The following is a 113,648-nucleotide window of genomic DNA, read 5'->3' as shown; positions in this document are numbered from 1 at the left end:
GTTTGCACGCACTCTACCCCGCCCAGCTTTTTGTCCACGTACATGGCGCACAGCTTGGGTTGGTCAAAGCCGGTTTGGAATTTGTTGGCGACGATCATTACCTGGTAGTCGTCGCTGTCAAAAGCTTTGCGCATCTCCCGGCCCTTTAGGCCCGGGTTCATATTGGTTTCAGTGAACTTTTCGCCCAGTAGCGCGGTGCTATCCGGGTCGTTGGGGTAGAACTGGACCTCGCCCGAGAAGGCCACCATGGCCTGTATGTTGGCGTAGCCACGATCCTCTTTTAAGCAATCGGCGATGTATTTGTCAAAAGCCATCTTGTAGCGCACCGCCTCTTTACGCGAGCTGGTGACTACCATGGCTTTGGCTTGGCCGCCCAGCAAGCCCATGACGTTCTTTTTAAAGTGCTCGACAATCACTTTCACCTTTTGCGAGATGTTGTGGTCGTGCAGGCGTACCCAGTGGTTAAGCTTTACCTTGGCTTTGCCGGCGTCTACCTCTTTGTCTTCGGCCTCCAGCTTTTGCTTTAGCTGATACACCACCTGGTAATTGGTGTAGTTTTTCAGCACATCCAGAATAAACCCCTCTTCAATGGCCTGGCGCATGGAGTACACATGGTAGGCCTCGGGCTTATTGGTTTTAGAGGCGGGCAGCTCTGGGTTGGGCACCCGACCAAACAGCTCTAGGGTTTTGGACTTGGGCGTGGCGGTAAAGGCGTAGTAGCTGAGGTTCTCACTGTTGCGGCGCGCGGCGATGGAGGCGTCCAGAATATCCTCAGATGACAATTCCACATCATCGTCCACCTGCTCGGTCATTAGCACTTCTTTGAGCTTGCGGGCGGTGGAGCCACTTTGCGAGGAGTGGGCCTCGTCGGCAATGATCGCGTAGCGGCGCTCTTTCAGCGACGCGGACTTTTCAATAGCATCCAGTACATGGGGGAATGTCTGGATGGTGACAATAATAATCGGCTGCGAGGTTTCCAGTGCACCCGCCAACTTATCGGATTTGCTGCCGTCGCCTTCTTTGCGGTTAATACGCCCCACCACACCATCGGCGTGCTCAAACTGGTAGATGGTGTCTTGCAGCTGATCGTCCAGCACTGTGCGATCGGTGACCACAATCACCGAGTCAAACTGCTTGTTGCCGGCGTTGTCATACAGGGTCGACAACTGATGCGCCGTCCAGGCGATGGAGTTGGATTTACCCGAGCCCGCACTGTGCTGAATCAGATACTTTTGCCCCGCGCCTTCAGTCTCCGCAGCGTTAATCAGCTTGTTCACCACATCCCACTGGTGGTAGCGGGGGAATATCAGCGTTTCTTTTTTGTACTTGCGCCCTTCCCAGTCCTCTTTTTCTTCAATTTGCAGGTGGATAAAGCGGCCGATAATGTTGAGCAGGTTATCGGGTGTTAATACCTCGTTCCACAAATAGTCGGTGGCGTACTGTTCGGGGTTATCGGGCACCTCGTTACCGGCGCCACCGTCTTTGGTGCCTTTGTTAAAGGGCAAAAAGAAGGTGTCCGCCCCTTCCAGCTTGGTAGCCATATACACTTCGTACTGGCTCACGGCAAAGTGCACCAGCGCGCCGCGTTTAAAGCTGAGTAAAGGCTCGGGCTTTTTGGTGGCGGGGTCTTTGGGTAGGCGAGTGGCTTTGTATTGGTTTATCGCCCGCTCTACCGCCTGCTTAAACTCGGACTTTAGCTCCAGCGTGGCTATCGGTAGGCCGTTAATAAACAACACCAAATCGATGCGCCAGCGCTTTGTCTTCTTATCGCTCAAGGCTGTTGCCTGTGTACCCGTCTTCGCTAAATATTCAGCGGTGGCATAGGGGCTATACACCAGCTCGGGCACCACGCGGCAGATATTCTGCTGGTAGCGAGCCAGGGTCTCGGGGTTTAGATCGTGCTCGGGCTTAAACTGGCACAACTTAAAGCGGGCATTGCGGATTTTTAAACCGTGGCGCAGCACACCCAAGGTGCCAAAAGTGCGCGAGGCGCGGTCAGTGGCGTTAATATCGGCCTTGGCCAGCTGCGCCACCAAGTGGTCGAGAAAATGGCGCTCACTATCTTGCGGGAAGACTTTGCAAAACTTCTCCCACTCCTCGGGCTGGCTGCTTTTCACAAAAGCCAAAGCATCTTGCTCATACAAGGCGCGCTCGGCGTTATAATCCGCTCCGGTGCCCTCCACCCAGCCACCGGCCACCATCTGGCGAATCATATCGTTTTGGAAGACTACTTCGTTGGTGACCGCCATGGCTTAACTGTCCTTTTGGTTTGGTTGTGCCGTTGTCGCGCCGAGCGCATGAATATCTGCCTGCAAGGCCTCTAACGTGTGCAAAATATCGGTAAAACCTGGCTTTTCCCCAAATAACATCTCGTGCATTTGCTGGTAATCATCGGCCAAGGCCTGCTTATGCGCGGGGGCAGGCAAAAGGCGTAAAGCTGCGAGTGTTGCCAAATCGTACCTTGCCCAGCCGCTGGGGTAAAAGCGCTGTTTAAAGGCCACCACATCGTGCAATAACCCTACTTTCGCCAACGCGTCGGTGTGCAGGCCCTTGGCTACCATTTTATACACATCGTAATAATGCCGCGCATAACGGCTGGGCAAGGGTTTATCGGCGGGCCGGTGGGCTTCGGCGTGCAGTATGGTGAGCTTTTCCCAAAAGGTACGCGCCGCCGAAATGGTCGGCACGACAACTTCAGGCCGTTTAAACACACGGGGAAACTGCTCGGCTGCGTAGGGCTTAACCGTGCATGGCTCCATCGGTAACATGGCTGCCAGCGGGCCAATTTCTAAGCGCACTTGGGGCCTTAAATACTCTGAGTCAAAGGCTTTAGGGTAAGTGATATTGATGGTGTGCGGGTCGTGTTCGTCGATGGTTAATGTACAAATATCGCCCATCAACCCAACTAGCCTTGGCAATAGTGTTTCGGCAATAAAGCCTTGCGCTTGCTCGTTGACCTGGACATTCAGTTTTTGCTGTTGGTTTTTACTGCGCTCGGTATTCGCTGGATCTTGTTGGGTGAGCTGGTTCCAGTCCAAGATTAAATCAATATCTTCCGAGAAGCGCTCTATAGCGCCATAACACTTCGATAAACTGGTACCGCCTTTAAAGCGCAGCCACCGGCTTAAATCGTCATCTTCAAATAGATGCAGCAGCACCCAGCAAAGCCAAAAGTCTTTTTCGGCCGCCGCGCCGGTTATATTCATGGCGCTGGCGGTTTCATTAAACAGCTCTCGGCGCTCTCGCTCGGCTAATTGGGCAACGGCTTTCATTCGCTCACCTGCGAGCGAGTATTCTGGGCCTTGGTTGCTGAGGGCGCATTTTCCAATAACAGTTGGCGAATGCGGCGGGTAATCCAGGCGGTGACATATTGCGTGTCTTTTAAGGTTCGCTGCACCAGGGCGTCGGGTAATGCTTGGTCACTGTCTATAACGCTATCTATGGCGTTGTTTGTGGCGCTGTTTTTAGAGACGGGGCCCTTGTTTTTGTGATGGCTGGCCAATAAAAAGCGGCGCAGAGTCGCGCATTGCTGTTCGCTTAAACGCTTATCCCCCAGTGCGTGAATGGCCTGCACTAAAATTTCATTGTGCGGATATTTTAACCCCAGCTGAGTAAAGCGGGTTTTTTTAAAGACAATAGCCACCTGCCCCACCTGATAGGTTTTACTCGGCCCATCGCTTAAATACAGGTACTGGGTAGGCACTTGGGTGGACAACCCCACAAGGTTCAGCGCGGCATTGCCCGACACCTGAATTTGCCAGCCAAACTTACGCCCTAGGGCATGGGCCACCTGATCAATATCCGGGCTTAGGGGTTTGTCTAATAACTTGCTGTAGGCCGGGTAATCGTACAGGCCGCGCATTACCCGGCGTATGGTGCCTTTTTGCGCCATACGGCTCAATGTCCGGTCAATACTGGCAGGGTCGCCAAGGGCGGCAAAATCTTTCTGAGAAAATGCCCACCCCCTACCACTGCCATAAATACGGCTAACTATTTGATTTTCAATGGTTTTCAATAGTATCGACCTGTAAAACCTGTCCGAAAAAATACCCCTTATTTCGGACAGAATAGCAGCTGGCTAGCGGTCTCGGCAAGCGCTAGCCACCACCCTACAAACGACCGGCGCAAGCCACCCAGTGTTTAAACATCAACCCAATGTTCAGCCACCGGCCACCATTTGGCGAACAACATCATCCTGAAAAACCCCTTCTCTTGTCACGTCTTGCGCCTTTTGTTTTGTTCGTTCTTGGGCTCTTTGTTTTGTTTGTGTTGCTGGCCTGGTGTTGCTAGCTAGTGGGTGGTTTTTACCGGCGGCTACGCCTCTAACGGCAGATCGTCTGCTGCTGGGGCGTGATCTCTTACGTCGATTTTGCCGGTGACGGCGGCTGAGATTAGGGCGGTTCGGCGTTCCTGGAGCAGCTCTATTTGGGTTACAGCCTTGCCTATCAATGCGCTATATCTATCTTTAACAGACGCTATACGGTCGTAGATTTTTATTTGCTCATCATAGGGTGGCGCAGCAACGTCTATCTCATTCAAAATCCCAATGTTAATAACACCCATAGTTCCACCTCGGGATAACAGCTCAAACTGCTTAAACGTGGTGTCACTTTTCAAGAACTCTCGAATATAAAGTGGAAAATATCCACGTAGAAGTTTCGCTTTGATTAATCGTGGATTAATAATCCCCTTTTCAGCATTCTCAGGAAACACTGCGATTTTCCCGAACGTACCAACACAACTGATAAGAAGATCCCCTGCTTCAACCCGGTAACGCATTAAATCAGAAAAACTTTTTGCAGAAATATAATAGTCGCCCTTTAAAAAGTCGTTCGGTATAACTTGCTCTTGCCCATAAACCTTATAACCCTGGGCGCAATACATATCCTTCGTAATACTTGACCCAAAAGGCCCTGCAATTATGTTCTGACAAAAATATTTAAGCTTTTTAACCTCCCAATGCGCAGGCACTTCGCCCAGCCACTCTACGCCTGAGTCTTTCATGGGGACATCCGACTCTCCATTACAAGAAAGACCTTTGGTGACGGCGTGGCTGATAACGGCTTGGCGTTTTTCTTTTAGCAGCGCGATTAACCGCTGCTGCTTTTCAATCAGCGCATCGATTTTGGCGGTTTCACGGTCGAGGAAATTGGCGATTTGAGTTTGTTCGCTTATTGAAGGTATATATACGACAACATTCTCAACCTGCTCAGCACTTACCGCTTCGAAGGTACTTCCCGTCGAAACGGCATCTAGCTCAGTTTTAACTACAGGAATAAGCCACCAAAGGAATTTAGAATTTAGGGTTACATTACTAGTAATGGCACATAAGCCTCGACCAATCCCATAGCTTTGATCCGCTATATTCAATGCTCCTACCGGAGCTCGCACCGAAAAAAGATGGTCACCTTTATTAGCAATTTTTCTTGGCACATCACAATATTGTTTAGGTGAGGGTGTTTTATCTCCAAACTCAGCATTCCCCTGCAGGAATGGCAAACCTACCCCGTCTTGATTGCAGTCATCAGAGCTGGGTGATTGCCCCATATTTATTTCTGCTTCAAACTTCAACCTAGAAGATTGCCAGTTACACGGAACTAAACCGAACCACTCCATCCCAGAGTCTTTGTACTTCGGATAAGCCTGATACCTCCCCATCACGAATGAACCTCACCTAAAAGCTGCATAATTTCAGCACTCACCTTATCCAAATCCGCATCAATCTCCTCCAGCGGCCTGGGCGGCTGGTAGACATAAAAATGCCGGTTAAACGGAATTTCGTAACCGACAATACCAATCTCGCCGTCTTTGTCATCGCGCTTATCCGCATTAATCCAGGCATCAAGTACGTGGGGTTGCACTTCGCGGGTGAAGTAGCTTTCGATAAGTTCGCTGGTTGCAACCGATGGATCGAGCGGTACATTTTCGTTATCACGCAGATCGCCGTCGGGCTGAAACTCCACCACCTTGCCTTGGTAGTCAAACAGGCCATAGAGCGGCGAGGCCGGTGTTTTATGCGCTTTTTTAAGCTCTTTTTTAATGACGGGCTCTGCGTCTGGGTTCTTACAGGTAATGGCGTCCAGCAGTTGTTTTTTCTCTTTGGTGTCCAGCTTTACGTCCGCTTGTTTTAGGGCGGCTTTTAGGCTGTCTTCAAAGGTATTAAAGTCGTCACTTTGCGCCGTGCCAATAATGCTTTGCAGGGCCTGGGCTTTGTGTAGCAGTTGCTGTTGCGCCAGCCAAAGTTTACGGCCCAGCAGCTCTTTAATTTGCTTTTCTTTTAGCTCGGGGAATTCGGCTTTAACCAGGGCCCGAACTTCTACTTCTACGCCGGATAAATCGCCGTACTTATCCCCACCAGAGCCGTCACCCGCCCACTCGTTAGCAAAACGCTGGTAAACGGCCTGCATGGCGGCGTTATAGGGCTTGGGGGCGAAGCGTAGGGATTCTATTGCCGCATCGGTAAATTGGGCAGACAGGCGCAAGGGCCGCTCGATGGTGAGGCGGCGGTAGCCGAACTGGTGGCTGTGGAAGATTTTACTGGCAAAGGTTTTAGGGGCCTCGGCCTTGGGGTTCGCCGCCTGGCGGCCGCGGTTGGACTTTTGCTCGGCGGGTTTATCTAGCGCGATAGGCTCGACGGCCTCAAAATCACCAAAGCATTGAGTAATGGTTTTAATATCGTCATCGGTTAGGTAGTTACGCTTAGAGCCCAGCGATTTGCGCATTTTACTGCTAAGGTCGGCGGCGTTGATGAGCTGTACTTTACCTTTGCGCTCGGCGGTTTTCTTGTTGCTAAGCACCCACACATAGGTGGCAATGCCGGTGTTGTAGAACATATCGTTGGGCAGGGCGACAATGGCTTCTAGCAGGTCGGCCTCGAGGATATAGCGGCGGATTTCGCTCTCGCCACTGCCTGCGCCACCGGTAAACAGCGGTGAGCCGTTAAGGATAATACCGATGCGACCCCCGGTCGCTCCCGGCGTCCTGCCTCCCGCGACATTAGTGCGTCCATGCACGTCATCACTGCCATCGCGGAGCTTACTCAGCAGGTGCATCAAAAACAGTAGCGAGCCATCGGATACCCTGGGCAGGCCCGGGCCAAAGCGGCCGTCGAAGCCTTTTAGGGTGTGCTCGTCTTTAATGTCGCCTTCGATCTTTTTCCAGTCCACACCAAAGGGCGGGTTAGAGAGCATATAGTCAAACTGCTCGCTGGGCAGCTGGTCGTTAGACAGTGTGTTACCCAGCTTAACGCGGCTGACATCCTGCCCCTTAATCAGCATATCGGCTTTACAGATGGCGTAGGACTCGGGGTTAAGCTCTTGCCCAAAGGCGCGCATCACAGCCTGGGGATTTAGCTCGGTGACGTAATCCATACCCGAGGATAAAAAGCCGCCGGTACCGGCCGTAGGATCGTAAATGGTGCGGATAATGCCGGGCTTGGTGAGGGCATCGTCGTCTTCCATAAACACCAGTGAGGTGGTTAAACGCACAATGTCGCGCGGGGTAAAGTGCTCACCGGCGGTTTCGTTGGAGCTTTCTGCAAAGCGGCGGATCAGCTCTTCAAACACCAGCCCCATTTCGTGGTTGGAGATTTTTTGCGGGCTTAGGTCGGTAGTGGCAAACTTTTTAACCACTTTGTACAGCAGGTTGGCCTCGTCCAGCAGGCCGACAAACTCGCTGAATTTAAAGTGCTCGAAAATCTCGCGCGCGTCTTTGGAGAACGACGGCACATAGGTTTCCAGGTTGGCCTTAATATCGCTTTGGCCCATTTTGCCCAAGTCCATGGGCGAGGTGTTGTAAAAGGCCAGGTTCTCGTCATTGCTTGCCGGGTGGAAGGTGGCGCGCAGCAGGAACTTCTCTTGCGCCTCCTCGGGCAGGTTCATCGGGGCAATGCGCTCGGCCTCACTCAGTACCGCCGCTTTGCTAGGCTCTAGCACACACTCCAGCCGGCGCAGCAGGGTAAAGGGCAGAATCACCCGACCGTATTGGGATTGCTTAAAATCACCGCGCAGCAGGTCGGCAACGGACCAGATAAAGGCGGCGGTGGCAGAGAAATTTGTATCGTTCATTTTTTATCCAAGCATGACCGCCCTACCCGGTGCAGGCAGGCGCGGGGAACTGTGTATTGCTTGAGTAAGGGCCGAGCGAGGGTTTTGACGGGTAATGGCATCCATACCCAAACGCGGCCCGCTTCCGTTACTCAACCATAGTTGTTTTTGTATTGCGCCCAGGGCGCTGTGTTTAGCCGTTTGGCACATAATATACCAGTTATTAAAGGTACTGTCTGAGGAGTGCTGCGACGCTCTTGCCCCGTGCCAACGTACTTGAACCCCAACACCACCCCTACACTCGCGTAAACTGTCCCCCAAATTCCCAAATTGGAAGTAACCCATGCGCGGTATGTCCCATAAATTGCCCCCTTCGGCGCCCGACCCTTCAGTGCCCCGGTTGAACCTGCGGCAGGTGTGGGGTTATATCTGGCCTTATCTGTGGGATTACAAATGGCGGGTTTTGCTTGCCATTGCGGCGCTGTTGGCGGCCAAAGGGGCCACCCTGGCAATGCCCTGGGCGCTGAAACATATTGTGGATGGGGTGGACCGAAGCCTGCAGCCGGAGCTGGCATTGCCCTTGGCCTTTTTGCTGTTTTACGGGTTTTTGCGTTTTGGCGGGGTGTTTTTCGGGGAGCTGCGCGATGCGATTTTTAGCCGGGTGACCGAGCGGGCGATGCGCCGGATTGGGCTGCGGGTGTTTCGGCATTTGCATCAGCTGGAGCTGGATTTTCACCTAAGCCGCCAGACTGGGGGCATTAGCCGGGATATAGAGCGCGGCACCAGTGCCATCAGCTTTTTGATGCGCTTTTTGATGTTCAATATCGTCCCCACCTTGTTTGAAATTTTTATGGTGGCGGCGATTTTTACTTTTGCCTTTTCCGCTTGGTACGCACTGATTATTCTGGCGGCGGTGGCGGTGTATATTGGCTTTACGGTGTTTACCACCGAGTGGCGTACCCGGTTTGTGCGCGAGGCCAACCGGGCGGACTCGTCTACCAATACCCGGGCCGTGGATAGCCTGCTGAATTACGAGACGGTTAAATACTTTAACAACGAAGACTTTGAAGCGCAGACGTACGACCAGTTTTTGGCCGAGTGGGAACAGGCCAAGCTAAAAAACCGCATGTCGCTGCTGGCGCTGAACTCGGGCCAGGCGCTGATTATCGCCGCCGCCATTACCGGCATGATGATTATGGCGGCCCAGTCGGTCATTACCGAGGAGATGACGCTGGGTGATTTGGCTATGGTGAACGCCTATATGATTCAGCTGTTTATTCCACTGAACTTTCTGGGGTTTGTTTACCGGGAGATGCGCCGGGCGCTGACCGATTTGGAAAATATGCTGGGGCTTTTAAAACGTGCGCCGCGCATTGTGGATGCGCCCGACGCCAAGCCCCTGCAGGTAACCGCCGGTGAAGTTGAGTTTAAGAATGTCGCGTTTGGCTATCGGCCCGAGCGAACCACCTTTACGGACTTGTCGTTTCGCGTGGCACCGGGGCAGAGGCTGGCCATTGTGGGCGCCTCGGGCGCGGGGAAAAGCACCATCGCCCGGTTGCTGTATCGTTTTTACGATGTAAGTGCCGGCTCCATCGCCATTGATGGGCAGGACATTCGCGAGGTAACTTTGGATTCGCTGCGCCAGGCCATCGCCGTCGTGCCGCAGGACACAGTGCTGTTTAATACCAGCATTCGCGCCAACATTGCCTACGGCAACCCCGAGGCGTCGGACGAGGCCATCGACCGGGCCATTAGCATGGCTCATCTGGATGGGTTTATCGCCGCCCTACCCGACGGTGACAATACTCTGGTGGGCGAGCGGGGTTTGAAAGTCTCAGGCGGCGAGAAACAGCGCATTGCCATTGCCCGGGTGCTACTTAAGGGCGCGCCTATTTTGGTGTTTGACGAGGCCACCTCGGCGCTGGACTCCCATGCCGAGGCGGCAATATTGACGGCCATGCGAGAGGTGTCCAGTGGCCACACCAGCCTGGTGATTGCCCACCGCCTTTCCACTGTGGTGGACGCCGATCAAATTCTGGTACTGGATAACGGCCAACTGGTGGAACAGGGCAGCCACCAACTACTGCTGCAGCGCGGTGGCCGCTATGCACAACTATGGGCGGTGCAGCAGCCAGAGCCCAATTAGGCCCAGCTGTCGCTAACTTAATACGCTTAGCTAGAAGCCCTTGGGTGACCGCTAAAAATCCGCCGATAGGCGAGGCCGCCTCTGTAACGAGCACGCAGCTCCGATGTGTGGCTTTGGTACCGTTTTACCCCACTCGAAGTGGGGCCAACTGCCCCGCTGCCAGATGAGCCTGGGCCGAATACACGATCTAATCGAATCAAACTATGAGCCGATTAGGGAAAATATTCGGCTCAGAGGACAATAATTAACCCGTGAGTCATTATGCGTCGTTGGCCGCCGCGTCCCTTTTTGGGCCAGGCTATCCAGTAAGATCAGCACTCCCTATGATGCCACTACATTAACCTACGCGAGACTCTGATTGTACCGCTCAATAAGCTCGTCCATGGCGGGTTTGTCGTAGTCGACAATACCGGAGACGAGCATGATCTTTTCACCCTTCCCGACAAGCTCATCGCCGTCTTTCCAGTTAAATGGCAAGGTAAGCCTGCCGCGCTTGCCCTCGCAGGTGAAGATGGGTGCAAGGGGTTCTAGTACGGGGTTTTGAATATCAGTGCGGTCAAAATGAACCGACATGCTCTGGTACATCACCATGGGGCGCTTGGGGTTAATCATCACCTTTTGGGCCGACATGGCGGGTACTAAAATATGCGGGAAGGCTTCGCCCGAAAAAGCCACATATTGCTTGATGATACTTTCTACGCAGGTGGGGTCGGTGTTGTTGTCGCCCGAGCGGTTCACGGTGACATAGGATTTTTTTTCATCCGAAAATGCCAAAGTTTCTGACGGTTCCGGCAAGGTGATTACCGACTTTTCTGTAATCATCGCATCGAATGAAAACTGCATATTCTGCGATATACCGTACTTTAACAGCACCACGGCAAACAATAAGTCGCCCGGCACACAAAACCGCTTTGCATCAACGTTGTGTAGAGGGTTGTAATCCCCGGCCACTTCCTTTGCAAACTGGCTCGCTTGCTCGCGGGTAAAAGATAGGCTGTTATTGTTCTGTTGAAAAAAGTGATTGAGCATGTTCGAAGGGTCTGGTGGACGATAAAAGGCTGGGAATATTACGCTTTCGAGGGTGATTTTACAAACCTGCCCCTAAAAGCCCAGCGCTGGCGATGGGAGCGCACTAGCAGTGCGTGATTTTACCCCCATCCTTGTTCCGTACATCGGCGCAACCGGCTATCTGAGGCGGGGCAAGGCGTGGGCACCTCACGCTTGCCGCTAAGGCGTTGGCAGGCCTTCCAGAATCAGGTCGGTGGTGCTTTTAACAAAAATACTGCCATCGTCCAGCTCAACGGTAACGGTAAAGCTTTGATTTGCGTATTGCGGCGCCTCGGTAAAGAAAAACTGGATACTCTCACGCGCGGGAGCGTCTGTTGATGCAAAATCACTGAGCAACTCAACACCATCAATATAGTAATAGGCGTATATCGATGCGATGCCGGCGAGTTCTGACCCGGCCGGGTAATCATCGTTGTAGGCATTATCGCTGACGACCGACACGCGCGTTATCGTTTGTGAAGGTTGCGGCCCGGCAAAACTACAAGCGGCCGCTGTGGGGAATAGACTCCAGTGGGTGGGCGCCGCTTTTACCTCGTAATAGGTGCTGTCGGACTCAAGCACGATACTGAGATAATCCCAGGTTACGGGCGCATCGGGTGTCGGTTCACCATAATTAGAGGTTGCTCGCTCAACAGGTTCGGTATGGACACGCGAGGATATTTGATAATCAACGATGGCGTATTCTCGCGGAGGCGGAGGGTCGCCACACTCAGGAATATGACCACCGCCGGAGTCTCCACCGCAAGCGCTAAGCACAAAACAAAAGCCAATTAATACAACTGAGTAATTATTCATTCAAAATCATCCTGATTACGGTCGCGACCAACACAATCACGAGTTTATCCCTATCGAAATGATAGGGTTTTATTTAAGCCAGCATGGTAACAAAGTTTAACAATAGAGCAGAAACCTATCGATGAGTGACATTACACTTGAATGCGGCTTTGGCTGCGGCATACAGATTAACAAGGCTGTATCGCCTATAAGGCGCCTCATCCCGCCGGCTTTATTAACCCCAGTTTTTCCATATGTTCCGCGTAACCGGTCACTTTAGTGCTGTGAACGACGGGGACGCCTCTGGCGTGCAAGTCGCTACAAATAGCGGCGACAGTTTCGCTTCGCGACTGTCGCTCTAGGTCGTGTAGGTAAACCGCTTTGATGCGGCCGGGGTTTTCCATAGCGATTTGCCAGAAGGTTTCGGGGTCGTGCTGGCCGCTGTCGCCTATTAGTACAAACGACAGGTGCGGGTAGGTATTCATTAACGAGCGGATGTAGTCGATTTTGTGGTTATTGCTGCCCAGCGCAATTGATTTAGCCTCGCGCCAGGCCAGATCGCGCAAAAACATTGGGCCCGGGGGCAGGTCGTTGAGGTCTAAAAACTCCTCTAGCAAATTATTTAGGTTCCAGCCGCTGCGCGAGAGATAAAACATGGGGTTGTTGGCGTTGCCGCTGGCGCCTTTTACCAGCCGTTGGTAAAGCGGCACGACTTCGTCTACCGCTGTGCGGCTGGCGGCATCTTTAAATAAGGTTAACTTGACTTGCTGTATTTTATTAAAAGCGCTGCTGTTCAGTACCGTGTCGTCAATATCGCTGATAACGGCAAATTCAGAGTCCGCCGGCGGCACATACGAGTGCACAATCGCTGTGGCACGGTTGCCTGCGATTGAATCCTTTAGCTGCAAGGTCACTTTGTGCCAGCCAGGCTCCAATGGCTCATCATCACACCACAGGTTGAGCAAAAAGAAACCTTCGTTATCGGTGTAAAACCGGTGGGTTTTACCACGAAACTGCGCCTCTAGCTCGGCGCCCGGAATCTCGTTAGAGCGCAAGCTACGTATCGTGGTAAAAAAATTGTATAACTTTTTGTTGCGCTTAAAGAGCGCGGTTTTCTTGCCCGCCGTCTCGATCAACCGCCCTTTTATTTGCAAGCTTCTGGAGGTGCCGTGCCCACGGTAGGCCTGTATTTCTGTGTCTCTGAGCAATCCGGCGCGTTTTTTAAGTCGCAACTTTTTACCGGGGTTTGCCACCGTCGGTAGGGTGCCGTCGTCTGTCAATGTGGATTCTTGATTACGGTAGTCCATGTGTCTCCTTAAAACCGCTATTGTGTAGCGCCCGTCACTTTGTCGCTTTGCGCATCTTGCTTTGCTTGCTTTTTAACTTGCCAAATACTGTGTGCCAATACCACGGCTATAACCACCGAGCCGCCCCAAAAGGTGAGCTCGGGGATCACCTCATTAACGAACAACCAGGCCCACATAGGTGCCAATAAAGACTCTAGCACCAAAAATAAGCTCACTTCGGCAGAGGCGACATAGCGGGTAGCCGCAAGCATAAACACGGAGGCAAGCGGCTTTTGCAGTAAGCCCATTAACGCCAGCCAGCCCAAGCCCGCGGTTGCTACAAACAAAGGCGCAGCAAAAGGCAACATAATAATGGCCGATATAAGCGCACCAGCAGCAACGGCGGGGATGCGGGGTAAATCAGGTAACGTGCGTAATAGGGTAAACACGAAGCCGGTACTAGCCGACAACACCAAGGCTAACGCGTTGCCTAACAAACTGCTGTTCTCGGTATCACCAAGAAAAACCAACACCACGCCCGCCACGGCGACAAAGATGGTAACCCAAGTATTTAGAGCAATTTTTTCGCGCAGCATGAGCCAGGAAAATAGCGCGGCAAAGAAGGGCGTAAAACACAGAATTACAACGGTGTTAGCAATGGCGGTGTATGTGACCGAAAATACAAACAGTGCAATATTAAAGCCGTATAAAAAGCTTACCAGTACGGCCTTTGCTCGAAAACCCCATAGCGTACGCCATTCGTGAACTCGACCAGAGCAAATACCAAAGATCGCCAAGGCGACAAAGATAAAAATGCCGCGCCAAAAGGCAGCGTTTGGAGCTGAGGTGTCGGCTAAACGCAAAAACGTCGCGTCAAAGCTCAGCGCCAACACGCCCACACCGGCAAGGAAAAACCCTTTTCGTCGGTCAAGGCTTACCTTACTACCGCCAGGCTTTGCGGGCGAGTTACTCCGCTCGCGCATCTTAATGTCTTTTCACCCAGTTTCCTTGATCTGACTTGGTGTACGAGCTCTTAACCGCGGACCAAGCAACTTTGTGCGCGACCGATTCTCGATCATCATCGCCTATGCGATCCTCGGGATTTTTATAGGTATCCCACGCGCTATTGAATGCCTCTTGGTAGATCTCCTGCCCGTGTTTAGGAAGCACGTTTTTGACAGAGTCTGGCAACTGGTTGGTGCTTTGATAAGGCATACTGTTCTCCCTCTTTAGTCGTATCGCCGTGATGCAGGCGCGAACGAAATAAAATATCCAGCGTAATACAGCAAACTATGTTCCAGCGACACAGCCGCTAAAAACCGTGCGCTCTGGGAGGTAGGTATATAGCAAAATATGGGAGTAACTTGGGTAAGAACTGCAATGGTCGTGTAGAGTTTGCTTTGGGGCTGCCGGCGGCGCCCCTGTGTTTTAGCCTGCGGTTTGATTAGGGCGACCTAGACCTAAGCCGCCCTAAACAATCAACATTGACGGTAGACCGCCTCTAAGATTTAAACCGTACGCGAGCTTGGCTATTACAGTTTTTGCGTCATCTCATCGGTGCTTACACAATTTGCGTACGCAAACCCCAAAGCCGCCATAGAGGACGCATGCACTTGCGCCGCCGGTACGCTCACCCCGTTAAACTCCAAATCGAGCGTGGCGCAAGCGTCGTGCACCACGGTAACCTTGTAACCTAAATCGGACGCGGCGCGAGTAGTGGCCTGAATGCACATATGGCTCATGGCGCCGATGATGACGACGTCCGTTACGCCCTGCGCTTGCAGGTACTCGTGCAAATCGGTTTTAAGAAACGAGTTGGGGTAGTTTTTTAAAATCACCTTCTCGCCGTCCTTAGGCGCCACGAGTGGGTGAAAGTTAATGCCATCGGTGCCGGCGGTAAACACCGGCGCCTGGGGGTCTGGCTCCTGATGGTGAATGTTCACTATCACGTCGCCATTGGCGCGGGCCGCCGCCATTACCTTGGCCGCGTTGTCGGCGGCGGTCTCCACGCCCTCCAGCAGCATTTTGCCGCCGGGAAAGTATTCGTTTTGGATGTCGACAACGATTAACGCTTGCTTGCTCATAACTATCTCCGCTTGGTTGGTCTGAATCGTCATGGACAGTGTGCCCTGAGAGGGTCACAATGCTAAGTGGCATTACTGACAATATACGAGGCAATAGCGACACATGAGTAAAAAGCCACTGGAGATTGGTTTGCTGCTGTACTCGGGCGCGCAACAAGCCGCTGTGCTGGGTATTACCGATTTACTGCAAACAGCCAACCGGATGATCAAGGCCGACACGGCGGTAGCGCCCTTGGCAATCACCCACTGGCAGCCATACCAGCAGGTGCCGCCCAAGCGTGTGTATGGCGAAATGGCAGACTCCGCGCGCACACCGGCAGCGATTATCTTACCGCCTACGCTGAACAACCCTGTGAATTTACCCATACCCACGCCCATGGTGGATTGGCTAAGCCAGTGCCACCAGCAAGGGGCGGTTATTTGCTCGGTGTGTGCGGGGGCATTTATATTGGCGCGCACCGGTATTTTGCACGGGCGCACTGCCACCACCCATTGGATGTACACAGAAACGGTCGAGTCGCTCTACCCCGAGGTAAGCTGGGCCACTGAGCGTTTAATTGTGGATGACGGCGATGTGATTACCGCCGGTGGCGCTATGTCGTGGACGGACTTAGGCCTGCGCTTGGTTGAGCGTTTTATGGGCGCGCGGATTATGCTAGACACCGCCCGCACACTGTTAATTGACCCACCCGGGCGCGAGCAGCGTTACTACCGCCCTTTCTCGCCCAGGCTTAACCACGGCGACAACGCCATTTTAACGGTGCAACACTGGCTACAGAGCACTGATGGCAAAGAATCGTCAGTAGCCGTGCTAGCGGCGAAGGCCGGCTTAGAAAAGCGCACGTTTTTACGGCGGTTTCAGCGCGCAACCGGTTTAACCAGCACCGACTACTGCCAACATATTCGCGTCAGTAAAGCGCAAGACGCCCTGCAGCTAAGCCGCGCCCCGATAGAAACCATCGCCTGGAACGTAGGCTATAAAGACCCGGCCTCGTTTCGCAAAATCTTTACCCGTATCGTCGGCTTGGGGCCCGGAGAATACCGTAAACGCTTTAGCGCGCAGGCACACTGACACGCCCACGCGTTAAGGGCGCTAAATAGTGCTATTAATTTTGCTAGGTATTGCTCGCAAGCGCCGCTTTACGGCGACAAGCAAACAACACCCTCGCCTTTCGTCCGCCATTCAGCACTTGCCCAATCACGCTCGCGCGCACCAGCAAGTCATACAACAGCAAAGATACCGCAATGGTAATACCCGAGATTAGCGTCAATTTTACGCCCCAGTGCCAAGGGATTTCGGCAAACGCAATTTGCAGCCAAATAACAATAGGCAGATGAATTAAATACAGCCAGTAGGATGAATCGGCAAGGTAGCGCACGGTTTTACTGGGGCGGTTAAACAAACGTTTAAAAGCACCGATGGTTAGTGCCACCAGCGACCACATCATTACCGCGTAGCTGAATAAAAAAAGCGCTTTAATAAGCAGGTATTGCGGGTGACCAGACTGCCCCTCAACCCGCGCTAAGAGCACGGCGGCGATAATAGCAACTGCCCCGAGAAACACTTTGCCAACACTAATACGGCCAAAAGCCTCGATGACATTACCTTGGCGATGCAGCAACCAGCCTAGCGCAAAAAAACCGCCGTAAATAAACAGCACCGGCCATTGTGGCACGAGCGATTTATCGGGTGTATCCATGCCCCAGTGGCCCATAAACCACAGGCAAGCGACCGTAGGTATAGCGGCAACGATAAACGCTAAGCGCGAGTGGGCTAACCAATGTACGACGGCATCGGCCAGTGCGGTAAGCTTTTGATATCTGCGCGGGTGCCAGGCAATAAGCTGGCGCATTAGCAAAACAGCGGTGGTCGCCAACAACAAGTAGTACAAAAACCATAGGTGCGTACCGGTAAAAGCCGTGCTTAAAGAGCCGAAAAACACGTTAAAGCCCTCTTTTAATGAGGCAATAATAGCAACCTCCCCACGTAAGCTTTGCATGCCCATCACCCACCCCGACACTAGCAACGGACGCAATAAAAACCAGCCAACCACAAAGGGAATAACAATGCGGATAAACCGCGACTGTAAAAAGCCCGCAGCGCCTTTGCGATGAAACGTCATATGGCTAAAAAAACCGGCCACCAAAAAAAATAGCACCATACGAAACGAGTGGCTAATCAGCATAAACGTGCCCACCAGCGCGCTGGTGGAAACATCCATTACCGCCCAGCCGATATACACCGGTAAAAACGATAAACTGGCGTGAAAAACGATGCCCAACAACAACGCAAAAGCGCGTACGGCATCAAGGTAATCTAAGCGTTGAAGCGCTTGGTTTGGCGTAGTCATGGCAGCGGCCCGTAGTAAAGGTGTAGGTATGTTGCAGAGCCGCCCTTTCAGCGCCCCGCTACACGCTCGGTTACCTATTAATAAAAGCTGACAGAATCCAGCGCCACTTCAAAGGGCTCTGGCTGCACGGCGTAAGCGACTATACTGATACCGTTTACTGTTTGGGGGTTAAGTGGCGTCTGCTCGGACCAGGCACGTTTTAACGATGCGAACGGCACCTTTACCTCGTGAAACTCACCATCTTGAGTGACCGTAATGGGGGCGGCGTGATAGTCAAAGTTAGTGACCTCGGCGCTGTTAACAGAAACCGACAGGTTGCCCTTAGCGAGCTTTACCCGTAACAATACCCCCTCGTAAGGGCTAGCGTCTTGCGCGCCTCCCTCTATGTCGAGAGGCAGTACGTAGCTCACCCAACCCAGCTGGCCACGGGCGGGTACAATCTCACCCTGTAGGGTGACCACGCCTTTCTCTATGCTTTGCGTGGCGCTGGACCCGCCGCCCATCACGGCATCGGTAAGCAGCTGGCGCGGCAGGTTAAGTTGGTTATTGGCGGCATCATCAAAGGTATCAACGTGAGGCGCGAGCGGCGCGGCAAGTGCGTTGCTGGCAAAAACCACAGCGGCCATAAAAGTCAGTTTTTTAAGCATGGTTGCCTTAGTTGGTTTAAACCTTGTCATACTGTGTGCTCCTAATGGAATAATGGGTGGCTCAGAACTCTTCAACGAGAACGAGCAAGCTGTTGCTATAAACCCGGCCCAAAAAACACGCCGGTACATAAGCGTCGGGGTATAAGTGCCTTGAGCAAAACAAAAGGTGACAAGTTTTTATAAAAAATCAGACAAAAAATTAATTTAATAAAAACTGTCACCTTTTACCGACCAGTGGGCACTTATACGTTTTAAGCCGGAATCACAAAGCTATGGGCCTTTTTAAAAAGCGTGTTAACTACAAAGATTCAGCCGATACCAGCCTGGTGCTGGCATCCATCGGCGGGGACCGCGACGCCTTTGGCGAAATCGTGGGCCGCTACCAAAGCCTGCTGTGCTCGCTGGCGTATTCATCGGTGGGGGACTTAAAACACAGTGAAGATATTGCGCAGGAGGCGTTTGTCGAGGCTTGGCGCAAGCTGGACACCCTGAGTGAGCCGGCCAAGCTTAAAGCGTGGCTGTGCGGCATTTTGCGCTTTAAGATCAGCCGCTACCGGCGCAAAGAAACCCGCCACGCGGCCCAGACCACAGACGAGCTGCACGAGCAAGCCGCCGAGCACAGCCGGTTGGATGACGCGGTAATACAAGAGCAAGAGCAAGCCCTACTCTGGCAAGCGTTGCAGCAACTGCCCGAAACCTACCGTGAGCCACTGATCTTGTTTTACCGTGAACAACAGTCGATCGAGCACGTGGCGGCGGAGCTGGAGTTATCGGAAGACGCGGTAAAGCAGCGGTTATCGCGCGGGCGCAAGGCGCTGCAAAAAGCCATGATCACCTTTGTGCAAGACACTCTTGCCAAAAGCAAACCGGGCGCGTCCTTTACCATGGCGGTATTGCTGGCCATTAGCACCATATCGGCGCCCAAAGCCAAAGCGGCTTTGTTTAGCGCCGGCGTCGCGCACACGGGCAACGCCATTAAGTGGGGCAGTTTGCTGACAATAGCGGCGTCTTTTTCAGGGGTGATTGGCTCGTTTTTTAGTGTGCGGGCAAGCCTTGCGCAATCGCGCACCGAGCGTGAGCGGCGCGCCACGCTCAAAATCGTGGCACTGTACTTTTTGGTGGCGGCAGTTTTTGTCGCCGGCATGTTTTTGCTTAAGTATGTGGCCCTGGCAAATAGCAACTACCAAGGCCTTTACGCCGTAGGCTCGCAGCTTATGGTAGTTGGGTTTATTGCTGCGTACCTATGGCTATTGGTGTACATGTTTATCAGCCAGCCGCGGCTGCGGGCACAAGAGCGCCAGCGTCAGCCGGAGGCTTTTCTCGCCGAGTATGACCAGGTAGATTCCAAGCGGCGCGAATACAAAAGCCGGCTTTCGCTTTTTGGTATTCCTCTCATTCACGTCAAGCTGGGCCTGCCCGAGATGCACGAGAGGCCCGCCATTGGCTGGATTGCCGGTGGCGATAGAGCTTACGGGTTATTGTTTGCCTGGGGCGGTTTGGCAGTGGCACCCATTAGCGTCGGTATTGTATCGGTAGGCGTAGTAACTGTTGGCGCGTTAGGGTTTGGCATTCTTGCCGCCGGCACCGTGGCCGTGGGGGTTATTGGTTTTGGCGCCTCGGCCATTGCTTACAAGGCCTATGGATCGCTCTCAGCGCTGGGCTGGGAGAGCGCATGGAGTGGCGGGTTTGCCATCGCCAAAGACGCGGCCATCGCCCCCATACCCTTTGCTACGCTGACCAACAGCGAGAGTGCCGCCGACATCGTTGAGCTTGCGGCGCTAAGCCAAAACCACCTATGGGTGCTGGGCGCTATGAGCATACTGGTAATCGCCCCCGCTATTTGGCACTCGAGTATGGTGAAAAGGCGTATGGGCCAACAGCAAAAACACCGATGAGCGCTAGCATCAGGCACCGCCGCACAATAAACAGGCATAAAAAACCGACGCAAGCGTCGGCTTTTTTACAGCTGGCTAACGGACTTAGTTAGCTAACTTGGCGTTTTTCAGCTCGACTAAGCGATTCAGGTTGCTCAGTGACTGCAGGTGCGCATAGATCAGCTCCAGGCCGTCTTTCTTAAACAGATCCATAACCTGCTCTTCGCCCAGCTCTTTCAGTTTTTCACGTTTAACAGTGTAAAAACCTTTGATGCTCATGTTGTTTTCAGCGTTGCCGTTAAACTCGATGTTCGCTTGCATAGGCTCCAGCAGGTCCAGCTCTTTAAGCTTTTTGCAGAAGGCTTTGGTCATTTCGGCGCGGTATTGGTAATCCTGCAAAAACTTAATAACGTCTTTCAGGTGATCGGTTTGCTCGCCGTTATCATCAAACAGGCGCTCGCCACGGCTGCCGTCAGCAACCAGCGCTTTACTTTGCTCGTCGATGCAAAGCGTCAGGCTTTCTGCGTCATTGCCGCCGGCAAAAACAAAGGGGTAACGACGTACAAAAGCCGGAATATAACGGGCATTAATGGTGCCGTCATCATTCAGCATCAGGTTCTCGCCCTGCTTAACACCCATAACAGCCAGCGGGGTGTGCTCGCCTTCCGCATTCGGCGCCGAGAAGATAACCGCGTACTCAGCGGCGGCAAAAGGGATCTCGGTGGCCAACAGCGGCGATGAGGTCATATCGGCGATAAAATCGTATGAGTCGATTTTAACCGACATGTTACGGTGCTTTTCGCTGCTTAGAGCCTGGATGTCGTTGTAAATCATTAACTGCTTGGTCACGTGAATACTCCGTTGTTATTGTCGCGCCCTGTCGGTTCGCTAAGAAAAAAATAGGCGCACATAGTAGCATTTTGGCAAAGTACTGCCACCCTATCTCGCAGCCATTGCTGGTTTCTGGGGGCACAACCGCAGAAATACAAGGCCAATAATCGCCAGGACAGAAAAAAGCGCAAAAGTAAGAGGGTAAAGCGGAAGGATGTCACGCAACAGAAAAGAAAAATGGTCGGAACGGCGGGATTCGAACCCACGACCACTACACCCCCAGTGTCACAGCGAAAACGACGTAAGGCATTGATATTATTAGATAAAACAATTGTGGACTGCATATAAATACAGCAAAAACGACAAATATAGGCCCTTGATTTTAAAGGCTTTTTTGCTCATTCGGAAAACGGATTGTAGCACTTTATGGCCCCATTTTAAGGGGCCTCGCTTTCCGGGCAAGTTGATTTCAGAATAACTCTACCGTTTAATGATGACGCTAATTCTAGCGACAACAGGGGATAAGGGGATCGCATGAAGCATCTAATAGCAATAGCAATAACACTCACCCTAGCGGCCTGCGGCGGCGGTGGTGGTGGCGGCACCAGCAGCAAGCCGATCGTCAGCAGCTCTAGCAGCTCGTCATCGGTAAGCAGCTCGTCATCGGTAAGTAGCAGCTCAAGCAGCCAGGCTCAGGTTCTCGGGCTTCCGATTGGCTCTGGAGCCATACTTATTGACGGCGCAGACACCTACGCGGCCACCGTTTCACCGGGCGATGAATTCGCGCCACAGGAGGTAAAGGTAAACCCTGGGTACGACTGGACTCACGTCTCATGGGGTACCGGCCACGGCCACCCAAAAACAGAGGTTTGGCGATCAGATCAAAATTGGTTTGAGTCAGCCGAGAAATTTGACGAAGTTATTAACTACGGCAGCCAGTATGCCGACATGACCACCCCTCTGGGATCAACATATTATTACTGGGTTCGGTTTGTTAACGAAGATGGCAGCTTTGGCCCCTTTGCGACCACTGATAGTCAAGAGAGCGTTGCTATTCTGGAGGCGTCAATTACTTTGGACAACGCTTATTCCGCAGCCGACATTGACCCGAACGGCTACGTTATCGCTGCGCGCTCAGGAAGCACGAAAATTGACAAAATAGACCTGTTAACCGGTAGTGTAGTAACAATGTTTGATGCTCCGGAGGAAATGAAGGCTCTGGCGGTTAGTCCTGATGGCGTGATCGTCGCGCTATCGAGTCAGCTGCACCAAGAGTTTTCAATGCCCGACGCGCCTTATATTTACGAGCTAAGTGCCACAGGCGAGCAGTTGTCCGCGGTGCACTCAATCGAGAATTTCGGAACCATAGACTTTGATGACGAAGGCAGGTTGATCGCGCTCATAGAAAGCAATGGCATTCGGGAGCTATCCAAAGACAGTGGTAATGGGTACACCGGCGCATCTACAACATCGATCAACGTAAACACTTTTGGCATGGTGGGCGACGTTGATATTAGTCAGGATAACGAATTAAGGCTAACGAAAGAGCGCCACGGAAGCACATTGCTGCAGGTTTACAGCATGGATACCGGAGAGCTCATAAACACCGCCGTCATCATGGCGGACGAAGTATCGCCGGGCGCTCTGGTGTACCGCTGAGGCTCGCGTGCGAGATCTCTTACAAAAGATTAAGTTTTGGCTTACAAGCAAAGCCAATCACAATGGCCTACAGTGAAGGGGTCGCCGCCCTACCGACGCCCCATGGAATTTGAGGGAAGTCAGGGATACGCATTGGATTGCCACAGGGCGGCGACTTTATCGCCATCGGCCAAACACTCACAATGGTGGCGGCATGAAAAACGGGAAAACAAGATTCTGGGATAGCTGGCCCGGGCTGATATTGCTGGGCTTGTTTATCCTCGCGATATTCGCCAATGCCATAGTAAGCGCCTGGGCCAGCGATACCCCACAGCTTTAATCTTTCGGCCAAACCCGGTTAAGGCGATCGACGGTCTTTTTCATTCGGGCCTCAAGCCGTTTTAACCGTTCGTCCTTCTCCGCCTCAGTCAGCTTCTCGTTTTCTTCAATACGGTCGCGGCGTTTGCGGTGACCCGCAAGCTCTTTGGCCACGTCCTCGGCCAGAGCTTTAAGGCGAATTTTCTTGCCGTACTCTTTAAAGAACTCGAGTCGTTCCTTGCCTCGCAGAGACTTGTATTCATCCTCCAGCTGGGCAGATTCATCTAGCCGATCGTAAAACTTCGACTGATCCTCATAGGGCAGCACTTTGCCGTTCACCTGGCGATAGAATGGAATCTCTCTATCCTCAAGCTCCCGGCCCTGAGCTGCCTTGGTGACTGCGCTCGTAGTCCTGCCCACAAAGGCCCCCGCGGCGCCGGTGAAATACTCAAACAGGTAATTCATTTTGTCCGGGTTAACGTCGGCCCAGCCACTTCGGTACGGGCTGCCACCGGTGGCACCGTTCATAAACTCAGCAAGCCACTTCCAGTGCGCCGGCGTCGATCGCTTAGACAGCTGGCTCTCAGGCTTAGGCGTGCCGAATGGGAAGTTTTCGCGGTAAATGTCCGTGCCCCAGAAGTTCTCGTTTGCCGCAATATCCACGAAAGGCTTACCAACAGTAGGCGTCAGAGTTCGCACCACCCCGGTACTCAGGCTGTCAGAGGTTGCCAGCCCGAGCGGAACGAATGAGCCGATAGCCGCCTTGCCCACTCTCATGGCGCCCTCGCCCACACCAGTGTCACCATTTGTCACGGATTCCAGCTGGGTACCAAACACATGGAATATGTTGTAGCCGTAAGGTAACGGGATCTTCCAGTATTCACCGGGCTCGCCGCCGGCAATCGACTTCATAATGATAATATTTCGCTCTTTGGCCCACTCCGGCACCTTGTCGTACCAGTTCTCGCCGTCGTCATCCTCCCCGGCCATTTCCCGGTTCAGCGCTGCCAGACCAAAAGCGGCCGCCGCGGCGCCAATACCTACCTTCTGCGCGGTGTTGAGCTTCTTCTTGCCGTCCACTTCTTTCATGGTGCCGATAGCACGAGCAAAAGTCATGGTGCCCTGTACGCTCGCGTTGAAGAACATATACATGGCGTTGAGCACCTGACCGATCTCGCCCTTCCGGTTAAAGTTTACCGTTAGGTTTTTGGCCAGCTCAGCCGCCTTCTTACGTGACACGCCAGAATCAACCGCGTTTTTGTACACAGACAGGCGAACGGCGTTCTCAATCGCGCTATTCGTATTCTCGACAAACTCGCCAATAGTCTTTCTGGCGCGCAGCAACTTGCCCTTTGTGGTGCCCTCGGCCATTGCCAGCATATTGTTAATGTCGTTCGCCTGGCCGTTGAGATCCTTGGTGTCAAACCATCCAGTCTTAGCGCCGTCATCACGGAAATCATCAAAGGCCTTTTGCCACTCTCCCGCTTTTCCGTCGAGCTTTTTACCGGCCAGGCTCATGCGCACGGCGTAGCCGGCAATAGGCGCGTCCTTGACCATTTTGGCGGCTATCTTCTTGCCCTTAACCCGGCCGTTGTGCAAATCCTGCTCTGCCAGCACATTAACCACGGCGGTCTGAATATCGCGCGCGGCGTTGGTAACCATAAACTCAGGGTTAAAGCTGGTGTTTACCGAGGATAGGAACCGGGACACGGCGCCAACGTACTTGGTGAACCAGTTAAGCGGCTCTGGCCCCATGTTCTTCATGGCGCGCATTAATCGCTCGTCGTTGATCTTAATAAAGTACTCTTTGCCGCCTCGCTTGGTGGTGAAGTACTTGGATCGATCAATAACGGGCCCTTGCCCTACCGTCTCGCCGTCGAGGTTTTTGTATAGCCGCGGCTCCATTTCTGGCGACTCGGCGGTGAAAACCTCCCAGTAGTCCGGGTTAGGGTTGGCTTCCACCAGGTCGAGGAAGGTATTGCCCACCTCGTTTTTACGCGACCGTACAACAGCCTCGGTCGTGTCCATAATGGAATGCAGCACAGGTGATTCGGGCTTGGTACGGCGCCCCAGTGCGCGCAGGGTCTCTTTGCCGCGAATATCAAAGCCTTTGCCCACCCTTGGGTAAGAAACGTTGCTCTCGTCCTGAGCGCGGCCTTTGAGGGGCACGTAGTATTTATAGTTATCGTTCCATGCGTTTAGCTGATCCTGATCGACAAGATTGGCAGCCAACAGCTGCTGCTTGCGCTTCTGCATTTTGTACACAATGTCAGAAAGCTCGACCAGCTGAGACAGTTTTCCGGTTTCCTTGGCCTTGGTCAGCACTTGCTTAGCCTGGGTATCAGTCATACCAGAGCCACCATCTGGCATATCCGGGTTTATCTTCGCGACCTGGGCATTACGCTCGGGGGCGTGACGCGCCCACAGAAACATATCAAGCTCTTCCTGGCTAATGCCGTGCTCGGCCATCTTATCCACCAGTGGCTCAATAAAGCGCTCTTTCAGCTTGCGCAGGTCGTTCTCGGTCTTGCCGTGGAATGCCTCTTCCATCCGGTAGGCGTCGAGCTCTTCGCTGATAGGCGAGCCAGATGCTTTCTCGATCTCGCGCTGGGTTTGCAAAAGCGGCCGCATCTTATCGGTGAGCTTTCGCAGAAGCGCGTCTTTGGGGATTCCGTACAGCTTGCCCTCTTGAGGCGCCGCAAATGCCGGGGAGTCGTCCGAGACGCTAAAGCGAATGTCTGGATCGTTCGGGTCGAAGGTGCCGCGGTTGCCCACAGAAGACTTTATTTGCTCCGAATCAAAAACAACAAAAATGTCGGATTTGACTTTATTGTGGCTAACCAGATTGTCTTTTACGCCTTTAACAATTAGCCCATCATAGCCATCACTCTTGGCCCTAGCCGCCACATCATCAATGCTCATGGCGTTGGCCGGTGGATTACCAAACCTTGTTGGGCGCCACGACCCTTCTTTTTGATACGGATTAGGGACGTTATCAAAATTCACGCTCATGCCGGTAAAATCTAAAGCAAGAGGGTTTTCTATTTTTAGATAGGCGGGAATAATTGGCCCGCTCTCGGTGCGACCTGGCACCGCTGTTGTCATGCCGGCGTAATCTTGGGCTACTTCCGGCTTGCTGGAGAAGTACTTTAATCCATCCTTGAAAACCGAGAAATCACCCGCCTTGGTGCCGTGGTAAACTTCGAGCGGATCGCCTTTTTTGTCGACCACCTTGGAATCACCAAACCACTTTTTAAAGGCTGGCGTTTCGGTTTGGTCTACCCCAGAACGAGAAGCCCCGGCACTTGGCCGGGGCTCACGATACATTGTCTCGCTTATCTCATAATCTTTATTCGGGCTTTTGTTCTCAACGAACCCCAGGCGCTTATAGAATTTCTTGAGCCTCAGCTTGCTTCCGCCAAAGTCGCCGGACGGTGATAGAACCACGGTCTTGCCCACGGAATCCGCATAATCGATAACCGCTTGCATGGCTTGTGTGCCAATACCTTCGCCTCGTTTATCTTTTGGCACTATTATCTTGCTAACGCTGATAGAGTTTGGTCGCTCAGACAATGAAACATCAACTCCCATCGCCTCAACCTGGTCGCGCAATCCGCTGATATTTTTCTCTGGCCCAGAACGAGAAACCCCGCCTTGTTGGCGGGGCTCTGAGTCTGCACTGTAGAGTATCGCGTTGTCGGGGCCGGCTAAGCGTTCACTGCCGAACTGGCCATACTTCTCCAATATGTTGGCGATCTCCTCGCGCGTTCCGCGTGAAAGGGTATTTGTGAGTACCGCTCTTTCAAGCGTTGTGCGACCCGCTGTAAGTGGGCCTCGGCTTCCTCGTCCGTTTTGCAGTCCTCGTAACGCCCGTGCTTCTGAGTCAAAGCGTTTACCATCCCACACCTCCCCCGTTTTGGAATCTTCAATTTGATCTGTTTTTGGATTATAGACCAGATCCTTAATTTTCGGAAATTGCTTAACGGTCGCGTCATAGGATGCGTCGATCATTTGGCGCAGGTTGTGTGCGTCGTCGCCGTCTTTCCAGTTAATATTGGGCATATCCACATCAGGATTGCCGGTTACTTGATTCTGGTGCGGCCACAGGTGCTTAGTGGTTCCAAACTTGAGCGCGCTGCTTATCATGTTCTCCAAGCGACGGGTTTGCGCAACATCGGAAAGGCCGTCGGGATCGCCCTCAAACACCAGGTCATTGTTGTGCGCATAGTTCGCGACAGCATTGTAAATGCGCTTGCCGTTCTGGCCCTTCTCGACAGCAGACACGTCAATCCAAACACTATCGCCCTTCTGGTAAATGGCGGCGCGCTTGCCTTGTGGCGTAATGATGCGCCACGCTTTTTCGGCACCATATTCGTTTTGCAGGGCGATCTCTTCGGCCTCAACGATCTGAATGCCGCCCGGGCCCTCAAGCTCATTAAAAATATCCTCAATGGATTGCTTGTCGCTGGTGGGAAGCTGAAAGGCATCGTCCATCTGCGCAAGCATAGTCCAGCCGGCCAATACCGGATCGTCACCGATAACGCGGCGTGCCTCGCTCGATGCCATAGAGAAGGCTGGCGCAGTTTCTGGCGAGCTACCAATTCCAGCAAGATCAAAATAAACGCCCTGCTGCCCGGTCACTCGGCCCTCATTTACAGCTTGCCGAGCCTGCTTGAGAAGATAGATTAAATCGGTATCGCCCAGCCGTGACAGGCTCACAAAGCCATTTGCTCGAAGCCAAGAACGTACCGCACCGATAAGCTCTTTAAGCGCACGCTTAACGCCCGGCTTATTGCTCTCGGCAATATGAGCAAGAAGCTCGTCAGCTATGATTGACTGCGCGTCTTCACGCGACAATGTGCCGGAGGAAACCGCACTTTCCGCCCCGTCAATGTAACGCTCCAGGCTTATGCCGTGCTTCTTTGCCAGCTCACGAACACCTTTAATCCCGCCTACACGTAAATACAATCTACCCATCGCTTGGCGCGCCTCGGGACCGAACATTGTCTTAATGCCGTGGTGCCCGTATAGCTCGTGGAGAATGGTACGCTCTACCGCCTCTGCGTCGGGCATAGATGATCGATTAAGGTAAACGGCGCCGTTATAATAAACACCCTTAACCCGATCGCCCGAGAAGCCCATTTTTTTGGCGCCTCGCTTCACCCCTTCCGGCATATCGTCGAATGTTGCCACCTGAATAATTTCGGTGTCATCGGCAGCCATGGACGATTTAATTCGGTCGATAACAGCGTGAGCGGTCTTTTCCGAAACCGATTTATTGTTTTGGGTCTCGCCGCCACGGAACTTCGCTATGGAAGGGTCAAACGTCGTAAGGTCTAGCACCTCGGAAATATAACGTTCTCGGCCAGCCTTCTCTACCGTCACCACGCCGTCGTAACCATCGCCAATCAAGGCGAGACTTAAGTCTTTACCCGTTTTTCCTCCATACTTTTCCGATAGCTCTTTTTTCCAAGAGGTGCCGTCCGCCTCAACCACCATGGGGTTATCAAAGGTTAGGGTCCCAGAGATAAGATTGCCCGACGTGTCCACCGAGTCTTTGTTTCTCGTCACAATTACATAGCGTCCGGATGGCTCATATTCACGCCCGAAGGGTGCTCCCGGCTCTGGCACTCCAAATATATCCGTTGCTGACTCGGTGTTATGGATGAAATCAAAAGTTATGGGCGAGCCAGTTTTCAAGCCTTCGGTGTCGCCCTCGCCTGACAGGCGTCGAGGCGCATCGCCAGAGACAGAAAATAAAGCAACGCCATCTGCGGTGTCTTTGTGCTCAATCACATCGAATAGCGCATCGAAGCCTGCCCGTATGTCTGCCATTTCGGCCGCTTGAGGGTATGGGTAGCTGTCAGACTTCTCAACACCGTCACCACCAAAGGTTTCATTCATTTTGGCGGCAGCTTCCCAATACTCTTCACTTACAATATTGGCAAGATAATCATTGCTCGCGTCTTGGTCTTTGAGCTTTTCAATGACGTAGCTCTCAAAAGCTCGGGCGCTGATTTCGCGGCCGGTGGACCAATACTCTTTGGTGCGAGACCGGTCAAGTTTTCGTGAGCGCTGACGCAAACCTGTACGACGGACAGACTGCACAAGCTCGTGAAACGCATCAACCACCTCGGGGCGAACACCTGGGCCTGCCGTGTACGGAGTCTCGGACAAGTAGCCGTTCTCGTTTCTTGCCCGAGAGAAATAATTGTCTAATGCGTGAAACCACTCATGGGCAAGCGAACCGGCGCCATTCTTCTTGGTTAGGTTTATCGCGACGGTGCCCGGCTCATAGTGGGCGGCCGCCGAATTCTTGCCGCCGCGGCCTCGCGCACCAAACGCCAGGCCAAGCTCACCATTAAGCGATAGAGCCTTGGCGGGTATATTTAGGATGCCCGCCATATCCAGTAGCGCGTCATAGGTTTCATTGAGATCGGCCTGACGGCGGCCTTGGTCAACCCAATTACCAAACTGAACACCACGGAAGCCAAACGTATCTGTGAACTGCTCAGGCGACACATCGCCACCATTGCGGTGATCCGAGCCAACCCGAGGGGAGTTTGTTTCTTTGCGGTGGGCTGGTACGTTCTTTAGTTTGGCAAGCAAGGACTCAAGCTCGGCCTGATTGGCTCGTATGTAGTCACGCGCCTCAAGAGCGTGCTTAAAGCCATCCTTAATGCGCACTACATCTTTACCGATTTTCTTGCCAATGTAAGTGTCCGAGGCGTCATGGCGGTTTGTGTAAATATCAAAGCGTACTTTCTTTGAGTTTGCCTCCTTCGCCGCGTCGAGCCTTGAATAAACACCCTTGAACTGCGCCAGAGCCTCACCCTTTGTGTCGCCCGCGGCTAGGCGGCGAGGCATATTGCTGAAAGACGAGTTTTTGGATTTTTGCTCTACAGTCCATACTACTTTCTGAGGGTCCTGAACCACTCCGTCGTACATGCTATACGAGGCGCTAACCAACGACAGACCCTTTAAGCTCTTACCATGCCCTACTGCCTCGTAAAGATCGGCTGCGCCCTGAACGTCACGAATAATTGGGGAGCTGCTCAGCTTGTCGATACTCTCAATGGGCATGCTGCCATCAATAAGCAACTCAGCCACCTCACGCTGCGCCTCCATTCCACGAACCCAGCCAGACAACTTCCAGCCGGTTCGTGGTTTGCTTGGGACAGCTTCGCGCAGCGCCCTTGCGAGAGCCACCACCTTTTTATCAACGCCACTATCGACCATCTTCTGGTAATCGGGTGCCGGCCACGACTCCGATAAAGGTACACTTGCAGAGTTTTTCTGCTTGGCATCACTCATGGTCGCCGCGTAGTCTTTCCGGGCGCCGGCTATCTTCTCGCCAAAATCTTCTATTGGCTGCGCGGGCGTTTCTTGTTTTTCGACCTTATTCGAGGGCTTTGCAGCCTTTTTCGTGGCGTCACGAAAATGGTCAGCATTCAGCGGCTTGGTGTTGTCACCATCTTTGAGCCAGGATTTAAACTCGTCCATGCTCATGCTGGTGACCGGGCCAACCTTCCAGCCTTTGGTGTAGTTATCTTTATAGGCCTTGGTTGCCGCCAGCTTGCCGCGGTAGCCGACCATTACCTTGTGCTCGTCGAAAGAGCCGTCAGGGTTTACCTGATCCACGATGTACGCGCGCTGGGATTCTGGCTCAGGGCCTACGAATACGTCCACATGCTCACCGTCGGCTCCGGTGGTGCGTCGGATATAGCCATAGTGGCTACCCATAGTCACAGACCACTTATTGCCGTCAGGGTCGGTACCCGAACGCTCGGAGCCTTTAGGGTTTTCTACCGATATGTCCAGGCCTTGGACTTTGACATGCCCTAGCTTGTAATTCCCAGCCTCTTTCTGGGCCTCGGTAGGGTTGGTGTCGGCTTCGCTGGCGGCGGTGTCAATATCAACTGTTTCAGTATCAGTTATACCGTATTCTTCACGCAGCCCATCGTAAGCCTGGCGATTCACCGACTCGGGCGAATCAGAATTAAGCTCATTGAATTGCTCAAAGGTTAAGCCGGCTTGCGCCTTATCGACTTCCGTTTCGTACTCGTCACCGAGGCGATCCATTGCCGCGGCATAGCCTGGCGAGCTGCGCTTAATGCCGCGCTCTTTGGCCATTTTGAGCAAGGTTTTCTTGCGGGAGTCTGTGAGGATTTTTGGTAATTCGGCAGACGGTTCAGATGCTTTAGTTTTTGAAGCATTAGGCCTTTCCGACGGCTTGCCACGAGTAGGCGCAAACATATCGCCGCCTTGGCCTTTTTGCAGCGCGTCATTACTTCCAGCTACCGATACATTACCGCCATTGTCTAGCGTAAACTCTTCACGTTCGCGGTCAATTTGCGCGCGCTGTTCTTGCGCCGGCAGGCTTTCCGACTGGGCTTCACGGTCGGCAAGATCCTGTTCGGTATAGGTGCTCATAAATCCAGAGCTTTGGCCGTCATTGCTGATTGCCGCCACTGGACGGATCATGTCAGCCAGACCTCTCAGCTCTAAAGAAACATCCCTATCAATAGAGTCATTACCCGCAATCGAATCGATGAAGCTAACCACGGCGCCAACAGTTTCCGGTGTAAAGTCTCGGCGATCAATGGCCGACTCCAGGGCGCGATACACCTCAGACACGTCAGGCGCAATCTCAGCGGGTACCGCACCGTCCTCAGTCCATTCATCTATGAAGTCGCGCACAGCAATCACCGCGGCGCCTTCTTGGCTTTCTCCGGCAACATTGGCTCGGGTGCGGTCTGCCAGAGCGCTATCGTTATCGACAATCTGGCTTTTTTGCGATGCAGATACAGAAGAGCCCGCGTTGTCGGCGGGCTCTTTATTGGGCTTTGACTCGGGCTCACCGAGTAACGCGGCTAACTCTCGCTCTGACTCGGCTCGCTCTGCGTCGGTGATTTGCCCGTCTCGCCAAGGGATTCCGGTTTCGTCTCCCTCAGATATTTCAGGTTGCGCTCCCGGCGCGCTTTTCGGCCCGCTATTACGTGATCCGCGCCCCGCATTATCAGGTCCGGGTCGAACTTCGTTTCTGTTTCGTTGCTCACTGAATACCCCTTCTGACTGTAAGATACCAAGCACCTTGGGTAGCGGGTTTTGGCCGCCGACGCTGTGCTGTTTAATTAGTGATTGTAGCTTATCACGAGGATAGCCGCCCTCAAGAACATCGGCGACCAATTCAGCCACGGCGGCGTTAGCCGGATCGGACTCAGGCAGGGCCAGCTCGGGATCAATTAAGCTCTCGGCAATGCGCTGGGCGTCACGACTCATAATCGCCCGGGTGCGATCCTGAATGCGCGCAGACACCATGCTTTCGCGATCCTGCTGAATTTCGTCCATGATAGTTTGCACGACAATAGCCTGGCGAGGCCCCAGCTTTTTGCCAGACAGCGCTTTATTAACCGCCGTTCGCGCTTCGTCGGTGGTAACCAGGCCGTCCATGTTTTTAAACCAATCAGGATTGATTGACGGCGTGCGACCGGTAATACGGTCGTTTTCATCGCGGACATAGCCCACGTCACCACCCTTAACTAACTCATTGGTCATTTGCCCTAAGCGCGCGCGGTACTCTTCACGCAGTAAGCGAGGATCTTTTAAGCCGTCGGGCAGCTTCTCGTCACGGCTTTTATCGATATGCTGATCAATCAGGCGCTCTACGCCAGACGCCAGGTTGTCCCGGGCACTTGTGTCTTGCGGCAAATCCGAGGGCGAGAAATCTAGCCCGCCATCATAAACCTGCTGTTCGGGCTCAAGCTCAAGGCCGCCGGTTTCGGGAATCTCTGGCCGCTCGAAATTAACCGTGCCCTCGGGCGCTTCTGGTTGAGTCTGGGGCTGCTGTGTCTGAGGTGCCTGCTCCCGATACTCAGGCACGCGCTTTAATTCATCCAGCGGAACAAGCTCTTTACGGCCATCAATAACCACAGAGGCAAACTCTTTGCCGCCCAGGGAGCCGGCAACGCCCTCAAACTCAACCGCGGCGCTTTGCTCAACATCTTCCGGCTGCCACATCAGCTGCTCGCCCGGCCGCATCTGGTTAAACTGATCGTAGCTAATTGGCTGGCTACCATCACTTGCGGGCACGGCCTGTTGGGCCTCGGCATCAAAATTGACGCCCTCAGTATTGAGCCATTCCGACCGGATAACCGGTGCCGCTGGATCAGCGCTTTCAGCTCCGGGTGAGTAGCCTATGTCATCGGCCTGAGCCTCAAGCTCTGCTTCAAGATCGGCCAGTTCGGACTCCACATCAACGTCGCCGTCTAGCTCGGCCTCAATGTCATCAGGCGTAGCAACGCGCGGCTTACGCACATCACCCACGCCGTCGTATGCGCCTTTTGCTGTACCGAGCGTGCCACCACCAATGCCACCCAGAATGGCGGCCTCAGCACCCCGGGCAAACGCATCACGCGCGCTTAGCTCTACATCGGTGCCGTAGTTCTCGCCTAAATACTCGAGTACACCCTCTTGGATAAACTCGGTACCGCCCTCAACACCAAAATCCTTAACACCTTCGCTTGCCGCCTTTTTAATGACGTGACGAATGGCTTTATTCGATACCTCCCGGGCCGCCTCTTCGGTCATTTCACCGCGGCCAGAAACTAAGCGTCGCGGCAGCACACGTTCCAGCATGGCGGAAGCGGCAGCAAATGGCGCCGCCTCTCGTAGCTCAACCGCCGTGGCGCGCTCCATACCCTTGTTCTTTGCGCGCTGGTCGGCGATCTCGCCAGTACGCGCCATAATGTAAGGCGCAAGGCCGGCGCCCGTCGCAGCGGCAACCATATCGGGTGCAGACGCGCCGAGCGTGTCCATACCGGCCGCCCACCCCTCGGTAAGCGCTCCCAAGTAATCACCCTGATCAAACTTACCTTTGGCACCATCCAGGGTGTATCGGCCCGGGTCGTATCCGAAGTCGGTTGCTCTTAGCTTTTCAGCAATGCCGTGGTGGGCGTCGCCAATGTCTTTACGCTCTTCGGCCGTCCGGGTCTTAAAGCCTTGAGAAACATACGACGGCGCACCAACGATACCAGTAGGCGAGGCCTCAGCAGCGGCACCTACGGCATCCACAAAACCACCAGCCAAGTCGCCGACACGCTCACCGGCGCCGCGCACAGTGTTGCCGACACCGGCCCAGAAACCTTCCTCTTGCTCGGGCGGCTCCGGCTCCACCGGCCGCGCCATTGTCCGCTTATCAAACTCAGAGCGGATTGACTCTAGCTGATCGGCTGGCGCGCTGGGCGCAATAACACGATCAAAATACGTCGACCGGGTTTGCTCTTGTTGCTCAGGGGATAATGCTTTGAACTCGTCACGGCCAGAAATTTCCGACCATTGAGGCACGCGCGACTGCTCGCTCATCGTTATGCGATCCTATTCAAATTGTAGGTGGGGAATGAGGTGGGTTGGCCCCGAAGGGCCGAGGTGTTTCTACTGTCCGGCAGGGACGCCGAAGCCGTCTAAAAAGCTGTTTGGATCAAACTCTTGTGGGGCTGGCTGGCCAGATGCAGCGGGAGGCGTTACCGCTCCGCCCTGATCGTCCTGGCTCATGAGGTTGCGAATACGCTTGTACGACTCGACCGCTTCTTGCTCAAGCTGCTCGGTGGTCAGCTCTTTGCCTTCCGCGTCGTAAGCGCCTTTCTCCAGCTTAGTTTTAACGTAGTCCTTCACGTACTTAGTTGGATCACTGACCGACATTTTCGCTTTGTTCCAAGCGTCCTCAAACGATAGTTCTTCACCGGTTGCGGCATATTCCTGCTGCAGCAACTTCGCCAGGCGATAATCAGCCGGCGCCGCCGGGCCTTTGCCGCTGGTGCCGGGCTTATCGTATTGCTTATAGGTGCCGTCCTTTTGCTGCTGTATCCAGCCAAGATCGGGATGCTGCTGCAGCTCACCGGCCTTACCTTCCGATGGCTTTAGCAGGCCCCGAGACTCAGCTAGATACTGGTAATACTCAGGCTTGCTCGTCAGGTCGCGCGCTTTCTCAACGGCCATTGCCGTATTGATTAATGACTCCAGCGGAATGTCGGCCACTTCGTCATCATCAGCACTAGAGCGGTTTTTGGTGAGCGGCCGGACTTGTCCGTCACCATCAACATCAAGCCCCATGCGCAGAGTTTTACCGTCTTCACTCGGAATTAGTAAGCGCGGACGAACCTTTTTGCCGTCTTTGTTGCCGGCGGCAAGCGACGGGTCCAGCACCATTAGCGCCTCGGCGAGATCGGGATTCTGACTGAGGTCAATCATGCCTTTATCGTTTTTGGGCAGCTTAACCGAGCCGTCCATAACACCCTTAAAGGTTTCGATTGCCCTGCCAACCTCCGGGCTTTGCAGATACTTGGCGTTGGCCAGTGGGTACTTGTCCATCAGCGCCAGCTCTTCTTTGCTAAGCGAGCCTTCATCCAAATATTTGCTGGCCGTCAGGCTCGACAAGATCAAGGCGTTTTCTGCCTCTTTGGCCTTGGCCGCGTTGCGATCTTCTCGCCACGCATCCATTTTTTCGCCGCGAATGCCCCGGGCCTCTTCGCGATCCTGACTGATTTGCTCGTGTCGCTCCTGGCTTCGCTGCTCTTGTGCATCACGCAAGCTGCGCGCCTGAGACTGGCTTTGCATCCCGCTAACAAACTGCGCGCCACGCATCGCCCCATCGACGGCCGAGGCCGTGCTTAAACCGTTAGCCATAATTAACTCCAAAGGTATCCCACTAAGCCGCCACCGATGGCGCCAATGGCGGCGCCCCAAGGCCCAAACGATGCGCCATACATTGCACCAGTCATTGCGCCGGTCGCCATAGAGGTCGTTTCTGTGGTCTTTTTGGCGTCTTTAAGTTGCTCGTTGCGTAGCTCGCGCTCTTCGTCTCGCTGCTGTGCCTGGGCCAAACCACCCATGGAGGACGCTTTCATGCTTCGCCCAGCGTCCATTAAGGAATAAGCCATATTAGTAAGCCCCCATCGGGTCGGTTGCAGCTTGGCGTAAGCCGCCGGCCATATTGCCCGCCATCATCTGCATGTCGCGGTCTTGCATGTGCAGGCGCGTTTGATTAGCCGCGTTTACCTCGGCCAACGTACCGTTACGCTGGCTGCGGCGGTTAATAACGTCTGCCTCATCTTGAGCCAGGCTTAGCCCTGCGCGAGATCGATCACGTTCGCCAGCCTCGCGACTCGCTGCAAATGAGTCTCGGGTGGTTTCCCGGGCCCGATCGATAGCGGCCTCGTTATCAGCATCGCCCATCACCATTTCGCGGAGCTTGGCGTCATAGGGAGCATAGTTTTCCATATAGCTATCCCAGTCTCTGCGCAAGATGCCGGCCATGCGATTGGATGCCTCATGGTCACCACCGCCACCACCACTATCGCCCATCATTCGCTCGGACAGCGAAATATCTTCTTTTGCCTTGGTGATACCAGAGTTATTGCCAAACAACTTTCGGCTCACCATGTTTCCTAAAAATGCCATAAGCGATACCTACTGGTTATTAACCCAACTCTTAAAGTCGGGGCTGTTGTAATCGGTCGCATTGGTGCCTGCAGGCCCTGGACTGGCTTGCGCAGACCCTAAGCCGCCGCCAGCCACATACTGGGCGCCGGCACCTAACACGGTGCCTACCGCCTGATTTTTCGCTGATTTATCATTCCAGTCTGCCCAGGCATCTTGCTTTGCTTTTGCCGCCGACGTGTTCGCCAAACTGCTAAGGCCCTGTTGCGCAGTGGTCGCTTGGTTGTTGCCGATAGCCACAACGTTCGCCACGCCGGTCGCGTGCTCGTCTGATTGAGAGTTGAGCGCCCGGGCCGACGTGTCCGAGGCGATAGCGCCCTCGGTATCGGCCATATCAGCCATTGCCATTTTTGATTTGCCAGAGTTTGGATTGACGCCAGCGGCCGCCAAGCCAGTGCGCACGTTCTCGCGTGCTTCGCTGGATGCTTTGGTTGCCGAGCTGCGTGCCGCGCCCTCAGCAAACTTGTAAGCGCCCTCGGAGTCCATTTCATCTACCTTGTCGCGAAACGCGGCATTGATCGGCTCGTAGTTATCCTCGTAATATTTAAAGCGTTCCTCAGCAATCGCCGCCGACTCTTTCTCCAGCGGCGTCTCTTCGATTTCAGGCGCATCGCCCTTGTAGTACACGCGCTGTGTCCCGAAGCGCTCAAACAGCTTTACGGGCTTGAACTGATTGCCCTGCAATAGCGGATCGTCTTCAAGAAAGTCATTCATAAGGATTTTTCCCAGATAGTAATTGGTACGCCGTGCCACTCGGATTGGCGCGAATGGTAACCACGTTGCTTGCAAATGCGGGAGAAGCCACGGCGAACCGTCCAGAACTGCAGCGCGGGGGAGCCGGCAATAATCGCCAGGCGCTCAAGCTCTTCAAAGTAGGCGTTTAAACCGATACGGGATTTATGGTCACCAGAGATAGCGACCCATGCCAGCATGTAACCGGGGTATGGCCGAAGCACGGCAAAACCGTCCTCCGACTCAAAAAAAAAGGCCCTGCAGTTAAGCAAGGCCTTTTCTATGCGGTCATAAAGATCAGGATCGTTGACAGTAGAAGCAAGTCGGGCGATTACTTCACGCCTGCCAACAATCTGATCAGCTGGCTTTCTTCTTAATCTCATAAGCAGAAAACCTCGACCATGACAATATACGGTAAAGCCGGGTTTAGAGCCAGTTAAGTTGGCGATTTCACGGCCGTTTTTTTGATGTGATTGCGCTTAGCCGATACCGCGGCAAACTTAGGCCCGAGATCAATGCCCTTCTCGTCCAGCTTAGCTAAAGCCTCCCATATCGCTTCCTGCATTTCCCCGGTCATTTCCAGTCGTTGGTACGCCTCGCGGCGGCCCAGCCTACTGACAGGATCAAACTGCTGTAACTTTGGCAACGCACTCACCCTCAATGTATGGGAAATTTGATAACGTGAACTTGTATTCTCCGGGCTCGGCAAACGAAAGTTCGATAAAGCCGTCATCGACCGTTACGGTGCCGCCGGGATAACTCACCACAGTTCCCGCCGGTATGCCTTCAATGCGCCACGGTTCGCCCACGGCAACCGCATTTGACTGCGTGACTGCCATGACAGGTCTAGGCAGCACACTTCCGCCGGCGTGATAGTGGCTGAGCACCCAACTAGCGTCACCATCATCGGACTGAACGACGGTGACTCCAGGAACCTCCGGGAAAGACTCTGATGCCGGCTCGGTATGCTGAATAATCTCGCCGCTATCCGACCTACACAAAAACGTACACTTGGCCATTAACGATACCCCGCTTGCACAACCATCGACGGAAGCCTAAACCTACAGCTAGCACTAGCCGCAGATGGAACGCTAACCTCCAGCGTGTAATACGGGTTAATCCCCGGGCTTGAGTCAAACGCAATTACCGCGGTAGAGCCAGTCTCCCCGTCATATTCCGACGTGCCGCTATGACCAATACTTACCGACCCGTTTCGCTTAATTCTAATGTCGGCCTGAGTGGGGCCGCCCTCGCCGCTAATATTGACATTGCCAATGATCAGAACGCCGTTCATTCCAGCTTTGCTGGTCACTGTTGACGACGTTATTATGTTGCTAGGAGACGACCCCGGAGATTTTAATATTTGGGAGCCAGTTGAGTATTGGGGCGACGTTACCGCATTGCCATTGATGTTAAGTGTATCAACCATGGCCGTTCCGGCCTCTAGGCTAGTTGCCTGAATATTGCCGCGGGCAAATATATCGTTAAAGTAACCCCCGCCGGCCCGGTCGATCATCCAGCCCTGGGTGCCGCCAGAAAGAACCCACAAATCAGAAAATATCTGGTAAGCAATCTGAGCCGAGGTAATGCTGGCGCCCTCAATGTTCGCACTTACAAACGACGCCGTATTACCGACAATCTTGCTAACGTTTACGCTCTGAATAACGGCATCGGTCACCACCAGATTGGTAATGTAAGCCGCATCCATAACAACGTTTCCATCCTCGACCGCGAAAACTAGGCGCTGGTCGGCGCTGGTTTCCCCGGGATGCGTAATCGCAAAGGTGTCCACGTTGAACAGGGCGATCGAGTGATTGGGGTTTGTTGGGTTGTAGTTCGGTGAAGTAAACCCCAAGCCAAAGCCTGCAATAGCACCATTCTGACCGACCTTAATGGTGTACTGGTTGTTTGCGTGGTCAGCCTTTACCTCAATGCCCTCGACGTAATCATTAAGATCCTGAGACAGCTGCTGACTTGTGATTCGATCTTCAAGCTGCTGCAGTAATTCAGGCGGATGCAGAACGATGGCGCCCGGCATACCATTGGCCGGCGTGAACGGCTGAGGTATTCCATCCTCTTTAACGAATCTAACCCAGTAGTAATAGGTAACACCGTAGTCAACGTCGTGATCTGGGTACTGACTGCCATAGTTGCCAACGGTACCCACCCGAACAGCATCGGCAATATTATCCGAGTCGGTAGCGCGCCATATTTCAGTTTGAGGCCAGCCGTGACCGGGATCCCAGCGAAGGTGAATCCAGTCGTAACCACCACTAACCTCAAAGTTCTGAGGCGTGCCAGGGCGAACAATATTGCCACCGCCATTATTTGGCGGCTCTAACCCGCCCTCTCCGCCATTGAGCGCGGCATTAAACCGCCCTAGCCCGGCATTCTCTAAGTCACTAAAGCGCAACCAGCGGTGCTTTGGGTCGCCTCGGCGCAAGCCGCCGCCCACGTCAAGCTGCTCCTGTACCGACTCAAGAAACCGGCGCATTTCAATGGGAGTATCGCGCGGGATCGGTGCCGACTGTTTCGGCAATAAGCGATTCTTGGTCATGTTAAGTCACTCATTGAAGTTGCCAGCTGAACGGAGTGCACCGGCTCAAACCCGTCGATCGAGAAATAGCAGGTGCTGTACCGAGCGTGAACCGGCAGGCGAAACACCTCATTCGTGGCGACCGTTTTGGTTTTTTGCAGACCCTTATCGGTGTACCACTTGAATTCCAGAAATCCCTGGCTGTCCGATTTTATTTTGCAGCAACTGAAAGGCATCGCCGGCGGCGGTTGAATGTAGCTGCTCTGCCATACAAAGTTGTCTGTTGGGCCTTGCGCCCAGGCGACAATATCCTGCCCTTGCGCCATGTAAACAATATCGGTGGCCGGCTCTCGCCATATTGCGTCGCAGTCGGTCAGCGGAAATAAAACAACGCCCTCGGCAGGATGGAACGTCAGGCCGGAGGACGAGCCACTGTCACCAAAGAACAGCAGGTATTTGTTGCGCCAACGCTCGGCCTTTAGCGTGTCGGCGGTGCTATAAATATAAGTTTCCCACCAATCGCGAGAGATCTTATCGCCAGAGATTAAGCTGGCGTTGGTACCGCCCACCGCAACCAGGCCGTCTTTTGAGGCATAAACAACGTACTCGCCCATATCGACCACGCTATTCTTAGCGATACACGGCAGATCAACGTCCAGTTTATTTTGGCTCATGCTGCCCGGGGCCGAGCCCGACATAATGTAAGGCGGGCCCTCGGTGCCAATAATGACGCCCGAGGCGGTTACCGCGGCGCCCACCACGTTATGATCCAGTGCATACCGGTATTCAATCGGCCAGGCGTGTGGCTGGTAAGGCTCGCAGAACGCAATAGTGTTTTCCCACCACCCCATCAATATTCCGTTGGGCAGCGCGGTCAGCCCAATCATGTCCGGGTGAGGCGCTATCCAACCATCGCTTGGCAAAACCTCACCCAAGGCCGCACTCTCTACGCTATCGTTGTAGCTGGTAGTGGCCGGGCTAAGCTCTGCCACAAACTGAAACGATCCGTTGAGCTCAACACGATACAGGCGTTTGTATTGCACGCTGATCGCGCCAGATGGCGTTGACAGGTTTGTTAGCGATACGGTGCCGCCATCAAAGCGATCGACAATGTTTGAGGCGGGACTTGCCGGCCCCTCTTCGCCCAGATCAGAGACATATGTCATCACATAGGCAGTGCTAATGATCTGGTTGCCGTCGGCGGGATCAACAGTAATCGGGTTTCCTTCCCCGTCAGTATCCTCGTAGGGATCGGTATCAGGGCCAACCGCCGTGATAATGCCTGGCGCCGGCAGCCCGAGATCGCGAGAAGCTGCCGGGTATGGGCCACTGCCTCCCTGAGCAATACCTATCGTGGTCATTTTAGGCACGCCGTCACCGGTAAAGTACGTGCGCAAATACGGATCATCGGCAATTGGGCCACGCACCACGTCAACATCAGTATTCCACTCGAACCAGTAGCCGTTGCCGCTATTGCCTTCACGGTTGTAGCGATAGATCGACTTTACGGACGACCCGGAAAGCGTTTGACCGGTATTGCCTGGCAAAAACTCAGGCTCAACAACACCGCGATCAAAACGGCTAAAACTCGTCGTCGTCGCCTGATTCAAAGGCACCGTCTTTCTATCGAGCGCAAAGTTAGCACCGATAAAATCTTTTACCGTAATCGAGGGCATATCTTTCTCGCAAAAAAAAGCCCCGGCGGTTGCCAGGGCTTAGTGGTGTAAAAGGCGGGCTGTTACTTCCGGGAATTGTCGGAATTGTTTGAGCTGTCCGAGTTATCAACTGGCCCCGGTGAGTAGTTCGCGCAGCTAGCGCCTAAGCAGCTATCAGCGTATCGATCGCCATGCCACTGGTCGCCACCAACACTGTCACCGCCGATATTGGTACTAGAGTCGTTCACCTGCCGGCCACTAATCAAGTCTCGGCCCGCGTAAGTACTGTGGTCATTCACCCGGTCACCGCCGATCTGGTCACCACCGACCGACAACGAATTATCAATGTAACTTCGGTCCATCGAGGTAACGGCGCCGGTAACGCCCACTAGCGCATCTGACCATTGCTCGCCAACTAAATACGTCCCATAAATGGGTAAAGCCATGGATAACGTTTTATCCAGCAAGCCCCACGCCGGGTGATAGTCATTGCGCGGCTGAGGCGTACTCACCTTATTGCCCTCTTGTGCGACCATGACGCGGCATAGATCCGTTTCACAGCTGGCCGCCTGGGCCGACAATCGCGCCTGACGTGCTTGCTCAGCCGCCGCCCACTGCAGCCAGCGGTCGTCAGGTTGATTACTCGCACAGCCAACCATGGCCAGCCCCATCACTAACAATAAAATAATCCGCATAACCTACTCCTGCTCTGGTTGATGGTATTCTTGGCCGATACAACGCAGCGCAGGAATGCCGTTTTCTTCGGTAAAATAATCTGCCCACCGGATGGCGAACAGTCGTTGGTGGGTGTTCGTAGAATCGTCCTCGATGGCGGCTTTCATTGCCCATGACGCGGTATAAAGCTCTTGCTTATAAGCCTGATAGCGCGCTGCAATTTCCGACAGAAGAGCGATAGAGCAAGGGTGATCGGCGTTGTCTTCATCGCGCCACACCGCCGGCAGAGACTCGGGCGCCGGGTTTAGCGAGTACAGCAAAAGGTTTTCGCGCAGCACTGTCAGTGACGATTGGTCAAACTTCCAGCGAGAGCCATCGCTGATACTCAAGACCAACGACGGGCTTTCAAGCATAAGGGCACGCTCGTAGTTTCTTTGAGCGCGGAGCTCAACTTTGCATTCGTTAAGCGGCTTGTCGTGAATGATCCAGGTGTTTGCCCACACGCCATTGGCTTTGCTGGTCGGACCCTCGGTAACGTACTGCCAGGGCTGCAACTCAGGCTCGGGCGTATTAACGATTTCGACCTTAGCCACACCGATTGACGTTAGATCAGCCTCACTGAGCGTGTCGACGCTTTGCACGCTGCGGTAACCCTTTTTGCCATTTACTTCTATCGGCTTTGCGAGAAAGCGAGACTTCACCTGATGATCGTGAATAACGTTTTGGCTAACAATATCGATGTACTGCATCAGTCTTTAAGCTCCCATGTAATATTTGCCGCACCACCGTTTTTGGCGCCAATGATCGTGCTGCCAGAGAGGTAGCCGCCATCGCCGCCATTGCCCGATGCGTTTCGGTTGTAGTTGGATTCATACGGAGGGGCGCTATATCGGCGAAACGCACCGGCCCCTTGGTTCCCGCTGGCAATGGTTGTTCCCTTAAAGCTCATGTCTGGACGTTTCGTGCCACTGCCGGCCTGGCGATTAATTCCGTCGCCGAGCGTGCCGCCTGTACTTGACCCCGCAGTGCCACCCGTCGGCAGAGTAATGCTGTCTCCGGGCTCTAGGTTCACCTCAAAGGTTTCTATGGCCCCGCCGCTCGCTCCATCGCCTTCATAAAAATCAACGATTTGAACTGACGTGTTGCGGATAACAACGGAGCCACCACCACCGCCGCCCGGGGCTTGAATGGTTAACTCGACAAGAGCGCATGAGGACAGGTCAAGCGTGACGCCGGAGTAGGTATTGCTAGTCTCCCCCCGCATCATCATTTCGCCGGCGATTTCTTTGCCGGGCGTTTTAAGGCCCAGCTGCGATCCCATCATAATTATGTCCTTGAGTCAGACTTGGTGAAGAACACTTTTGAGGGCGTCATGGGCGACCAGTAAAACTCGACCACATCGGTTTCCTCGTCGCCTGAGCGATACGTTGTAGCACCGAGGAATTCAACCGTTAGGCCTCCAGCAAGAAGCCAAGTAAGCGTAGGCTTTCGCCCCGCGCGCATCATCTGAATTGAGCAACGGTATATCTGGTCGCCAGAGGTGGGAATGTTGTTAATGTCGATGATGAATGAGCCGCTTGTGCTGATACTGGGATCGTTAAAGTTGAGCATGAAGGCAGAGCCCTCGTCACAATCAACGGTCGCAGTAATGGAATTGCTGGTCTCGTCCGAGCTATCAAAAACAAATTCAGGCGGGCCAGAGAAGCCGCTGCCACCGCCGGAGCCTACGGGCAGCCATCCAGACCAGGTGCCTGAAAGTTTTACATTTTTATACTCTTCACCAGTTGTAGTAACCAGCTTTAGAATTTCAGTCGTGCTTGTAAAGTACACTCTCTGAAAAAAGGCACTATTAGCTGTCGGAACATTCGCGGGTAAAGACCCTGAGCTGTACCGATAAAACGCATTGCTATTCGAATCTAGCGCCGGGAGGTTCTCTAAGTCCGACGAACTGTTAATACCAATAGCGCTGCCGAATCCCATCCACCCAGTGGTAACCGCTCGGCCCGCAGTGGTGTCAATGAGAGACGACACAGCATCAAGCTCAGCAGCAGTCCCTAAGCCGTTTGGAGTTGCTATTGGTTTCCATCCTGACCACGTTCCACCCGTCTGAGTATTCCTCCACTTTGCCCCTGTGTAAGCATCGGTATACACCAGAACCTGTCGAGAAGAGAAGCGTTGAGTGCGGGAAACATAGGCGTCTCCACCGCCTCCGACTGTAGCATCGTCTGGCGTGTTAGCGGGAAAATCTCCGCTGTGGATTACGTAGTTTACGTTGGCCCCTGAACCTATAGACGGTAGGCTCAGCAGGTCATCACTACTGGTCAACTGGATAGCCATGCCCTGCCCCATCCAGCCAACGGTAGGGACGCGGCCCGCTGTTGTGTCGGTGTTGCTGCTAGTCTTTTGTAGGTTGCCTGCTGTCCAATACTCGTCCGCTTCCCAAGTCGATCTCCAAGTAGTCGCAAAAATACGCATAGCTCTACGGGGCGGGTAGTTAAGTGTAGTGAACGTAATAACAGCCACACCCGAGGAATACCGGTCTACTTCTACAGTACCATTCGCAACCCCAAACGGAATATTATCTTGAAGAGAACTGATGATACGATAAGAACCCGAAGGAACACCTGTCGGGTCTGCGTCCATATCCGATAGAGGATAGTTAGGATAGCTGGTACTAGCAACACCATAATCCTGTAGCTGTTTCATACCACCAGCAGCATCCAATAGCTTGCCCGATGTACCTGCGCTAGCCTCGGCTATGGTGGCTACTCTTGAGCTTGTAACAACGGACTCCCAAGGCTCCCACGTTGTTCCGCCGTCAGACGAATAACGATAAAAATTCTCAGATGGGTCAAGTCTATCGCGAATGTTCTGCTCAACGTATGCGCCGTAAACTTTAACATCAAGGAAGCTATACCTACTTGTAGGCTTGTCGGTGGGATCATTTGTTGTTATGTAATATGAGCCTTGATTTACAACATCGCCAATTAACGCTGGAGCGATACCAGATAAAGAGCTAACACCATATTTGGCCAGTTGTGCTATACCGCCAGCGGCGTCCAATATCTTACCGGCAGTCCCGGCCTCAGCCTCAGCCGTACTAGCCACGTCCGAAGTAAAAATTAACGTGGATAAAGCCGGGCCTTCTTTAAGAAGATCGCCGGAATTATTGCCAAACAGCGCGAGATTATTAACCGAGCTGGTCGCGGGGCCGTTTACGTCGCCCGTTCCGGTACCTGCCGGCCCGGGGGGGCCTTCATCACCCTGCGGGCCAACAAGCCCAACCGGCGTACCCCAAGAGCCGGCCGTTTTCGGACCATACAATTCGATGGCCACGTTATCCAAGTAGTAGTCGTCTTCGTCGCCCAGCGCGGCAGAGGGCGCACCATCACCGTTGAGCAAGTTGTTCACGCTGGCGGCGGCAGCCTCAGCCAAGTTCTTTGCCGTTTCGGCATCATCCTTAAAACCCTCGGCGGCGCTTGCGCTATTGGCGGAGCTGGTGGCGCTCGACTCGGAGGCATTGGCAAAGCCCTCTGCACCAGACTCAGCGGAGGCGGCATTAAGAGCACTATCCGATGCCTCACTCGCTTTAATAGTCGCGGTGGTAGCGGCCGCTTGCGCCGCATTTCGAAAATCCAAAGCATCGTCGGCGGCGTCTTCCGCGGCGCTTGCACTGCTGCCGGCACTCGTGGCGCTAGACTGTGCTGCTGCAGCGCTGTCAGAAGCGTCTTGAGCATCATTCTCGGCTTGAGTGCTTGCGGCGACGGCGGTGTTTGAATACTGCAGCGCATTCGCTTCGGATACGGCGGCCGCATTGGCATGCCCCTCAGCTTCATCGCGAAGATTCGCCACAACGATCTCAGAGCTTGAGGCGTTCGACGCTGATTGTTGGGCCGCAGTAGCATAGCCCTGGGCGTCATTCTTATACTGCTCAGACTGGAGGGCAGCCGTTTCCGCTTCACCCTGCGCTACCAGTGCGATAGACGCAGCGTTTTGCGCGGTTGATGCACTACTCGCGGCGGCGGCGCGATCGGCGGCAACCTGATCGGCCAGAGCTTGCGTTAAATCTATGTCCACCAAGCCCAACGAGATCAGCTCGGCTAGGTTCGCGTCTGAGTCATACACGCGGAATATTTCGCGCCGGTGAATCTGGTAGCCGTCAGGGTGATAGCTGCTCACCTCGTAGTACGTGTCGGAATAGTCCGGCCGATTTTCCCACAGCTCAAAAACGGTTTGACCTGATGCGTCGGTATATTGCTCGACCGTGTTCGGCGCTACAGCACCGTTGGGGCCATTACCGAGGCCGCGCAGCTTAATGACGACTCGAGCATTTTCAACCAAGTCACCGTTTACATCATTGATCGTTACAGTAACGTTGCGCGTTTGAATCGCCATTAGAAGAACTTCCTCGGTTTTTTAGCGGCACCATCGGGCGCACCGGAAAAGCCGCGTGATTTTTGGCGGCGGGCACGGCGCGCCTCGCGCATAAATTCGGCTTCGTTGTATTGAGATTGGGCAAGGTCAGTCCATTCTTTGCCCGGTATTTTTTGTATCCGGGCGATGGCGCCCTGGGAGATTGCATCACCCCAGGCATCCACTACTGATTGAGAGACTTTGATTGCCCGAGAGCTGCCGATGGGTACCGGCTCCAGCGCGGCGATAACCGAAAGGTCGTACCCCACAAGCCGGTCGTGCGGGTAAACGTCAAAAGAAAAATCACTGGTTTGCCAGAATCGATACTCAACGCAAGGATCACTACTGCGCTGCAGCTCTTTAACGTCATCGCCCTTGGTGGCAATGATTCGGTCAATGGATATTGCCCGCTGATACTGCGACACAGGCACGTCATAGGTGTTGGTGGCAGGAACAACGCGAACCGGCCCAATATCTTCCAGCCAGAAAAGCGACACGCGGCAAAACTCAACAAGCGCGCGCTTAGTGTGGTAATCGATAAGGTCATACGGCACGCCCTGAATAGCCATGCCAACGTTATTAAAGATAACGTCTATGTCCGACGTTAATCGGTGCGCTTCGACTGTCATAAACCCCTCTTAAAGTCGGAACCCGGGTTCTTTGACGGAGGTAACCTGCTCGCCCTGCAGCTTGATACCCATCATCGAACCGAAGTTATTGAGGTGAGCTTGAGAGCGGTTGATGTTTACGCTGCCCTCAACGTCCTGACCAAACAGCCGATACAGCGCCCACTCAATAATCATGGGCTCATAGGTATCATTGACGCTGGTTTGCGTGCTGCCAGTGACATTCCCATACTCCGCAGGAATGCCGCTGTAACTAATCTGTACGGCTGCGCCATTGGCGGCCGGCGGATTGACGTAAAACAGCAAAGGCTCGCGTTCATCAAACATGAACTCGCGAATCGCCGCACCAGCTGTCTTAGAACGCCAGTCGGGCGATATACCATCCAGATCGCCCACGCTCACACGACGGATAGAGCGACCGGGGCTGCCACTAACCACGTTGTACTTAACCGACAGCAACCGGTGCGGCGCCGGCGAAGATACCGAGCTAATGTCTTGCTCGATGCCCTCGGCACAATCAAACGTAGCGTTCACCGAGTAAGCATCTGGCCGGTAATTCACAATCACGCACTCGGCCTCATGGATCGCCTTGTGAATGTATGCCTCCGGCCAGTTGTCTTGATCGGCATCACGCAGCGCGGTAACAATCGTGTTGGTAATTGCCTCGACTGACGACATGCTTATGCTCCCATTTGTGCCCAGGCAGCACGCACTTGGTCAGGCGTGATACTGGTATCGCCGGCAGCCTCGCGCACGGCGTTAATTTTCGGAGCATTGTTTTTACTAAAGTGCTCGGGGTTGTCAGTTTCAAGCGAAAGAATGGCGTTTTTGATTACGGCATCCAGGCTATCACCAGCATCGTCGGCCTGATCATCGCCAGCGTCTTGATCGTCGCCTTGGTCACCATCGGAATCATCGCCTTGATCGTCGCCTTGGTCGTCGTCATCAAAGTCATCAACCGATGCGGGGATCTTGAAACCTTCGCTTTTAACCGGCGCAACATCGTGCGGCGATTTTTCCGGAAACATCTTTTTAAACTCAGCTTCCAGAACCCACACGTCTTTGTGGCGCAGGAGTCGAGTTGCAATACTGTAGGGAACTTCGTGTGTATCGCCGTAACCGGCCCACACGTAAGCGCTACCAGCGACAGTGTCGCGCTTGCTTGGCTTGCGCCCGATGTAAGTAACGCTCGCCGTTTTACCAGTCATTACGTCCATAACAATTACCTTTGTGGCATAAAAAAGCCCGGCCGAAGCCGGGCAAGCGGGGGGGGGGAGACTACCGAAGTAGGTTTTTACAGAGTGCCGCCATCGACGTACTCAACAACGGCGTCAATCCGACCAGTAGCAGCAGCGCCGCCAACGGTTGCGGTAATGATCACCGGTGCTGAGAACTGAATGGGAGCCGCGGCAGTATCACGACGCCCGGCAGAGGCGCTAGACGCAGAAGCCAGCAAGCCAGCCGCATCGTCAGTGCCTTCACCGCCAGGGAAGCGATAACCCAAAGTAAGTGTGGTTGAAGAGCCGAGGCCGGCATTGATTAAGCGTGCATCCATGAGGCGCGCGCCAGGCGGCAGCACCATAAGATCCACAACTTCACCAATAGCGGCAGCGTCCAAAGTGGCGCCACTGTCATGCACGGCGAGATTGCCGTAAGGCAGAGACATAGCCTGATTGTTAAAACGATCACCTTTCATAGTGGTGCTCCTAAAATTTCATTTCGTGAGAAAGCGAGGGCCGGAACTCCAGCCCTTGCTATGAGCGAGCCCGGATTAACCGGAAACAGCGCAGTCCAGAGCCATCACGCCATGGTCATTAATGCGACCATCGGAACCGCGGAAGCGCATCTTGGCCTTACCGTTGATCCAAGCGATTGAGTGCTCTTGAGCGTTGCCGTGGTCTACTGTCTCGGTGTGCATTGAGAAGTAGTGGCCGCCGCTCTCTTTGGTGCCGTGACGACCGAATGCAGTTGCTAGGGCTTGAGAGCCGATCAGCAGGCCGCGCTCGATCTTGGTAGCCGCAGTGTCTGAGCTAACAGTTGCGTCAGCAGAGTTGGTGCAAACCGCCACGGTAGAGCCGGTGTTAAACGTGATTGGGCGAGACATTTTGCGGATCAGAATGTTTTTCCACATAGCGCAATCACCCGAGAAGATCGGATGCTTGAACTCGCTACCACGCTTAATTGCCTGAGCTTGCAGCTCGCGCAGGGTTTTACCGCCATCGCTGGTCGAGAAGTCGTGCCACATACGCGGGGTCACAAACAGCACATAGAACGGGTCTTCCTCGGCGCGAGGGTCGTTCTCGTACTTGATCGCCTGCAGCGGGTACGACATTTCGTCAGTGATTAAGCGAATCTTGTCCACTTCGTCCATGCTGAACATATCGGCCGAATCAATATCACCGAAGCTGGTGGCGTCGCCGCCCAGCACATGACGGTCATAAGTGGGTGGCGTCAGAGGGTTAACCAAGATTTCGGCAAAGTCTGGATCATTTGCCAAAGGCACGTTCCAGTCAGAGCTAGCATCATCACCGCGAGCACCGGCCAGGTGAACAATGGTCAGCTGGTCATCCAAGCGAGACCACCAAGGGCCGATCATTTTCTTAGCGATCGACTTGAGGTTTTGCTTGGTGCGTTGCTGGGTCATCTTGCCGCCCGACCCAACCGCCTTACGGCCTTGGTTGATTTTGAGGCTGAACTGGCTTGAAGTCAGGCCCTCAACACGGCCGGCCAGCGGCTTGTCACCCATAACGGGCTTACCGCTTAACTGGTGGTACAGGTCAACGGTGATTTCATCGCCTTTTTCTTTCGACAAATCAGTCACGCGCACGATTGGCGCACCGGCACCGGTTTGCTTACGCGGATCAACCTTAGAGTCTTTAATAGACTTTGGAGCCTCACCGGTAAGCAGGTTAGTCATTGAATTGCGGCGACACGCTTCTGCGAAAAGCGCCGCGTTAAAGACGCGGTTACCCGCGGGTGAACCTGTAGGGATTGAAGTTTGTCCCATGACTTACTCTCCTGAGCAGTTAAACAATAAAAACTCAGGCAGGCCGCTTACTGAAAGCCCAGCTCTTCTAGCGCAGCGTCTAGCTGCTCGTCTGAAATTTTGCCGGCAATCATCATGTCAACAAGCTCGTCCTCGGACTTATCCGAGAGCTGTTGACCAATGGATTTTTCAGTAGAGGGCGACTTGCCCATGTGGGATAGCGACGTGGGCGTTTTGCCTTGCTGTTCGGCCTCGGCTACTTTCGCAGCGGCTTTTTCAGCGGCGGTTGGCGCCTTATCGCGAGATTTTTTGCTAGTGGGAGAGTCAACGGCTTCGCCATTGATAAGCTTGCTTCGTCTAACGACTTCGGCAAAACGTTCGGCTTGAGGTCGGCCCTGCCATGCAGGATCGTTAAAGAGTTTCGCATCAATCGCCTGCGCCTCCTTCCATCGCTCAGGGTCTTTACGCCACTGAACAAGATCAGGGTTGGCCGCAATATCACGCTCCACGTCCTCAGCTTCGGAATTGTCGGGCTCACTTGGCTGCTGCAATCGGCCAGACAGATCATCGACCTTCTTGAGTAGCACCCGAATCGACTTTGCGTAAGTCGGATCGAGGTCAGCCATTTCCTCAAGGTTTTTCTCGGTGATGTTGTCGGGGTCATCGAAGTCAATGCCGTTCTTTTCCATGAACGCCTCTAACTTTTTAGACCGCTCAGCCATCTGCGTCAGCTCGCCTATCTGGCGCTTGGCTTCACTCAAGTCAGTTCGCAGCTTTTTGTGCTCCGCGAATGGAATTTCGTGCTTGCCGTCTGCTGTGAGCACTCTTGGCTCGGCTTCGTCTTCCTGCTCGCTTTCTTCGCTATCCGTAGCGGCCGGCTCTTCTGATTCAGTCTCTGGCTTTTCCGTCTGCGCCTGGCCGGACGTATCGCCTTGTTCTTCGTCCTGTTCGGTTTCGGTTTCAACGTCGTCGCGCTCGGGCTGATCTCGGCCTTCTAAAAAGGCGTCGATGCTATCCGGGTCGTCGAGGTCTACACCTGCAGCTACCAGCTCGTCATCAGTAATGTCGTCAAGATTTTCTAAGCTCATACTCTCTCTCACTCAATTTGTCGCATTGATGCGTAGTGGTCCGGTCACGACTCCGGTTTCGTGAAAACTGGGCACAAAAAAACCCGCACTTGGCGGGTTATCTCGTGGGCATAAAAAAGCCCGCTCAGTGGCGGGCTCTATGCTGCTTGTTCGGGTGAAGGCAATCGCTTCTGTTCGTAGTTGATCTCGTCGCGCATCATTCCGGCCAGCTCGCGCTTTTTCTTCGCTATGTCGGTGGCCTTCTCTTTGATTTTCGCGTTGATCTCTTTGATTTCTGCTGCGGTCTTGTCGCGCTCCACTGGAGTCATTTGCTCCATTTGTGCGGCCTTGGCGTTCAGCTCACGCACCTTGGCTTGCATATCGGCCAGCTCTGTTTGCTTGGTCTGTATCTCCAAATCTTCCATCATCTGCTGGATTTGCTGTTTACGCTGCGCCGCCGCCTGCTCTTCCTCGGTCATGTCCTCCGGGTTAATACCAACACCAGAGGCTTGGCGAATACGCTTGAGCACTTCATCGCGGTTCGGAATGTCCGAGAGCTCTACAATCATGTCCACCAGCGCCACCGCATACTGCTCTGGCAACTGTGCAGCCATATCCATAAGCGACTTGGCCATTTGCTGGCGATACCCGGGCGTGTTCTGAATATCCGACAGCACTACGCGGGTTTTGGTGCGCATTACAGAATTGGTAACGCGAGAGATACCGCCGTCATCGATGCGCTTATTCAGCACCACCACTTTCGTGCGCTGCGGCTTGTTGACGTTAATGCGGATCTCGGTTTCTTTCTCGCCAATGTCATCGACGATCAGAGATAACAGCAGCTCGTGCACAGTCTTGCGCGCAAAACGGTAGTTATCGTTGATCTCGGCCAGTGTGGTGGTGCCCTGCTCTACCAGAGAGTCAATGGCCACACCCGAAGTCGCGGCACCCTCTTGCCCAAGTAACGACGAATAAACACCAGCGGTATCCTGCACCAGCTTCATTGAGTCTTGCATGAGCGTGAACTGCTGGTTCGATACACCCATATCGCTTAGCAGCTCAAAACCCCGGCCGCTCTTGTTGTGCCGGTACGGGTTGATATTGATAACGCCGTCGCCCGAATACACCGTATCCAGTAGCTCGTCATCGCTCACGTCGTCAATGGCATCATCATCCTTGACGATCAACTTGGCGTTTAGCAGCCAGGTTAATTTACTGCGACGTTTATTGATCTCGTCTTGCGCCGGCATCATCGAACGGATCATGCCGTAAGGAATGTTCGTGCGGTCTTCGCGGTAACCCCAAAACGGCACATAAGGGAATTTGTTGTGTGTGTACGGGCTTGGTATGTCAGCCAGCCGGTGCGGGCCAACAAAAAACGCCAGACGCATTTTTGGGAACGTGGCCATTTCAACCGTGGCCTTGTTCGTGCTCAGCAGCAGCAGGTGCTTACGGCTCTTCTGGTCGTACTCTTCGACTTGATCGCCAAACTTAATGACCGGGCGGGTCACCCATACGCGATACCACAGCTCAGAAGCCATGGCGCGCTTGCGGTCAGGGTCCCAATAGTCGTGGGTTTCAATGCTGGACGTGGTGTGGATCTGATACGCAGACATTAAGTCCTCGCTCAGCTCGCCGTCTTCGTCCTCACCGAAGTTGCTAAAGTCTTCAAATCCGCTGGCAACAGACTCGATAAGCTCGCGGTGTTTGGGGAATGCCGCTACCAGCTCGTCCACCTCAAGCCAACGCTTGCGCATTAGCCAACGGCAGTCGCTCAGGTCATTGCGTTGCGAGTGCCAATCCCAGAATATTTCTCGACGGTGAACATAATTCACCTCATAGGGATAGCCGAATGGATCGTAACCGCGTGTTACTTCCACCCAACCGAGGCCAGCTTTAATCTCTGCAGCATACGCATCGGCACAAGCGCGGTCAGTGTCGGTAATCCGCGCAGCTTCATGCAGTTTTTCGTTCAAGCCCTCGGCAACATCAGCACCCGTCTCGTCATCGGCCAGAACCTGGCTATCAGTGCGAGTGCGTGCCTCCATTCCCAGCACGCCGTTAATGGTCGGCTTGATCAGGTTGTGAATGATAACCGGCTGGCCGCGCTCTTCCATTTCGTGAATTTCTGCCGGCGTGAACTGCTTATCGTCGTAGTAGTCCGCAGCACGGTCAGACTCGGCACGCCACTTAGGCTGCAAATCAATGTCGCCAACGATCGATTCGAGCTTATCTAAGCCGATCTCGGGCGATTTAGTTTGATCTGTTAGGTGCATATCAGCGTGTTTTCCAGTTGCGTGAGCGTGTTGCGGGCCGGGTACCGGAGCGCTTAAACGGTTTTGTTCGGGCCATATCGAGACCGGTCATGCAGAGGTATCGCGTTGCATCCATGATGTGATCGTTTTCTTTGACGATTTTTCCTTTCTCGTCACGGCGATAGATGCGGTATTCGCTGAGCCAGTTTTGCAGTGTCTTGAACACTTTTAGCTGTCCAGTCGAAAGCATTTCAAAGACGCGGTGGATTCCAGCCTCGACAGCGTTATCAGCTTTCTCAAGCTTTAGCCCCTGCATGGAGTACAGCTCATACAGGTTTTCACCATCCTTCTGGCTTCTGCCTCGTGCGGCCGGATCAATAGCGCCAGGTATCCAATCACCGCGCGTTTTTATCGCGCTAGCGTGAATGCTCGGCTCCGCCTGCCCGCGGTAGTGTTCAGAGTAAAGGTAGGTAACACCAGAGTCGGGGTCAGTCGCGCCCCACACGTTGGCCGTTTTCTTCCATCCAACGTCCATTCCATAGGCTTTTTTCCAGTGCGCCGGGATCATAAACGGATCAACGATGATTTCCGTTTCAGGTACAGGATAGATAGCGCCCGAACCGAGACTTGGAATGCCTTTTGAGCGAGAGTCACGCAGATGGGGCTCACACTCGGCCAGCATCCTTGTCTTTTCTTTTTCTGACAAGTGAGGAACATCGTTCCAGCCTGCCATAATCATCGCGCGCTCGCCGTTGATCTGAACTCGCGCGTCGGTATTTAAGCCTCCCTCGCCAAGATAGCCCTGAACAATCTCAGTTAAGCCATGCAGAGGCGTGAAGGTTTCAATAAGCAAGCCGCCTGTAGTCATCAAACGAATGATGCACTCGGCGCGAATGCCGGGATTTGACTCTTCATCGAGCCAGATAAGTTCTTTCTCTGTGCCTTGGAAGGACTTACGGCCCTGCTCATACGACTTAAAACCAAGGCGACTTAGCTTGCCGCTTACATGCTCAACCAGCACATAATCGACCGCGCCATTACCGCCCTGCCGGTACTTAATGTCGCGAATGTACTTGCCGGGAATCAGTCCGGTGCCGGGCGCTTCCTTTGGCCCGATCATCTTGCCCTGAATAATGTCCCGCACCGTCTCATTGGTATCACCTGCAGCCCAGGCGTCAATGTGATGATCGAAGCGGTGGCCCTCCCACCAATCAGGATAAAGGCCGGTTAAGTGCAGTGTTGTTTCGTAACCACCGCCACCCTCAGTCTTACCAACCCGGTTTGCCGCCATAAAACAGCGCGTCGGGTAAGACTTGCCCAGCTTAAAGAACTGCAGGTGCTGCTTATACAGCTCGCGCCTTAACGGGCCATCATCCAGAAAGTATGTTGCTAGCTTATTTTGTTCTTGCCGCCGTTCCCGCTCTTTCAGCAGCTTATATAATTCGAGCTTGTCAGCTCTGCTTGGCAGTGCGCTTGGCAATTTCTTGCTCCAGCTGCTCGTCGGTCATTTCTTCATACTCGCGGGTGTGCTTGTTATTGGTCTGAATAGCAGCCAAGTCACCGTCCATTTTGTTCAGCTCGGCAATGGCAGCAACCATGCCACGCGAATCGAACACATAACCCAGGCATTCACGATCTTCACCTTGGCCAACATACTTTGGCTCCACCTCAGTCAAACAGCGCTGAGCGGCTTCAAAAAGCATCCGGCGCTTTTGATCCAAAGTGCCAACAAGCTGCCCCTGAGCCTCAATCGAGGCGATCTTAAGGGCAAGATCAGCGTAATGCTGTATATCCGGATTTGTCCGGATTAAATCGCAGCCACACTTATGAGGATTCTTACCTTTACCGCCCGAGTCCTTATACGCTTGAGCCTGGCTGTTGCCATTTGCAAGAGATAGCGCCATCTTCAAGTGAGCGGGCTTCATGCCCTCGGCTAAGTACTCGAGCTGCTGCTTTAACAGGTCGAGTGCTGATACTTCTTCACTCATGGCTTATACCTTGTGGGTGCCTTCAACACCTCGACGCATACGCTCAAGGGTGCGCTGTTGCAGCCAGTGCATCGCCTCTTCGATATGAGTAAGCGCGCAAGCATTAGCCTTACAGGCGTATTCACCTGACTGGAACCCACGAAGACGGTCAGCGACGATCGCCAGCAACACCTCATGAGTCAAACCATTAACGCCGTTACCATCTTCCGAGATTGGCCCATTCTGGAAATTGATCTCCACTGGCAATATATTGTGATGCCCTACGGCATACTTGTGGCATGCCTCGCCATGACCCGGATCATCCAGCACCATCACATCTAGCTGATCGTTTGCCGGGTTTACCTTGTGGTCATTAAGCAGGCGTCGAATCTTTATTTCTGCCAAGGGCTCTTCCATAATCTCTTCGTAAGCAAGCTCCACCATTTCCTCGGTCACCGTCTCCCCGTGACGAAGAGCATTAGCAGCCCGATCAACAGCCGAGACGTCTTCACCCGCATAGCGCGAATGCCCAGCCTCAAAAGCCTCTGCCGGGCTGTAGCTGGTGTAGCCGTCCTCGTATATAACGAAGTAGCCGCCCTCTTCCGGCTTGTGCTTCTCCATCCATTCAGGCGTAACAGGCTGATGACAGCCCACCAGGCCGTCACCCCATACTAGGTTTAATACGTGATCAGCCTCAAATATGTTCCAGATCTTCGCCGCCTTAACGACCTTATGGCACTTGTACTGCGGTAACTTTGGTAAATCACTCATTGTTCGCACCCCGCGATAATTGCATTTAACTCAAGCTCGTATTGTTTGCGCTGTTCGAGCTCGATCATGTAAGCGTCTGTCACTTCGGGCAGATCGCTATCAGCTTTTAGCTTGGCCGTGGCCCACGACGGGACAACCGCGCGCTCTTCTACGCACGGGATCACGACCGGCACATTGCGAGTGCGGTACTCAATCACTGGTGTGGTACCGAAACAGCCGGATACGCACACACACAGAGAGAGCACACTAGCGAGTCGCATTGCGGATCATCTTTAGTCGGATTTCTTCGGGAGTTTTAGCCAGGTCGGCGCGGATTGCCTTTACTTTGGCCTCGTGCTCTACCCGTTGGGCCGCTGCCTCGGCTTTGGCTTCTGCGCGCTTGGCCTCAAGGGCCTTTACGTCTGCTTTATAGCCTTTAATGTCGCTATTCAGCGCCTCATTAGCCGAGCTCAGGCTTGCGATATTCACCTCGGCGAGAGTTTTTGCAGCTCGAGCGTTGATCAAATCGGAATTAAGCGAGCGGGTCTCGACCCACTGCAAGGCGTTCGCGGTTACCAATGCAACAATAATCACCCCGGCAACGTAGAGAAACGCCTTATTGACCACTCGACTTGTACCCCATGCACAAAGAGAACTCGTCACGGCGACGGTTTTGGAGGCCCTGAACGAATTTGAAGCCGTCTGCCGTCTTCACATACGACCAGTTGGGCTTACCGGTGCCGTCATCGAACAGCAGCAGGCAACCCACTGATGTTTGGCCGGCGTTCCAGGCCTTCATTGAGTCGCTGCCGCAAGTCTTGCCCACGCCAAAATTCCAAGCGTGTGACGTGGCGGCATCAAACACCGACTGACTGGGCAGTTCATCGAAACAGGTCAGCAGGCGAGTTTGAACCTTCTCGACAGCCTTACGCTCTTCAAGTCGGCACTGCTCTTCCGTCCAGGTCTCACCAACAACAATGGGCGTGTCCGTAATGTGGCGAGTTAAGCCGCGGCAAACGGTAGGCAGGCCACCGGCCAGGCTATCGGCGTACACGGTGTGTTGCTCGTCGCCTTCCCAGAGGCCAAGAAATGCCAGCAAGCCAACGGACGCTATGGCGAGGGCACCACCGCCCTTAGCAACGCTATTCATCGTTTGGTACGACCGGGTACTGCCCGGTTTCCGCATTGAACTTGCGGCGCTTGTAGTACCAGTTGATGCCGATATTCACCAGCACGCCGATAGTACCCACGACAAAGCCGCCGATAGCACACGCATTTACAACCTCTGGCCCGGGCATAGACAAAATAGCGAGAATTCCGGTCTTCTGAGCGACACCCGCGCCAACCGTCGTACCCATTCCACCTATCGCCGTGCCCTTTGATACAGCAAGGGCCAACTCTGTGCCGTGATTGCTTAGTTGCTGACCCAAATTCATCACCACCTCAATTTGCCGAACATAAAAAAAGCCCCGAACGGATAACCGATCAGGGCTGTTAACGTTTATACGCATTTGGTAGAGCCCGGCCCAACGACGGGGGATCATCAAGGTTGGGGGGAACCGAGCCGGGCTCTTTCAGATGCGCACAAAAAAGGCCGCAGGGGGAAATCCGCGGCCTTTGCTTTCTGCGTGTCGGGAAAACTCCCAACTTAGATAATTCTAGGAAAGCTGATTACCTGTGTCAAACGTTATCGGAAGTCCTTTTAAACTTATCCATTACCCGCTTTATGAAGTCCTTTGGCAGCTTCTCTAGGCTTACATTTTCGGGTGTTCCCTCACCCCCCACCAATCAACTATAAAATCAGCTTATCCCCAAAGCACGCTATATTTTTATCAACAAAAACACTATCTTTTGCAGAAACACAGCCAACCCTATAAAACCCGAGAGCACTTGCCGTACAGCCCGTCCGATAAATTTCAACTGCCTTAGCCCCAGCGTCAGCTGAAATTTCAGAAACTCGCACAAAATCGCGCCTTAGATCCACATCAATCACGCCCGAAGCCCTTCCCACGCGCCGCTCCCCATCCGGCATAATTGATACAACCAAATAGCTACGACTTTCAACATCAGTACCCACAGATCGCTCAACCAACTTATTACGAATCGGAGTAAAAGATTTTACTTTCACTTGCAGCTCCCCAGTTATTGTCAATTGGCTTCAGTGTAAACCCTGCAGTCCGACCCAGCAATTTCTACGCCCTCACCTGGCCCTGGCGCCGTAGAGCTGCTTAACGTGTTTATTTTCTTGGTGTCAGACTCCAAGTAGTGACCAAAAATTAAACCCTGAGCATCATCCCTAACGATTACCTCTAGTCCTCCAATCGTTTTGGCTGAGAATATAAACCTAAAAGCTCCCACGCCTTGGGGATAATGTCTTCTGCGCCATGGGCAAGAGTACGCCATTGCGAAAGCTAAGGCAGACCAGTGAAGACGGCTCATGATGACGAAATCAGCTCGTGCCCTTCCTTTGCCGTAAGCCCTTCTCCTGACCTCGAAACGACACGCAATATCAGCCCTGATCCGAACGGCGTAACAATAAGCCGCCATCGTAAATTTCTTCATTCCAGAAGTAATCACGCTACAACCCCCAGTTCTCTCTGTAAACGTAAATGCGCTTCGGCGTCGCCCTCCGAGCAATCAACCATCATCCCGATAACCCGGGCGATTGGCGGTAATGAGTCCTCGGGCAACGACTTGCAGTAGTCGTAAAATTTCCAGTAGGCGCGGTGCCAGCGGCTGCCGGCTTTGTACTCACCAGACCCCAGGCCCAACAACCGCTCAAAGTCGCTGTACGGTATCCGCCGGCCTTGCTTCCCCGAGCGATCGACAATTGAGTACTCTTGCATTGCCACGCGCGCCAGCATCGGCAGCCTGGGCTCAAGTAGCGCCTGCTCGCCGGTTTCGCTGCTGTACTTGTCCAGCATCCATTGCAGTAAGCGCGACCGCTCAAAGCCGTGGCCGGTACCGGGCGGCGCATAAGCAAACAGGTTCCAGGCATAGAGTACCGGCTCCCGCTGTTTCAGGTTATCCATTGCCTTTTGAATGAATCCCTTTTCAACGTGATCGACGATACGCCAATCCCTATCTGTAAGAGTGCCCCCAAAGCCCTCTTTCAGCTTGGCCGGGTCCATCCCCTTCTCGCCCGTCAGGTATGCCGCGTGTATTGCTATGCGTGCTGTTAGATATTTCATGTTGCCCCCAAGTTAAAAAGTCGCCCGACTGTTTTACTTGCTGCTAATCTTTTACGATGCGCTGTAATTTAGCTCCCGGCCTACCGACCACATCCCACAAAATCACCTTCCGTATTGCCGCTATAGAAAACAGAAAGGAAGCTAAAATAAGCGCGAGCACCAAACCTCCAAATATCACCAACGGAATCACACCCTCACCTCCTCGTCTTAACTAGCTCGATAATGATTTGACCGGATTCGCCCCAGGTCTTTTTTAGTCCGCTGTAGTGCCAGATATGCGCGTCGTCTTGGTGGCACGCATCCGCCAAAGCTTTCAAAAGATTGTCTATGTCCGGCTTTTGCTGGTGCGGCTCACCGAGCATCGCGGCCCGCTTTTTCTTGCTCCACGACTTAGGCATAGGCAGCACAAAATGAATGCTGGCCCCTGCCGGCGGAAGATCCACGCTACGAAGCCTAACCTCGTCGCAAAACGCCCGGTAGCGCATCACTGCCGGCCGCTTTTTCCACTTATCCGAGCGCGTCATTCGCGGCTTTGGGTTCGGTGTTATTGGGTAGACTATCTGCCCCATGAGCGTATTGCCTCCACCACTTCGTCTGGCACCTCGTCACGGTGCGGGTAATCTTCCAGCTGGCGCAGCCATAGCCCTGATTGCGGGCCATACTGCCAGCGGAATTGACGCCGGCCGCCTCTGGTTACCGCCGCATCGGCAAACTCACTCAAGCCGAGCACGAACCAGTGACCGATCAGCACCTTGTTATGCTTGAAACAGCTGCCTTCGCAATGGTGACCTATGACCGGCCCCGGTGCGCCGGTGGCCGCACAAACTTCCCGGCCTTTTATCCAGGCCAAGTGCCGCTTTTCAGCCGCATTGGGGCCGCGCGTTGTTTTTGTGGCTCGTCTCTGCATTAGACACCCACCCGAGCATCAGAAAAAATCAGCACCATCAGGGCGATAAACCAAAGCACAAGGCAAAGGCCGGCGCATAGCGCGGTATCTTCATAGCCGTGCGGCCACGGACGATCTTTTTCGTTATCGTTATTCACTTTTATTTTCTTCCCATTGGAGAGCATCCTTACTTATTAAATAAATAAGCGATATACAGACAGCCTTCTCAAATAACTCGTCAGCCCCATAAAGCACAAGCAGGAGAAACACCCCCGAAGCGACAAGCAACAATAGCTCTACATAACTAAAAACCTTCTTCATCACTTAACCCCCACACATTCAATTTCAAACCGTGTTGTCCGGTAACAGCTCATATCGCCGTGACGGAACATTTCTTCTATCGCGCTCATGGCGTGATCGTTAATAGCGTCGATGGTGGCGAAGGCCTCCAGCTCGCGCTCCTCGTTCTGAGTCATGCCGTTTGGGTAATCGAATAGCACGTTACTTTTACCAGCCAACGGAACGGCTGCGTGTGTGTGATCCAATCGCCGTGATCCTGCATGATCTTTTCGGCACACAAGCGCATTATCGGATTTCTGTGGCCAACGGTGCCCGGAATCCGCTTGTGAGACTCGCTCAAAGGGTCGCGGTCTTCCCAAGTAACTTGCAGGCCTTTAACGCCAGCCCTTGCGCGTTTTTTCATGTTTGATCGTTTGTGCTTGCGCTTAGCCATTACGCAGTCACCCGCTCAGAAAAAATATCGATCTGCTTGGTCTCTGCAGTGAATCTCTTGCTAGATTTTCTGAACTGATCGCTATCAATCTCAGTACCCACAAAATCCAACTCGCAATAATGAGCAGCAATTGCGCTAGACGCGGATCCCAAGTGTGTATCCAATATGCGCCAGCCCGGCTGCGCGTAGTTTTCGTATAGCCACTTATATAGAATTACCGGCTTCTGCGTGGGATGTATGCGCGTTTCATTGAGCCGCTTATTCCCGTGAGAACCCTGAATCATTCCGTTCCAGCGGTATTGGAAAATTCGTACCGCTTTGTCGAAGGTGGTGCTAGCAAGCTCTGCATCTGCGAACGAGCTACTACCGTTTTGCTTATCCCACACAATCCAACCCGGGCCCGCACACTCGTAACGATCCGCCAGGTGATTGGCTCCCCACACTATTTGGTGTTGTGAAATCCGCTTTATTTCGGCGAAAAATTCCGGTCCAGGAACATCCCAATGTTTTAACTCGCCATATTTACCAGCCGGCGCCAGCGTTGAGGAATATTCACCGTTGCGATAGAAGCCTGGCTTGTTGGGCCCATCGAAGTACGGTGGATCCGCCACCACCAAATCGAACGAGTTGTCAGGAAGATCACGCATGTAGTCCATGCAATTAACGTTCAGTAACTCAATCACAACATCCGCCCCTTACTTTGATAAATTTCGTTCCACAGCATTCGGTAATACTCGTCGACCGGTGGCGGTACCGATATTTCGTAATCGTTTAGCAGCCACGGAGCTACCTGCTCGTCCACATATTCGGTGAACCGCGCCTTGTTCATTTTGGTGGTTGACTCAAACAGGTAGCTAATTTTCCCGCCTGGCAGCGGCACCTCTTCCACGACCAAAAACATCTGCTGGCACATCGCGTGCAACCGATCTCGGGTAAACGAGAATCCGGCGATATTGTGGCCGGCGTCATTCAGCAGCTCGCACGCCTTTCGGTAGTAATAGCCGTTCAGGTAGTTGTTTTGCTTATCCGTTCGCTTATCTTTTTGAGCCATCCAAACGGTTGGCACCGGCGGCTGGCTTTTAATAAGCGCCATAGCCTGATCGCTTACGGGCTCCATTAGCCCATCTGCCCGAGGCACTAACACCAGCTGCATTACTCAGTACCCCGCGCTTTACGAAACTCTGCACCCTTCGGTGCCGTCGCCTGCCAGCCGTCGGTCGATCCAAGATCAAGCGGCTGGCTCAGTACAACCTCAGTTAAACCCGGGTCGCCATAACTCCAGCGCCTTTGAGCAAACGACCACGACTTAAACCGATCCCAGCGAATAAACAGCGTCCAGGTGCCCGGCAATACCGAATCAATCCGGTGCCAGCGCATAGAGCTGACAAAATTCCACCGCCACGGCCTAATATTCACGTATCTGGAGTGCCACCCATCACGCGGACAAAAGCCCGTTACACGCTCTTCGCGGTAGCCGCCGACAAGCGGAACACCTAAGCACCAGCGGTTAGGGTGGTCGTGCACCTCGCGGTCACCGTCGCAGCCTAAATACCGGTGAAGCACAACCTCCAGCTTGCCCAGCTGGAAAACGTGATAGCGCTCAATGTAGTGCTCGCCGTCCAGGTCAATGGCCCGCGCCGGCATAAGTTTTGTTACCCAAAGTAGAAATTTATTTATCATGCAGCCTCCCGAACCGCTGAAAGTAAACGCGATACAGGCTTGGGGCATACAGCGTTACCCATCAAGTGAACCGCGAGCCTATGGTTTTCTGGCAGCTGATACGTAGCAGGGAACGACATTGCTGCGCGGCACTCAAACCGAGAAAACATGCGCATACGGTCACCATCAATAATTGCCCAACGGTCGCGCGTTGTGATGGTCCCCACCGGTCGATCAATGCTGCGCCCGGTCTTTGTGTTGCCGTAGTACGAAATCAAGAAGCGGTCACCGTGCGCGGCTCGCCCAGCCTTTACACGCTCAAGCGTTGCAAGTGCTCGCCCAGGTTTTTCGATCGGCTGCCACTTGCCTGAGTAAAAATCGATAAAACTTGAAGCTGGCTTGTGCGCGCCACGCGGCAAGCTGAGCATTAAGGGCGCCTTGCTTTGGGTAAGCACCAGAAACATACGAACGCGGTTTTGCGGTGCACCAAGGTCAGCTGCATCGATAACGTGAGGAGCCACCGAATAACCTAGAGCGTTCATGGCCAGCTCCCACGGCCGGTAAAGCGTCCAGTCCAGAAACTCAGGGACGTTTTCAACCACGACAACTTGCGGCCGATGATACTCAGCTGCAGAGACCACAGCCCATGCGGTTGAGCGGCTGGCGTCATGCTGCGGGTTGCCCTTGGCTTTTCCGCGAGCCTTGCTGTGCCCCTGGCAGCAGGGGCTAGCCAGCATAATGTCGTGCGCTGGCACCTGGGACCAATCTGCCTGGTGCAAGTCTTGGCATAGGTGCTGGGCTTCGGGGTGATTCTTGCTGTGCCACTCGACCGCATCTGGCCAGTGATTTGCCGCCCAAACCACGTTAACGCCCGCCATTGTCGCGCCAGTCGAGAACCCGCCCGCGCCCGCAAACAAGTCAATTGCATTCATGCTGCCGAATCCCCATCCTGAACCACCACATACAACCGGGCGCAGGTGCCGCCGGTCACAGAGTCTTTTTTGTTTCCGATTTCCTCGATCGCACCGATACCAATAAGCTCGTTAACCCGAGGACAGCACACATTGATCGGCAAGCCGGGAACGCCCCGGGTAACCTCGTGCCGGGTGCTGCCCGGATACTTGCTCAAGTACTCGATGATCTTTACGCGATCACTGGCCACCTTGCCGCTACGTTTAGCGTCGATGTATGCAACTGCGCTATTTGGCTTAACCATCACCCCCTCCCGCCCCTTTTGAGGCCCCTGAAAAAAACTTTGTGCTCGATATTTCGGTAAGTACCAACACCAGGAATAAAAATATCGTTGATACCGTGCATACGGCCGCGCTTACCCATGCTGTAGTGCACGATTTCGTTCTCGTCGTAACCGTCCCGGATGATGTGCAGCGCCAACAAACTCATTCGGTCGCATCCGAGCAGTGCACTTAACCGGGCACACTTGTCAGGCGTCGACTTCTTTTCCCACGGGTCACCACCCTGACCGCGCTCTGCGCGATACCCAAAATCAATCGTGTCCGCCCAGTTAAATTGGGCTCCATCTTCGGCGTGTGCTGTAATCATTCGTCGTCACCAAGCATCTTTAGCAATTCCGCGCAGTGCTTTTGCCCTGCCTCGTATCGTTGTTTCTTAGCCGTCTGGTCTTCAATGGCCCGGCTTTGGTCAAAATATTTATGTCCACGCGGCTTAACGGCCGGCATGCAGTAACCAAGAAACTCGCCATAGGTCGGCGGCCATTCGGTATCGCCTTGCCGTGCGGCCTCTTTCACACGTTGCTCAACAACCGCAAACCCACGGCGCCAATCCTCTTCGCCCAAATCCTCGGTTTTACGGCACCACAGCAAAAACCGTGGAGAGTAATCACCGCGAGGGGTTCTAACCTCGCCCTCCTGGCTTGACCAACGGTGGCCAAACAGTTGGCTCATGCGCTGCCACATCGCGGTTACCAGCTTCCTCGTTCGCAAGGAGGGCAAATTCATCTGCGCATTGCTGGTCGATTCGGTGGACGGCGCTTTGTCGTCCGCCGGAATGATTTGGTTGATGCGTTGCATGAGCTGCCCCCATCTTCGATTTCAAGTTGTCAAAGCGAGTGCGCAGCTTGTCCGCACTCTGCACGTTGGAATTTTCAAAATTGTCAGCGCGACACCAGGACCATACCGCGCAAATGTCTTTGTGCGTCCGCCCGTCCTGCTCGCGCATCAGCCGGACAGTGTTTGCCCACGGCTCAAGCGTTTTAGGTTTTTTGTAATCAGGAATCACCTTGAGCAAAGATTTCAGCATGTACTCGGCCGCGGTCATGTCGTCAGCCGAATATTTATATTTTTTCTTTGGTCTCGGGTCGGGCTCGTCAGAGCCGGACGTAGGGGTTTTACTATTCTTATTCTCTTCTTTATCTTCTTCTTTATCTGTCGTGACTTTGCGTGACACTTCGTGACCTTGATGTGACGAGGCGTTTTCTCGATTTAATCTTTCACGTTCACGCTGTGCCCTTTTCCGTTCAGCAGCAGACAGCGCGCCGCCTAGAACGCCGCCGCCATCCTCTCTTTTGACCTGCCGGTTATCCCACCCGGTCAGCTTCCCATCCTCAACCACTCGCCCCTCCATTGCCGTCAAAACAGCCTCAACCTGGGGGTCGGACACGTCTAGCGCACTTGCTAAATCTTCAATCGTGACATCTGCGTGACCTCGCGTGACATTCTGCGAAGCGCTAACCATGAGGTGTAAGTACACAGACAGAACCAAAGAAATTGGCTCGCCAGAATGTCGAGCAATAGTCCTCCACTTAGGATCGTTGGGCATGTCATGCCATAACCGTAACCACTGGTTTGCCATTACTAAGCGGCCTCACGCTGCGCTATAAACGCATCAATGTTGCAGTGGTGTACTTTGAACTCGATTACCCATACCCAGGGGTTGGTGTCCCAGTTTTGGTAGATGGAATCCCATAAATCAGAAAAGGCCAACACTGGAGACGAGAACGGGCCTAGCTGTCCATTAGTCCAGCCAGATTTATAGCGGAAGATGCCTTCTTTTTCTGCATCGCTCTCGCTAATATCCTGCAGGCGCTCTACACGTACATTGGTGATTTCTAGCGTTAGGCGTGAAGCCCAGCGGGGCATGAACCTCAGGCGACGCAATTTACCGGGCTTAATCATCACGCATCCGGTGGTGCGAACCATTTGATCGGCCTCGTACAAAATAGGCTCACCACGGCTCAGCAGGCTCGGCTTGACGCTATCGCACTGGCTGCATGTGCGATATGACTCTTTAACCCAAAGCAGGTCACCCTTTTTTCCGTAAGGGCAGCGCAGAGGTTCCGTTTCCGCGAAATCCCCAGGCCAAGACACAAGCTCGTTATTGATAATGCTCCAGTGATCATCTGGATAAGCCCTTTTTGGGCCATCAACAGGGCGCCGCGTCTGAGTCTTACGCCCTTCCAATTTGGCGCACACCATTTCAGCGTTGAATAAAATCGGTTTTGTATTCATGCTTTTTCAGGCCCCTCAACAATCAAAAAAGGGCCCTCAACTGAGGGCCAAATCTAGGAGCCTCGCTTTATATCGCGAGGGAGAACAGACTGATCTCGTCATTTGCAGCAGTCGGACGACTACCCTGGAGGCGAGTTTGAACAGCTTGAATAAGGTCGGGCTTTTGCTTTGCGCCGGACTGGCCGAGCACGTAGCGCGATACAGCCATAGCAGCGTCACGCATAAACGCGGCGGGCTGGCGACCGGTTTCGGCCGAGGCCTTTTCTATCGCCTCGCGCTCGTTTTCAGACAGATAAGTAGCTTTGCGGATATACCGCACGTCTCGTGGATCGTGGTACATAGTGGTTCCCCTTTGGTTTTTACGCAGACTTACTAGGCGGCCTCGCTCGCCATCCCAAAGTGCTGGAGCACTTCAAGCAGCGAGACGTTGCCATCACTCTCGCGGGCTAATGCTTCGCGCAGAGGCTTTCGAGGCTCTTTACGGGCCGTCAAAATATGGATTCGCATGTAGTCGGGAGTGGTGCCGCACTTGCGCGCATACGCCTCCCGCTCGTCGGTCGTCAGAGATTCGATGTAGTCCCTGAGTTTCATGGCTGCTCCTGATATTGACTAAGTTGCGGTAAATGTACCAACGGGGTACTTATAAAGTCAACCTTTTTTATACTTTACCTTTAGGGTACAGCACTGAATAATTGCGCTATGGACATGAAAGAGATCAGATACAAGAACGCACGCCTCCTGGTCGATCAGGCGGGGAGCCTGCAGGCGTTCAGTGAGAAAATCGGGAAGGTTGCCACGCAGGCCAGCGCCTTTGCTGGATCGAACCCAAGAAAAGGTATTGGCAGTAAGATTGCTCGCGAAATAGAGGTGGCTTTTGAGAAGCCCTATGGCTGGATGGATGTGGACCAGACCCCAAATGCCGGAGAGCCAATCAGGACTAAGCAAGTCCCCCTAATCGCATGGGTAGCCGCCGGAAGCTGGTGCGACTCGCCCGACAACTACGCGCCGGGTGACGCCGAAGAGTGGCTAGACTGCCCTTTCCCGTTCAGCAAGCAATCGTTCTGCCTGGCTGTGGTGGGCGACTCAATGTGGCCGGACTATCGGGAGGGTGAATACATACTTGTCGATCCGGCTATTGAGCCCATACATAACGACGACGTAGTGGCCCGAGAGCCAGACGGGAAGCACACCTTTAAGCGGCTGCAGATCACGCCCGACGGCACTTATCTGCTAGCTGTAAACCCCGACCACCCCAATCGCAAGATCGAAATACCCGCCGATACCCAGATATGTGGCGTGGTCACTGGTAGCTGGATGCGCCGACGCCGATAGAATCCCCAATAAAAAATGGCCCGCTGAACGGGCCATTTTCTTATCTTTCAATGCTTAATCGTGTTTAGGCTAAGCAGCCCTCTCTACTACCCGAGCCAATCCCTCGCAGCATCGTTACGAATTCCCGAGCCTGAGACGTGCCCGGCGTCGCACCTGCCCGGGCCGGCAGCATTGACGTAACCTTAGCCTGACGCGCCTGCACCAGCTCAGCCTCAAATTGATCGGCCTCACAGGGTCGCAGCAAATCAAACAATAACGAGCAGGCAGTCCCAATGTAATACACAATTGCACTGCCTGACGCGCCCGCCAAACCCGCTAGCATGGCTAGTGGAAATAATCGTTTCTTCATAAGAATCATCCTTTGTTGGTTAAACACAGAAGACATTTTGCCGCCCTACGCGGACGGTTAATTGCCGAGTGCCCACCAATTGTACCAAAAAGATTTAATAAATGTACCCTAAAGGTGTTGACACTAATCCTACCCTAGAGGTACATTGACCCCCATCAAAGCAAACAACAGCAGGCCCACCAGCCTGCTTTTTCTGCAAAAGGGGAAGCCAAATGTTGGACGAAAACACAGCCCGCCTTAATGAGTACGAGGCCCAGCAATTCCACGCCGATAAGCGCGCCGAATGGCTGGGCCGCGACGAGGCCAACGTTACCGCTCAGGTCGAGCTTGTTGAGGTTTGCACCGCCCGCCTTCTCTTTCAGCGGAAAGAGACTCAAGTAGGCCTGCGCATTGCGCGTCACGGCGACATTCTTGGTGAGTGTTTAGAGGATGGTCGTTTGCGTAAAGCAATGCGCGAATGGCGAGAGATTGGCGATACAACCCTCGTCGATAACGTCATCTGGCGCGCCGCCGCCCGCATTGTCACCGAAACATTCAGCTTCTCAATCAAAGAGCTTGGCTTGGTGGCAACCACCTACCCAAACATGAGCCAGGCCGAGAAGGCCGGCTATGAAGTTCCTTTGAGCGCTCACATCGATTCGATGATAAAGCGCGAGATACCCACGGAAATTTACAACATTCGCGCCGACATAGCGGGCAAAAAACAGCTGGTTACCGGCCGCGGTAAAACCCAGGCCGAAGCCCAACAAAACGCACTGGCGCTTATCGAGCGTTTAACCGAATCCGCACACAAGCAAGAGGTGGCAGCATGAACGCATCAACCGAACTATCTAGCTGGGAAGAGAGTGGTATTCAGACTCTTCCCGAGAGGCAAACCAGCACTTCATCGTTAATTCTTGACCCTAATGCTCTGGATAAGATGATGCGCCTAGCCGACATAATGGCCCGAGGTGTAGCAACCATTCCAGACCATCTGCAAGGGAACGCATCTGACTGCCTCGCCGTAATCATGCAGTCAATGCAATGGAAGATGAATCCTTACGCCGTTGCTCAAAAAACTCACACAGTAAAAGGTGTTTTGGGTTATGAGGCCCAGCTGGTAAACGCCGTAATCACATCAAACGCACCAATTAAAGGTCGCCTTGATTACGAATGGTTTGGCGATTGGTCAAAAGTTACCGGAAAGTTTGAAATTAAAAATGGATCGAACGGTGAGTACCGCATACCTGGCTGGAAGCTCGCCGACGAGGAAGGTTTGGGCGTACGCATCATAGGAACCCTTAAAGGGGAGGAAAAACCCCGTGTGCTTGAGGTTCTACTTGCTCAGGCGCGAACTCGAAATAGCACGTTATGGGCCGATGATCCACGCCTACAGCTTGCTTACTTGGGTATTAAAAAGTGGTCCCGCCTCCATACGCCTGACGTTATTTTGGGCGTCTATACGCCCGATGAAATGGAGAGTTTTGACCGCTCTGAACTTAAAGATGTTACGCCTCGACCAACCGAGCCCGAGCAATTGCCCGTTTATTCCGAGGCAGAGTTTCAGAAAAACTTGCCCTCATGGGAGAAGGCAATTTTTGCCGGCAAGGCCAATGCCGAGTTCATCAAAAACAAAGTGTCGACTATGTCCCAGATGACCGATGCCCAGTTTGACGAGCTTAAAAACATAGAGTTAAACGCGGCCGCAGCGGCCCAGGAGGGACAACAGTGAAAACGTTAGAGAATTTGATACAGGGTAGCCCCGAGTGGAAGGCGATTCGCGGTACGTACTGCGTGGCGTCTGAGGCCCCTATCATCATGGGCGCCTCCCCTAATGTATCCCGCGACGAGCTGTTGCGCCTGAAAGCGACCGGCGACGAGCAGGTGCATGACGAGTGGGTAGAGAAGTTCGTGTTTGCCAAAGGTCACGAAACCGAGGCTAAAGCACGCCCTATTGCCGAGTCGCGCCAGGGTGAAGCGCTTTACCCGGTAACCGCAACCGAAGAGGTGGAAGGCCTTAAACTGCTGGCGTCATACGACGGCTTGACCATGTTTGAGGACAACCACTGGGAGCATAAACAGTTCGCCCAAGCCTTGTATGAGCTTGTTGTTTCAGGTGGCGAGCTGGAAGGCAAACACTACTGGCAGCTTGAGCACCAATTGCTGGTAAACAGTAACGGCAGCTGTACTTTTGCCGTATCTGACGGCACCAAAAAGAACTATGCCGAACTAACCTACTACTCGCGACCAGAGCGCCGCGAGCAGCTAATCGAAGGCTGGAAAATCTTTATTCAGGATTTAGAAAACTACCAGCCAGTAGAGTCCTCAGTACAGCTGGAAGGTAAAACGCCTGAGAACTTGCCGGCACTTATCGTAGAAATTACTGGTGGCGTGAAGACCACCAACCTGCCCGCCTACAAAGAGCACGCTATGGCCGTGCTGGAAGCAATAAGCACAGACCTGAACACCGACCAGGACTTTGCCGATGCCGCCACCACCGTCAAGTGGTGCGAGGGCGTAGAGAAAAAGCTAGAGCTAACCAAAGAGCAGGCATTGTCGCAAACCGTCGATATTGACCAGCTGATGCGCACTATCGACGATCTGAAAGAAGCAACCCGCCAGAAGCGATTAAACCTAAATCGTCAGGTAGAGAGCCGCAAAAAGGAAATCCGCACCGAAATAGCGGCGACTGCCCGAAACGCCTGGGCCAGCTATGTGAACGAAGTCAACGCCAAGCTATCACCCTGCCGACTGCCTGAAATTGCGTGTGACGTTGCCGGGGCCATGAAAGGTAAGCGCACCATCGACACTCTGCGCGGCGCAGCAAATGACGAAGTAATGCGCGCTAAGGTAGAGGCAAATCGATTCGCCAACACCATTGAAGCCAACTTAAACCTGCTGGCCGAGGTGGCCGAAGGCTACGACTTCCTGTTTGCCGACAAGCAAAGCCTTTGCCTGAAAGATTCCGAGGCCCTGGCCGCAATCGCCAAGCAGCGCATTGCCGACCACAAAGCTGAGGAAGAGAAAAAGGCCGAAGCGCAGCGCGAGAAAATCCGCGAAGAAGAACGCTTGAAGGCAGAGCGTGAAGCGGCTGAGAAACAACGCGAAGAGCAGCAAGCAAAGCGCGACGAAGCCAACCGCATAGCCCTAGAGTGCGCCGAGCAAAGCGCCACCGTTCGCCATGCGCCCGAGGCTAATGCCGGCATGACCACGACGCAAGGGGCGGCCGCTGTACCGCAAGAAGAGCTGCGCCAGCGCGAAATAGATCAGGCGCCTCTAATGCAAAACGCAGCGGCCTACAGCCCAAGCGATACCGAAATCATCCACCTCATTGCCGAGCATTACAGCGTATCGCGCAACAAAGCGATTAGCTGGATCGAGGCAATGGACATTCACAGCCTTAAACAAGCCGCCGGCATTTAAGTCGGCAATTTAATCAGGGGATCATCATGGATTTAGCATCAGTATTTGACACAGAAACTACCGGCCTGCCCGAATGGAAAGAACCTTCAGGATCGGAAAAGCAGCCTCACATTGTTCAGTTGGCCGCACACCAGGTAGACCGCGACACGCAAAAAGTAATTCAAACGCTCGACGTTATTATTAAGCCCGAGGGCTGGGCTATTCCCCAAGACGTTACAGACATTCACGGCATTACCACCGAGTACGCTGGTGACGTTGGCGTGCCAGAAAAAATGGCATTGGAAATGTTTATGGCCCTTAGTCGGGACAATTTGCATATTGCCCACAACGCTACGTTCGACCGCCGCATTATTCGTATTGGCTTAAAGCGTTACTTCGGTGACCGCATCGCCGACGAATTTAAAGAGGCGCCTTACGAGTGCACCGGAATCTTGGCCAAGCCGATCATGCAGCTGCTTCCCAAAGGGCGATACGGCTACAAGATGCCAAAGCTATCCGAGGCATACGAGTACTTCACCGGTAAAGAGCTCGAGAACGCACACACAGCCATAGCCGATGTTAACGCTTGCCTGGAGGTGTACTGGGCCATTCAGAGCCAGAAGCAAGAGGAAACGCTTAACCAAGCTGCAAGTTAAACCCAGCCCCTTGGCAACAGGGGGCACTCACCAAGGCTTTGGACAACCGCTATGCCCTACTCGGGACCGCGACCTGACTGGGATAGGCACCAGAGCTTTGTTGAGTGTTATTAACCGGCCTTTTTAGGCCCCTTATTTTGGAGTCTTTAACGTGAAAGTAATCAGCTATGAAGACTGGAAGAAGCAGGTTGAGATAGCCCACGAAGACGAAGAGCTAGAGGGTTGTGACATATGCCAAGGCGAAGGGATCGTGGAGTGCGACATGGGCCACGAGCACGACTGTGAAGAGTGTGGCGGCATGGGCGGCGTAGGGGTTGACCTTAGTCAACGTGCTTACGCGAAAGCGATAGCCAAAGACCTGCAAGCTCTTCTCAATTGGTGCGGCCGCCTGCCTGCCGACATAGAAGATCAAGCCGGTCTCAGCATGGTCGTTTATACCGACATTAAAACCAGAGAATTACGAATAGTGGCTTAGCGCCGCCAACGCTAGAGGTAATAACAATGTTTAAAAACGCGCACGTTTACACGCTTTCGAGCCTCCCGGTTATTACCGAGGAAGTCTTGCAAAGCAAAGAGTTTGAGCCATGCGGGAAGATGGACGCCTGCCGGCACGGTTTCTCTATCGCTCACGGCCTGGACAAGCTCGCGACCGAGATCGACCGCTTTGTCGTGTTTTGCATGACGGTCGAGGAAAAGATTTTGCCGCCCTCGGTCATTAAGCAATACGTTGACGAGAAGGTCGAAGACATTCGCGCCCAGGAAGGCCGCCCAGTAGGCAAAAAAGAGCGCGACACAATCAAAGATGAAGTGTTCTTTACCCTATTGCCGCAGGCGTTCACCAAGCGCCGCAACACCGTCGCCGTGCTCGACAAGACAAAACACCTGCTAATCGTGGACGAAGCGAGCGAAAACCGCGCAGAAGAGCTTTGCAGCTTATTGCGTGACGCCCTTGGCAGCTTGAAGGCTGTGCCGGTATCAACAAAGTCTAGCCCGTCGTCAGCGGCAACCAAGTGGCTTAAGGATGGCTTGCCGGAAGCGTTTGAGCTTGGCAACTATTGCAAGCTACAGCACCCAGGTACCGACGCGATGCACACCTGCCGCAATGACGACAGCCTAGACGAGCAAGTCAGCACGCACATCGACAACGGCCTGATGGTGACCGAGCTTCGCCTAAAGCATGACGCCCTTACCTTCACGGTAAACCAACAGCTAAAGCTAAAAGGGCTGAAATTCGACGACAACAAAATCGACGAAGTTAATGAACAAGCCGAAGACTTGAAGTTTCTCACTCTCGGCACCGTCATGCTGTCCGTCAATCAAATTGAGTCAGCGCTAGAAGCTTTATGCAAAGGGCTTGGCGGCGCCATAACACTAGACCTACTCGATCAAGAGGTAGCGTAAAGCTACCGCCGTACTGCCGACTTGTGCGGTGCAAAAAGTCTGTCCGGATCACCTCTCTAAAAAATGAGCCGGGTAATAGCAGACAAAAGCGGAAGCCGGGGCCGTTGTTCCCTTGTTGCTGTAGACGGCCCGCCGACAGTGGCGACAGGAGCGGGCCAACCTAATTCAAATTGGAGTGTTTATGTCATTCAACGATTACTGGAAGAAAAACGGAAATGGCTTGGCCAAGCGCCATGAGGGTGAAGATGACCGGGCATTTGCGCGACGCATTGTTAAAGCCGCCCATCTGGCGTCGATGACCGAAGAGCGCAACCGCTGTATTGCGGCCGTACAGTCAGTGGAAGGCGTGCAAGAAGCCCCTGATCATGTGCTGGACGAACTGCAAGACCGCAAAAAGGCAAACAACGCCGTCGGCTCTATAGTCGAGCTTACGCGCGATAGCTGCCTGGACGCCATTAACGCAACGCAACATTAACGCCCCTTGGGGCATTGTGGGAGAAAACTTATGGGTATAAAAGCACGATTCAAAATTGAAAAAGAGTTCGATATTGCAAAGGTTTTGATTGATGTATACCCGAGCCATATCGGTGACAGTGACGACGATGACATGCCGACCGACTTTCCAGGCCTGGATGAATCAAAAACTAACTGGCGCGCTGTAGTCGATGTTGAAACTGGTCAGATTGAAGGCTGGCTACAGGGTGATAGTCGCGATCTTCACATCAAGGTTTGTGACGCAGGCAGCTACACGCTTTATGACGCAAGCGGCGACTCTGTCCAAAGAATCGTCAACGGCTACGTGCCCAACAACTTAATACCTGGTGAGTATGGAGATTACATAATTCTGAAGATCGACCAGAGCGGCGTCATCACCAACTGGCCAAAAACTCCGAGCTTTGAGGATTTCCAGCCAGACGAAGACTAGCCCCACCGCCTCGCATAGAGGCGGCACTGATAAGGCCATTTTAAAGGTTACGCCTTGCTATCGAAAAGTTAAGCCCAAAGGCCACGGGCTAACAGTAAGGGTAACCTCCAAAGTGGCTTTATCAGTGTGGTGTAGCTCAGAATTGCTTAGAGCGGTTGCCAGAGTTCAGCAGGTCGCCGGTTCGAGTCCGGCCACCACACCCATTAACAGGAGATAGGGTATGAAAGAGTTTATAAAAGGCGGCAAATATAACTGGCAAAACCAGCCAGAACGGCTTGTGTATCTTGGTTACAATTTCTCGGGCAATGGGTACTGGCACCAATTCGCCAAAGTTGAAAGCCCTGATGTTATCTGGTGCGAAGTTCTGACTTCTGACTTGCACATGCTAGAAGAAACTCAGGACGACTCAGAGCCACAACCGGCCAAGGGGGATGAATGAGCGAGTACAGAGTAGATACCGTTGAAGAGCTGCACAAGGCTGGATTCACTTGCTTACAGGTGGCTGGGGTTGGTGTGGTTGAGTCGCTAACAGCCAAACGCGACCAACTACGCGCCGAGCTTGAGAAAGAGCGGGGGCGGGTGAAGCGCTACCGTGATGCCGTGGACGCCACCCACCACGCGAGAATTAAGTACGGATCAAGCCTTGAGTTGCACGACGCGATTCTTCATCAGGAGTCAATTGAAATTGAGATAGACAACGCCCTCACCGATCAGGGCGAAGGGGGTGAAGTGTGATGTTATTTATCTGGGTAATTGGTTTTTGCTTTTCGCTAACTCTAACAATGGATCGACTTAGTTATACAAAAAGCGGAGCGGGTGACGTTTTTCTTTTACTAATTGCATGGCCTTTAGTCCTTGGCAATCAAGTGCGAAAAAAGGCCGGATGGCGCGACGACAAGGAGCAACCCAATGACTGATAAAAATAGCTTAATGGACGCAATAGCGGCGGTCACCGATCCGTCAGACGTTATGGAAAATGTAATTGACAAAATAGCGAGCGCTGTATTGGATTGGCAAGCCGCCCGCACTGGCGGGGAGGTGGTGACAATACATCAATACCCAGAATGGCCGGTGGTGGGGTTCAATTATTTAGTACGATTTAACGGTGTTTGGCAATTCGAAACCTACCTATTTGATCAAGGTGATGACGGGAGCGGGGGTGGTGAATACTTTTGGGATCGTGATGACGTCCCCGAAGGGCGCTCGTTCGACCCAGAAAAGGACGCTTGGATTGATCCCTCTGCGATTACTACCCACCCCACCCCAGCGGCTGCGATGGACGTCAGCACGGTTGCCAACGCAATCGAACAGGCTTGGGCAACGGCTGAACCCGAACACTCGATCACAAAAAACCCAGTATCTTATCGATCTACATTTGCCGATATGGCCCGTGCCGCTATCGCCGCCTGCAATACCCCAGCGGCTGCGGTGCCGGAGACTGTATCAGCGCATAACGCTAGGCTTATCAGCCAATCAATGTCCTTTCTTGCGAGCGCGATTAAAAGCGGCGAGGCATGGTCAGAGCAGTGCGAGCACATCTACGACCGAGCGCAAGAAACATTGCATTCGCTCACCGCCGCCCCGCAACCGAAGCACTTAGACTGCGGCGCCTGCCCCGGAGACGGCAGCATGTGCCAAACCGAGTGCCGGCTCTCGAAAGAAAACCCAGATGTAGACGCCACCCCGCAACCGGCGGGGGATGGGGAGAGCGGATATTCCTGCCATAAGTGCTTAAAGCCGACAGACGCGCCAGGGCCATTAAGAATATACGTTTGGTGTGCCGATTGCCAAGCGAGTACGTCTGCTTCGATCGCTCAGGATTTAGCCCAACCACCAGAGGGGGAGCGGTAGGGATGAAGCGGTACAGAAGGCCGAAAGTAATCGAAGGCCAAATAAAAATGCAAAAAGGCAAAATAGATGGCGATGTCGATATGTGCATTTTTTACGGTGACAACGTGCCTCGCTGTGATCGAGCGCTTGTGATGAATGCTCTTTGCTCTAAAAGGCAGCGTATTGACCTAGAAACCATGCGCCCTAAGTTTGACCCTTCACTGATAGAAGAGCTTGAGGCAAGAGGTTACGACCTCGACACACTCCAATTTTCAATTAAGCGAAAAGCTGATAGCAAACGCTCAGGAGGTGGGGACGATGCGTAGCCTATGCGAACTACTAATGTTTGCCGCCTGGATCTGCGGAGTGGTATTGGCTAATGGCTTTTGGAGCACCTTGATCAGCATAGTATTCCCGCTATGGGCCTATTACTTGGTGGCTGAAAAATTATTAACTCAATGTTTAGGATAAAAAAATGCGTAAAGTATTCACCAAAAAAGTAATCGGATTGCTGGCGCTGCAATTCATCTGGCGCACGCTGCCCCTGTTAAGCCTGACGACGGGCGCGCTACTGAATTGGTCAGGGCTTATCGACACAAGCCTATGGTGGTGGGGCCTAACACCTATAGCAATTGTTCCAGCGTCACTACTGTTTGCCAAGCGCATTGAAGGCGATACGGACGTGAAGCGCTATGCCCTACCCCGGGCACTCAAATGGATGGAAACGCCCGACGAGCATTTGCCCGGCGGAATGTATGAGCCGACGGTAGCTTGGCTATACGGCCATTTAGGCTGGTTTGTCACAAGCTGGTACTGGCTCAGCTGGAGAAACGTTGGCCACGGCATAACTTGGGATTCTGGCTGGCCCGTACCAATGTATCAAATGCACATGACTCCAGAGCAGCTGGACGAGTACGGAACGCGCATATATCAGCGCCGAGTGTTTGGCCTTTGGTTCATGTGGGGCGCGAAGACAGTCAATGACAAGCTCGACACAAAGCATTTAGAGGACGACTGGTACTGGGCAGTGCCATGGTGGTCGGTACGGTTAAAGAAGCGAGGTAGCGAATAGTGAGCGAGAGAATATTAGAGCGAGAGCAGGAAAACTACGACGCGCTGCAGTCTGCGCGCATTGCCGCGATACGCGCAGCCGTACCGGTCGGCCGAGGCCCTGAGTTTTGTGAAGAGTGCGGCAACGATATGCCCGATGCTCGCCGCGACCATGGGTTTGTCTTGTGCGTTGAATGTAAATCAGCCGGGGAACGATAATGAGCCTATACGACGTGCTCGGCGTAGCCAAAGACGCCACCAAGCAGGCAATCAAAACAGCCTACCGGTCACTTGCGCAGAAAGCACACCCGGATCGTGAAGGCGGCGACGCCGAGAAATTTCACGAGATCCAGCTTGCTTATGACGTGCTTTCCGATGACGGCAAGCGTGAGCGCTACGACGCCACCGGCGAAACCGAGGAAAGAGCATCAGCCCGATCCGAGGCCGAAACGCTGATTATGCAGCGGTTTGCCCAGTCGATCGAAGAGGACGACGATGACGACTTAGTGGAAACGTTAAAGACGTTTTTATCCACCGGGAAAATACAAGTAGAACTCACAATCAATCAAGCAAACGACGCCCTCAAAAAACTGGAGCGGCACCAAGGACGAGTAAAGTGCAACGACGGCGATAATCTGTTTGCGATGGTGCTGGATCAGAAAATTAACCACAAAAAGCGGGACATAGAAACATTATCCGGCCAGCTGGAGGTCATCAAAGAGGCTGAGCTTATTGTCGCGGAGTACACCGATACCGCTGAGCGGGAGCCTCAACCATCCCAATCCGCTTATTTTGCCGAGGCAATGCACGCCGCCCGGCAGCACGGAAATGGCCGGCGGTTTAACTACCCCTGGGGGCTCTAATGAAACCCGAAAACCAATGGCCCAAGCGCCTATCGGCCGGCAACTACGCCGAACGATGGGACGCAGACCTAACCAAGAACACGGTGGTCAACCGCATCAAGTCCGGCGCATTACCTGGCGGGCAAGATGAAGGCGGCCGTTGGTTTGTTTGGGTCCACAAAGACTTTACCCCAGCGTGGGATTATCAGGGGCCTAATTTCGCCCCTCAACCACAACCAAAGGAGCCGCCCGCCAAGGCGTCTCCCAAAGCTCAGTCACTGGCTGATAACATTTACCCGGATATTAGGAAGGCAGGCTAATGAAGATTTTTAGTAACGGCAGCTCAGATATATGTATCGACGGACGCAAGTTCTCGGGCCGCAATGTAACGATTAAAGGCAACAAGGTTATTGTCGATGGCGTAGAGCAAGGCGGCGAGCTGATTGGCGACGTAACAGTGACCGTCAACGGCAATGTAGAGCGCGTCGAAACGGAGGCGGGCAACGTTAATGTAACCGGGCAAGCCGGCTCCATAAAAACCATGTCAGGCGATGTAAAAAGCGGCCCCGTCAGCGGTAGCGTCAGCACAATGTCGGGTGACGTTACCTGTCCATCGATTGGCGGATCAGTTAAAACTATGTCCGGCGATATTAGACAGGGCTAAGACAATGACTGAACAACCGGTATTCATGCGCGCATCAAACAGCGGACAAGATGAAGCCGTGCGCGAAATTAACGAGATTATCCGACTGGTAAGGTTTAAGGAGCGCAACGGGGAGAAAGTGCCCGGCGCAGTTCTGTACCTTGGCCACAAGCAGTTTCACGCATTGAACGTAATTGACCCCTGTGACCGCCAGGCCATTCTCAATGATACCTTTCTTGGCTACCCATTCGTTAGGGTGCTAAAAGAGAGCTGGCTTAGATTTTCCGTATAAAAGGGCTAATAATGACACCCCGTAACCGACTGGAGAAAATCATGAGTGACCCAATTGCCCGACTTCCCGACGAGAACCAGCTTGATCCAGATACGTGTGATCGGTGCGGCGATGAGGCGATGGCAGTAATAATTACTGGAGGCGGAGATTGCCCTGAGTGCGGGACGGAGATTGCGCTATGCAAAAAGTGCATGTGCAAGATGGTCAATGAAATTACAGGTATGTGGAGCGGGTTGTTTTAATGGCACCCCGTAACCGAGACAAGAAAAACGCCCACCTCGAAGGCACGAACATCAAGAAGATTGTTCGCAGCAAGAAGGCGTATTACTACTACGTGATGCCCGACGGCACCCGCGCGGCTTTAGCGCACGGCGACGAGCAAACCAGCATCGAGGCGGCACACATTCTTAATCAGCGGTTACGGCCATCTGGTGGCGTGGCTGATCGCATATTGGCGGCACCGCCACGGCCCTCCAGCAAGAACCCGCCAGTGGTTGAGGTGCTGGCCATATTCGAAGACGAAGAGCTGCCCAAAAAGAACTACAGCGAAGGCTCACTAAAGCAGCGCATAATGCGGATCAACCAGTACCGCAAAGAGTGGCCACACGCCCGTATAGGCGACTTGGACACCTTTACCGTGGCTCAATTCCTGCGCAAGTTTGGCAACGAGAGCGCGCGCCAGCACCGGGTATTGCTTGAGCAGATATTTAGGTTTGCGGCCAGCGAAGGCTACCGCACAGCCCGGCCAATGATCGACATTGAGAAAAAGCGGCAAACCCGGCGCAAGCGGGCCCGCCATACATGGGAAGGTCACCAGGCCATTTACGACGCCTGCCCCGACTGGCTGCAACGGGCCATTAAAATCGCGCTGTATTCGCTCCAGAGGCGATCAGACCTGTGCAGCATCATGGTCGATAGCGTTGACCTCAAAGCTCGCACCATCGACGTTCTGCAGCAGAAGAGCCGCAACTACGAAAACCCCGTACACATTCAAATCAGTATGGGTGACGATCTTTATCGAGCGGCGCACGATTGCATCTGGAGCGGCATCAACTGCCCTTACCTGATTCGCTACCGGCCGAAGCGAATCACCAAGCAAATGCGTGAATCACGGCCGCACATATATGCCGTGCCACCCAACTACCTGACCCGCGAGTACTCACGAATTCGTGATGAAGTGGGAGTTTATAACCACCTTCCCAAAATTCAGCGCCCAGGCATTCACTCACTGCGCGCATTAGGGATATGGCTGTACACTAAGGCCGGATACAGCGACGAGTACATTATGGCGCTTGCCGGCCACGCTACCGAGCGAATGAAAGAGCGGTACCACGAAGGCCACGAGGAGCCGGCACCGGTAGCAGTAAACGCAGGCTTATCAATGGACGGGCTCGACCTGAGCACCGTTAACTGGAAGACGGATTTATCGCCGTCGCTTTTGAAATTAGCAGAAGGTGGGGAATAAAATCATGGCAAAGATAGCCGAACTAGACGATCAGGTGTGGGGCGATTGGGTAAAAAGTCGGCCAGAAGTGGTGCAAGTTATGTGCGAAAGCCACCCGCCCGACCGTTTGTACGCAATGGGACACGGACAACTGGTAACCGTTCAATCCTACGAAGAGACCGGAACCATGACAGTAGAGGTTCACCAAGACCAAAGCCCCCTATTCTTTCCCAGGAAGGTTTTTGGCGTGAAGCCGGAAGACCTAACAGAGTGCGATCTGCCAGAAGGTTGGGAGTGATATGAAGAAAACAAGCAATGCAGAAAAAATTGCGTGCCTGCAAGAGTTGGCCGCCTGGCGAGATAAGTACGGCGTTGAGATCAACTATACGGGTGACGACGATGGCCTTCACGTTAGTTTTGGGGGCGGGTTCATGGATGACCCAGTAGCCATAGGTTACGTTGGTAAAGACATTAACTCGGCAATTTCAAAGCTAGAGGCTGCTGGAGAGTGATATGAGGCTTTTGTGCAGGATTGGAGTTCATAGCTGGCGCAATGCCATTGTGGCTGAGCGCCCAATGGAGTACTGCAGCGCCACCGTTGAAGGTGACAAATGCCGCCACTGCGGAAAACTGAGGGATAGCTGGGACGAGATTACGCGGTTGCTGCCGGAGTCGCACAAGTGGCAGCCGACTAACGTTGGAGAGTGATATGAAAACAGCGCATGACTACATGATGGAAGCTCAGGCCGCGAGCGAAATGGCGGACATGGCGAGTAAAAGGGCTCTCGCCTCAAGGGCAAAATATGAAGCTAGTCGCGCGCGCCGGCTGGGCCTTGATTCGGAAAAAATAGGAAAAAATAAGAAAACAGGAAGGTAGTCAGTAGCCCGAGAACTCGGCTGCAGCCCCCGTGGCTACTGACTTTAAGATGGTCGGAACGGCGGGATTCGAACCCACGACCACTACACCCCCAGTGTAGTGCGCTACCAGGCTGCGCTACGTTCCGACGGTCGATACAGGCCACAAGGCTTGTGTCGAGAGCTGGGCATAATACCGGATTTTTTTAAGAATGCAACAGAGAATAGACGCGAGTGATGCAGGCAGGCAACCGGGCGTTGCTTTGCCCGGCTATTTAGTAATCAATTGATTTACTTGGTTTTTAGCACATCCAACAGCTGCTCGAGCTCAGAGATCATCTGATTGACCAACTGGCTAAATTGGCTGGCATCCTGCTGCGCGGTCTCGCCGCTCATTTGCTGGCGGGCGCCACCGATGGTAAAGCCCTGATCGTACAGCAGCGCGCGAATTTGGCGAATGGTGAGCACATCGGTGCGCTGATAGTAGCGTCGGTTACCGCGGCGCTTAACGGGCTTAAGCTGTGGGAATTCCTGCTCCCAATAGCGCAACACGTGCGGCTTTACCGCACACAGCTCGCTGACTTCACCGATGGTGAAGTAACGCTTACCGGGTATAACCGGCAACTCGTCGTTATGGCTTGGTTCCAGCATAGGTCTCTACTCGTGCCTTCAGCTTCTGTCCTGGTCTGAAGGTGACTACCCGGCGGGCGCTGATGGGGATCTCCTCGCCGGTTTTGGGGTTCCGTCCTGGGCGCTGACTTTTATCGCGCAAATCAAAGTTGCCAAACCCAGACAATTTCACCTGCTCGTTGGTTTCCAGTGAGCCGCGAATTTCTTCAAAAAACAGCTCGACCAGCTCTTTGGCCTCACGCTTATTGAGGCCAAGCTCTTCGTAAAGTTTCTCTGCCAAATCCGCTTTTGTCAGCGCGCCGTTGGGCATAGGTTGTCGCCTATCTCAGGGTTGCACCATGTTGGTTTTGCAGATGTTCGACCACCTGCCCGACAAATCCATTGATTTCATCATCGGTAAGAGTGCGCGATGGATGCTGAAAGGTCAAGCCCAAAGCGACACTTTTTCTATGCGGATCAATGCCTTTGCCCACATAAAGGTCAAACACCTTTAAGTCTGACAGGTACTCACCGGCGGTTTTACGCACACCGCTTAACAAGCTTTCGACCGGTAGCTCCCGCTCAACCAGAAGCGCCAGGTCGCGACGATTGGCCGGGAACCGTGACAGTGGTGTAAAGCTTGGCACCCGGGCTTGCAACAAAGGTTTTAGTGCCAGCTCAAACACAAACACCCCGGCGGGGATATCCAGCTGTTGCTGCAATGCGGGGTGAATCGCCCCGACAAAACCAATGAATTCGCCATCGGCGAGCACCTCGGCGCACTGCCCTGGGTGCAGCGCTGAGTGCGACCCAGCACGAAAGCTAAAGTTAACGCCGTTACCCGTTTGCGCCAGCAATGATTCCACGTCGCCTTTAATATCAAAAAAGTCGACGGTGCGGTCTTGCTCGTTCCAGTTTTCGGCCGCCAGCGGCCCATACACCAAGCCCGCCAGGGTGGGCTGTTGGTCGACGCCGTCGGCACCGGGGATAAACCGCTGACCACTTTCAAACAAGCGCAGGCGGCTTTGCTGGCGATTAAGGTTATGGCGCAGGGTTGCCACCAACCCAGGCAACAAGGTGGTGCGCATCACTGCCATATCGGCGCTGATGGGGTTTTTCAGGGCGATGGGGCTAAGCTCCGGGTCAAACCTGGCGTTATCGGCCGGGTCGACAAAGCTGTAGGTCACCACCTCTTGGTAATCGCGGCTGATTAAGTGCCGGCGCAGCTGCGCCAGGGGCAAACGCGACTCGGTGTGGGCCTTAATGGCCATGGGTGAGTCGGGCACGCGAGTTGGCAGACGATTGTAGCCGTAGATGCGCGCCAGCTCTTCGAGCAGGTCGGCCTCGATGTCGATATCAAAGCGCCAGCTCGGTACTTTTACCTGCCAGCTGCTGTCGCTGTGATCGGCGATCTCAAGCCCCAAACGGGTCAGGATATCTTCAACGGTCGCCGCATCCATATCAATGTGTAAACCACTGGCGATGCGCGCTTGGCGCAACGTCACTTGAGGCGCCTGGGGCAGCTCGGCCGAAACCTCCTCGACAATGGGGCCGGCTTCACCGCCGACGATCTCGAGTAATAACCCGGTAGCCCGTTCAATCGCCTCACGCTGCAGTTGATAATCGACCCCACGCTCAAAGCGATGAGATGAGTCGGTATGCAAACCATAGTTGCGCGCGCGGCCGGCAATTGCCAGCGGATTAAAAAAGGCGCTTTCTAATAAGATGCTTTGAGTGGCCGGGGTAACCGCGCTGGCCAAACCGCCCATGATGCCGGCCATGGCCAACGGGGCGTCATCATCGGCAATCACCAGGGTGCCCGGCTGCAAGGTAACCTCTTGCTCATCGAGCAGAGTGAGCTTTTCGCCCTCGCGCGCGTCGCGCACGATAATACCGCCCTGGATTTTAGCTAAATCGAAGGCGTGCATGGGCTGGCCCAGCTCAAGCAGCACGTAGTTGGTAACATCCACCACGGCATCAATCGAGCGCACGCCCGAGCGGCGCAGCTTTTCTTGCAGCCACAAGGGGCTTGGCGCGCTGACGTTAACATTGCGCACAACGCGGCCGAGATAGCGGCTACAGGCTTGTGATGCTTGCAAGGTAACCGGTACGGTATCTTCTACGGCTGCCGCCACGGGCTGCACGGCCACAGGGTTTACCGCCTGGCGATTAATCACCCCCAGCTCGCGGGCAAGGCCGCGCACGCTGAGGCAGTCGCCACGGTTGGGCGTAATGTCCACCTCAATCAGGGTGTCGTTGAGGTTTAGGTACTCGCGCAAGTCTTGCCCTACCGGGGCATCCACGGCCAGTTCCCACAGGCCAGAATCATCGTCGCCGGCTTCTAATTCCGTTTGGCCGCACAGCATGCCAAAGGATTCGACCCCACGCAGCTTGGCTTTTTTGATTTTAAAGTCGCCGGGCAGTTGCGCGCCCACTGTGGCGAACGGCGCTTTTAATCCAACGCGCGCATTGGGTGCACCGCACACTACCTGAATCTCGCCGCCATCGGGGTGACCGGCCACCTGACACACGCGCAGCTTATCGGCATCCGGGTGCTGCTCTACGGCCACAATCTCACCCACTACCACGCCGGTAAACGCACCGGCCACCGGCTCGGTGGCATCGACTTCGATACCGGCCATTGTCAGCTGCTCGACTAAAGTGGCAACACTCACCTCGGGGTTAATCCACTCGCGCAACCAGGATTCACTTACTTTCATAGTCCAATCTCTTTCGGCCTGCGGGGCCTATCTGTTTTGTTTCGGGCGGTTATTTGGCGACGTTCGGCTTATTAAAACTGCTGCAAAAACTTTATGTCGTTTTCAAAAAACAGGCGCAAGTCATTAACGCCATAACGCAGCATCGCCATACGCTCGACACCGATGCCAAAGGCAAAGCCGGAATAGACTTCCGGATCAATACCGGAGGCTTTAAATACATTGGGGTGCACCATGCCGCAGCCCATAATCTCAATCCAGCCGGTGTGCTTACACACGCGACAGCCCTTGCCGCCGCATTGGGTACAGCCAATATCGACCTCGGCCGAGGGCTCGGTAAACGGGAAGTAAGACGGGCGAAAACGCACCGGCGCATCCACCTCAAAAAAGGATTTTAAAAACTGATCGACCGTGCCTTTTAGGTCGGCAAAGCTGATGTTTTTATCCACCACCAAGCCCTCGACCTGGTGGAACATCGGCGTGTGGGTCAGATCTGAGTCGCAGCGATACACCCGGCCCGGGCAGATAATGCGAATCGGCGGCTCGTCGGTTTCCATCACCCGCACCTGAACCGGCGAGGTGTGGGTACGCAATACGTAACTACCACCGCTGGTGGCAAACGGCTTTTCATCCACGTAAAAGGTGTCGTGCATGGCGCGCGCCGGGTGGTGCGCGGGAATATTTAGGGCTTCAAAATTGTGCTGATCGTCTTCAATCTCGGGGCCTTCGGCCACCTCATAGCCCACTTGGGCAAAGATCTCGGCAATGCGATCGAGGGTGCGGGTCACTGGGTGTAAACCGCCTAAGCCACCGGAGCGACCGGGCAGCGTTACGTCGATGGTTTCGTCGGCGAGCTTGGCCTCGATGGCCTCGCGCTCAAACCGAGCTTTCACCTCGTTAATGCGATCTTGCACTTGCTGCTTGGCTTCGTTAATTAGAGCGCCGGCCTTGGGGCGCTCTTCGGCTGAGAGCTTGCCTAGCATTTTGGCCTGAGCACTAATGCTGCCTTTTTTGCCAAGATACTCGACGCGGACTTTGTCCAGCGCCGCCAGATCTTCAGCGTTATCGACTAATTTGAGCGCCTGTTCGGTTAGCGCAGCGAGATTTTCCATCGCAAGTTCCAGTGTTTAGCGTGGGTTAAGCCGCTGTGATTGAGCACAGCGAATAGCAAATAGCGCAGATAAAAAAGGGGAGGCCCATAACAGCCCTCCCCTTTATCGCATAGCGGCACAGGCTAAAAGCCCGAGCTTGCAAGCGGTAATTAAGCAGCCAGAGCTGTTTTAGCCTGAGCTACTACAGCAGCAAAAGCTGCCTTATCGTAAACCGCCAGATCAGCCAATACACGACGGTCCAGAGCGATGTTGGCTTTCTTCAAACCAGCAATCAGCTGGCTGTAAGTCATGCCTTCAGCGCGAGACTGAGCATTGATACGAGTGATCCACAAAGCGCGGAAGTTACGCTTGTTAACGCGACGGTCGCGGTAAGCGTACTGGCCGGCTTTGATAACGGCTTGCTTGGCAACACGGAAAACTCTTGAACGAGCACCGTAGTAACCTTTTGCTGCTTTTAAAACTTTCTTGTGACGACGACGCGCCTCTACACCACGTTTTACACGGGCCATAATAAACTCCTAATTATCCGAAATTAAACCAATTACTTGGCGCGAAGCATACGATCAACAGCTGGGGCATCAACAGCATTAAGAATGCTGGTGCCACGCAGTTGACGCTTGCGCTTAGTGGTCATTTTGGTAAGGATGTGGCTCTTGTTCGCGTGTTTGTGCTTGTAACCGGCCGCAGTCTTTTTAAAGCGCTTGGCGGCGCCACTGTGTACTTTAGCTTTTGTTGCCATGAGATAAACTCCGCATTTGCAATAACATTAATAATATTTAGTAACTAAGGCAGCTAAAAGCCCAGCTACTATCTCTTTTTCGGGGCCATGACCATAATCAGCTGGCGACCTTCCATTTTTGGCCGTTGTTCCACTGTTGCCAGTTCCTCAAGGTCTTTCTCGATGCGTAGCATCACGTCCATCCCGAGTTCCTGGTGAGCCATTTCACGACCGCGGTATCGAAGCGATACCTTGGCCTTGTCCCCGTTTTCAAGGAAACGTATCAGGTTGCGTAGTTTGACCTGATAATCTCCATCCTCCGTCCCTGGACGAAACTTCATTTCTTTCACTTGCTGCTGCTTTTGCTTCTTTTTGGCAGCTGCTTTCGTTTTCTTGATCTCAAACAGGTGCTTACCGTAGTCCATAACCTTACAAACTATCGGCGTACTATCAGCCGCTATCTCGACCAGATCCAATGAGGCATCCTGGGCGATTTTTAAGGCCTCATCCAAGGGGACAATCCCCACTTGCTCTCCGTCGGCACCAATTAGGCGAACTTCGCTCGCTTCAATTTGGTCGTTAATACGGGCTTTCTTGGACTTACCTTTAGCGTTATCTCGTTTGATAGTGTCTTTCTCCTATTTGATTAATCTTGCGAGTCAGAAGCCGCCACGCGACTACGATTAGCGATATCGGCACTCAGATGTTCACTGAACGCTTCCAGACTCATTGCGCCCAAGTCTTGACCGTCACGGGTACGGACAGCCACTTGGTTGGATTCGACCTCTTTGTCACCGATGACCAAGAGATACGGAACCCGCTGAATTGTGTGCTCGCGGATTTTAAAGCCGATTTTCTCGTTTCTCAAGTCCGAAACAGCCCTAAACCCATTATTTGCTAGGGTTTTTTCGACTTTTTGCACATATTCGGCCTGATTGTCCGTAATATTGGCCACCACCACCTGAACCGGCGCCAACCAAGTGGGGAAAGCCCCCTCGTAGTTTTCGATCAAAATACCGATAAAACGCTCGAACGAACCGAGAATTGCCCGGTGCAACATGACCGGTACCTGACGCGAGCCATCTTCGGCCACGTACTGGGCATCGAGCCGACCCGGCATCGAGAAATCCACCTGAATGGTGCCGCACTGCCACACCCGATCGAGGCAATCTTTTAACGAAAACTCGATTTTGGGGCCGTAAAAGGCGCCCTCTCCCGGCAGCAGCTTGTAATCCAGCCCTTTTGCATCCAGCGCATCGGCCAGTGCCTGCTCGGCGCGATCCCAGTCGGCGTCAGTCCCTACCCGCTGCTCGGGACGGGTCGAGAGGCGGATAATCACCTCGTTAAAGCCAAAGTCGGCGTATACCTGATACAACAGGTCGGTAAAGGCCGCCACTTCGTCCTGAATCGCCGCTTCGGTACAAAAGATATGGGCGTCGTCCTGGGTAAAGCCGCGCACCCGCATGATACCGTGCAGCGAGCCGGAGGCCTCGTTGCGGTGGCAAGAGCCAAACTCGGCCAAACGCAGCGGCAGGTCGCGGTAGCTGCGTAACCCCTGATTAAACACCTGCACGTGGCAGGGGCAGTTCATGGGCTTAACGGCAAATTCGCGATCTTCCGACTTCAGCATAAACATGTCGTCGCCAAACTTGTCGGCGTGACCGGACTTTTTCCACAGGCTTAAATCCACCACCTGGGGGGTTTTGATCTCCTGATAGCCGTTATCGCGCTGAACTTTGCGCATGTACTGCTCAATCGCGGTGTACACCGACCAACCCTTGGGGTGCCAAAACACCATACCGGGGGCTTCTTCCTGCATATGAAACAGGTCAAACTTTTTGGCCAGTTTGCGGTGATCGCGCTTTTCGGCTTCTTCCAGACGATGCAAATAAGCTTTTAGCTCTTTTTTGTCGTTCCAGGCGGTGCCGTAAATGCGCTGCAGCTGGGTGTTGTTGGCATCGCCACGCCAGTAGGCGCCCGATACCCGCATCAATTTAAAGTGGCGCATCACCCGGGTATTGGGCACGTGGGGGCCGCGGCACATATCCACGTACTCTTCGTGGTGATACAGGCCCACCGCCTCTTCACCGGCCTCGATCAAGCCGTCAATCAACTCGACCTTGTAGCTCTCGTTGCGGCTGTTAAACACCTCACGGGCGTCCGCAATCGGGGTCATTTTCTTAACGACGTCGTAATCTTTTTTAACCAGCTCTTTGATACGCTGCTCAATGGCGTTTAGATCTTCTGGCGTCAGGGTGCGCTCGTACTCTATATCGTAGTAAAAGCCGTTGTCGATAACCGGGCCGATGGCCATTTTAGCCTCGGGGTACAGCTGCTTAATCGCGTGGCCTACCAAGTGCGCAAAAGAGTGACGAATAACCTCCAGGCCCTCGTCATCGCGGCCGGTAATCAGGCTGATTGAGGCGTCGTGATCGATCAGCTCACAGGCATCTACCAGCTCGCCATCGATACGGCCGCACACGGTGGCCTTGGCCAAACCGGGGCCAATATCTTCAGCTACCTGCAACAGGGTAACTGGCTGAGAGAATTCTCGGGTAGAACCGTCGGGAAGAGTAATAACTGGCATGTTACATCCTTTCTCAGTGGTGACCCCTACCAAAGGCCACTTGTTGCTGTGTCTGGACTTATCAGCCCACATAAATTAAGCCGCGCAGTATATAAAACCCACAGCCATTACGCCACCGCCGCCGTAACATTAGCGGTCCGGATGCGTCTTTATCGTAACGCCGCCACTTGGCCGCACACATTTGGAGCCATAACAGGATTTTAGCTATGCCAAGCTTTACGGGACTTACGCATTACCGCCATGCAACCATCAACGCCTTAGGCCGCAGCGATGCACTGGCCGGACTCGCCCTACGACTTTACCTGGCCCCGGTGTTTTGGCTGGCGGGCAGCAGCAAATTTATGCATTTTGCCGATACGGTCGCCTGGTTTGGCAACGACGACTGGGGCCTGGGCCTGCCACTGCCAACCTTAATGGCGGCCTTAGCGACTGCCACTGAGCTTCTGGGAGCCATATTGCTCACCCTGGGGCTCGCCACCCGACTGATCAGCATCCCACTGATTGTGACGATGCTTGTGGCTATATTCACTGTGCATATTGACTACGGCTGGCAGGCCATTGCCGACACCAACGCCCCCTTTGCCAATGCCCGGGTCGACGCGGCCGGCGATAAGCTGGCCCGCGCCGTGAGTATTTTGCAAGAGCACGGCCATTACGAGTGGCTGACCTCAAGCGGGAAGTTTGTGATACTCAACAACGGCATCGAATTTGCCGCCACCTACCTTGTCATGCTGTTGGCGCTGCTGGCGCTTGGCCCCGGACGTTACACCAGCGCAGATTACTGGCTCTCGCGTCTGCTGCGCCGGGCTGACACCAGCCCCACAAACGCCGGGCAACACCCGTAGGCTGCCGTGTTATATTACCCGCAAACATTAAACAACAGCGCCTTACCTGTGTTCTGGCTAAGCCGGCCAGAACCGGCGCTCAACCCGGGAAGCCACACTCTTTTGAGCGCCAGTAGCCCTCTCTTAGTCACACCGGCGACGGCCGACGAACAATTGGTCGCGCTGGCCCAGCAAGGCCATGAAGCCGCACTGATAGAGCTGATCGATCGCCACCACAACTTGTTGCTAACGGTCGCGCGGGCCATTGTGGGCACCGCCCACACGGAGGATACCGTCCAGGAGGCCTGGATATCGATCCACCGCAACTTAATACACTTTGAAGGGCGCTCAAGCTTTAAAACCTGGGCTGTGCGCATCGTCAGCAACGAGGCAAAAACCCGCCTGCGACGCGAAGCCCGCACGGTAACGCTGGACGAGACCGAGCTCGAGCGCCCCCACCTGGATGACAGCTGCTTTAAAGCCAATGGTCACTGGGCCACGCCGCCATCGCGCTGGCACAGCGAGACGCCCGACGCCCTACTGGAAGAAACCCAGTTAAAACGCTGCATCGAGAAAACCCTAGGCCTCTTACCCGAGCGGCAAAAAGCGGCGTTTATGCTGCGCGATCTGGAGCAACAACCACTGGAAGAAATCGCGCAAACCCTTGCCATTAGCAACGCCAACGTCCGGGTATTGCTGCACCGTGCGCGTCTGACGCTATTGCAGGTAGTAGAGCGCTATCAGGAGACAGGCCAATGTTAAGCTGCCGCGACGTCACCCAACAGGCGAGCGATCATATCGACCTTGCGGACGAGCCCCTCCACCGCCCCAGCCTGCAAGTGCGCCTGCACCTGTTGCTGTGTCGCCACTGCCGCCGCTTTGTTCGCCACCTGCGCGCCACCCGCACCCTCGCCGCTCAGGTGCAACAAGAGCGCCAGCGCGGGGATCAGGGCGAGCGCATACTGCAGCAGGTTATACATCCAAAAGCCGAAGAATAGCCCGGTTATTGCGCTTAAGAGCGCCGTCGCGACTGGGCTGATAGAACAAATGATGCTATGTTGCTGTCTCTAGGTGTACCACAGCCGCTGCCCTGGCGCCGTTATATCGGCCGGGACTAGTGCCCCGTATTGGGCGGACCCTATAGAGCAGCGGTGATTTACTATTCAAAATTAAGAATACCGAGAGCGTTATATGCTGGAAATGTTGTGTAAGTCCCACCGCTTTAAAGCGGGTGTCCTGTGTGTAGGGCTTGGCGTTAGTCTGCTCGGCGCCGCAGCCCTTGCTACCGCCGCTGAGCTCGAGCCCCTGAAAATTACCGAGCAGCAACGCAAAACCACCGCTGAGATTGTCAGCTCGCTGCACAAACACCACTATCGGGACCAGAATATTGACGACGCTCTGTCGCAGAAGTTTTTAACCAACTACCTCGACACCCTCGACCCCAGCCGCAGCTATTTTTTACAAGCGGACATTGACGAGTTTAATAAGCACCAGAACAAGTTTGATGAAGACTTTGAAAAAGGCGAGCTAAAAACCAGCTTCGTTATTTTTAATCGCTACCGCGAACGCATCATGGCGCGCCTTGAGAGCGTTGTGGCGCAGTTGGAAGACGACGAGCGCAGCTACGACTTTAGCCAGGACGACACCTTAAATGTCGACCGCGAAAATGCCCCCTGGCCCGCCACCGCCGCCGCGGCCGACGAGCTATGGCGCAAGCGTACCAAGGCCGACCTGCTCAACTTGGTATTAGCCGATAAAACCGTGGAAGAAGCCCGCGAGGTGCTGATCAAGCGCTATAACAATCAGCTGCGCCGGATAAGCCAACAAACCGGTGAAGATGCCTTTAGCGCCGTTATTAACGCCTTTACCATGCTCTATGACCCGCACACGAATTACCTATCGCCGCGGATGCTGGAGAACTTCAACATCAATATGTCGCTCTCACTTGAGGGCATTGGTGCCATGCTGCAAAGTGAGGACGAATACACCAAGGTGGTGCGCCTGATTCCCGCCGGCCCCGCCGATAAACAGGGGCAGCTAAAACCGGCCGACCGTATTGTCGCCGTCGGCCAGGATAAAGACGGCGAGCTGGTAGACGTTGTCGGCTGGCGCCTGGATGAGGTGGTCGACCTGATTCGCGGCAAAAAAGACAGCGTCGTGCGCCTGGAGGTACTGCCAGCCAAAGCCGCTGCCGGCGCCGCCACTCACGTTATTAACATTAAGCGCGACAAAGTAAAACTGGAAGAGCAAGCCGCGCAAAAAGCCGTGTTTGAGCTGTCGGATGAAGACAACAACAGCTACAAGCTGGGCGTTATCGATATTCCGACCTTTTACATGGATTTTGAGGCCTACCGCAAACGCGACCCTAACTACAAAAGCACCACCCGCGATGTATTTAACCTGCTGGGCGAGTTGGCCACAGAAAACGTCGACGGCATTATTGTCGATTTACGCAACAACGGTGGCGGCTCGCTGCACGAGGCCACCGCCCTTACAGACCTCTTTATCGACCAGGGGCCAGTGGTGCAAATTCGGCAAACCAATCAATTGATTTCGCGCAATTATCGCTCTCACTCTAAGGCGGTGTTTCGCGGGCCAATTGTTATTTTAATTAACCGCTTAAGCGCCTCGGCCTCAGAGATTTTTGCCGGTGCCATTCAAGACTACGGCCGCGGTATTATTGTGGGAAGTCAGAGCTTTGGTAAAGGCTCTGTGCAGTCGTTGCAGCCACTGCAATCGGGTCAGCTTAAAATCACCGAGTCTAAATTTTATCGGGTATCTGGCGGTAGCACCCAGCACAAAGGTGTGGTGCCCGACATTTCACTACCCGATATGATTGACCCCGATGACGTGGGCGAGAGCAGCTACGATTACGCGCTGCCCTGGGATCAGATTCACGAGGTAAAACACGACCACTACTTTGATATTGCCTCTCTGCTGCCCGCGATTCAGGCCAAGCATGACGAGCGCATCAAAGTCGACCCGGATTTTATCTTTCTCGGCAAACAGCAAAAGCTGATTGACGAAAACAGCGATCGCAGCCAAATCTCGCTCAACGAGAAAACCCGTCGCCAGGAAAAAACCGACTACGAGCAACAGTTGCTAAGCATCGAGAACGAGCGACGTAAAACCCGGGGCCTTACCCCGTACAAAACCTACGCCGAAATCAGCGAAGACGACAAAAACGATGCCGATGCCGATGACCCAGAAGCCGAAGCGGCCGAGGCTGGACCGGAAAAAATCGACCCGGCAAAAGATCCCCTTCTCACCGAAGCCGGCTACATTTTGTTAGACTTTATTCGCGGCGCCAACCAAAAAGACGAGCAAAAAGTGGCTAATTTTTAACGACTTGCGTAACCCTAACCTGTGGCGGCCCCGGGCCGCCACAGTGCGTTTAACCCGACTGATATTAACGACCCGCTATGAAAGCTATCTCTTTTAACATCAACAGCATCCGCTCGCGCCCCCACCAGCTGCAGGCGATCATCGACACTTACAACCCGGATTTTATCGGCCTGCAAGAAACCAAAGTGGCCGATGAGCAGTTTCCGCAAGAAGTCGTCGAGGCCATGGGTTACCACGTGGCTTTTCACGGCCAAAAATCCCACTATGGTGTGGCGTTAATGTCTCGCCACCCGTTTATCGACACCATTAAAGGGTTCCCGGGCGATACCGAAGAGTCGCAGCGACGCTTTATCGGCGGCCGGTTTGATGTGCCCGGCATGGGTGCCGTGTTGGTGTATAACGGCTATTTTCCACAAGGTGAAAGCCGCGACCACCCGCTTAAGTTTCCGGCTAAGCAAAAGTACTACGCCGACTTAACGCATTTTTTACAAACGCAACATAACCCCAACGACCCAATCATCGTAATGGGTGATATTAATATCTCTCATCAGGATATCGACATTGGCATTGGCGAGGATAACCGCAAGCGCTGGCTGCGCACCGGCAAGTGCAGCTTTTTACCCGAAGAGCGCGAGTGGCTAGAAACACTGCTGGCGTGGGGGCTAAGCGACACTTATCGCGCCCTGCACCCGAGCGTTGATGACTTGTACAGCTGGTTTGATTATCGCTCGCGCGGGTTTGAGCGCGAGCCCAAGCGCGGTTTACGGATCGACCAGATACTGGCCACTAAGCCGCTGCTAGAGCGTTGCACCGGGGCCGGTATCGATTATGAACTTCGGGCCATGGAGAAGCCATCGGACCACTGCCCTATTTGGGCCGAATTTAACTAACGGCCCCGCCAGTTACTCCGCCGCCGGAAGCGGCGGTGGAGTAATATCCAGCCAGCGTTGCAAGCGCCCTTCCAGCGCCTCGTAGCGCAGTGGTTTACCCACCTGATCGTCAAAACCAGCCGCCAGCAACTGATTGACCTGCTCATCGGACAACTCGGGAATCATGCCAACAATAGGCACACGACGACTGTTAGCGGCCTTTTCATGCTCGCGTATTTTGTGTACCGCACTGATGGCCGCGTCGTCCGGCAGCTCGCTATCGAGCAGCACCAAATCAAACCGCTCTTTTTCTAAAATGGCGACGGCTTCCGGGCCATTACCCACCAGCTGCACATAACAACCCAGCTTTTTCAGCATGCCAGAGGCAACCATTTGATTGACCCGGTGATCTTCAACCACCAAGATCCGCCGTGTACCCGGCACATCCAGCACCGGCGTCACAGGCTCGGGCACTGTTTCGCTGGCGGTATCGGCATTGTTGGGTGAGCTCAATAAACGCTGGCACAGTGCCTCGTAAAGCTGCTTGTAAATTACCGGCTTTTCTAGGCAGCTAACCTGTGTGTAGTGCGCCAAATGCTGCTGCACCTCATCGGTGTCGCGCTGCAATACGCTCATGGCAATTACTTGTTTTAACTCGGCGGTTTCATCGGTGGCGGCCAGCTCGCGGGACAGCGCCAACGCATTAAAACTGTTAAGACGGTTGTAAATAAGTACCAAATCGACCGGCGCACCTTTGTCGCGCTCCTCGGCGATACGCATCACCGCCTGCTCGTAGCCGTATACGGTACTGGTATCTACCCCCCAGTTGCTAAGCTCGCTCTCCAGGTCCATGGCCACCCGATCGGGCAAATCCACCAACAGCACCCGCTTACCGCTTAGCTTTTGATCGGCGCCCAGGGTTTTACCCTGATGACTAATGGTTTGCAGGCGCACGTTAATCACCAGCCGATTGCCACCGGCGGGGGTTTTTAACAAGTGCACACTGCCCCCCATACACTCGGCCAACCCTTTGCTGATCGACAGGCCAATACCCACCCGGCCGGTTTGCTCGGCCTCTTGCAGGCGAGACTCATCGACCTCGGCTTTTGCCTCATCGGTGCGGTGGTAATGACTATCGCTAATAACCGCCTGTAGCTCGCCCATATCATCGTTCGAGCTGGCATAGCTAACCTCGATAAACACATTACCGGTTACCGAGAACTTAATAGCGTGCCCCAACAGAGTGGCGGTAATTTGCCGCAAGCGCGCGGCATCGCCGCGCACCCGACTGGGCAGCTCGGGGTCGAGCAGGTAATTTAGCTCTACGCCCTGCTGGTGCGCCTCGAGGGAAAAATCCCGCACCAGCTTGGCCACCAAGCGGCGCAAATCAAACACGGACTCATCAAGCTCTAAGCTCTTGGTCGTGATTTTAGAGAAATCCACCACGTTGTTGACCAGATCCAGCTGCCGCTCACCCGCCTTCGAGGCCATGCCCAACAAATCGCGCTGACGATCGGACAGTTCGGCGTCATCCACCAGTGCCAGGGTGCCGAGAATATCGTTTAATGAAGTGCGAAATTCGTGCCCCAGGTTAACCAAAAATTCATTTTTAAGCTCAATCGCCGCGCGCGAGCTTTTTTGCTCGTTCTCTAGCCCCCGGGCGCGCTCATGCAAGACAAAGTTGGCCTCAAGCCGCTGCCAGTAGCCGCTGCCGGTCACCCGCGCCTGATGCACCAGCATCATGTAAAACAGCACCATAATGGCCGCGTACAAATAGCCCTCGACCGTTGCCAGCGCCATGGCCGTAAGCGCGGCGGGTATCATGCCAATAAACAGGTAGATTTTTAAAAAGCGAATATAGGGGGCAAACACATTGGCCACCGAGGAGTAAAACACCACGGTGTAAAGCCACATGATGAGCGTCTCTTCGCGCATACCCAACACCCAGGTCAGGCTAACCAGAATCACGCTCCACCAAATGGCCCCCAAAAAAGAGGCAATAAAGTATTGCGTACGCCACCGCCTGGGTGCCCGGCTGTAAAGCGCCTCAAAGCGAAACAGGTAATAACTGCGCAGTAAGGTTACCAGCAATAAGCCGGTTACCAAGACGATGGCGAGGTTGTTTTCGCGATAAAAAAAGTCGCCAAACACCAGGCTTAAGACAAACACCAAAAAATTAAGCAGCAAGCCGCGACGACTGTACTTAGCGACCCGGGCATCGGTATCGTGAATAACCTGACGGTCTTTCTGGACCTTGGAGGTCGGCGTAAAGAGCTCGAACATAAGGTGCCTTTATTAGCGTATTACATTTAGAGGAATTGTTAGCGTGTCGTGCTGACTGGTTGTGTTGCGTTTATTACGCCGGGGGTCATGGCCACTGGAGATGGCTACTGGTGAATAAAATACTCCATCAATACCGTTTTAATCACAAAACCGAGCAGACCGAGGCCGAGTGCGAGAAATAAAATAAAGGTGCCAAAGCGGCCCGCCTTAGACTTTTTTGCAAGATCCCAGACAATAAAGACCATAAAAGCAATTAATCCGCCGACTCCCAACACCAGCGACCAGCTTTCAAACTGCTCAAAGGACATGCTCAACACCCACTCTTTACCACAACAACCAGTACCGCCAAGGGCGGCCACAATATCGTTATTGTAACCAAGTTGCCTCGCACACGCACTAAAATCAACCTGACACAAAGTGCCATAGCGCCGCTTTGCGCCCGCGTAAAAGTCTTTTACACTAAGATGGCTCGCGCTGATACAGCCCAAGCTCAAACAGGGCTACCACAAGACAACGCCACCGTCGTCTTAACGCTAAACCATTTGGCTCTCGCAGCGCGATAGCACTTAACCATTACTTGAGGGATTATCCATGAAAACCAAAACTCTAATCGGTACTCTTCCACTCATTGCCATACTCGCCGCCTGTAGCCCAAACGAGGACAGCTCGTTGAGCGAATCCGCGCAAAGCACCATGTCGAGCGCCAAACAAACCGCTAAAGAAGCCACCGACGCCGCCGCAGAAAAAGCCCGGGAGCTAAGAGACGGAGCCGCCGAGATGGCCGATGACGCAGGTGATGCTACCGCCGAGGCATGGGATGACACCAAAGAGGTCACCTCAGAGGCGTGGGAAGACACCAAAGATGTGTCTAAAGAAGGCTGGGATAAAACCAAAGAGATGAGTGAAGAGGGCTGGGAAGCAACCAAAGAGGCCGGTGAAGATGCCGCTGACGCGGTTGATGACGCCGTTGACGACATGCAAGACTAAGCTCCACCCCGACGGCGTGCCGGTACACTTGGCGGGCTGTCGGGCCCAACGCCGCGGGGCGGTAACGGCCCCAAAGCGGCGCGGCGCAGCTGTTACTCTGTGTGCCCGATACCCTCACTTATACTTTTGGCGTGCCATTGCGCCGTCGCTTCGTCGTCTTGCTGGCGAGCCTCAACCCAGCGTGCGCCACTGGCGCGATACTCTTTTTTCCAAAAAGGCGCACGGGTTTTTAAATTGTCCATTAAAAAACGCGCCGCTAAAAACGCCTCATCCCGGTGCCGGCTGCTAACCGCCACCAACACAATCTGCTGACCCACAACAAGTTTCCCCACCCGATGCACCACGCTAACGGCATCCAGCGACCAGCGCCCCCGGGCCTCAGCCACCAGCAGGCGCAGGGATTTTTCGGTCATAGCCGGATAATGCTCAAGCTCTAGCGCCTGCACCGGGTCCAGCTCCGACTCGGCCCGCACCTTGCCAATAAAAAACACCACGGCACCGGTATTGCCGGCCAGCTGCTCCAGCCGCGCATAGTGCTCAGCCAGAGAAAAGTCGTCTCGCTGCACCTGCACCAAATCGTGCTCTGCCATGCCGAACACCATCAACCTCCGGTCACCGGCGGAAACAGCGCCACCTCATCACCATCGCCAATGGCAGTGGCAGGCTTGGCCATGGTCTGATTCACGCTGACCAACCAGGGCTTACTGTACAAGACATCGGCCCACCGGGGCTGCGCGGCGATCAGCGCCGGCACTAAGTCGGCCGCCACCTTAACGGTATCGGCCGCAAGCTCAGTAGCATCGCACCCGAGCTGCTCGCGCAACTGGGCAAAAAACAATACGCTAATCACGATGGCTCCCGCTGATAGTGACCGCGACGACCGCCGTTTTTTTCCAGCAGACAAACGCCCTCAATAACCATGGCCATATCCATCGCCTTGGCCATATCAATCACCGTTAGCGCCGCCACGCTGGCAGCGGTTAGCGCCTCCATCTCTACCCCGGTTTTACCCGTGAGCTTACAGTAGGTTTCAATGCGCACCTGGCTGCGCTCATGGTCGAGCTGAAACTCAACCGCCACTTTAGACAGCGCCAGCGGGTGGCACAAAGGAATTAAATCGGAGCACTTTTTTGCCGCCTGAATACCGGCGATTCTGGCAACACTCAACACATCACCTTTTTTTAAATGGTTAGCCGCGATCGCCGCCAGCGTGGCAGGCTGCATCGACACCCGCGCCTCGGCCCGGGCTTCTCGCACGGTATCGGCTTTGGCTGATACATCCACCATGGACGCGGCGCCTTGCTCATCACAATGTGTCAAATTCATTATTAGCCTCTACACTTAAACGGTTAACGCCACCCTCACAATAAAGTGCCCCGGAGGCCTCATGCACCTGCAACTGGTTAAAGAACGCTGGCCCGCCCAATACCCACGGCGCATTCAACTTTACTCGATGAACACCCCCAACGGCATAAAGGTGGCGCTGGCGCTAGAGGAAATGCACCTCGCCTACGAGCCCCACACGGTGGACATTACTCAGGGGGAGCAGCGTGATGATGCATTTCGCATTATCAATCCTAACAGTAAAATCCCCGCGCTCATTGACCCTAAGGGACCGGACGGTCACGCCATTAGCCTGATGGAGTCGTGCGCCATTTTGCGCTACCTTGCCGAAAAGACCGGGGAGTTTATACCGCTCGATAAAGCCGGCAAAAGCGCCTGCGATCAATGGCTGTTTTTTCAGGCCGGCCACATAGGGCCCATGTTTGGCCAATTTGGCCACTTTTACAAGTACGCCCAAGACGAGTGCCAGGACCCCTACCCACTGGAGCGCTACCGCACCGAAACTCAACGCCTGCTGCAAGTGCTGGATAAACACCTGCAGCGACATGACTATATGCTGGGCGAGAGCTACAGCATTGTGGATATGGCGATCGCCCCGTGGGTCGATTGCCTGGAGCAATTTTACGGGGCCGGTAAAACCCTGGAGCTGGATCAGTTTGTACGCACCAACGAGTGGCTGTCACACTGCACCAGCCGCGCGGCTTATGGGCGCGCCAAGGGTGTCTGCGCGCCCCACTAACCTCGCGCAAACACCGGGCAGCCATAGCCGTTAAAAGTTATAAACCAAATTAATATAGGTGGTTGTATCGGTGCCGTCTTTATCGTCGGCCACATCGGTGTCGTGATTGACGGTGTAACCCACCTTCATTTGCATACGATCGCTGATTTTGGTGCTCAGTGACGTATCACTGACGTAGCGGGTGTTATCTTCGGCCGCCTCGGCGCCAAGCTTTTGGTTAAAGGTGGCATTGTCGGTAATCGCCCACTGCAGCTCACCCGCAACCCGCACCATAAAACCTTCTTCTTCGACGATAATATCGTTCTCTTCGTCTTCTACTTTATCGCCCCAAAAATAACCCGGGCCGATTTCACCATCCACCGTTAAGGTATCGCGATCAATAAAGCGGGCGCCGTAGCCGGTAGAAACGACGGTGTAATTACGATACGCACCAAATTCATCGTGAGTGTGCGAGCCGTAAACAAACAGGCTGCTAAATTCATCGGAGAGTTTGTAAGCGCTTTTCGCCGAGACAAAATACTTCTCGGCGGTCGTTTCGCTCCGCTCACTGCCATCGGCTTGTTCTACCACATCATTTTTGTACAAAGCGCTGGCCACATACTGGTTTTTCCAACGATCCAAATGGTGCGTCACATCAATCTTGCCGTTAAACGACTCGGTTTCGGTATTACCTGTGGTTCGCAGCGCACCCAGCTCCGCCGAGACCTCCCAGGTCTTTTCCGCCTCCAACTCATCCTGCGCCAAACTGCTGCTCGCAGCACCGGCCAGTAAAACTCCGGCAGCGGCCATCGTGTACATCTTCATAGCGTCCCCTTTTGTGTGGATCAGTCGAAAATCAAGGCGATTATTATACACACCCTAACACCCCCTCTGTCAGGCAACTGACCGCATCAAACGCTAATCGGCGCGCAACTTGAGGATCACCGCAACTTGCGCGCCGGCCGCAAAGCCAAACTGCTAAACACATCACGCAGCGCGAGCGACAAACCACTAACGAGCCACCACCGATTAACCGTAAACCACCTTGCCGCGCGCCCCGTCCAGATAAACCAGCAACATGGGCCGCACAGCATCGTAAGCGGCATTAAACGCAAAGGTGTAAACCATAACAAACAGTGTTACCCAAATATCCAGTAAAAGCGCCTCCAGCAAGCTCACATCAAGTATTAGTGCCACCATTGGGGTTGTCAGGCTCAGCAGGCAAACATCAAACAAAAACGCATACAGCACCCTAACCCGCAGCCCCCGCTGCGCTCTGGGGCCCGGAAACCAGCGATCGAACAAGATATTAAAGTAAAAGTTATAAACCAATGCGACCAGAGAAATAGCCAGCATAGAGCCAAAAACCGCGCCAACATCATGCCGTGTAAACAACAATACACCGACAATGGTTAGCACCAAGGCCAAAAATTCATACAAAAAGGCATGCGCCATACGCTCTAATGTAGACATTGCTACCGCTCCTCGTCCGGGCCAACATTGGCGCCCAGTATCGCAAGTAGGGTTGATAAGCAAAAGTTAGCAGCCATCACAAAAAGTGATAGCATAAAGCTCGGAATAACTCATCAACGCACTCGGGAGAGCGGCATGTACAGCCTTGAGCAGCTCAATATCTTTGTCACGGTGTGCGAAACCGGCTCCTTCTCGGCCGCGGCGCGCCAGCTAAACCGCGCCCAGTCGGGTATCAGCCAGGCCATATCCAATCTGGAGATTACGTTTAACCGCACCCTGTTTGACCGCAGCCGCAATACACCGCAGCTCACACCCGACGGCGAGGCACTGCTGCCCATCGTGCAATCACTTTTGGATCAGCGGCTACAGCTAGAGCAAAAAGTCGCCTCGCTTGATCAACAGCACGAGCACGAGCTAAGCATTGTGATCGAAGAGAGCTTGCTCGACCCACCCTTGCTAGCGGCGCTAGGCCCTTTAGCAGAGCTCTACCCCAATACCAGCATCAACCTTCTGTCGGCCTCCACCTTTGACGCCGAAGACATGGTACGGGAGGGCCACGCGCACATTGGCGTGGTCTACACCGACGGCCAAATACTCACCGATGTCGACTTTTTTGCCCTGGGGCACAAACGCTTTATTACCGTCGCCTCCCCCAAACACCCGCTGGCAAAGCTCGATAGCGTCACCCACGCCGACCTGCGGCGCCACCGGCAAATCGTACAACGTGCCAGCAGCGGCAAAGAGCTGTGGTTTAGCGACAGCATCAGCACCCAAGCCTGGTACGCCAGCACGCACCAAATGCTCTGCCAGCTCGCCCAACAAAATGTGGGGTGGGCCATCGTCCCCGAGAGCCTCGCCCACAGCGCCCTGACCTCGGGCCAACTGACCGACCTTAAAGTCGACTTTGAACCCAACGGCTGGATCAGCTCGATTGACTGCATCAGCTCGCGCAGCCTGCAGAGCGGCCCCGCCTTTAAAGCCGCTATTAGTCGGCTAAAGCAACACTTTAAGCCGGCGCCAGGCCATGCACTAACCCCCAGGCCGCCTCTCAGTTAAGCGCGCGCTCAGGCCTTATCACACCACTTTGGCAACACCCGCTATTGCGGGTAAACTAGCGGCCCGCTCAGTCACACAGACCTGTTACCGACAGTGAACAACAAGGCCCCCGCACGGTGAATAAATCCCACGCAAATAACACAAGCTTCAGCCGCCGCTTTTGCGCCGCCCCGATGATGGATTGGTCGGACAGGCACTGCCGTTTCTTTTGGCGCTTGTTGAGCAAAAACACTCTGCTGTACACCGAAATGGTCACCACCGGCGCTTTAATTCACGGTGATCGCGAGCGTTTTTTGGCTTTTAGCCCCGCCGAGCAGCCGGTGGCGTTGCAGGTGGGCGGCTCTGACCCCGCGGCTCTGGCACAATGCACCGGGTTTGCCGCCCAGTGGGGCTACAGTGAGATCAATTTAAACTGCGGCTGCCCCAGCGACCGGGTACAAAGTGGGCGTATCGGCGCCTGTTTAATGGCCGAGCCGGCGTTGGTGCGCGACTGTATCAGCGCAATGCGCGAAGCCGCCGATATTCCCGTCACCATCAAGCACCGCATCGGTATCGACGATATGGATGATTACCAGGGACTGCGGGATTTTGTCGCGATCGTCGCCGAAAGTGGCTGTAAAACCTTTATTGTTCACGCGCGCAAAGCCTGGCTGCAAGGGCTGAGCCCCAAAGAGAACCGCGATATACCGCCGCTCGATTACGCGCTGGTGGCTCGCTTAAAAGCCGAGTTCCCGCAGCTGGAAATCATTGTAAACGGCGGCATTACCACGCTGGAGCAGTGCGAGACGCTGCTGCAAGGTGTTGATGGGGTGATGCTCGGGCGCGAGATCTACGCCAACCCCTACCTGCTGGCGGGGGTGGATCGAGCTCTATTTGATGGCTCCGCCGCAACGCCGGGACGGAGCGAGGTAATGGCGCAGTTTATGGACTACTGCGAGCTAGAGCTGGCCAAAGGCACCCGGCTCAACCAAATGACCCGTCATATTCTGGGGCTGTACCAAGGGTTGCCGGGGGCGCGGCGGTTTCGGCGGGTGATTAGCGAGAACGCCCACAAACCCGGCGCCGGCATTGAGGTTCTGCAACAGGCGCTACGCCAACTGGAACAACGTAACAGCGCTTTGCCCGCCGCCCAATAGCGTTTACAATAGGCGCCCTGAGGTTAACTGGCCCGTCCCGGACGGCGCCAAACACAAGCCGGTCCAGCTCCGCAGAGAGTGACTAGAAAACCGGGGTGCCGCGCACCACACCCAATGCGCTACATCGAAGAGATCGCCCTACTGCGTCTAACTTTTCGCACAACGAATCTACTTAGGAGCCAAATGTGAGCACTAAACTCGAGCAACTTAAGAAAATGACCGATGTTGTCGCCGATACCGGTGACATCGAAGCCATCAAACTGTACAAACCACAAGATGCCACCACCAATCCATCGCTGCTGTTAAAAGCGGCGCAACTGCCCCAGTACAAAAGCCTGCTGGATCAGTGCATTGTGGCTGCCAAAAAAGAAGGTGGCAGTTCAGACCAACAACTTAAGTACGCCAGCGACCACTTAGCCGTAGCGATTGGCTGTGAAATCCTGAAAGTCGTGCCAGGGCGTATCTCCACCGAGGTTGATGCGCGTTTGAGCTTTGACACCGACGCCAGCATCGATAAAGCCCACCACCTGATCGACCTGTACCAGCAAAACGGTATCGACAAGTCACGGGTGCTGATCAAGCTCGCCTCGACCTGGGAAGGTATTCGCGCCGCCGAGAAACTGGAAAAAGAAGGCATCAACTGTAACCTGACGCTGCTGTTTGGCTTTAACCAAGCCGCCGCCTGTGCCGATGCCGGTGTCTTTTTAATCTCACCTTTCGTAGGCCGTATTTTAGATTGGTATAAAAACAGCACCGGCCAGGACTACACCGCCGAGACTGACCCGGGTGTATTGTCTGTGCGCCACATCTACAACTACTACAAGCAACACGATTTTAAAACTGTGGTTATGGGTGCAAGCTTCCGTAACACCGGCGAGATCGAAGCGCTGGCCGGCTGTGATCGCCTGACCATCAGCCCGCAACTGCTGAAAGAGCTGGACGAAGATACCGGCACACTGGAGCGCAAACTATCGGCCGAAAACACTGGCGATGCCATCGCCCGCTACGCCGATACCGAGAGCAGCTTCCGCTTTGGCATGAACGACGACGCCATGGCGACCGAGAAACTGGCCGAAGGTATCCGCAACTTTGCGAAAGATCAGGTTAAGCTCGAAGATCAGTTAAAAGAGCTGGCCAATGCTTAATCGGCTTACCCAATTCTTTGAGCGCCATCTGCAAACCGATGGCGCCGAAGAAGAGTTGTCTTTTTCGCAAAAGCAGCTGGCCGCCGCAGCACTTCTTATGGAAGTGGCTGCGGTAGACCGCGTTTTTGAAGATGTAGAGTTCGATGAGTTTAAGCGTATCGTCGCCCAGGTGTATCAAATTGCCGATGACGATATCGAAGAGCTGTGCGAGCTGGCTCGCGATAAGCAAGACCAGGCCACATCGTTATTTCAGTTTACGCAATTAATTAACGATCACTGCAGCAACGAAGAAAAGTTTACTCTGGTGAAGTCCATGTGGCAGATAGCACTGGCCGATGGCGACCTGGATAAATACGAAGAACACCTGATTCGGCGTGTGGCCGAGCTAATTTATTTGTCTCACACCGACTTTCTGGTGGCCCGCAATGCCGCACGCGAGCAATCGGGCGCGAGCTAAGCGCAACGGCCCGGGCCCTTTTGACGGGCGGTATTGTTTTGGGTTTTCAAGCAGGGGGCGGGGTTACTGACCGTTTTCCAGCATATTCACCAGGTTGGTAAACGTCTGCTCATTGGCGTCGTTCATTTGCATTAAATAGCGATGCGCCTCTATCACTTTATCTTTTACCTGCTCTTCGCAGCAGTTTTCTGGTTCCGGCTCAAGTGCGGAGGTGGGCTGTACCGGCGTGCGCAAATCTTTGACGATGGTAAAAATATCGGCAAACCCCATCGTCTCGAGAATACGATTAATACTATCGTTGGTCGACAAAACTACCGGGTAACGACCCAGACGCTCTTCGCCCAGCAAGGATATTTTTGCCATCAAGCCCAAGGTCGTACTGTCAATCGCCTCGGCAGCGGAGAGATCAAACAACACCGCTTTAAAATCCGGGTGGGCAAACATATCATCGATAAACTGATCGAACGATATACACAGCGTCAGGCGCACATCGCCCAGCATTTTAATGACAAAGACACCGTTGTGTTCGGCAACCAGAATCTGTCCAGGCTGCATGTTTAATAACCTCGAGTAATGGTTAGAATAGCAATGTCGTCAGGCGTGGCGGTGACTTCATCAACCCCCACCGCATCGCACACTGCCTCTAGATTTTGCGCCTTTTGCGCGAGCAATTCCAGTAAATATGCCTCTTTTTCTTGTAGCGAGGTGGGCGGCAGTATTTCTAGCACCCCATCAGAAAAGCACACCAGTGAAAATTTCTCGGGCAATATTTGCGAGTGAATCGTCCAGCTAACATCGCGAAAAATTCCCACAGGCTTACCGCTACCGGTAATAAACTCAGCCCCCTGCTCGGTCACCAGCAACGGCATCGGCAAGTGGCCGGCAACCACATAGCGCATCTCGTGAGTATGGGTATCGATGACGCCCACAAAAAACGTCAAGTGATGATTCAGGCTGGTTTCCACCAACTCGCGGTTAATCGCGCGCAGCATTTCATTGGCGCCGTCGGCAAACGAGGCCTCATCGCCAAACAAGCCTTCCTCGCGCACCATCCGGCTGACAATGTGTTTAAGCCAAATAGTCACAAACGCGGACGACGCCCCGTGCCCTGACACATCGGCCAGATAAAACGCCAGATAGCGCCCCTTGATGTGTGCATAGTCGACAAAGTCGCCACTTAAATACAGTGACGGAGCAATATGGTGCGCCGCACTATAGCCCTCGGCCGTTGTCAGTGGCTTAGGTAACAGGCGCCGCTGCACCTGGCGCCCGGCCAGCTGATCGCGCTCGAGCACCCGCAGGTTATCGCGCAGGTCTTTGTTGGTCTTTTCGATTTTTTCGCGGTATTTTTTGTTTTGTGCAATTAGGTCGCGGCGCTCTAACGCTTTTTCAACCGAGTGCTCCAGCACTTCCATATCGACGATGGGTTTTATCAGGTAATCGGCGGCGCCGAGTCGCAACGCCGAGACCACGTCACTCATGACCCCGGCACCCGATATGACAATAACGGGAATATCGCTGGATTTTTCGTGCAGGCTTTTCAGAACCCCCAGGCCATCCATGGTCGGCATACGCAGGTCGGTAATCACCAGCTCGACCTCGCCCTCATCAAACAGCGCTAAGCCGCTAGGGCCATCGGCCGCCTCCAGCACGCGGTAGCCACTGTCTTCTAAAAACGCAGTAATACTGTGCCTTACCGGCTTATCGTCGTCGATAATCAGTAGCGTTCGGCAGCTTTCGTTCATGATTTGAGTCCGCGTGGCCATTTCGGGTACAGCTGCGCCCGGCAACTGTCGTAATGGCGCCTAACAGTACTCCGATAGCGGCAGCGGCGCAAGCGTCAAGGCCTCTGCAGGCCCTTATGGAGTTAGAGAAAAAACGCTGCTACTCTAGAATGACTCTGAACACCACAGCGCCACCCCGTTGGAGGATCGATAAATGAGTCATTCAGAGAACTTCTACGCCGAAAAACGCGATTTTATTCGCATGAAGATTGAGCTACCCCTGAGCGGAACCCTGACAAACGACAGCGGCCGTATTGTGGGACAGTGCCACGAGCTAAGTGGCGGAGGGCTGCAGCTTGAACTGCCCGAGCCGGTCGCCGAGCAATCCCAGTGGGAGCTACACCTAAGCGCCGAGCACGATGAGCGCGCGCAACTGCGAGCCGTGGTCAAGGTGGTTAGATGCGTTGCCGATGGCGAGCACTTTAATACCGGCTTACAGATACTGCAGGTTATTGAGTAGGGCTAATAAAGGCGGCCTACTGGCCAGACACTTTAAAAGTCATCAAAGCTGTCCAGATCGCCGACCTCACTGCCAAACGAGTCCTCTACCTGACCATCTTTCACCAGGTAGTCGCGCCGCTGCAGATAGATGTCGCGAAACAGCGTGTACTTATCAGAGCCAATATCTTGCTCCAGCGACAGCAGGCTTGCCCGCGTATCAACCAGCTCCATCACTTTGATCTCATAGCTGGTCTGGGTGTGGCCTATGTAGGTTTTTGGGTCGGTTATCCAATCCACCGGCGTTGCCGCGGCATCGCGCAATGTACGCGGACCAAAAATTGGCAACACCAAATAGGGCCCCTCGGGCACGCCCCAACGACCCAGAGTTTGACCAAAGTCCTCACTGTCGGTGCGCGGCATGCCCATATGCTTGGCCACATCAAACAGCCCCGCGACCCCCAGAGTCGAGTTAATCACAAAGCGGCCACTGTCTTTGCCGGCCTGCGAAAACTTGCCCTGCAGCAGGTCATTAAACACCTTGGGCACTTCGAGGATATTGCTAAATATATTATTGACCCCCTGGCGCACAGGCCCGGGGGTAATGGTGTGATAACCGCGCGCCACCGGCTTTAAGACGTAGGTATCGGCCGCGTCATTAAAGGCAAAAATGGCGCGATTGTATTCTTCCCACGGGTCTTGCTCGTCGGAGGCGAAGGTCAATGTGGTGAAGCCTGACAACAGCAGGGCCAGACATAGGCGTACGAGTGAATTCACGGTATCTTCCTAGTTTAAGACGAGGCGCCCTGGTTCCATCCAAAGAAATAGCTGGCAGCCCAAAATGAACGATCGTTCACATTTTACCGAATTAGCTCACGCTAAACAATGCACAAGGCCATAGAATAGACATTTAACGACAATAAAATTTCATATAAAGCCCCGTACCACCCTGGGGTTGCGGCATATAGGACTCTTCTTTAAGCACCGCCTCGGCACCGCAGCGCTGCGCCGCCTGCCCCACCAGCGCATAGCGCGCCTGAAGCATATCCAGCGCGCTGGCAACAGATGTACGGCTCAAGGTAAACACCGCGCCCGCGGCTACCGGTTGCGCCTCGGCCACCGCTTTTGTCCCGGTCTGTGACTGCGCCGGGCTGGTATCGTCGCCGCGCCCCTGAAGCCAACCGTTTAAACCTTGATCGCTGTAATCACACTCGGCGATACGGTTAACCGCATCGTTACTCTCCATCATATCAACCGCCGGCTCGCAATCTTGCCCAGCGGCACCGGTGCCATAGAGCAAGGCCGCCATAACAGCGATAACGACAGGACACAGCTTGCGTGCAAGTAGGCTCACAACAACTCCGTTTAGAATTTTAACTCTAGCCCAACACCCAGGTAGTCATCATCGCGGACGGCATCATCCTGGTTCGTAGTATAGTAGGCAAAGGCCTTAGCCGTTTTCGAGAAAATATAATCACCACCGAGACTAAAACTCTCTCGCCCGTCTACTTTGATGTCCGACTGGCCGTACTGAGTTTTGAGAATCCACTGATCGGTTAAGCTCCACTTAAGTGAGGCAAAATAACCATCGCCATTGCCGATCTCCCGCTCATACTTTTCGTAGGCGCCACCTAACTGAACAGCTCCCAAGGTGTAGGCCCCAACCAAACGGTAGGTATCGGTGTTATCGGCATTATCCTCAACGTCCTGATCCATCGCCACGGCTAGATATAAATCGTCGAGCTTATAGGCGGCAGAGGCCGACACCCCATCGATGCCATCGGCCTCTTTGGTGATATAAGCCACTTTTGCGGTCACCGGCCCTAGCGATTTTGGCGTAACATACTGAACAATATTTTTGGGGCGATTTTCACCGGCAAAAATGTTGCGGATGTCGCCTTCCAGATCGTTAAACAAATCCACCCCGGCCGCGGCGGTTTTTAGGGGGGAGTCAAACACCCCGCCCATCAAAGTACCGCCCGCGGTTTGCAACCCCAGGTAGATATTGCGCTGGGTGAGCGTCTGGCCGTCTTTATCGCCATCATCGACACTGGTTTCATATTCAAAACGGTAGAGGATGGCCACGCTGTCCGACAGCGACTCCTGCCCCATAAGGCCGATTCGCGATGAGTTACTCTGCAACTCAATCTCGCGGTTGCCCGCCTCATCGGCATGCTGCAGTGAGACATTCGCCTTACCGTAAACCGTGACATCAGCCGATGCCTGAGCGGAGGCTAGAGCGGCCGTGGCCAGTAAAAATGGAACTCGCATGGAACTTCCCCAACTTTCGAATATGACAACAAGATGTACACTTGATGACGTTTAGGTGACAGAATTATGACAAGCGCGCGTATCATGCGAGGTAATTGTTGCAGTATTGTTACAAACGAGCAATATTTTCTGCATAGCGCGCGATTCGACTCACTTCAACACCCGGCCTTTGATTACACGACAGGCCAGAGCAAATCTTTTTGGTATAGTTCGAGAAGTATAGACTCTCCCAGGGCAACAAAACGCTCCCGGTCGGAAAATTCGGCCTCTTCGGCCAGAGTGATCAGAGCCGCCCGGGTTGAAGCGGCACCAGCTTGCAGCAGTTGCACCAAACGTACCGTCACAGCATTGGACTGGATAAACGCCACCTGATCGGCCCGGTTGCGGTATACCAGTAAAAAGGTAGGCTCGTCAGGGGCCTCGGCTGGCTGATAATCCGGCCCCAGCCGATGTACCGGGTACCGATAATTTAGGCACCACAGCAGCGGCGACACCTCGACAACGCTATCGAGCAAGCTGCGCTCCAGCAAAGGTTTGGCGGGCAAGTCGCCCGGGGCGACGTCCAGCGCCAGCTCGACCCATTCGTAATGGGCCAATTCCAGCATAAAGGGTGGGTCAAAAGTTGCGGGAGCCCGCTCGTTTTGCAGGTAGAGCAAAAACTCCTGGCTGATTTCTAAAAAGTACGGGCTCCGGCTTTTGTGTTGCGCAACAAAATCCCGCACCATCGCGTGCCAATCGGCATCGGCCAAAATCTCACGCAGCACCGGAAACCCACCGGCAATAAAGCCCTCGATATTGTTGTAAATTAAATCGCGGTAAATCGCCAGACGGCGATCTTCTATACCACCAGGGGCCGCATTAACCTCAGGGTGACGCAAATGCCCGGTAAAGGCTTGCTGCAATTTGGCCAGCGACGAATCGCTCACACCAGCACCCGCTTATGCGCCGGTGCAACGGCGGGTGCACTAGCCTGCATACGCTGAATAGTGTCGAGCTCCGATAACAGCTCGGCCACCGGCGGAATATTAAAATCGCGCTCAAGCAAGGTGGCAACCGGCCCGGTCTGTTGATAAACCGCTTGTAGCAAATCCCACACAGGGTCTTCCACCGGGGCACCGTGGGTATCGACGCGTAAATCTTCGGCCTCGTGAAAGTGCCCGGCCACGTGCATATAGGCCACCCTATCCAGCGGCAAGCCTGCCAGAAAATCATCCGCCCGATAACGATGATTAATGCTGTTTACGTATAAATTATTCACATCCAGCAGTAGGCTGCAATCGGCCTCGGCCACGACCGCGTTAATAAATTCCAGCTCGCTCATCTCCTGCCCGGGCGCACAGTAGTAAGAGGCGTTTTCGATGGCGATGCGCTCGCCTAAAATGTCCTGCGCCTGACGAATTCGTGCGGCCACATACTGCACGGCCGTCTCAGTAAAAGGAATCGGCAATAAGTCGTACAAATGGCCGTCATCACTGCAAAAACTTAGATGCTCGCTGTAGCCGCGAATGTGATGCTCGCGCATAAAACATCTAACCGACTTAAGCAGCTCAGTATCCAGCGGCGCCTGCGAGCCAATAGACAACGACAAACCGTGACACACAAACGGAAAGCGCTCGGTGTAGGCGCGAAACTGCCGCCCCAACCTGCCACCGACGTTAATCCAGTTCTCGGGGGCCACTTCCATAAAGTGGATATCGTTAGTGCTGAGGTTTTCCAGAGGTTTTAGCAACGAGCGGCGCAGGCCTAAGCCTGCGCCAGCAACGTCAAAGCGGTGCGAACTCATCAGTGACCGCAGGTACCTTCGGCGCCAGACTTTTTCTCACCGCAAGCACCTTCTTTGTCGGCTTTTTTCTCGCCGCATTTACCTTCGCCGCACTTGCCTTCGTCGTCGGTTTTAGCTTTGGCTTCGCCACACTTACCTTCACCGCACTTGCCTTCGTGTTCGGCTTTGTCTTCGCCACACTTGCCCTCACGCTCGGCTTTTTTCTCGCCGCACTTGCCTTCGCCGCATTTACCCTCGGCACTGTTTTCGGCGAGCTTGTAACCGGCGCTTAGCGATTCAGCGGCAAACGGGTTTTCCGCCGCCGAGGCAACCGGTGCTACCACGGCTGAAGCCATAAAAGCCGCGCCTACGGCGGCCGCTAGAGGGGATGCAAATTTCTTGTTCATAGGTTAACTCCATTACTCGATCGTTAAAATGCAGCGGCTACGCCGGCGGCTTAGCCTACTGTACGGTTACGCAGACAACCCCTGTCAGGATCAACTGTTAGATAATTGATGCATCCGCGGCGCGTTTGTTACAGGCAGGCGGCACAATATCGCTATTATCTGCCCCCTCATAGTACGCCCTTAAAGCCATTTTAATCTCGCTCAAGTTCTCGATTATCACACAGTTTACGCACTGGTAGCCTCTTGCCAGAGCTTATTAAGCCGCTTGCCCGATACCGGAAACCGGGTTTTTAGAGTTTGGGCAAACAGCGAGACCCGAAACTCCTCGATCGCCCAGCGATAGCGCATCAGATCGGGGTTCTCGGTGAGCTGATAGCGCCCGTGCAACTGTAAATACTCGGCCAGACGCTCCTCATGGGGCTCCACCTCCAGCATCTGCAGGCGATCTTTTTGCGGGTTAAGCGCGGCTTTCTCCAGGCGCATATTGATCGCCTGTAAATAGCGCGGATACTCCTGAAACCACTCCTCGGGCGTCTCAAACACCAGCGCCGGCTGAAACAGTCGGTCGAGCTGCTGGGCAATATCGCCCGCCGCCAGGGCAATGGCCAACGCGTTCTTCGATTGCTTTAGCTGTTTTTTAATTGCCACCACCAGGCTCAAAGCACTCACCAGGGTTTTCTCTAACTGTTGCGCCTGAGCCACTAAGTCGGGTTTAACCTTAGCCAGACAAGCGGCAAACTCGGCCTCGGTGCGCGGTAGCTGATCGTTTGGCATGGCTAGCTGGCGCGCCGCCGCCATCATAATGTCGTCCACCACCCGGTCGCGGTTGCCAATTTGCACCACGCTCAGGCCCAGCTCTTTGCCCTTTAACAGTTGCTTTTGCAGGTATTTAACCGTCTCTTTACTTTGCAGCAGCAACAAGCGGGCGACCCCGGCGAGCGACGCCGAGTGCGCCTCCTGGGGGTTATCCAGCACCTGCATAGATGCCGAGTCACGCTTATCCAGCAGGGCAGGATAAGCGCGAATACTCAAGCCCCGGCGTTTAAGCTGCACTTGCTCGGGCAGCTCCAAATCCCAGGCGGTAATCTGCTCGCGGGTAATATCATCGGCGGCGTCACGAATATTATCCTGCACGCGCTCGCGGTAATTCGCCTTTAGCTCGGTTAAGTCGCGGCTGGCCGCTATGGTTTTACCCCGGTCGTCCACCACCTTGATGTTAAACCGGTAGAAGTCCTCCAGCCGCTCACTCTGCCAATCACCAGGTTTAAGCTCTACTAACGTTTGACGCTTTAACTGCAAACTTAGCGCCTCGGTCAAAGGACTGTTGTCCGGCGCCATACCCGCCAGCGCTTTGTCGACAACATCGGGCACTGGCACAAAATGTTTGCGCAGCGTTTTCGGCAGGCTTTTTACCAGCTCGATGCATTTGTCGCGCAGCAACCCCGGCACCAACCATTCCAGACGATACTCCGGCAGCTCATGCAATAAACTAACCGGCACATGCACACTCACGCCGTCGTCTTTATGGCCGGGTTCAAAGTGATAACTTAGCGGATAGGTCACCCCTTTATATTCGAGCGTATCGGGAAACTGCACCTCGCTTACGGCGCCGGCGCCCTGCAAAACCAAACGCTCGCGCGGGATTTTTAAAATATCGGGCTGGTCTTGCTCGGCCTTTTTACGCCAGGCATCAAAGCCCGCGCGGTTGACCACATCCGCGGGGATGCGCTCATCGTAAAAAGCGAAAATTTCCTCGTCGTCCACCAAAATATCACGCCGCCGGGATTTAGCTTCCAGCGCCTCGATCTCTTGCACCAGTGCCTGGTTGTGCGCATAAAACGGCGCTGGCTTTTGGCCGCGCTTTAGATAGCGCCCCTCTACCAAGGCTGCGCGAATAAACACTTCACGGCAAACTTTTGGGTCAATCTTGCTGTAGTTAATACGGCCTTTCTCGACCAGCGCCAATCCATACAGCGTTACCCGCTCGTAGGCTTTTACCTGCCCCGCCTTGGCATCGTAATGGGGCTCAAAGTAATTGCGTTTTACTAAGTGCTCGGCGGCCTGCAGCAACCACTCGGGCTCGACCTTGGCAACATCGTGAGCAAACAGCTGGGAGGTCTCTAGTAACTGCGCCGCCACCAACCACTTGGGGCGTTTTTTTTGCTGCGACGAGCCCGGGAAAATCACAAACTTGCGGTTGCGCGCGCCTAAATACTCACGGCCCTCATCGTGAAAACCGATATTGCCTAATAGCCCGGTTACCAGCGAACGGTGCACCGCCTCATAGTCGGCGGGTTGGCTGTTGGCTTGCAGGCCAATTTTTTTCGCGGCTAACTTTAATTGCCGGTGGATGTCGCGCCACTCGCGCATCCGCATAAACGCCAAAAACTCTTTCTTACACTGCTTGCGCAACTGGTTTTGGCTCAGCGCC

Annotated in this window: 123 protein-coding genes and 2 tRNA genes (1 of these 125 running past the window's edge); 41 read left to right on the top strand and 84 right to left on the bottom strand. The window is 53.9% G+C overall.

What is annotated here, in order from left to right:
- The 5 genes from AAC019_RS08605 to AAC019_RS08585 form a co-directional block, all read right to left on the bottom strand.
- Window positions 1–2,249, bottom strand: the 5' portion of a protein-coding gene (locus AAC019_RS08605) for a DEAD/DEAH box helicase family protein (protein WP_339898331.1). 1,597 nt of this gene lie to the left of the window's left edge; only the first 2,249 of its 3,846 coding nucleotides appear in the window; it begins with the start codon at window positions 2,247–2,249; its stop codon lies beyond the left edge, outside the window.
- A gap of 3 nt (window positions 2,250–2,252) precedes the next feature.
- Entirely contained in the window at window positions 2,253–3,272 is a 1,020-nt protein-coding gene (locus AAC019_RS08600) for a nucleotidyl transferase AbiEii/AbiGii toxin family protein (RefSeq protein WP_339898329.1), read from the bottom strand.
- On the bottom strand, window positions 3,269–4,015 hold the full coding sequence (locus tag AAC019_RS08595; protein WP_339898327.1) for a DUF6088 family protein: 747 nt from the start codon (window positions 4,013–4,015) through the stop codon (window positions 3,269–3,271). The genes AAC019_RS08600 and AAC019_RS08595 overlap by 4 nt, the downstream gene beginning before the upstream one ends.
- Before the next feature lie 299 nt (window positions 4,016–4,314).
- Entirely contained in the window at window positions 4,315–5,616 is a 1,302-nt protein-coding gene (locus AAC019_RS08590) for a restriction endonuclease subunit S (protein ID WP_339898325.1), read from the bottom strand.
- Window positions 5,617–5,657: 41 nt separating this feature from the next.
- Window positions 5,658–8,066, bottom strand: a complete 2,409-nt coding sequence (locus tag AAC019_RS08585) for a class I SAM-dependent DNA methyltransferase (RefSeq protein ID WP_339898323.1) — start codon at window positions 8,064–8,066, stop codon at window positions 5,658–5,660.
- 322 nt (window positions 8,067–8,388) lie between these two features.
- Here AAC019_RS08585 and AAC019_RS08580 point away from each other — a divergent pair, with 322 nt between their 5' ends.
- The gene (locus AAC019_RS08580) at window positions 8,389–10,191 is read left to right on the top strand and encodes an ABC transporter ATP-binding protein/permease (RefSeq protein WP_339898321.1); all 1,803 of its coding nucleotides are present in this window, start codon (window positions 8,389–8,391) and stop codon (window positions 10,189–10,191) included.
- 342 nt (window positions 10,192–10,533) lie between these two features.
- Here AAC019_RS08580 and AAC019_RS08575 read toward each other — a convergent pair whose 3' ends face one another.
- From AAC019_RS08575 to AAC019_RS08550, 6 genes are all read right to left on the bottom strand, one after another.
- Window positions 10,534–11,220, bottom strand: coding sequence for a DUF3581 family protein (locus tag AAC019_RS08575; protein ID WP_339898319.1), 687 nt, complete (start codon window positions 11,218–11,220; stop codon window positions 10,534–10,536).
- Between the two features lie 198 nt (window positions 11,221–11,418).
- Window positions 11,419–12,054, bottom strand: coding sequence for a hypothetical protein (locus tag AAC019_RS08570; protein ID WP_339898317.1), 636 nt, complete (start codon window positions 12,052–12,054; stop codon window positions 11,419–11,421).
- Between the two features lie 197 nt (window positions 12,055–12,251).
- The gene (locus AAC019_RS08565; RefSeq protein WP_339898315.1) at window positions 12,252–13,340 is read right to left on the bottom strand and encodes a phosphatase domain-containing protein; all 1,089 of its coding nucleotides are present in this window, start codon (window positions 13,338–13,340) and stop codon (window positions 12,252–12,254) included.
- A 17-nt stretch (window positions 13,341–13,357) separates the two neighbouring features.
- Complete coding sequence (locus AAC019_RS08560) at window positions 13,358–14,302, bottom strand: DMT family transporter (RefSeq protein ID WP_339898313.1); 945 nt, start codon at window positions 14,300–14,302, stop codon at window positions 13,358–13,360.
- 1 nt (window position 14,303) lies between these two features.
- Window positions 14,304–14,534 (bottom strand): ChaB family protein, encoded by a 231-nt coding sequence (locus AAC019_RS08555; protein ID WP_339898311.1) that lies wholly within the window; start codon window positions 14,532–14,534, stop codon window positions 14,304–14,306.
- Window positions 14,535–14,851: 317 nt separating this feature from the next.
- On the bottom strand, window positions 14,852–15,403 hold the full coding sequence (locus AAC019_RS08550; protein WP_339898309.1) for a cysteine hydrolase family protein: 552 nt from the start codon (window positions 15,401–15,403) through the stop codon (window positions 14,852–14,854).
- Between the two features lie 103 nt (window positions 15,404–15,506).
- On the opposite strand from AAC019_RS08550, the gene AAC019_RS08545 reads away from it, so the two are divergent.
- The gene (locus AAC019_RS08545; protein ID WP_339898307.1) at window positions 15,507–16,475 is read left to right on the top strand and encodes a helix-turn-helix domain-containing protein; all 969 of its coding nucleotides are present in this window, start codon (window positions 15,507–15,509) and stop codon (window positions 16,473–16,475) included.
- Window positions 16,476–16,518: 43 nt separating this feature from the next.
- Here the strand turns inward: AAC019_RS08545 and AAC019_RS08540 are convergent, their stop codons facing one another.
- Window positions 16,519–17,754, bottom strand: a complete 1,236-nt coding sequence (locus AAC019_RS08540) for an acyltransferase family protein (protein ID WP_339898305.1) — start codon at window positions 17,752–17,754, stop codon at window positions 16,519–16,521.
- 77 nt (window positions 17,755–17,831) lie between these two features.
- Window positions 17,832–18,431 (bottom strand): CIA30 family protein, encoded by a 600-nt coding sequence (locus AAC019_RS08535; RefSeq protein ID WP_339898303.1) that lies wholly within the window; start codon window positions 18,429–18,431, stop codon window positions 17,832–17,834.
- Window positions 18,432–18,673: 242 nt separating this feature from the next.
- On the opposite strand from AAC019_RS08535, the gene AAC019_RS08530 reads away from it, so the two are divergent.
- Entirely contained in the window at window positions 18,674–20,296 is a 1,623-nt protein-coding gene (locus AAC019_RS08530; RefSeq protein ID WP_339898302.1) for a sigma-70 family RNA polymerase sigma factor, read from the top strand.
- 84 nt (window positions 20,297–20,380) lie between these two features.
- Here AAC019_RS08530 and AAC019_RS08525 read toward each other — a convergent pair whose 3' ends face one another.
- Window positions 20,381–21,124 carry a SapC family protein gene (locus AAC019_RS08525; protein ID WP_339898300.1) on the bottom strand — a complete coding sequence of 248 codons (744 nt, stop codon included), beginning with the start codon at window positions 21,122–21,124 and terminating at the stop codon, window positions 20,381–20,383.
- 516 nt (window positions 21,125–21,640) lie between these two features.
- Here AAC019_RS08525 and AAC019_RS08520 point away from each other — a divergent pair.
- Window positions 21,641–22,765, top strand: a complete 1,125-nt coding sequence (locus tag AAC019_RS08520; protein WP_339898298.1) for a hypothetical protein — start codon at window positions 21,641–21,643, stop codon at window positions 22,763–22,765.
- A gap of 193 nt (window positions 22,766–22,958) precedes the next feature.
- Entirely contained in the window at window positions 22,959–23,084 is a 126-nt protein-coding gene (locus AAC019_RS08515) for a hypothetical protein (RefSeq protein WP_339898296.1), read from the top strand.
- Here AAC019_RS08515 and AAC019_RS08510 read toward each other — a convergent pair.
- The 44 genes from AAC019_RS08510 to AAC019_RS08295 form a co-directional block, all read right to left on the bottom strand.
- The gene (locus tag AAC019_RS08510) at window positions 23,081–34,426 is read right to left on the bottom strand and encodes an LPD38 domain-containing protein (RefSeq protein WP_339898295.1); all 11,346 of its coding nucleotides are present in this window, start codon (window positions 34,424–34,426) and stop codon (window positions 23,081–23,083) included. The two genes, AAC019_RS08515 and AAC019_RS08510, sit on opposite strands and share 4 nt — an antisense overlap.
- 69 nt (window positions 34,427–34,495) lie before the next feature.
- Window positions 34,496–35,746, bottom strand: a complete 1,251-nt coding sequence (locus tag AAC019_RS08505) for a hypothetical protein (protein WP_339898293.1) — start codon at window positions 35,744–35,746, stop codon at window positions 34,496–34,498.
- Window positions 35,747–35,748: 2 nt separating this feature from the next.
- Window positions 35,749–36,000 (bottom strand): hypothetical protein, encoded by a 252-nt coding sequence (locus tag AAC019_RS08500; RefSeq protein ID WP_339898292.1) that lies wholly within the window; start codon window positions 35,998–36,000, stop codon window positions 35,749–35,751.
- 1 nt (window position 36,001) lies between these two features.
- Window positions 36,002–36,520 (bottom strand): hypothetical protein, encoded by a 519-nt coding sequence (locus tag AAC019_RS08495; RefSeq protein WP_339898291.1) that lies wholly within the window; start codon window positions 36,518–36,520, stop codon window positions 36,002–36,004.
- Between the two features lie 9 nt (window positions 36,521–36,529).
- Complete coding sequence (locus tag AAC019_RS08490) at window positions 36,530–37,273, bottom strand: hypothetical protein (protein WP_339898290.1); 744 nt, start codon at window positions 37,271–37,273, stop codon at window positions 36,530–36,532.
- Window positions 37,270–37,515, bottom strand: a complete 246-nt coding sequence (locus AAC019_RS08485; protein WP_339898289.1) for a hypothetical protein — start codon at window positions 37,513–37,515, stop codon at window positions 37,270–37,272. The genes AAC019_RS08490 and AAC019_RS08485 overlap by 4 nt, the downstream gene beginning before the upstream one ends.
- A 399-nt stretch (window positions 37,516–37,914) precedes the next feature.
- Complete coding sequence (locus tag AAC019_RS08480) at window positions 37,915–38,310, bottom strand: hypothetical protein (protein ID WP_339898287.1); 396 nt, start codon at window positions 38,308–38,310, stop codon at window positions 37,915–37,917.
- On the bottom strand, window positions 38,310–39,848 hold the full coding sequence (locus AAC019_RS08475) for a hypothetical protein (RefSeq protein ID WP_339898285.1): 1,539 nt from the start codon (window positions 39,846–39,848) through the stop codon (window positions 38,310–38,312). The genes AAC019_RS08480 and AAC019_RS08475 overlap by 1 nt, the downstream gene beginning before the upstream one ends.
- Window positions 39,845–41,503 carry a hypothetical protein gene (locus AAC019_RS08470; RefSeq protein ID WP_339898284.1) on the bottom strand — a complete coding sequence of 553 codons (1,659 nt, stop codon included), beginning with the start codon at window positions 41,501–41,503 and terminating at the stop codon, window positions 39,845–39,847. The genes AAC019_RS08475 and AAC019_RS08470 overlap by 4 nt, the downstream gene beginning before the upstream one ends.
- A 62-nt stretch (window positions 41,504–41,565) precedes the next feature.
- On the bottom strand, window positions 41,566–42,177 hold the full coding sequence (locus AAC019_RS08465; RefSeq protein ID WP_339898283.1) for a hypothetical protein: 612 nt from the start codon (window positions 42,175–42,177) through the stop codon (window positions 41,566–41,568).
- Between the two features lie 3 nt (window positions 42,178–42,180).
- Entirely contained in the window at window positions 42,181–42,906 is a 726-nt protein-coding gene (locus tag AAC019_RS08460; protein ID WP_339898282.1) for a DUF4376 domain-containing protein, read from the bottom strand.
- On the bottom strand, window positions 42,906–43,481 hold the full coding sequence (locus AAC019_RS08455) for a hypothetical protein (RefSeq protein ID WP_339898281.1): 576 nt from the start codon (window positions 43,479–43,481) through the stop codon (window positions 42,906–42,908). Before AAC019_RS08455 ends, AAC019_RS08460 begins: the two co-directional genes overlap by 1 nt.
- Window positions 43,482–43,483: 2 nt before the next feature.
- On the bottom strand, window positions 43,484–46,552 hold the full coding sequence (locus AAC019_RS08450) for a hypothetical protein (RefSeq protein WP_339898280.1): 3,069 nt from the start codon (window positions 46,550–46,552) through the stop codon (window positions 43,484–43,486).
- Window positions 46,552–47,199: a hypothetical protein gene (locus AAC019_RS08445; protein ID WP_339898279.1), complete on the bottom strand. Its 648-nt coding sequence runs from the start codon at window positions 47,197–47,199 to the stop codon at window positions 46,552–46,554. Before AAC019_RS08445 ends, AAC019_RS08450 begins: the two co-directional genes overlap by 1 nt.
- A gap of 9 nt (window positions 47,200–47,208) precedes the next feature.
- Window positions 47,209–47,874, bottom strand: coding sequence for a DUF6682 family protein (locus tag AAC019_RS08440; protein ID WP_339898278.1), 666 nt, complete (start codon window positions 47,872–47,874; stop codon window positions 47,209–47,211).
- A 2-nt stretch (window positions 47,875–47,876) separates the two neighbouring features.
- The gene (locus AAC019_RS08435) at window positions 47,877–48,413 is read right to left on the bottom strand and encodes a hypothetical protein (RefSeq protein WP_339898277.1); all 537 of its coding nucleotides are present in this window, start codon (window positions 48,411–48,413) and stop codon (window positions 47,877–47,879) included.
- Window positions 48,414–48,490: 77 nt separating this feature from the next.
- Complete coding sequence (locus AAC019_RS08430; RefSeq protein ID WP_339898276.1) at window positions 48,491–48,892, bottom strand: hypothetical protein; 402 nt, start codon at window positions 48,890–48,892, stop codon at window positions 48,491–48,493.
- Between the two features lie 75 nt (window positions 48,893–48,967).
- Window positions 48,968–50,203: a N4-gp56 family major capsid protein gene (locus AAC019_RS08425; RefSeq protein WP_339898275.1), complete on the bottom strand. Its 1,236-nt coding sequence runs from the start codon at window positions 50,201–50,203 to the stop codon at window positions 48,968–48,970.
- 47 nt (window positions 50,204–50,250) lie between these two features.
- Window positions 50,251–51,270, bottom strand: coding sequence for a hypothetical protein (locus tag AAC019_RS08420; protein ID WP_339898273.1), 1,020 nt, complete (start codon window positions 51,268–51,270; stop codon window positions 50,251–50,253).
- A gap of 137 nt (window positions 51,271–51,407) precedes the next feature.
- Window positions 51,408–53,525 carry an OmpH family outer membrane protein gene (locus tag AAC019_RS08415; protein ID WP_339898271.1) on the bottom strand — a complete coding sequence of 706 codons (2,118 nt, stop codon included), beginning with the start codon at window positions 53,523–53,525 and terminating at the stop codon, window positions 51,408–51,410.
- Between the two features lies 1 nt (window position 53,526).
- Window positions 53,527–54,984, bottom strand: a complete 1,458-nt coding sequence (locus AAC019_RS08410; RefSeq protein ID WP_339898269.1) for a terminase family protein — start codon at window positions 54,982–54,984, stop codon at window positions 53,527–53,529.
- Window positions 54,956–55,492, bottom strand: a complete 537-nt coding sequence (locus AAC019_RS08405) for a hypothetical protein (RefSeq protein ID WP_339898268.1) — start codon at window positions 55,490–55,492, stop codon at window positions 54,956–54,958. Before AAC019_RS08405 ends, AAC019_RS08410 begins: the two co-directional genes overlap by 29 nt.
- Before the next feature lie 3 nt (window positions 55,493–55,495).
- The gene (locus AAC019_RS08400; RefSeq protein ID WP_339898267.1) at window positions 55,496–56,242 is read right to left on the bottom strand and encodes a hypothetical protein; all 747 of its coding nucleotides are present in this window, start codon (window positions 56,240–56,242) and stop codon (window positions 55,496–55,498) included.
- Window positions 56,239–56,502, bottom strand: coding sequence for a hypothetical protein (locus AAC019_RS08395; RefSeq protein ID WP_339898266.1), 264 nt, complete (start codon window positions 56,500–56,502; stop codon window positions 56,239–56,241). Before AAC019_RS08395 ends, AAC019_RS08400 begins: the two co-directional genes overlap by 4 nt.
- Entirely contained in the window at window positions 56,489–56,848 is a 360-nt protein-coding gene (locus AAC019_RS08390; protein ID WP_339898264.1) for a hypothetical protein, read from the bottom strand. The genes AAC019_RS08395 and AAC019_RS08390 overlap by 14 nt, the downstream gene beginning before the upstream one ends.
- On the bottom strand, window positions 56,838–57,371 hold the full coding sequence (locus tag AAC019_RS08385) for a hypothetical protein (protein WP_339898263.1): 534 nt from the start codon (window positions 57,369–57,371) through the stop codon (window positions 56,838–56,840). Before AAC019_RS08385 ends, AAC019_RS08390 begins: the two co-directional genes overlap by 11 nt.
- A complete protein-coding gene (locus tag AAC019_RS08380; protein ID WP_339898262.1) occupies window positions 57,364–57,732 on the bottom strand; it encodes a hypothetical protein in 369 nt (122 codons plus the stop codon). The genes AAC019_RS08385 and AAC019_RS08380 overlap by 8 nt, the downstream gene beginning before the upstream one ends.
- A 281-nt stretch (window positions 57,733–58,013) precedes the next feature.
- A complete protein-coding gene (locus AAC019_RS08375) occupies window positions 58,014–58,349 on the bottom strand; it encodes a hypothetical protein (protein WP_339898261.1) in 336 nt (111 codons plus the stop codon).
- Window positions 58,350–58,794: 445 nt separating this feature from the next.
- Complete coding sequence (locus AAC019_RS08370; RefSeq protein ID WP_339898260.1) at window positions 58,795–59,412, bottom strand: hypothetical protein; 618 nt, start codon at window positions 59,410–59,412, stop codon at window positions 58,795–58,797.
- 194 nt (window positions 59,413–59,606) lie between these two features.
- Window positions 59,607–59,981, bottom strand: coding sequence for a RusA family crossover junction endodeoxyribonuclease (locus AAC019_RS08365; RefSeq protein WP_339898259.1), 375 nt, complete (start codon window positions 59,979–59,981; stop codon window positions 59,607–59,609).
- The gene (locus tag AAC019_RS08360) at window positions 59,969–60,319 is read right to left on the bottom strand and encodes a hypothetical protein (protein ID WP_339898257.1); all 351 of its coding nucleotides are present in this window, start codon (window positions 60,317–60,319) and stop codon (window positions 59,969–59,971) included. The genes AAC019_RS08365 and AAC019_RS08360 overlap by 13 nt, the downstream gene beginning before the upstream one ends.
- Window positions 60,319–60,456, bottom strand: a complete 138-nt coding sequence (locus AAC019_RS08355) for a hypothetical protein (protein WP_339898256.1) — start codon at window positions 60,454–60,456, stop codon at window positions 60,319–60,321. Before AAC019_RS08355 ends, AAC019_RS08360 begins: the two co-directional genes overlap by 1 nt.
- 162 nt (window positions 60,457–60,618) lie before the next feature.
- On the bottom strand, window positions 60,619–60,843 hold the full coding sequence (locus tag AAC019_RS08350; protein WP_339898255.1) for a hypothetical protein: 225 nt from the start codon (window positions 60,841–60,843) through the stop codon (window positions 60,619–60,621).
- Between the two features lie 187 nt (window positions 60,844–61,030).
- The gene (locus AAC019_RS08345) at window positions 61,031–61,714 is read right to left on the bottom strand and encodes a DNA methyltransferase (RefSeq protein ID WP_339898254.1); all 684 of its coding nucleotides are present in this window, start codon (window positions 61,712–61,714) and stop codon (window positions 61,031–61,033) included.
- Window positions 61,711–62,148 carry a hypothetical protein gene (locus tag AAC019_RS08340; RefSeq protein WP_339898253.1) on the bottom strand — a complete coding sequence of 146 codons (438 nt, stop codon included), beginning with the start codon at window positions 62,146–62,148 and terminating at the stop codon, window positions 61,711–61,713. Before AAC019_RS08340 ends, AAC019_RS08345 begins: the two co-directional genes overlap by 4 nt.
- Window positions 62,149–62,183: 35 nt before the next feature.
- Window positions 62,184–62,711, bottom strand: a complete 528-nt coding sequence (locus AAC019_RS08335) for a hypothetical protein (protein ID WP_339898252.1) — start codon at window positions 62,709–62,711, stop codon at window positions 62,184–62,186.
- Window positions 62,708–63,622: a DNA cytosine methyltransferase gene (locus AAC019_RS08330; RefSeq protein WP_339898251.1), complete on the bottom strand. Its 915-nt coding sequence runs from the start codon at window positions 63,620–63,622 to the stop codon at window positions 62,708–62,710. Before AAC019_RS08330 ends, AAC019_RS08335 begins: the two co-directional genes overlap by 4 nt.
- The gene (locus AAC019_RS08325) at window positions 63,619–63,906 is read right to left on the bottom strand and encodes a hypothetical protein (RefSeq protein ID WP_339898250.1); all 288 of its coding nucleotides are present in this window, start codon (window positions 63,904–63,906) and stop codon (window positions 63,619–63,621) included. The genes AAC019_RS08330 and AAC019_RS08325 overlap by 4 nt, the downstream gene beginning before the upstream one ends.
- Complete coding sequence (locus AAC019_RS08320) at window positions 63,906–64,250, bottom strand: hypothetical protein (protein ID WP_339898248.1); 345 nt, start codon at window positions 64,248–64,250, stop codon at window positions 63,906–63,908. Before AAC019_RS08320 ends, AAC019_RS08325 begins: the two co-directional genes overlap by 1 nt.
- Window positions 64,247–64,612, bottom strand: coding sequence for a hypothetical protein (locus AAC019_RS08315; RefSeq protein WP_339898246.1), 366 nt, complete (start codon window positions 64,610–64,612; stop codon window positions 64,247–64,249). Before AAC019_RS08315 ends, AAC019_RS08320 begins: the two co-directional genes overlap by 4 nt.
- Window positions 64,563–65,279, bottom strand: a complete 717-nt coding sequence (locus AAC019_RS08310; protein WP_339898245.1) for a hypothetical protein — start codon at window positions 65,277–65,279, stop codon at window positions 64,563–64,565. Before AAC019_RS08310 ends, AAC019_RS08315 begins: the two co-directional genes overlap by 50 nt.
- Window positions 65,280–65,521: 242 nt before the next feature.
- Window positions 65,522–66,175 (bottom strand): hypothetical protein, encoded by a 654-nt coding sequence (locus AAC019_RS08305; RefSeq protein ID WP_339898244.1) that lies wholly within the window; start codon window positions 66,173–66,175, stop codon window positions 65,522–65,524.
- A 67-nt stretch (window positions 66,176–66,242) separates the two neighbouring features.
- Window positions 66,243–66,515: a hypothetical protein gene (locus AAC019_RS08300; RefSeq protein ID WP_339898243.1), complete on the bottom strand. Its 273-nt coding sequence runs from the start codon at window positions 66,513–66,515 to the stop codon at window positions 66,243–66,245.
- 32 nt (window positions 66,516–66,547) lie between these two features.
- Complete coding sequence (locus AAC019_RS08295; RefSeq protein ID WP_339898242.1) at window positions 66,548–66,766, bottom strand: hypothetical protein; 219 nt, start codon at window positions 66,764–66,766, stop codon at window positions 66,548–66,550.
- 108 nt (window positions 66,767–66,874) lie between these two features.
- Here AAC019_RS08295 and AAC019_RS08290 point away from each other — a divergent pair, with 108 nt between their 5' ends.
- The gene (locus tag AAC019_RS08290) at window positions 66,875–67,507 is read left to right on the top strand and encodes a S24 family peptidase (protein ID WP_339898240.1); all 633 of its coding nucleotides are present in this window, start codon (window positions 66,875–66,877) and stop codon (window positions 67,505–67,507) included.
- 64 nt (window positions 67,508–67,571) lie between these two features.
- Here the strand turns inward: AAC019_RS08290 and AAC019_RS08285 are convergent, their stop codons facing one another.
- Window positions 67,572–67,856 carry a hypothetical protein gene (locus tag AAC019_RS08285; RefSeq protein WP_339898238.1) on the bottom strand — a complete coding sequence of 95 codons (285 nt, stop codon included), beginning with the start codon at window positions 67,854–67,856 and terminating at the stop codon, window positions 67,572–67,574.
- Between the two features lie 212 nt (window positions 67,857–68,068).
- Between AAC019_RS08285 and AAC019_RS08280 the strand changes: the two genes are divergently transcribed.
- The 23 genes from AAC019_RS08280 (at window position 68,069) to AAC019_RS08170 (ending at window position 81,197) form a co-directional block, all read left to right on the top strand.
- Entirely contained in the window at window positions 68,069–68,668 is a 600-nt protein-coding gene (locus AAC019_RS08280; RefSeq protein ID WP_339898237.1) for a hypothetical protein, read from the top strand.
- Entirely contained in the window at window positions 68,665–69,567 is a 903-nt protein-coding gene (locus tag AAC019_RS08275) for a RecT family recombinase (protein ID WP_339898236.1), read from the top strand. Before AAC019_RS08280 ends, AAC019_RS08275 begins: the two co-directional genes overlap by 4 nt.
- Window positions 69,564–71,258 carry a hypothetical protein gene (locus tag AAC019_RS08270; protein ID WP_339898235.1) on the top strand — a complete coding sequence of 565 codons (1,695 nt, stop codon included), beginning with the start codon at window positions 69,564–69,566 and terminating at the stop codon, window positions 71,256–71,258. The genes AAC019_RS08275 and AAC019_RS08270 overlap by 4 nt, the downstream gene beginning before the upstream one ends.
- A gap of 26 nt (window positions 71,259–71,284) precedes the next feature.
- On the top strand, window positions 71,285–71,893 hold the full coding sequence (locus AAC019_RS08265) for a 3'-5' exonuclease (protein WP_339898234.1): 609 nt from the start codon (window positions 71,285–71,287) through the stop codon (window positions 71,891–71,893).
- 151 nt (window positions 71,894–72,044) lie between these two features.
- Window positions 72,045–72,368, top strand: coding sequence for a hypothetical protein (locus tag AAC019_RS08260; protein ID WP_339898233.1), 324 nt, complete (start codon window positions 72,045–72,047; stop codon window positions 72,366–72,368).
- 26 nt (window positions 72,369–72,394) lie between these two features.
- The gene (rdgC, locus tag AAC019_RS08255) at window positions 72,395–73,294 is read left to right on the top strand and encodes a recombination-associated protein RdgC (RefSeq protein ID WP_339898232.1); all 900 of its coding nucleotides are present in this window, start codon (window positions 72,395–72,397) and stop codon (window positions 73,292–73,294) included.
- A gap of 181 nt (window positions 73,295–73,475) precedes the next feature.
- Window positions 73,476–73,769, top strand: a complete 294-nt coding sequence (locus tag AAC019_RS08250) for a hypothetical protein (RefSeq protein WP_339898230.1) — start codon at window positions 73,476–73,478, stop codon at window positions 73,767–73,769.
- Window positions 73,770–73,799: 30 nt separating this feature from the next.
- The gene (locus AAC019_RS08245) at window positions 73,800–74,219 is read left to right on the top strand and encodes a hypothetical protein (protein ID WP_339898229.1); all 420 of its coding nucleotides are present in this window, start codon (window positions 73,800–73,802) and stop codon (window positions 74,217–74,219) included.
- 125 nt (window positions 74,220–74,344) lie between these two features.
- Window positions 74,345–74,422, top strand: a tRNA-OTHER gene (locus tag AAC019_RS08240).
- 17 nt (window positions 74,423–74,439) lie between these two features.
- Window positions 74,440–74,658 carry a hypothetical protein gene (locus tag AAC019_RS08235; RefSeq protein ID WP_339898227.1) on the top strand — a complete coding sequence of 73 codons (219 nt, stop codon included), beginning with the start codon at window positions 74,440–74,442 and terminating at the stop codon, window positions 74,656–74,658.
- The gene (locus AAC019_RS08230; protein WP_339898226.1) at window positions 74,655–74,954 is read left to right on the top strand and encodes a hypothetical protein; all 300 of its coding nucleotides are present in this window, start codon (window positions 74,655–74,657) and stop codon (window positions 74,952–74,954) included. Before AAC019_RS08235 ends, AAC019_RS08230 begins: the two co-directional genes overlap by 4 nt.
- A gap of 174 nt (window positions 74,955–75,128) precedes the next feature.
- Complete coding sequence (locus AAC019_RS08225) at window positions 75,129–76,070, top strand: hypothetical protein (protein ID WP_339898225.1); 942 nt, start codon at window positions 75,129–75,131, stop codon at window positions 76,068–76,070.
- A 2-nt stretch (window positions 76,071–76,072) separates the two neighbouring features.
- Window positions 76,073–76,375 (top strand): hypothetical protein, encoded by a 303-nt coding sequence (locus AAC019_RS08220; RefSeq protein WP_339898224.1) that lies wholly within the window; start codon window positions 76,073–76,075, stop codon window positions 76,373–76,375.
- Window positions 76,376–76,524: 149 nt separating this feature from the next.
- Window positions 76,525–77,121, top strand: a complete 597-nt coding sequence (locus AAC019_RS08215) for a hypothetical protein (RefSeq protein WP_339898223.1) — start codon at window positions 76,525–76,527, stop codon at window positions 77,119–77,121.
- On the top strand, window positions 77,121–77,318 hold the full coding sequence (locus tag AAC019_RS08210) for a conjugal transfer protein TraR (RefSeq protein ID WP_339898222.1): 198 nt from the start codon (window positions 77,121–77,123) through the stop codon (window positions 77,316–77,318). Before AAC019_RS08215 ends, AAC019_RS08210 begins: the two co-directional genes overlap by 1 nt.
- The gene (locus AAC019_RS08205) at window positions 77,318–77,962 is read left to right on the top strand and encodes a DnaJ domain-containing protein (RefSeq protein WP_339898221.1); all 645 of its coding nucleotides are present in this window, start codon (window positions 77,318–77,320) and stop codon (window positions 77,960–77,962) included. Before AAC019_RS08210 ends, AAC019_RS08205 begins: the two co-directional genes overlap by 1 nt.
- Window positions 77,962–78,261, top strand: coding sequence for a hypothetical protein (locus AAC019_RS08200; RefSeq protein ID WP_339898219.1), 300 nt, complete (start codon window positions 77,962–77,964; stop codon window positions 78,259–78,261). The genes AAC019_RS08205 and AAC019_RS08200 overlap by 1 nt, the downstream gene beginning before the upstream one ends.
- Window positions 78,261–78,605 carry a hypothetical protein gene (locus tag AAC019_RS08195; protein ID WP_339898218.1) on the top strand — a complete coding sequence of 115 codons (345 nt, stop codon included), beginning with the start codon at window positions 78,261–78,263 and terminating at the stop codon, window positions 78,603–78,605. The genes AAC019_RS08200 and AAC019_RS08195 overlap by 1 nt, the downstream gene beginning before the upstream one ends.
- A gap of 4 nt (window positions 78,606–78,609) precedes the next feature.
- The gene (locus AAC019_RS08190; protein ID WP_339898217.1) at window positions 78,610–78,876 is read left to right on the top strand and encodes a hypothetical protein; all 267 of its coding nucleotides are present in this window, start codon (window positions 78,610–78,612) and stop codon (window positions 78,874–78,876) included.
- A gap of 241 nt (window positions 78,877–79,117) precedes the next feature.
- Window positions 79,118–80,341, top strand: a complete 1,224-nt coding sequence (locus tag AAC019_RS08185; protein ID WP_339898216.1) for a tyrosine-type recombinase/integrase — start codon at window positions 79,118–79,120, stop codon at window positions 80,339–80,341.
- Between the two features lie 4 nt (window positions 80,342–80,345).
- The gene (locus AAC019_RS08180) at window positions 80,346–80,618 is read left to right on the top strand and encodes a hypothetical protein (protein WP_339898215.1); all 273 of its coding nucleotides are present in this window, start codon (window positions 80,346–80,348) and stop codon (window positions 80,616–80,618) included.
- 1 nt (window position 80,619) lies between these two features.
- Complete coding sequence (locus AAC019_RS08175) at window positions 80,620–80,832, top strand: hypothetical protein (RefSeq protein ID WP_339898214.1); 213 nt, start codon at window positions 80,620–80,622, stop codon at window positions 80,830–80,832.
- Between the two features lie 197 nt (window positions 80,833–81,029).
- Window positions 81,030–81,197: a hypothetical protein gene (locus AAC019_RS08170; RefSeq protein WP_339898213.1), complete on the top strand. Its 168-nt coding sequence runs from the start codon at window positions 81,030–81,032 to the stop codon at window positions 81,195–81,197.
- Window positions 81,198–81,247: 50 nt separating this feature from the next.
- On the opposite strand, the gene AAC019_RS08165 is transcribed toward AAC019_RS08170, so the two are convergent.
- The 9 genes from AAC019_RS08165 to thrS all read right to left on the bottom strand — a co-directional run bounded on the left by AAC019_RS08165 (window position 81,248) and on the right by thrS (window position 88,918).
- A tRNA-Pro gene (locus AAC019_RS08165) sits at window positions 81,248–81,324 on the bottom strand.
- Between the two features lie 142 nt (window positions 81,325–81,466).
- Window positions 81,467–81,826, bottom strand: coding sequence for a MerR family transcriptional regulator (locus tag AAC019_RS08160; protein WP_339898211.1), 360 nt, complete (start codon window positions 81,824–81,826; stop codon window positions 81,467–81,469).
- The gene (ihfA, locus tag AAC019_RS08155) at window positions 81,807–82,115 is read right to left on the bottom strand and encodes an integration host factor subunit alpha (protein WP_041523774.1); all 309 of its coding nucleotides are present in this window, start codon (window positions 82,113–82,115) and stop codon (window positions 81,807–81,809) included. The genes AAC019_RS08160 and ihfA overlap by 20 nt, the downstream gene beginning before the upstream one ends.
- A gap of 10 nt (window positions 82,116–82,125) precedes the next feature.
- The gene (pheT, locus tag AAC019_RS08150) at window positions 82,126–84,504 is read right to left on the bottom strand and encodes a phenylalanine--tRNA ligase subunit beta (protein WP_339898209.1); all 2,379 of its coding nucleotides are present in this window, start codon (window positions 84,502–84,504) and stop codon (window positions 82,126–82,128) included.
- Between the two features lie 71 nt (window positions 84,505–84,575).
- Complete coding sequence (gene pheS, locus AAC019_RS08145; protein WP_339898207.1) at window positions 84,576–85,613, bottom strand: phenylalanine--tRNA ligase subunit alpha; 1,038 nt, start codon at window positions 85,611–85,613, stop codon at window positions 84,576–84,578.
- A 149-nt stretch (window positions 85,614–85,762) separates the two neighbouring features.
- A complete protein-coding gene (rplT, locus tag AAC019_RS08140; protein WP_041523777.1) occupies window positions 85,763–86,122 on the bottom strand; it encodes a 50S ribosomal protein L20 in 360 nt (119 codons plus the stop codon).
- Window positions 86,123–86,154: 32 nt separating this feature from the next.
- On the bottom strand, window positions 86,155–86,352 hold the full coding sequence (gene rpmI, locus AAC019_RS08135; protein ID WP_041523778.1) for a 50S ribosomal protein L35: 198 nt from the start codon (window positions 86,350–86,352) through the stop codon (window positions 86,155–86,157).
- Window positions 86,353–86,420: 68 nt separating this feature from the next.
- The gene (gene infC / locus AAC019_RS08130) at window positions 86,421–86,957 is read right to left on the bottom strand and encodes a translation initiation factor IF-3 (protein ID WP_339898364.1); all 537 of its coding nucleotides are present in this window, start codon (window positions 86,955–86,957) and stop codon (window positions 86,421–86,423) included.
- Between the two features lie 20 nt (window positions 86,958–86,977).
- A complete protein-coding gene (thrS, locus tag AAC019_RS08125; protein ID WP_339898206.1) occupies window positions 86,978–88,918 on the bottom strand; it encodes a threonine--tRNA ligase in 1,941 nt (646 codons plus the stop codon).
- A 206-nt stretch (window positions 88,919–89,124) separates the two neighbouring features.
- On the opposite strand from thrS, the gene AAC019_RS08120 reads away from it, so the two are divergent.
- The 5 genes from AAC019_RS08120 (at window position 89,125) to xthA (ending at window position 93,977) form a co-directional block, all read left to right on the top strand.
- On the top strand, window positions 89,125–89,763 hold the full coding sequence (locus tag AAC019_RS08120; protein WP_339898204.1) for a DoxX family protein: 639 nt from the start codon (window positions 89,125–89,127) through the stop codon (window positions 89,761–89,763).
- A 102-nt stretch (window positions 89,764–89,865) separates the two neighbouring features.
- Window positions 89,866–90,504, top strand: coding sequence for a sigma-70 family RNA polymerase sigma factor (locus AAC019_RS08115; RefSeq protein ID WP_339898202.1), 639 nt, complete (start codon window positions 89,866–89,868; stop codon window positions 90,502–90,504).
- A complete protein-coding gene (locus AAC019_RS08110; protein ID WP_339898200.1) occupies window positions 90,498–90,740 on the top strand; it encodes a hypothetical protein in 243 nt (80 codons plus the stop codon). The genes AAC019_RS08115 and AAC019_RS08110 overlap by 7 nt, the downstream gene beginning before the upstream one ends.
- Window positions 90,741–90,933: 193 nt before the next feature.
- On the top strand, window positions 90,934–93,087 hold the full coding sequence (locus AAC019_RS08105; RefSeq protein ID WP_339898198.1) for a carboxy terminal-processing peptidase: 2,154 nt from the start codon (window positions 90,934–90,936) through the stop codon (window positions 93,085–93,087).
- 77 nt (window positions 93,088–93,164) lie between these two features.
- Complete coding sequence (gene xthA, locus AAC019_RS08100) at window positions 93,165–93,977, top strand: exodeoxyribonuclease III (protein WP_339898196.1); 813 nt, start codon at window positions 93,165–93,167, stop codon at window positions 93,975–93,977.
- Window positions 93,978–93,989: 12 nt separating this feature from the next.
- Here xthA and AAC019_RS08095 read toward each other — a convergent pair whose 3' ends face one another.
- Window positions 93,990–96,239, bottom strand: coding sequence for a response regulator (locus tag AAC019_RS08095; RefSeq protein WP_339898194.1), 2,250 nt, complete (start codon window positions 96,237–96,239; stop codon window positions 93,990–93,992).
- A gap of 104 nt (window positions 96,240–96,343) precedes the next feature.
- Window positions 96,344–96,547 (bottom strand): DUF2788 domain-containing protein, encoded by a 204-nt coding sequence (locus tag AAC019_RS08090; protein ID WP_339898362.1) that lies wholly within the window; start codon window positions 96,545–96,547, stop codon window positions 96,344–96,346.
- A 283-nt stretch (window positions 96,548–96,830) separates the two neighbouring features.
- On the opposite strand from AAC019_RS08090, the gene AAC019_RS08085 reads away from it, so the two are divergent.
- Window positions 96,831–97,226, top strand: a complete 396-nt coding sequence (locus AAC019_RS08085) for a hypothetical protein (RefSeq protein WP_339898192.1) — start codon at window positions 96,831–96,833, stop codon at window positions 97,224–97,226.
- A gap of 92 nt (window positions 97,227–97,318) precedes the next feature.
- Here AAC019_RS08085 and moaE read toward each other — a convergent pair whose 3' ends face one another.
- Genes moaE through moaC form a run of 3 tightly spaced genes read right to left on the bottom strand, consistent with a single transcriptional unit; the run spans window position 97,319 to window position 98,555 of the window.
- A complete protein-coding gene (moaE, locus tag AAC019_RS08080) occupies window positions 97,319–97,816 on the bottom strand; it encodes a molybdopterin synthase catalytic subunit MoaE (RefSeq protein WP_339898190.1) in 498 nt (165 codons plus the stop codon).
- Window positions 97,817–97,827: 11 nt separating this feature from the next.
- The gene (locus tag AAC019_RS08075) at window positions 97,828–98,076 is read right to left on the bottom strand and encodes a MoaD/ThiS family protein (RefSeq protein WP_339898188.1); all 249 of its coding nucleotides are present in this window, start codon (window positions 98,074–98,076) and stop codon (window positions 97,828–97,830) included.
- Window positions 98,073–98,555, bottom strand: coding sequence for a cyclic pyranopterin monophosphate synthase MoaC (moaC, locus tag AAC019_RS08070; RefSeq protein ID WP_339898361.1), 483 nt, complete (start codon window positions 98,553–98,555; stop codon window positions 98,073–98,075). Before moaC ends, AAC019_RS08075 begins: the two co-directional genes overlap by 4 nt.
- A gap of 58 nt (window positions 98,556–98,613) precedes the next feature.
- Between moaC and AAC019_RS08065 the strand changes: the two genes are divergently transcribed.
- Window positions 98,614–99,309, top strand: coding sequence for a glutathione S-transferase N-terminal domain-containing protein (locus AAC019_RS08065; RefSeq protein WP_339898186.1), 696 nt, complete (start codon window positions 98,614–98,616; stop codon window positions 99,307–99,309).
- A gap of 30 nt (window positions 99,310–99,339) precedes the next feature.
- Here AAC019_RS08065 and AAC019_RS08060 read toward each other — a convergent pair whose 3' ends face one another.
- Together AAC019_RS08060 and AAC019_RS08055 are read right to left on the bottom strand one after the other, a co-directional pair.
- Entirely contained in the window at window positions 99,340–100,113 is a 774-nt protein-coding gene (locus tag AAC019_RS08060) for a DUF481 domain-containing protein (RefSeq protein WP_339898184.1), read from the bottom strand.
- A 204-nt stretch (window positions 100,114–100,317) separates the two neighbouring features.
- Window positions 100,318–100,761, bottom strand: coding sequence for a PACE efflux transporter (locus AAC019_RS08055; protein WP_339898182.1), 444 nt, complete (start codon window positions 100,759–100,761; stop codon window positions 100,318–100,320).
- A gap of 135 nt (window positions 100,762–100,896) precedes the next feature.
- Here AAC019_RS08055 and AAC019_RS08050 point away from each other — a divergent pair, with 135 nt between their 5' ends.
- The 4 genes from AAC019_RS08050 (at window position 100,897) to AAC019_RS08035 (ending at window position 104,555) form a co-directional block, all read left to right on the top strand.
- Complete coding sequence (locus AAC019_RS08050) at window positions 100,897–101,817, top strand: LysR family transcriptional regulator (protein WP_339898179.1); 921 nt, start codon at window positions 100,897–100,899, stop codon at window positions 101,815–101,817.
- 116 nt (window positions 101,818–101,933) lie between these two features.
- Window positions 101,934–102,953: a tRNA dihydrouridine(20/20a) synthase DusA gene (gene dusA / locus AAC019_RS08045; protein WP_339898177.1), complete on the top strand. Its 1,020-nt coding sequence runs from the start codon at window positions 101,934–101,936 to the stop codon at window positions 102,951–102,953.
- Window positions 102,954–103,138: 185 nt separating this feature from the next.
- The gene (gene tal, locus AAC019_RS08040) at window positions 103,139–104,098 is read left to right on the top strand and encodes a transaldolase (protein WP_339898175.1); all 960 of its coding nucleotides are present in this window, start codon (window positions 103,139–103,141) and stop codon (window positions 104,096–104,098) included.
- Entirely contained in the window at window positions 104,091–104,555 is a 465-nt protein-coding gene (locus AAC019_RS08035; RefSeq protein WP_339898173.1) for a TerB family tellurite resistance protein, read from the top strand. Before tal ends, AAC019_RS08035 begins: the two co-directional genes overlap by 8 nt.
- A 63-nt stretch (window positions 104,556–104,618) precedes the next feature.
- Here AAC019_RS08035 and AAC019_RS08030 read toward each other — a convergent pair whose 3' ends face one another.
- Both AAC019_RS08030 and AAC019_RS08025 read right to left on the bottom strand, forming a co-directional pair.
- On the bottom strand, window positions 104,619–105,110 hold the full coding sequence (locus AAC019_RS08030; protein WP_339898171.1) for an STAS domain-containing protein: 492 nt from the start codon (window positions 105,108–105,110) through the stop codon (window positions 104,619–104,621).
- Window positions 105,111–105,112: 2 nt separating this feature from the next.
- The gene (locus AAC019_RS08025) at window positions 105,113–106,300 is read right to left on the bottom strand and encodes a SpoIIE family protein phosphatase (protein ID WP_339898169.1); all 1,188 of its coding nucleotides are present in this window, start codon (window positions 106,298–106,300) and stop codon (window positions 105,113–105,115) included.
- A 193-nt stretch (window positions 106,301–106,493) separates the two neighbouring features.
- On the opposite strand from AAC019_RS08025, the gene AAC019_RS08020 reads away from it, so the two are divergent.
- Window positions 106,494–106,799 carry a PilZ domain-containing protein gene (locus AAC019_RS08020; protein ID WP_339898167.1) on the top strand — a complete coding sequence of 102 codons (306 nt, stop codon included), beginning with the start codon at window positions 106,494–106,496 and terminating at the stop codon, window positions 106,797–106,799.
- A 32-nt stretch (window positions 106,800–106,831) separates the two neighbouring features.
- On the opposite strand, the gene AAC019_RS08015 is transcribed toward AAC019_RS08020, so the two are convergent.
- The 7 genes from AAC019_RS08015 to hrpA all read right to left on the bottom strand — a co-directional run.
- A complete protein-coding gene (locus AAC019_RS08015) occupies window positions 106,832–107,554 on the bottom strand; it encodes a VacJ family lipoprotein (protein WP_339898165.1) in 723 nt (240 codons plus the stop codon).
- Window positions 107,555–107,687: 133 nt separating this feature from the next.
- Window positions 107,688–108,131, bottom strand: coding sequence for a hypothetical protein (locus tag AAC019_RS08010; RefSeq protein WP_339898163.1), 444 nt, complete (start codon window positions 108,129–108,131; stop codon window positions 107,688–107,690).
- An 11-nt stretch (window positions 108,132–108,142) separates the two neighbouring features.
- Window positions 108,143–109,048: a porin gene (locus tag AAC019_RS08005; RefSeq protein ID WP_339898161.1), complete on the bottom strand. Its 906-nt coding sequence runs from the start codon at window positions 109,046–109,048 to the stop codon at window positions 108,143–108,145.
- Between the two features lie 173 nt (window positions 109,049–109,221).
- Window positions 109,222–109,974: a putative DNA-binding domain-containing protein gene (locus AAC019_RS08000; protein WP_339898159.1), complete on the bottom strand. Its 753-nt coding sequence runs from the start codon at window positions 109,972–109,974 to the stop codon at window positions 109,222–109,224.
- Window positions 109,971–110,831: a DUF692 domain-containing protein gene (locus AAC019_RS07995; protein WP_339898157.1), complete on the bottom strand. Its 861-nt coding sequence runs from the start codon at window positions 110,829–110,831 to the stop codon at window positions 109,971–109,973. The genes AAC019_RS08000 and AAC019_RS07995 overlap by 4 nt, the downstream gene beginning before the upstream one ends.
- Window positions 110,831–111,217, bottom strand: coding sequence for a hypothetical protein (locus tag AAC019_RS07990; RefSeq protein WP_339898155.1), 387 nt, complete (start codon window positions 111,215–111,217; stop codon window positions 110,831–110,833). Before AAC019_RS07990 ends, AAC019_RS07995 begins: the two co-directional genes overlap by 1 nt.
- 225 nt (window positions 111,218–111,442) lie before the next feature.
- Window positions 111,443–113,648, bottom strand: a 2,206-nt coding sequence (hrpA, locus tag AAC019_RS07985) for an ATP-dependent RNA helicase HrpA (RefSeq protein WP_339898153.1), incomplete at its 5' end; no start/stop codon positions are given.

Origin of the sequence: uncultured Gilvimarinus sp., assembly GCF_963975215.1 — a bacterium.
Classification (GTDB): domain Bacteria; phylum Pseudomonadota; class Gammaproteobacteria; order Pseudomonadales; family Cellvibrionaceae; genus Gilvimarinus.
This window is presented reverse-complemented; position numbering and strand designations above follow the sequence as displayed.

Bases quoted from the DNA above. Each gene is read 5' to 3' on its own strand.
- AAC019_RS08470 (WP_339898284.1), bottom strand. From the start codon at position 41,503: ATGCCCTCGATTACGGTAAAAGATTTTATCGGTGCTAACTTTGCGCTC.
- AAC019_RS08220 (WP_339898224.1), top strand. From the start codon at position 76,073: ATGAAGCGGTACAGAAGGCCGAAAGTAATCGAAGGCCAAATAAAAATG.
- AAC019_RS08105 (WP_339898198.1), top strand. From the start codon at position 90,934: ATGCTGGAAATGTTGTGTAAGTCCCACCGCTTTAAAGCGGGTGTCCTG.
- thrS (WP_339898206.1), bottom strand. From the start codon at position 88,918: ATGCCAGTTATTACTCTTCCCGACGGTTCTACCCGAGAATTCTCTCAG.
- AAC019_RS08540 (WP_339898305.1), bottom strand. From the start codon at position 17,754: ATGACTACGCCAAACCAAGCGCTTCAACGCTTAGATTACCTTGATGCC.
- AAC019_RS08035 (WP_339898173.1), top strand. From the start codon at position 104,091: ATGCTTAATCGGCTTACCCAATTCTTTGAGCGCCATCTGCAAACCGAT.
- AAC019_RS08060 (WP_339898184.1), bottom strand. From the start codon at position 100,113: ATGAAGATGTACACGATGGCCGCTGCCGGAGTTTTACTGGCCGGTGCT.
- AAC019_RS08505 (WP_339898293.1), bottom strand. From the start codon at position 35,746: ATGGCTAACGGTTTAAGCACGGCCTCGGCCGTCGATGGGGCGATGCGT.
- AAC019_RS08465 (WP_339898283.1), bottom strand. From the start codon at position 42,177: ATGCGGATTATTTTATTGTTAGTGATGGGGCTGGCCATGGTTGGCTGT.
- AAC019_RS08500 (WP_339898292.1), bottom strand. From the start codon at position 36,000: ATGGCTTATTCCTTAATGGACGCTGGGCGAAGCATGAAAGCGTCCTCC.
- AAC019_RS08225 (WP_339898225.1), top strand. From the start codon at position 75,129: ATGACTGATAAAAATAGCTTAATGGACGCAATAGCGGCGGTCACCGAT.
- AAC019_RS08535 (WP_339898303.1), bottom strand. From the start codon at position 18,431: ATGACAAGGTTTAAACCAACTAAGGCAACCATGCTTAAAAAACTGACT.
- AAC019_RS08545 (WP_339898307.1), top strand. From the start codon at position 15,507: ATGAGTAAAAAGCCACTGGAGATTGGTTTGCTGCTGTACTCGGGCGCG.
- AAC019_RS08245 (WP_339898229.1), top strand. From the start codon at position 73,800: ATGGGTATAAAAGCACGATTCAAAATTGAAAAAGAGTTCGATATTGCA.
- AAC019_RS08180 (WP_339898215.1), top strand. From the start codon at position 80,346: ATGGCAAAGATAGCCGAACTAGACGATCAGGTGTGGGGCGATTGGGTA.
- AAC019_RS08360 (WP_339898257.1), bottom strand. From the start codon at position 60,319: ATGCAGAGACGAGCCACAAAAACAACGCGCGGCCCCAATGCGGCTGAA.
- pheT (WP_339898209.1), bottom strand. From the start codon at position 84,504: ATGAAAGTAAGTGAATCCTGGTTGCGCGAGTGGATTAACCCCGAGGTG.
- AAC019_RS08570 (WP_339898317.1), bottom strand. From the start codon at position 12,054: ATGAATAATTACTCAGTTGTATTAATTGGCTTTTGTTTTGTGCTTAGC.
- pheS (WP_339898207.1), bottom strand. From the start codon at position 85,613: ATGGAAAATCTCGCTGCGCTAACCGAACAGGCGCTCAAATTAGTCGAT.
- ihfA (WP_041523774.1), bottom strand. From the start codon at position 82,115: ATGCCCAACGGCGCGCTGACAAAAGCGGATTTGGCAGAGAAACTTTAC.
- AAC019_RS08120 (WP_339898204.1), top strand. From the start codon at position 89,125: ATGCCAAGCTTTACGGGACTTACGCATTACCGCCATGCAACCATCAAC.
- AAC019_RS08230 (WP_339898226.1), top strand. From the start codon at position 74,655: ATGAGCGAGTACAGAGTAGATACCGTTGAAGAGCTGCACAAGGCTGGA.
- AAC019_RS08205 (WP_339898221.1), top strand. From the start codon at position 77,318: ATGAGCCTATACGACGTGCTCGGCGTAGCCAAAGACGCCACCAAGCAG.
- AAC019_RS08195 (WP_339898218.1), top strand. From the start codon at position 78,261: ATGAAGATTTTTAGTAACGGCAGCTCAGATATATGTATCGACGGACGC.
- AAC019_RS08555 (WP_339898311.1), bottom strand. From the start codon at position 14,534: ATGCCTTATCAAAGCACCAACCAGTTGCCAGACTCTGTCAAAAACGTG.
- AAC019_RS07990 (WP_339898155.1), bottom strand. From the start codon at position 111,217: ATGAACAAGAAATTTGCATCCCCTCTAGCGGCCGCCGTAGGCGCGGCT.
- AAC019_RS08325 (WP_339898250.1), bottom strand. From the start codon at position 63,906: ATGGTTAAGCCAAATAGCGCAGTTGCATACATCGACGCTAAACGTAGC.
- AAC019_RS08095 (WP_339898194.1), bottom strand. From the start codon at position 96,239: ATGTTCGAGCTCTTTACGCCGACCTCCAAGGTCCAGAAAGACCGTCAG.
- AAC019_RS08295 (WP_339898242.1), bottom strand. From the start codon at position 66,766: ATGAAACTCAGGGACTACATCGAATCTCTGACGACCGACGAGCGGGAG.
- AAC019_RS08430 (WP_339898276.1), bottom strand. From the start codon at position 48,892: ATGAAAGGTGATCGTTTTAACAATCAGGCTATGTCTCTGCCTTACGGC.
- AAC019_RS08400 (WP_339898267.1), bottom strand. From the start codon at position 56,242: ATGAGTGATTTACCAAAGTTACCGCAGTACAAGTGCCATAAGGTCGTT.
- AAC019_RS08300 (WP_339898243.1), bottom strand. From the start codon at position 66,515: ATGTACCACGATCCACGAGACGTGCGGTATATCCGCAAAGCTACTTAT.
- AAC019_RS08215 (WP_339898223.1), top strand. From the start codon at position 76,525: ATGCGTAAAGTATTCACCAAAAAAGTAATCGGATTGCTGGCGCTGCAA.
- AAC019_RS08495 (WP_339898291.1), bottom strand. From the start codon at position 36,520: ATGGCATTTTTAGGAAACATGGTGAGCCGAAAGTTGTTTGGCAATAAC.
- AAC019_RS08315 (WP_339898246.1), bottom strand. From the start codon at position 64,612: ATGAGCCAACTGTTTGGCCACCGTTGGTCAAGCCAGGAGGGCGAGGTT.
- AAC019_RS08600 (WP_339898329.1), bottom strand. From the start codon at position 3,272: ATGAAAGCCGTTGCCCAATTAGCCGAGCGAGAGCGCCGAGAGCTGTTT.
- AAC019_RS08590 (WP_339898325.1), bottom strand. From the start codon at position 5,616: ATGGAGTGGTTCGGTTTAGTTCCGTGTAACTGGCAATCTTCTAGGTTG.
- AAC019_RS08460 (WP_339898282.1), bottom strand. From the start codon at position 42,906: ATGCAGTACATCGATATTGTTAGCCAAAACGTTATTCACGATCATCAG.
- AAC019_RS08340 (WP_339898253.1), bottom strand. From the start codon at position 62,148: ATGGAGCCCGTAAGCGATCAGGCTATGGCGCTTATTAAAAGCCAGCCG.
- AAC019_RS08020 (WP_339898167.1), top strand. From the start codon at position 106,494: ATGAGTCATTCAGAGAACTTCTACGCCGAAAAACGCGATTTTATTCGC.
- AAC019_RS08110 (WP_339898200.1), top strand. From the start codon at position 90,498: ATGTTAAGCTGCCGCGACGTCACCCAACAGGCGAGCGATCATATCGAC.
- AAC019_RS08335 (WP_339898252.1), bottom strand. From the start codon at position 62,711: ATGATAAATAAATTTCTACTTTGGGTAACAAAACTTATGCCGGCGCGG.
- AAC019_RS08420 (WP_339898273.1), bottom strand. From the start codon at position 51,270: ATGAGCTTAGAAAATCTTGACGACATTACTGATGACGAGCTGGTAGCT.
- rdgC (WP_339898232.1), top strand. From the start codon at position 72,395: ATGTTTAAAAACGCGCACGTTTACACGCTTTCGAGCCTCCCGGTTATT.
- AAC019_RS08515 (WP_339898296.1), top strand. From the start codon at position 22,959: ATGAAAAACGGGAAAACAAGATTCTGGGATAGCTGGCCCGGGCTGATA.
- AAC019_RS08025 (WP_339898169.1), bottom strand. From the start codon at position 106,300: ATGAACGAAAGCTGCCGAACGCTACTGATTATCGACGACGATAAGCCG.
- AAC019_RS08475 (WP_339898285.1), bottom strand. From the start codon at position 39,848: ATGACCAAGAATCGCTTATTGCCGAAACAGTCGGCACCGATCCCGCGC.
- AAC019_RS08445 (WP_339898279.1), bottom strand. From the start codon at position 47,199: ATGACAGTCGAAGCGCACCGATTAACGTCGGACATAGACGTTATCTTT.
- AAC019_RS08530 (WP_339898302.1), top strand. From the start codon at position 18,674: ATGGGCCTTTTTAAAAAGCGTGTTAACTACAAAGATTCAGCCGATACC.
- AAC019_RS08275 (WP_339898236.1), top strand. From the start codon at position 68,665: ATGAACGCATCAACCGAACTATCTAGCTGGGAAGAGAGTGGTATTCAG.
- AAC019_RS08385 (WP_339898263.1), bottom strand. From the start codon at position 57,371: ATGAATAGCGTTGCTAAGGGCGGTGGTGCCCTCGCCATAGCGTCCGTT.
- AAC019_RS08185 (WP_339898216.1), top strand. From the start codon at position 79,118: ATGGCACCCCGTAACCGAGACAAGAAAAACGCCCACCTCGAAGGCACG.
- AAC019_RS08520 (WP_339898298.1), top strand. From the start codon at position 21,641: ATGAAGCATCTAATAGCAATAGCAATAACACTCACCCTAGCGGCCTGC.
- AAC019_RS08510 (WP_339898295.1), bottom strand. From the start codon at position 34,426: ATGAGCGAGCAGTCGCGCGTGCCTCAATGGTCGGAAATTTCTGGCCGT.
- AAC019_RS08565 (WP_339898315.1), bottom strand. From the start codon at position 13,340: ATGGACTACCGTAATCAAGAATCCACATTGACAGACGACGGCACCCTA.
- AAC019_RS08550 (WP_339898309.1), bottom strand. From the start codon at position 15,403: ATGAGCAAGCAAGCGTTAATCGTTGTCGACATCCAAAACGAATACTTT.
- AAC019_RS08405 (WP_339898268.1), bottom strand. From the start codon at position 55,492: ATGAGTGAAGAAGTATCAGCACTCGACCTGTTAAAGCAGCAGCTCGAG.
- rpmI (WP_041523778.1), bottom strand. From the start codon at position 86,352: ATGGCAACAAAAGCTAAAGTACACAGTGGCGCCGCCAAGCGCTTTAAA.
- AAC019_RS08065 (WP_339898186.1), top strand. From the start codon at position 98,614: ATGCACCTGCAACTGGTTAAAGAACGCTGGCCCGCCCAATACCCACGG.
- AAC019_RS08380 (WP_339898262.1), bottom strand. From the start codon at position 57,732: ATGCGTATAAACGTTAACAGCCCTGATCGGTTATCCGTTCGGGGCTTT.
- AAC019_RS08435 (WP_339898277.1), bottom strand. From the start codon at position 48,413: ATGGACGTAATGACTGGTAAAACGGCGAGCGTTACTTACATCGGGCGC.
- AAC019_RS08320 (WP_339898248.1), bottom strand. From the start codon at position 64,250: ATGATTACAGCACACGCCGAAGATGGAGCCCAATTTAACTGGGCGGAC.
- AAC019_RS08175 (WP_339898214.1), top strand. From the start codon at position 80,620: ATGAAGAAAACAAGCAATGCAGAAAAAATTGCGTGCCTGCAAGAGTTG.
- AAC019_RS08425 (WP_339898275.1), bottom strand. From the start codon at position 50,203: ATGGGACAAACTTCAATCCCTACAGGTTCACCCGCGGGTAACCGCGTC.
- AAC019_RS08415 (WP_339898271.1), bottom strand. From the start codon at position 53,525: ATGCACCTAACAGATCAAACTAAATCGCCCGAGATCGGCTTAGATAAG.
- AAC019_RS08190 (WP_339898217.1), top strand. From the start codon at position 78,610: ATGACTGAACAACCGGTATTCATGCGCGCATCAAACAGCGGACAAGAT.
- AAC019_RS08030 (WP_339898171.1), bottom strand. From the start codon at position 105,110: ATGCAGCCTGGACAGATTCTGGTTGCCGAACACAACGGTGTCTTTGTC.
- AAC019_RS08480 (WP_339898287.1), bottom strand. From the start codon at position 38,310: ATGGCCAAGTGTACGTTTTTGTGTAGGTCGGATAGCGGCGAGATTATT.
- AAC019_RS08090 (WP_339898362.1), bottom strand. From the start codon at position 96,547: ATGTCCTTTGAGCAGTTTGAAAGCTGGTCGCTGGTGTTGGGAGTCGGC.
- AAC019_RS08085 (WP_339898192.1), top strand. From the start codon at position 96,831: ATGAAAACCAAAACTCTAATCGGTACTCTTCCACTCATTGCCATACTC.
- AAC019_RS08200 (WP_339898219.1), top strand. From the start codon at position 77,962: ATGAAACCCGAAAACCAATGGCCCAAGCGCCTATCGGCCGGCAACTAC.
- AAC019_RS08250 (WP_339898230.1), top strand. From the start codon at position 73,476: ATGTCATTCAACGATTACTGGAAGAAAAACGGAAATGGCTTGGCCAAG.
- AAC019_RS08290 (WP_339898240.1), top strand. From the start codon at position 66,875: ATGGACATGAAAGAGATCAGATACAAGAACGCACGCCTCCTGGTCGAT.
- AAC019_RS08395 (WP_339898266.1), bottom strand. From the start codon at position 56,502: ATGCGACTCGCTAGTGTGCTCTCTCTGTGTGTGTGCGTATCCGGCTGT.
- AAC019_RS08170 (WP_339898213.1), top strand. From the start codon at position 81,030: ATGAAAACAGCGCATGACTACATGATGGAAGCTCAGGCCGCGAGCGAA.
- AAC019_RS08575 (WP_339898319.1), bottom strand. From the start codon at position 11,220: ATGCTCAATCACTTTTTTCAACAGAACAATAACAGCCTATCTTTTACC.
- AAC019_RS08490 (WP_339898290.1), bottom strand. From the start codon at position 37,273: ATGAATGACTTTCTTGAAGACGATCCGCTATTGCAGGGCAATCAGTTC.
- AAC019_RS08585 (WP_339898323.1), bottom strand. From the start codon at position 8,066: ATGAACGATACAAATTTCTCTGCCACCGCCGCCTTTATCTGGTCCGTT.
- AAC019_RS08235 (WP_339898227.1), top strand. From the start codon at position 74,440: ATGAAAGAGTTTATAAAAGGCGGCAAATATAACTGGCAAAACCAGCCA.
- AAC019_RS08280 (WP_339898237.1), top strand. From the start codon at position 68,069: ATGTTGGACGAAAACACAGCCCGCCTTAATGAGTACGAGGCCCAGCAA.
- moaE (WP_339898190.1), bottom strand. From the start codon at position 97,816: ATGGCAGAGCACGATTTGGTGCAGGTGCAGCGAGACGACTTTTCTCTG.
- AAC019_RS08440 (WP_339898278.1), bottom strand. From the start codon at position 47,874: ATGTCGTCAGTCGAGGCAATTACCAACACGATTGTTACCGCGCTGCGT.
- AAC019_RS08265 (WP_339898234.1), top strand. From the start codon at position 71,285: ATGGATTTAGCATCAGTATTTGACACAGAAACTACCGGCCTGCCCGAA.
- xthA (WP_339898196.1), top strand. From the start codon at position 93,165: ATGAAAGCTATCTCTTTTAACATCAACAGCATCCGCTCGCGCCCCCAC.
- AAC019_RS08160 (WP_339898211.1), bottom strand. From the start codon at position 81,826: ATGCTGGAACCAAGCCATAACGACGAGTTGCCGGTTATACCCGGTAAG.
- AAC019_RS08305 (WP_339898244.1), bottom strand. From the start codon at position 66,175: ATGAATACAAAACCGATTTTATTCAACGCTGAAATGGTGTGCGCCAAA.
- AAC019_RS08050 (WP_339898179.1), top strand. From the start codon at position 100,897: ATGTACAGCCTTGAGCAGCTCAATATCTTTGTCACGGTGTGCGAAACC.
- AAC019_RS08560 (WP_339898313.1), bottom strand. From the start codon at position 14,302: ATGCGCGAGCGGAGTAACTCGCCCGCAAAGCCTGGCGGTAGTAAGGTA.
- AAC019_RS08455 (WP_339898281.1), bottom strand. From the start codon at position 43,481: ATGATGGGATCGCAGCTGGGCCTTAAAACGCCCGGCAAAGAAATCGCC.
- AAC019_RS08055 (WP_339898182.1), bottom strand. From the start codon at position 100,761: ATGTCTACATTAGAGCGTATGGCGCATGCCTTTTTGTATGAATTTTTG.
- rplT (WP_041523777.1), bottom strand. From the start codon at position 86,122: ATGGCCCGTGTAAAACGTGGTGTAGAGGCGCGTCGTCGTCACAAGAAA.
- AAC019_RS08285 (WP_339898238.1), bottom strand. From the start codon at position 67,856: ATGAAGAAACGATTATTTCCACTAGCCATGCTAGCGGGTTTGGCGGGC.
- AAC019_RS08365 (WP_339898259.1), bottom strand. From the start codon at position 59,981: ATGGGGCAGATAGTCTACCCAATAACACCGAACCCAAAGCCGCGAATG.
- AAC019_RS07995 (WP_339898157.1), bottom strand. From the start codon at position 110,831: ATGAGTTCGCACCGCTTTGACGTTGCTGGCGCAGGCTTAGGCCTGCGC.
- AAC019_RS08450 (WP_339898280.1), bottom strand. From the start codon at position 46,552: ATGGCGATTCAAACGCGCAACGTTACTGTAACGATCAATGATGTAAAC.
- AAC019_RS08580 (WP_339898321.1), top strand. From the start codon at position 8,389: ATGCGCGGTATGTCCCATAAATTGCCCCCTTCGGCGCCCGACCCTTCA.
- AAC019_RS08330 (WP_339898251.1), bottom strand. From the start codon at position 63,622: ATGAATGCAATTGACTTGTTTGCGGGCGCGGGCGGGTTCTCGACTGGC.
- AAC019_RS08370 (WP_339898260.1), bottom strand. From the start codon at position 59,412: ATGAAATATCTAACAGCACGCATAGCAATACACGCGGCATACCTGACG.
- AAC019_RS08005 (WP_339898161.1), bottom strand. From the start codon at position 109,048: ATGCGAGTTCCATTTTTACTGGCCACGGCCGCTCTAGCCTCCGCTCAG.